Annotated in this window: 104 protein-coding genes, 5 tRNA genes and 2 pseudogenes (2 of these 111 only partly in view); 75 read left to right on the forward strand and 36 right to left on the reverse strand. The window is 66.9% G+C overall.

Annotation, left to right across the window (positions count from 1 at the left end; translation table 11 throughout):
* Both addA and trxA read left to right on the forward strand, forming a co-directional pair.
* Positions 1-1,983, forward strand: the 3' portion of a protein-coding gene (gene addA, locus AC3WLD_RS07380; protein WP_492556302.1) for a double-strand break repair helicase AddA. The gene continues 1,473 nt to the left of window position 1, outside the view; 1,983 of the gene's 3,456 nt are visible here — the last part of the coding sequence; the start codon falls outside the window, past its left edge; the stop codon is at positions 1,981-1,983.
* A 58-nt stretch (positions 1,984-2,041) separates the two neighbouring features.
* Positions 2,042-2,362, forward strand: a complete 321-nt coding sequence (gene trxA / locus AC3WLD_RS07385; protein WP_492556303.1) for a thioredoxin — start codon at positions 2,042-2,044, stop codon at positions 2,360-2,362.
* 47 nt (positions 2,363-2,409) lie between these two features.
* On the opposite strand, the gene AC3WLD_RS07390 is transcribed toward trxA, so the two are convergent.
* The 6 genes from AC3WLD_RS07390 to AC3WLD_RS07415 form a co-directional block, all read right to left on the reverse strand.
* Positions 2,410-3,243, reverse strand: coding sequence for an inositol monophosphatase family protein (locus AC3WLD_RS07390; protein WP_492556304.1), 834 nt, complete (start codon positions 3,241-3,243; stop codon positions 2,410-2,412).
* Complete coding sequence (gene argJ, locus AC3WLD_RS07395) at positions 3,243-4,469, reverse strand: bifunctional glutamate N-acetyltransferase/amino-acid acetyltransferase ArgJ (protein WP_492556305.1); 1,227 nt, start codon at positions 4,467-4,469, stop codon at positions 3,243-3,245. Before argJ ends, AC3WLD_RS07390 begins: the two co-directional genes overlap by 1 nt.
* 169 nt (positions 4,470-4,638) lie before the next feature.
* Positions 4,639-5,697, reverse strand: coding sequence for an acyltransferase family protein (locus AC3WLD_RS07400; protein ID WP_492556306.1), 1,059 nt, complete (start codon positions 5,695-5,697; stop codon positions 4,639-4,641).
* A gap of 856 nt (positions 5,698-6,553) precedes the next feature.
* Complete coding sequence (locus tag AC3WLD_RS07405) at positions 6,554-6,955, reverse strand: hypothetical protein (RefSeq protein ID WP_492556307.1); 402 nt, start codon at positions 6,953-6,955, stop codon at positions 6,554-6,556.
* The gene (locus tag AC3WLD_RS07410) at positions 6,952-7,341 is read right to left on the reverse strand and encodes a phage tail assembly protein (protein ID WP_492556308.1); all 390 of its coding nucleotides are present in this window, start codon (positions 7,339-7,341) and stop codon (positions 6,952-6,954) included. Before AC3WLD_RS07410 ends, AC3WLD_RS07405 begins: the two co-directional genes overlap by 4 nt.
* Before the next feature lie 266 nt (positions 7,342-7,607).
* Entirely contained in the window at positions 7,608-8,027 is a 420-nt protein-coding gene (locus AC3WLD_RS07415; protein ID WP_492556309.1) for a hypothetical protein, read from the reverse strand.
* 323 nt (positions 8,028-8,350) lie between these two features.
* On the opposite strand from AC3WLD_RS07415, the gene AC3WLD_RS07420 reads away from it, so the two are divergent.
* The 22 genes and pseudogenes from AC3WLD_RS07420 to AC3WLD_RS07525 all read left to right on the forward strand — a co-directional run bounded on the left by AC3WLD_RS07420 (position 8,351) and on the right by AC3WLD_RS07525 (position 36,919).
* Entirely contained in the window at positions 8,351-8,593 is a 243-nt protein-coding gene (locus tag AC3WLD_RS07420) for a helix-turn-helix domain-containing protein (protein ID WP_492556310.1), read from the forward strand.
* Positions 8,593-9,567, forward strand: coding sequence for a ParB/RepB/Spo0J family partition protein (locus AC3WLD_RS07425; protein ID WP_492556499.1), 975 nt, complete (start codon positions 8,593-8,595; stop codon positions 9,565-9,567). The genes AC3WLD_RS07420 and AC3WLD_RS07425 overlap by 1 nt, the downstream gene beginning before the upstream one ends.
* Complete coding sequence (locus AC3WLD_RS07430; protein ID WP_492556311.1) at positions 9,564-9,905, forward strand: hypothetical protein; 342 nt, start codon at positions 9,564-9,566, stop codon at positions 9,903-9,905. The genes AC3WLD_RS07425 and AC3WLD_RS07430 overlap by 4 nt, the downstream gene beginning before the upstream one ends.
* Positions 9,902-10,117, forward strand: a pseudogene (locus AC3WLD_RS07435) (DNA-binding protein); the annotation flags it as partial. The gene AC3WLD_RS07430 and the pseudogene AC3WLD_RS07435, both read left to right, overlap by 4 nt.
* Positions 10,118-10,249: 132 nt before the next feature.
* Positions 10,250-11,878 (forward strand): transposase domain-containing protein, encoded by a 1,629-nt coding sequence (locus AC3WLD_RS07440; protein WP_492556500.1) that lies wholly within the window; start codon positions 10,250-10,252, stop codon positions 11,876-11,878.
* Positions 11,875-12,894, forward strand: a complete 1,020-nt coding sequence (locus tag AC3WLD_RS07445; protein ID WP_492556312.1) for an AAA family ATPase — start codon at positions 11,875-11,877, stop codon at positions 12,892-12,894. Before AC3WLD_RS07440 ends, AC3WLD_RS07445 begins: the two co-directional genes overlap by 4 nt.
* The gene (locus AC3WLD_RS07450; RefSeq protein WP_492556313.1) at positions 12,894-13,037 is read left to right on the forward strand and encodes a hypothetical protein; all 144 of its coding nucleotides are present in this window, start codon (positions 12,894-12,896) and stop codon (positions 13,035-13,037) included. The genes AC3WLD_RS07445 and AC3WLD_RS07450 overlap by 1 nt, the downstream gene beginning before the upstream one ends.
* Positions 13,038-13,264: 227 nt before the next feature.
* Positions 13,265-13,705, forward strand: a complete 441-nt coding sequence (locus AC3WLD_RS07455) for a hypothetical protein (RefSeq protein ID WP_492556314.1) — start codon at positions 13,265-13,267, stop codon at positions 13,703-13,705.
* Positions 13,702-14,412 (forward strand): phage protein GemA/Gp16 family protein, encoded by a 711-nt coding sequence (locus AC3WLD_RS07460; protein ID WP_492556315.1) that lies wholly within the window; start codon positions 13,702-13,704, stop codon positions 14,410-14,412. Before AC3WLD_RS07455 ends, AC3WLD_RS07460 begins: the two co-directional genes overlap by 4 nt.
* Positions 14,413-14,422: 10 nt before the next feature.
* Positions 14,423-14,800 carry a helix-turn-helix domain-containing protein gene (locus AC3WLD_RS07465; RefSeq protein ID WP_492556316.1) on the forward strand — a complete coding sequence of 126 codons (378 nt, stop codon included), beginning with the start codon at positions 14,423-14,425 and terminating at the stop codon, positions 14,798-14,800.
* Between the two features lie 73 nt (positions 14,801-14,873).
* Positions 14,874-15,515 (forward strand): hypothetical protein, encoded by a 642-nt coding sequence (locus AC3WLD_RS07470; RefSeq protein WP_492556317.1) that lies wholly within the window; start codon positions 14,874-14,876, stop codon positions 15,513-15,515.
* 21 nt (positions 15,516-15,536) lie between these two features.
* Complete coding sequence (locus AC3WLD_RS07475) at positions 15,537-15,854, forward strand: hypothetical protein (protein WP_492556318.1); 318 nt, start codon at positions 15,537-15,539, stop codon at positions 15,852-15,854.
* Between the two features lie 148 nt (positions 15,855-16,002).
* On the forward strand, positions 16,003-17,502 hold the full coding sequence (locus tag AC3WLD_RS07480; RefSeq protein ID WP_492556319.1) for a tape measure protein: 1,500 nt from the start codon (positions 16,003-16,005) through the stop codon (positions 17,500-17,502).
* Positions 17,499-17,885 (forward strand): hypothetical protein, encoded by a 387-nt coding sequence (locus AC3WLD_RS07485; protein ID WP_492556320.1) that lies wholly within the window; start codon positions 17,499-17,501, stop codon positions 17,883-17,885. The genes AC3WLD_RS07480 and AC3WLD_RS07485 overlap by 4 nt, the downstream gene beginning before the upstream one ends.
* A gap of 2 nt (positions 17,886-17,887) precedes the next feature.
* Entirely contained in the window at positions 17,888-18,622 is a 735-nt protein-coding gene (locus tag AC3WLD_RS07490) for a phage protease (protein ID WP_492556321.1), read from the forward strand.
* Between the two features lie 31 nt (positions 18,623-18,653).
* Positions 18,654-19,397, forward strand: a complete 744-nt coding sequence (locus AC3WLD_RS07495) for a phage protease (RefSeq protein ID WP_492556322.1) — start codon at positions 18,654-18,656, stop codon at positions 19,395-19,397.
* Positions 19,398-19,815: 418 nt separating this feature from the next.
* On the forward strand, positions 19,816-20,361 hold the full coding sequence (locus AC3WLD_RS07500) for an energy transducer TonB (protein WP_492556323.1): 546 nt from the start codon (positions 19,816-19,818) through the stop codon (positions 20,359-20,361).
* Positions 20,362-20,413: 52 nt separating this feature from the next.
* Positions 20,414-20,680 carry a hypothetical protein gene (locus tag AC3WLD_RS07505; RefSeq protein WP_492556324.1) on the forward strand — a complete coding sequence of 89 codons (267 nt, stop codon included), beginning with the start codon at positions 20,414-20,416 and terminating at the stop codon, positions 20,678-20,680.
* Between the two features lie 103 nt (positions 20,681-20,783).
* Complete coding sequence (gene secA / locus AC3WLD_RS07510) at positions 20,784-23,507, forward strand: preprotein translocase subunit SecA (RefSeq protein ID WP_492556325.1); 2,724 nt, start codon at positions 20,784-20,786, stop codon at positions 23,505-23,507.
* 202 nt (positions 23,508-23,709) lie between these two features.
* Positions 23,710-25,464, forward strand: coding sequence for a ShlB/FhaC/HecB family hemolysin secretion/activation protein (locus AC3WLD_RS07515; protein ID WP_492556326.1), 1,755 nt, complete (start codon positions 23,710-23,712; stop codon positions 25,462-25,464).
* Positions 25,464-33,842, forward strand: a complete 8,379-nt coding sequence (locus AC3WLD_RS07520; protein WP_492556327.1) for a hypothetical protein — start codon at positions 25,464-25,466, stop codon at positions 33,840-33,842. Before AC3WLD_RS07515 ends, AC3WLD_RS07520 begins: the two co-directional genes overlap by 1 nt.
* Entirely contained in the window at positions 33,839-36,919 is a 3,081-nt protein-coding gene (locus tag AC3WLD_RS07525; RefSeq protein ID WP_492556328.1) for a CHAT domain-containing protein, read from the forward strand. Before AC3WLD_RS07520 ends, AC3WLD_RS07525 begins: the two co-directional genes overlap by 4 nt.
* Before the next feature lie 132 nt (positions 36,920-37,051).
* Here the strand turns inward: AC3WLD_RS07525 and AC3WLD_RS07530 are convergent.
* Together AC3WLD_RS07530 and AC3WLD_RS07535 are read right to left on the reverse strand one after the other, a co-directional pair.
* Positions 37,052-37,126: transfer RNA gene (locus AC3WLD_RS07530), tRNA-Asn, on the reverse strand.
* A 78-nt stretch (positions 37,127-37,204) separates the two neighbouring features.
* Positions 37,205-37,990 (reverse strand): NAD kinase, encoded by a 786-nt coding sequence (locus AC3WLD_RS07535; protein ID WP_492556329.1) that lies wholly within the window; start codon positions 37,988-37,990, stop codon positions 37,205-37,207.
* Positions 37,991-38,140: 150 nt separating this feature from the next.
* On the opposite strand from AC3WLD_RS07535, the gene AC3WLD_RS07540 reads away from it, so the two are divergent.
* Positions 38,141-39,430 (forward strand): EAL domain-containing protein, encoded by a 1,290-nt coding sequence (locus AC3WLD_RS07540; protein ID WP_492556330.1) that lies wholly within the window; start codon positions 38,141-38,143, stop codon positions 39,428-39,430.
* A 3-nt stretch (positions 39,431-39,433) separates the two neighbouring features.
* Here the strand turns inward: AC3WLD_RS07540 and mfd are convergent, their stop codons facing one another.
* From mfd to AC3WLD_RS07555, 3 genes are all read right to left on the reverse strand, one after another.
* Positions 39,434-42,916 (reverse strand): transcription-repair coupling factor, encoded by a 3,483-nt coding sequence (gene mfd / locus AC3WLD_RS07545; protein WP_492556331.1) that lies wholly within the window; start codon positions 42,914-42,916, stop codon positions 39,434-39,436.
* Between the two features lie 136 nt (positions 42,917-43,052).
* Complete coding sequence (locus AC3WLD_RS07550; protein WP_492556332.1) at positions 43,053-43,334, reverse strand: FAD assembly factor SdhE; 282 nt, start codon at positions 43,332-43,334, stop codon at positions 43,053-43,055.
* Positions 43,335-43,376: 42 nt separating this feature from the next.
* On the reverse strand, positions 43,377-43,778 hold the full coding sequence (locus tag AC3WLD_RS07555) for a baeRF12 domain-containing protein (RefSeq protein WP_492556333.1): 402 nt from the start codon (positions 43,776-43,778) through the stop codon (positions 43,377-43,379).
* A 136-nt stretch (positions 43,779-43,914) separates the two neighbouring features.
* On the opposite strand from AC3WLD_RS07555, the gene recG reads away from it, so the two are divergent.
* The gene (gene recG / locus AC3WLD_RS07560; protein ID WP_492556334.1) at positions 43,915-45,972 is read left to right on the forward strand and encodes an ATP-dependent DNA helicase RecG; all 2,058 of its coding nucleotides are present in this window, start codon (positions 43,915-43,917) and stop codon (positions 45,970-45,972) included.
* On the opposite strand, the gene AC3WLD_RS07565 is transcribed toward recG, so the two are convergent.
* On the reverse strand, positions 45,969-46,478 hold the full coding sequence (locus AC3WLD_RS07565) for a hemerythrin domain-containing protein (protein ID WP_492556335.1): 510 nt from the start codon (positions 46,476-46,478) through the stop codon (positions 45,969-45,971). The two genes, recG and AC3WLD_RS07565, sit on opposite strands and share 4 nt — an antisense overlap.
* A 144-nt stretch (positions 46,479-46,622) precedes the next feature.
* Here AC3WLD_RS07565 and AC3WLD_RS07570 point away from each other — a divergent pair, with 144 nt between their 5' ends.
* Positions 46,623-47,816 (forward strand): acyl-CoA dehydrogenase family protein, encoded by a 1,194-nt coding sequence (locus AC3WLD_RS07570; RefSeq protein WP_492556336.1) that lies wholly within the window; start codon positions 46,623-46,625, stop codon positions 47,814-47,816.
* Between the two features lie 154 nt (positions 47,817-47,970).
* Here AC3WLD_RS07570 and AC3WLD_RS07575 read toward each other — a convergent pair.
* Positions 47,971-48,047: transfer RNA gene (locus tag AC3WLD_RS07575), tRNA-Pro, on the reverse strand.
* Positions 48,048-48,146: 99 nt separating this feature from the next.
* Between AC3WLD_RS07575 and thyA the strand changes: the two genes are divergently transcribed.
* From thyA to AC3WLD_RS07600, 5 genes are all read left to right on the forward strand, one after another.
* Positions 48,147-49,097 (forward strand): thymidylate synthase, encoded by a 951-nt coding sequence (thyA, locus tag AC3WLD_RS07580; RefSeq protein WP_492556337.1) that lies wholly within the window; start codon positions 48,147-48,149, stop codon positions 49,095-49,097.
* A gap of 142 nt (positions 49,098-49,239) precedes the next feature.
* Complete coding sequence (locus AC3WLD_RS07585) at positions 49,240-50,529, forward strand: 3-methyl-2-oxobutanoate dehydrogenase (2-methylpropanoyl-transferring) subunit alpha (protein ID WP_492556338.1); 1,290 nt, start codon at positions 49,240-49,242, stop codon at positions 50,527-50,529.
* On the forward strand, positions 50,529-51,584 hold the full coding sequence (locus tag AC3WLD_RS07590) for an alpha-ketoacid dehydrogenase subunit beta (protein WP_492556339.1): 1,056 nt from the start codon (positions 50,529-50,531) through the stop codon (positions 51,582-51,584). The genes AC3WLD_RS07585 and AC3WLD_RS07590 overlap by 1 nt, the downstream gene beginning before the upstream one ends.
* A 103-nt stretch (positions 51,585-51,687) precedes the next feature.
* Entirely contained in the window at positions 51,688-53,067 is a 1,380-nt protein-coding gene (locus AC3WLD_RS07595) for a dihydrolipoamide acetyltransferase family protein (RefSeq protein WP_492556340.1), read from the forward strand.
* Between the two features lie 13 nt (positions 53,068-53,080).
* Positions 53,081-53,668: a YdeI/OmpD-associated family protein gene (locus AC3WLD_RS07600; protein ID WP_492556341.1), complete on the forward strand. Its 588-nt coding sequence runs from the start codon at positions 53,081-53,083 to the stop codon at positions 53,666-53,668.
* Here the strand turns inward: AC3WLD_RS07600 and AC3WLD_RS07605 are convergent.
* Positions 53,665-54,123: a hypothetical protein gene (locus AC3WLD_RS07605; protein ID WP_492556342.1), complete on the reverse strand. Its 459-nt coding sequence runs from the start codon at positions 54,121-54,123 to the stop codon at positions 53,665-53,667. The genes AC3WLD_RS07600 and AC3WLD_RS07605 overlap by 4 nt on opposite strands.
* A 194-nt stretch (positions 54,124-54,317) precedes the next feature.
* Between AC3WLD_RS07605 and AC3WLD_RS07610 the strand changes: the two genes are divergently transcribed.
* Positions 54,318-54,394, forward strand: a tRNA-Asp gene (locus tag AC3WLD_RS07610).
* A 36-nt stretch (positions 54,395-54,430) separates the two neighbouring features.
* On the opposite strand, the gene AC3WLD_RS07615 is transcribed toward AC3WLD_RS07610, so the two are convergent.
* From AC3WLD_RS07615 to AC3WLD_RS07635, 5 genes are all read right to left on the reverse strand, one after another.
* The gene (locus tag AC3WLD_RS07615) at positions 54,431-55,498 is read right to left on the reverse strand and encodes an MBL fold metallo-hydrolase (RefSeq protein ID WP_492556343.1); all 1,068 of its coding nucleotides are present in this window, start codon (positions 55,496-55,498) and stop codon (positions 54,431-54,433) included.
* 28 nt (positions 55,499-55,526) lie between these two features.
* Positions 55,527-55,742 carry a DUF2842 domain-containing protein gene (locus AC3WLD_RS07620; protein ID WP_492556344.1) on the reverse strand — a complete coding sequence of 72 codons (216 nt, stop codon included), beginning with the start codon at positions 55,740-55,742 and terminating at the stop codon, positions 55,527-55,529.
* The gene (locus AC3WLD_RS07625) at positions 55,739-56,314 is read right to left on the reverse strand and encodes a 5-formyltetrahydrofolate cyclo-ligase (RefSeq protein WP_492556345.1); all 576 of its coding nucleotides are present in this window, start codon (positions 56,312-56,314) and stop codon (positions 55,739-55,741) included. Before AC3WLD_RS07625 ends, AC3WLD_RS07620 begins: the two co-directional genes overlap by 4 nt.
* Positions 56,315-56,522: 208 nt before the next feature.
* Positions 56,523-56,846: a cell division protein ZapA gene (locus tag AC3WLD_RS07630; protein WP_492556346.1), complete on the reverse strand. Its 324-nt coding sequence runs from the start codon at positions 56,844-56,846 to the stop codon at positions 56,523-56,525.
* Entirely contained in the window at positions 56,843-57,079 is a 237-nt protein-coding gene (locus tag AC3WLD_RS07635) for a hypothetical protein (RefSeq protein WP_492556347.1), read from the reverse strand. The genes AC3WLD_RS07630 and AC3WLD_RS07635 overlap by 4 nt, the downstream gene beginning before the upstream one ends.
* Positions 57,080-57,290: 211 nt before the next feature.
* On the opposite strand from AC3WLD_RS07635, the gene tkt reads away from it, so the two are divergent.
* From tkt to AC3WLD_RS07660, 5 genes are all read left to right on the forward strand, one after another.
* Complete coding sequence (gene tkt / locus AC3WLD_RS07640; RefSeq protein ID WP_492556348.1) at positions 57,291-59,264, forward strand: transketolase; 1,974 nt, start codon at positions 57,291-57,293, stop codon at positions 59,262-59,264.
* A 133-nt stretch (positions 59,265-59,397) separates the two neighbouring features.
* Complete coding sequence (gap, locus tag AC3WLD_RS07645; RefSeq protein WP_492556349.1) at positions 59,398-60,405, forward strand: type I glyceraldehyde-3-phosphate dehydrogenase; 1,008 nt, start codon at positions 59,398-59,400, stop codon at positions 60,403-60,405.
* A 6-nt stretch (positions 60,406-60,411) separates the two neighbouring features.
* Positions 60,412-60,873, forward strand: a complete 462-nt coding sequence (locus AC3WLD_RS07650; protein ID WP_492556350.1) for an MOSC domain-containing protein — start codon at positions 60,412-60,414, stop codon at positions 60,871-60,873.
* 10 nt (positions 60,874-60,883) lie between these two features.
* A complete protein-coding gene (locus AC3WLD_RS07655) occupies positions 60,884-62,071 on the forward strand; it encodes a phosphoglycerate kinase (RefSeq protein WP_492556351.1) in 1,188 nt (395 codons plus the stop codon).
* A gap of 94 nt (positions 62,072-62,165) precedes the next feature.
* Entirely contained in the window at positions 62,166-63,062 is an 897-nt protein-coding gene (locus AC3WLD_RS07660; protein WP_492556352.1) for a fructose bisphosphate aldolase, read from the forward strand.
* A gap of 77 nt (positions 63,063-63,139) precedes the next feature.
* Here AC3WLD_RS07660 and AC3WLD_RS07665 read toward each other — a convergent pair whose 3' ends face one another.
* Entirely contained in the window at positions 63,140-63,514 is a 375-nt protein-coding gene (locus AC3WLD_RS07665; protein ID WP_492556353.1) for a hypothetical protein, read from the reverse strand.
* 81 nt (positions 63,515-63,595) lie between these two features.
* On the opposite strand from AC3WLD_RS07665, the gene thiE reads away from it, so the two are divergent.
* The 4 genes from thiE to AC3WLD_RS07685 all read left to right on the forward strand — a co-directional run bounded on the left by thiE (position 63,596) and on the right by AC3WLD_RS07685 (position 68,234).
* Positions 63,596-64,219 (forward strand): thiamine phosphate synthase, encoded by a 624-nt coding sequence (gene thiE, locus AC3WLD_RS07670; protein WP_492556354.1) that lies wholly within the window; start codon positions 63,596-63,598, stop codon positions 64,217-64,219.
* 59 nt (positions 64,220-64,278) lie between these two features.
* Positions 64,279-65,472: a L,D-transpeptidase family protein gene (locus AC3WLD_RS07675; RefSeq protein ID WP_492556355.1), complete on the forward strand. Its 1,194-nt coding sequence runs from the start codon at positions 64,279-64,281 to the stop codon at positions 65,470-65,472.
* A 4-nt stretch (positions 65,473-65,476) separates the two neighbouring features.
* Positions 65,477-66,133: a M23 family metallopeptidase gene (locus AC3WLD_RS07680; protein ID WP_492556356.1), complete on the forward strand. Its 657-nt coding sequence runs from the start codon at positions 65,477-65,479 to the stop codon at positions 66,131-66,133.
* 157 nt (positions 66,134-66,290) lie between these two features.
* Entirely contained in the window at positions 66,291-68,234 is a 1,944-nt protein-coding gene (locus tag AC3WLD_RS07685) for an OPT family oligopeptide transporter (RefSeq protein WP_492556357.1), read from the forward strand.
* Here the strand turns inward: AC3WLD_RS07685 and AC3WLD_RS07690 are convergent.
* On the reverse strand, positions 68,220-68,645 hold the full coding sequence (locus tag AC3WLD_RS07690) for a hypothetical protein (protein WP_492556358.1): 426 nt from the start codon (positions 68,643-68,645) through the stop codon (positions 68,220-68,222). The two genes, AC3WLD_RS07685 and AC3WLD_RS07690, sit on opposite strands and share 15 nt — an antisense overlap.
* A gap of 93 nt (positions 68,646-68,738) precedes the next feature.
* Between AC3WLD_RS07690 and efp the strand changes: the two genes are divergently transcribed.
* The 6 genes from efp (at position 68,739) to AC3WLD_RS07720 (ending at position 72,877) form a co-directional block, all read left to right on the forward strand.
* Positions 68,739-69,302, forward strand: a complete 564-nt coding sequence (gene efp / locus AC3WLD_RS07695; RefSeq protein ID WP_492556359.1) for an elongation factor P — start codon at positions 68,739-68,741, stop codon at positions 69,300-69,302.
* Positions 69,302-70,129, forward strand: coding sequence for an inositol monophosphatase family protein (locus AC3WLD_RS07700; RefSeq protein WP_492556360.1), 828 nt, complete (start codon positions 69,302-69,304; stop codon positions 70,127-70,129). Before efp ends, AC3WLD_RS07700 begins: the two co-directional genes overlap by 1 nt.
* Positions 70,130-70,172: 43 nt before the next feature.
* Positions 70,173-70,256: transfer RNA gene (locus tag AC3WLD_RS07705), tRNA-Leu, on the forward strand.
* Between the two features lie 147 nt (positions 70,257-70,403).
* Positions 70,404-70,829, forward strand: coding sequence for a rubrerythrin family protein (locus AC3WLD_RS07710; RefSeq protein ID WP_492556361.1), 426 nt, complete (start codon positions 70,404-70,406; stop codon positions 70,827-70,829).
* 121 nt (positions 70,830-70,950) lie between these two features.
* Complete coding sequence (locus AC3WLD_RS07715) at positions 70,951-72,276, forward strand: heterodisulfide reductase-related iron-sulfur binding cluster (protein ID WP_492556362.1); 1,326 nt, start codon at positions 70,951-70,953, stop codon at positions 72,274-72,276.
* 1 nt (position 72,277) lies between these two features.
* Positions 72,278-72,877, forward strand: coding sequence for a DUF3501 family protein (locus AC3WLD_RS07720; RefSeq protein ID WP_492556363.1), 600 nt, complete (start codon positions 72,278-72,280; stop codon positions 72,875-72,877).
* On the opposite strand, the gene AC3WLD_RS07725 is transcribed toward AC3WLD_RS07720, so the two are convergent.
* Positions 72,874-73,416, reverse strand: a complete 543-nt coding sequence (locus AC3WLD_RS07725) for a hypothetical protein (protein WP_492556364.1) — start codon at positions 73,414-73,416, stop codon at positions 72,874-72,876. The two genes, AC3WLD_RS07720 and AC3WLD_RS07725, sit on opposite strands and share 4 nt — an antisense overlap.
* 122 nt (positions 73,417-73,538) lie before the next feature.
* Between AC3WLD_RS07725 and radA the strand changes: the two genes are divergently transcribed.
* From radA to AC3WLD_RS07775, 10 genes are all read left to right on the forward strand, one after another.
* Positions 73,539-74,906 carry a DNA repair protein RadA gene (radA, locus tag AC3WLD_RS07730; protein WP_492556365.1) on the forward strand — a complete coding sequence of 456 codons (1,368 nt, stop codon included), beginning with the start codon at positions 73,539-73,541 and terminating at the stop codon, positions 74,904-74,906.
* 11 nt (positions 74,907-74,917) lie between these two features.
* The gene (locus AC3WLD_RS07735; protein WP_492556366.1) at positions 74,918-75,475 is read left to right on the forward strand and encodes a CvpA family protein; all 558 of its coding nucleotides are present in this window, start codon (positions 74,918-74,920) and stop codon (positions 75,473-75,475) included.
* On the forward strand, positions 75,475-75,942 hold the full coding sequence (locus AC3WLD_RS07740) for an iron-sulfur cluster assembly scaffold protein (protein ID WP_492556367.1): 468 nt from the start codon (positions 75,475-75,477) through the stop codon (positions 75,940-75,942). The genes AC3WLD_RS07735 and AC3WLD_RS07740 overlap by 1 nt, the downstream gene beginning before the upstream one ends.
* A complete protein-coding gene (locus AC3WLD_RS07745) occupies positions 75,932-77,545 on the forward strand; it encodes an MFS transporter (RefSeq protein WP_492556368.1) in 1,614 nt (537 codons plus the stop codon). Before AC3WLD_RS07740 ends, AC3WLD_RS07745 begins: the two co-directional genes overlap by 11 nt.
* 2 nt (positions 77,546-77,547) lie before the next feature.
* Positions 77,548-78,600, forward strand: coding sequence for an alanine racemase (alr, locus tag AC3WLD_RS07750; RefSeq protein ID WP_492556369.1), 1,053 nt, complete (start codon positions 77,548-77,550; stop codon positions 78,598-78,600).
* Between the two features lie 77 nt (positions 78,601-78,677).
* Entirely contained in the window at positions 78,678-79,229 is a 552-nt protein-coding gene (gene phaR / locus AC3WLD_RS07755) for a polyhydroxyalkanoate synthesis repressor PhaR (RefSeq protein WP_492556370.1), read from the forward strand.
* 49 nt (positions 79,230-79,278) lie between these two features.
* Entirely contained in the window at positions 79,279-80,826 is a 1,548-nt protein-coding gene (locus AC3WLD_RS07760) for an aminoacyl--tRNA ligase-related protein (RefSeq protein WP_492556371.1), read from the forward strand.
* Positions 80,827-80,845: 19 nt separating this feature from the next.
* A complete protein-coding gene (locus AC3WLD_RS07765; RefSeq protein ID WP_492556372.1) occupies positions 80,846-81,394 on the forward strand; it encodes a DUF805 domain-containing protein in 549 nt (182 codons plus the stop codon).
* The gene (locus tag AC3WLD_RS07770; protein ID WP_492556373.1) at positions 81,387-81,845 is read left to right on the forward strand and encodes a surface-adhesin E family protein; all 459 of its coding nucleotides are present in this window, start codon (positions 81,387-81,389) and stop codon (positions 81,843-81,845) included. Before AC3WLD_RS07765 ends, AC3WLD_RS07770 begins: the two co-directional genes overlap by 8 nt.
* A gap of 31 nt (positions 81,846-81,876) precedes the next feature.
* Positions 81,877-84,165, forward strand: coding sequence for a ribonuclease R family protein (locus AC3WLD_RS07775; protein ID WP_492556374.1), 2,289 nt, complete (start codon positions 81,877-81,879; stop codon positions 84,163-84,165).
* A gap of 316 nt (positions 84,166-84,481) precedes the next feature.
* On the opposite strand, the gene AC3WLD_RS07780 is transcribed toward AC3WLD_RS07775, so the two are convergent.
* Complete coding sequence (locus tag AC3WLD_RS07780; protein WP_492556375.1) at positions 84,482-84,943, reverse strand: universal stress protein; 462 nt, start codon at positions 84,941-84,943, stop codon at positions 84,482-84,484.
* Between the two features lie 151 nt (positions 84,944-85,094).
* On the opposite strand from AC3WLD_RS07780, the gene AC3WLD_RS07785 reads away from it, so the two are divergent.
* From AC3WLD_RS07785 to lpdA, 4 genes are read left to right on the forward strand one after another with little or no spacing between them, the layout of a single operon-like run.
* On the forward strand, positions 85,095-86,426 hold the full coding sequence (locus AC3WLD_RS07785) for a pyruvate dehydrogenase complex dihydrolipoamide acetyltransferase (RefSeq protein ID WP_492556376.1): 1,332 nt from the start codon (positions 85,095-85,097) through the stop codon (positions 86,424-86,426).
* 48 nt (positions 86,427-86,474) lie between these two features.
* Positions 86,475-86,903, forward strand: coding sequence for a hypothetical protein (locus AC3WLD_RS07790; protein WP_492556377.1), 429 nt, complete (start codon positions 86,475-86,477; stop codon positions 86,901-86,903).
* Positions 86,900-87,331, forward strand: a complete 432-nt coding sequence (locus AC3WLD_RS07795) for an SH3 domain-containing protein (protein WP_492556378.1) — start codon at positions 86,900-86,902, stop codon at positions 87,329-87,331. Before AC3WLD_RS07790 ends, AC3WLD_RS07795 begins: the two co-directional genes overlap by 4 nt.
* 19 nt (positions 87,332-87,350) lie before the next feature.
* A complete protein-coding gene (lpdA, locus tag AC3WLD_RS07800) occupies positions 87,351-88,763 on the forward strand; it encodes a dihydrolipoyl dehydrogenase (RefSeq protein ID WP_492556379.1) in 1,413 nt (470 codons plus the stop codon).
* Positions 88,764-88,874: 111 nt separating this feature from the next.
* On the opposite strand, the gene AC3WLD_RS07805 is transcribed toward lpdA, so the two are convergent.
* The 4 genes from AC3WLD_RS07805 to AC3WLD_RS07820 form a co-directional block, all read right to left on the reverse strand.
* On the reverse strand, positions 88,875-89,513 hold the full coding sequence (locus tag AC3WLD_RS07805; protein ID WP_492556380.1) for an HAD family hydrolase: 639 nt from the start codon (positions 89,511-89,513) through the stop codon (positions 88,875-88,877).
* A complete protein-coding gene (locus tag AC3WLD_RS07810; RefSeq protein ID WP_492556381.1) occupies positions 89,510-90,223 on the reverse strand; it encodes a phosphocholine cytidylyltransferase family protein in 714 nt (237 codons plus the stop codon). Before AC3WLD_RS07810 ends, AC3WLD_RS07805 begins: the two co-directional genes overlap by 4 nt.
* Before the next feature lie 81 nt (positions 90,224-90,304).
* Positions 90,305-91,336: a CDP-alcohol phosphatidyltransferase family protein gene (locus AC3WLD_RS07815; RefSeq protein WP_492556382.1), complete on the reverse strand. Its 1,032-nt coding sequence runs from the start codon at positions 91,334-91,336 to the stop codon at positions 90,305-90,307.
* Positions 91,337-91,434: 98 nt separating this feature from the next.
* A tRNA-Ser gene (locus AC3WLD_RS07820) sits at positions 91,435-91,524 on the reverse strand.
* 80 nt (positions 91,525-91,604) lie between these two features.
* Between AC3WLD_RS07820 and AC3WLD_RS07825 the strand changes: the two genes are divergently transcribed.
* The 10 genes from AC3WLD_RS07825 to mazG all read left to right on the forward strand — a co-directional run bounded on the left by AC3WLD_RS07825 (position 91,605) and on the right by mazG (position 100,560).
* On the forward strand, positions 91,605-92,651 hold the full coding sequence (locus tag AC3WLD_RS07825) for a lytic murein transglycosylase (protein ID WP_492556383.1): 1,047 nt from the start codon (positions 91,605-91,607) through the stop codon (positions 92,649-92,651).
* On the forward strand, positions 92,635-93,606 hold the full coding sequence (locus tag AC3WLD_RS07830; RefSeq protein WP_492556384.1) for a septal ring lytic transglycosylase RlpA family protein: 972 nt from the start codon (positions 92,635-92,637) through the stop codon (positions 93,604-93,606). Before AC3WLD_RS07825 ends, AC3WLD_RS07830 begins: the two co-directional genes overlap by 17 nt.
* A gap of 42 nt (positions 93,607-93,648) precedes the next feature.
* The gene (locus AC3WLD_RS07835) at positions 93,649-94,806 is read left to right on the forward strand and encodes a D-alanyl-D-alanine carboxypeptidase family protein (RefSeq protein WP_492556385.1); all 1,158 of its coding nucleotides are present in this window, start codon (positions 93,649-93,651) and stop codon (positions 94,804-94,806) included.
* Positions 94,803-95,432, forward strand: coding sequence for a dTMP kinase (tmk, locus tag AC3WLD_RS07840; RefSeq protein WP_492556386.1), 630 nt, complete (start codon positions 94,803-94,805; stop codon positions 95,430-95,432). The genes AC3WLD_RS07835 and tmk overlap by 4 nt, the downstream gene beginning before the upstream one ends.
* Positions 95,429-96,400: a DNA polymerase III delta subunit-related protein gene (locus tag AC3WLD_RS07845; RefSeq protein WP_492556387.1), complete on the forward strand. Its 972-nt coding sequence runs from the start codon at positions 95,429-95,431 to the stop codon at positions 96,398-96,400. The genes tmk and AC3WLD_RS07845 overlap by 4 nt, the downstream gene beginning before the upstream one ends.
* Before the next feature lie 17 nt (positions 96,401-96,417).
* Positions 96,418-97,983 carry a methionine--tRNA ligase gene (gene metG / locus AC3WLD_RS07850; protein WP_492556388.1) on the forward strand — a complete coding sequence of 522 codons (1,566 nt, stop codon included), beginning with the start codon at positions 96,418-96,420 and terminating at the stop codon, positions 97,981-97,983.
* On the forward strand, positions 97,983-98,759 hold the full coding sequence (locus AC3WLD_RS07855; protein ID WP_492556389.1) for a TatD family hydrolase: 777 nt from the start codon (positions 97,983-97,985) through the stop codon (positions 98,757-98,759). Before metG ends, AC3WLD_RS07855 begins: the two co-directional genes overlap by 1 nt.
* A complete protein-coding gene (locus tag AC3WLD_RS07860; protein ID WP_492556390.1) occupies positions 98,756-99,523 on the forward strand; it encodes an MBL fold metallo-hydrolase in 768 nt (255 codons plus the stop codon). The genes AC3WLD_RS07855 and AC3WLD_RS07860 overlap by 4 nt, the downstream gene beginning before the upstream one ends.
* Positions 99,523-99,690 carry a hypothetical protein gene (locus AC3WLD_RS07865; RefSeq protein ID WP_492556391.1) on the forward strand — a complete coding sequence of 56 codons (168 nt, stop codon included), beginning with the start codon at positions 99,523-99,525 and terminating at the stop codon, positions 99,688-99,690. Before AC3WLD_RS07860 ends, AC3WLD_RS07865 begins: the two co-directional genes overlap by 1 nt.
* A 75-nt stretch (positions 99,691-99,765) precedes the next feature.
* Positions 99,766-100,560 carry a nucleoside triphosphate pyrophosphohydrolase gene (gene mazG, locus AC3WLD_RS07870; protein ID WP_492556392.1) on the forward strand — a complete coding sequence of 265 codons (795 nt, stop codon included), beginning with the start codon at positions 99,766-99,768 and terminating at the stop codon, positions 100,558-100,560.
* Here the strand turns inward: mazG and hflX are convergent.
* The 7 genes and pseudogenes from hflX to dusB all read right to left on the reverse strand — a co-directional run bounded on the left by hflX (position 100,537) and on the right by dusB (position 109,901).
* Positions 100,537-101,889 (reverse strand): GTPase HflX, encoded by a 1,353-nt coding sequence (hflX, locus tag AC3WLD_RS07875; protein ID WP_492556393.1) that lies wholly within the window; start codon positions 101,887-101,889, stop codon positions 100,537-100,539. The two genes, mazG and hflX, sit on opposite strands and share 24 nt — an antisense overlap.
* A 16-nt stretch (positions 101,890-101,905) precedes the next feature.
* Complete coding sequence (gene hfq, locus AC3WLD_RS07880; RefSeq protein WP_492556394.1) at positions 101,906-102,481, reverse strand: RNA chaperone Hfq; 576 nt, start codon at positions 102,479-102,481, stop codon at positions 101,906-101,908.
* A 152-nt stretch (positions 102,482-102,633) separates the two neighbouring features.
* A pseudogene (gene ntrX / locus AC3WLD_RS07885) lies at positions 102,634-104,027 on the reverse strand (nitrogen assimilation response regulator NtrX).
* Between the two features lie 22 nt (positions 104,028-104,049).
* Positions 104,050-106,287: a sensor histidine kinase gene (locus tag AC3WLD_RS07890; protein WP_492556395.1), complete on the reverse strand. Its 2,238-nt coding sequence runs from the start codon at positions 106,285-106,287 to the stop codon at positions 104,050-104,052.
* A gap of 49 nt (positions 106,288-106,336) precedes the next feature.
* Positions 106,337-107,758, reverse strand: a complete 1,422-nt coding sequence (locus AC3WLD_RS07895) for a sigma-54-dependent transcriptional regulator (protein WP_492556396.1) — start codon at positions 107,756-107,758, stop codon at positions 106,337-106,339.
* A complete protein-coding gene (locus AC3WLD_RS07900; RefSeq protein WP_492556397.1) occupies positions 107,755-108,876 on the reverse strand; it encodes a two-component system sensor histidine kinase NtrB in 1,122 nt (373 codons plus the stop codon). The genes AC3WLD_RS07895 and AC3WLD_RS07900 overlap by 4 nt, the downstream gene beginning before the upstream one ends.
* Positions 108,873-109,901: a tRNA dihydrouridine synthase DusB gene (gene dusB / locus AC3WLD_RS07905; RefSeq protein ID WP_492556398.1), complete on the reverse strand. Its 1,029-nt coding sequence runs from the start codon at positions 109,899-109,901 to the stop codon at positions 108,873-108,875. Before dusB ends, AC3WLD_RS07900 begins: the two co-directional genes overlap by 4 nt.
* Positions 109,902-109,978: 77 nt before the next feature.
* Between dusB and AC3WLD_RS07910 the strand changes: the two genes are divergently transcribed.
* Genes AC3WLD_RS07910 through AC3WLD_RS07920 form a run of 3 tightly spaced genes read left to right on the forward strand, consistent with a single transcriptional unit; the run spans position 109,979 to position 112,222 of the window.
* A complete protein-coding gene (locus AC3WLD_RS07910; protein WP_492556399.1) occupies positions 109,979-111,136 on the forward strand; it encodes a bifunctional 2-C-methyl-D-erythritol 4-phosphate cytidylyltransferase/2-C-methyl-D-erythritol 2,4-cyclodiphosphate synthase in 1,158 nt (385 codons plus the stop codon).
* Between the two features lie 19 nt (positions 111,137-111,155).
* Positions 111,156-111,713 carry a hypothetical protein gene (locus tag AC3WLD_RS07915; RefSeq protein ID WP_492556400.1) on the forward strand — a complete coding sequence of 186 codons (558 nt, stop codon included), beginning with the start codon at positions 111,156-111,158 and terminating at the stop codon, positions 111,711-111,713.
* Complete coding sequence (locus AC3WLD_RS07920; RefSeq protein WP_492556401.1) at positions 111,713-112,222, forward strand: CinA family protein; 510 nt, start codon at positions 111,713-111,715, stop codon at positions 112,220-112,222. The genes AC3WLD_RS07915 and AC3WLD_RS07920 overlap by 1 nt, the downstream gene beginning before the upstream one ends.
* On the opposite strand, the gene AC3WLD_RS07925 is transcribed toward AC3WLD_RS07920, so the two are convergent.
* Both AC3WLD_RS07925 and lipA read right to left on the reverse strand, forming a co-directional pair.
* Entirely contained in the window at positions 112,183-112,644 is a 462-nt protein-coding gene (locus AC3WLD_RS07925) for a type II toxin-antitoxin system RatA family toxin (protein WP_492556402.1), read from the reverse strand. The genes AC3WLD_RS07920 and AC3WLD_RS07925 overlap by 40 nt on opposite strands.
* A gap of 14 nt (positions 112,645-112,658) precedes the next feature.
* Positions 112,659-113,052: the 3' portion of a lipoyl synthase gene (gene lipA, locus AC3WLD_RS07930; protein ID WP_492556403.1), read on the reverse strand. Its footprint extends 539 nt past the window's final position; only the last 394 of its 933 coding nucleotides appear in the window; its start codon lies off the right edge, out of view — the gene reads right to left on this strand; the stop codon is at positions 112,659-112,661.

Raw genomic sequence — 113,052 nt, forward strand, 5'->3', positions numbered from 1 at the left:
CAGCCGATCCTGACCTTCGTGGACAAGGCGATTGCGCAGATCGGGTGGCAAGCGATCGGCCTGCGCACGCCCCCCGAACCGCACCTCGGCCACCAGCGCGAGGGCCTCGTCGCAGTGTGGGACCCGGTGCGGTTGACCGGCCCCGATGCGGCGGAGGACGAAGAGTCCGCCGCCGACGAGGACAACTGGCTCTCCCGCCCCGACCGGATGCTGGCCGATACGCTGGCCCGGCAGATCCGCGCCTGGCTGGAAACCGGCATCCCGCTGCACAAGGACGGCGGCCGCCTGGCAACGCCGGGCGACATCATGATCCTGGTGCGAAAGCGCAAGGACCTCGCCGGGCTGATCGTCGCGCGGCTCCATGCCGAGGGCGTGCCGGTGGCGGGGGTGGACCGGCTGCGGCTCGGCGCGCCGCTGGCGGTCAAGGACCTAATTGCGGCGCTGCGGTTCGCCGCGCAGCCGCTCGACGATCTGACGCTCGCCAACCTGCTGGTCTCGCCGCTGATCGGGTGGACGCAGGACGACCTGCTGGCCCACGGCTACCGCAAGGCCGGCGTGCGCTTGTGGGACCACTTGCGCGCCAGCGAAGGGCCCGCGACCACCGCGGCCATGCAGCGGCTGCGCGACCTGCTCGCCCGCGCCGACTACCAGACCCCGCAGGCGCTGCTGCACTGGCTGCTGGTCGGGCCATGGCAGGGACGCAAGGCGCTGGTCGCCCGGCTCGGGCAGGAGGCCAACGATCCGATCGACGAACTGCTCAACGCGGCGATGACCTTTGCCGCGACCGGCACGCCCAGCCTCGTCGGGTTTCTCCAGTGGTTCGACGCGGGCGAGGGCGAGCTGAAGCGCGAGGCGGGCAAGCCCGAGGACCTCGTGCGGGTGATGACCGTCCACGGCTCGAAAGGCCTGCAGGCACCGATCGTCATCCTCGCTGACGCGGCCGACGATCCCGACAGCTCGCCGCCCCGCGCCAACGAGCTGCTCGAAAACGTACTCGGCCGCAAGCGCAAGGTGCCGCTCCCGCCGCTCCGCAAGGAAGAGAAAGCCGCACCGGTCGAAGCGGCCGCCGCGCAGGCCGCGAAGGAGGAGCGCGAGGAACACTGGCGCCTGCTCTACGTCGCCATGACCCGCGCCGAGGAGGCGCTGTTCGTCGCCGGCGCGCTGCGCAAGGGCAAGGAGGAGCTGCCGGCGGACAGCTGGTACGCCCGGCTCGAGCCGCTGTTCGACGGCGGATGGACACCCGATGGCCTGTGGGGAGGGCGGCGCGAGACCGGCGCGCTCGCCCCGTGGCCGCGCGCCGCCGAACCCAAGGCACCGGCTGCTCCATTCGCCCTGCCCGACTGGGCCGCCACCCCGGTCGGCCCGGAACCGCGTCCGCCGCGTCCGCTCGCGCCGTCCTCGCTGGGCGAGGATGATGCGCCCGATGCGCCCTTCGCACTGGGGCCGGGCGCGGCCGCTGCAGCCCGGCGCGGAACACTGCTGCACAAGCTGATCGAGCGGCTGCCGGAGCTCCCGGCCGAGGCCCGCGCTGCGGCGGCCGACCGCTGGCTGGCAAAGGCCGCGACCGACTTCGATGACCCGGCGCGCGCCGAACTGCGCGACGCCGCGATTGCGGTGCTGGCCGACCCGCAGTGGGCCGAGGTGTTTGGTCCCCGCTCGCTGGCAGAGGTGCCTGTCGCGGCAGTGGTGGAAGGCAGGGTGGTCGCGGGGACCATTGACCGGCTCGTCTTCACCGACGAAGCAATCCTCATCGTCGATTTCAAGTCCTCGCGCCGTCCGCCGCGAGACCTGAGCGAGATTCCGGCCGCCTACCTGCGGCAGATGGCCGCCTATGCCGCCGCATTGCGCGCGATCCATCCCGGCAAGCGTGTGGAAGCGGCACTCCTTTACACCCAGACGCCCGAGCTTTTCGCGCTCGATGAAGCAATGCTGACCGCGCAAAAGCTCGATTGGCAGGGCAAACAGGAGAGCTTTTCCGGCTGATCGGTTGCCTTGGTCAACTGGCCGCCTACATTGGCCGCAATCAACAGGAGTTTCACCCATGCCGACCAAAGCCGTCACCGACGCCAGCTTCGCCGCCGATGTCCTCCAGTCCGACAAGCCCGTGCTCGTCGATTTCTGGGCGGAATGGTGCGGCCCCTGCAAGATGATCGGCCCGGCGCTGGAGGAGATCAGCGAGGAACTGTCGGACAAGGTGACCATCGCCAAGATGGACATCATGGAAAACACCGATATCCCCGGGCAGATCGGCGTCCAGTCGATCCCGCTGATGGTGCTGTTCAAGGACGGCAAGCCTGTGGCGCAGAAGCTCGGCGCCGCGCCGAAGAGCCAGCTCAAGGGCTGGCTGGAAAGCGTGCTCTGATCGACTGACATGGATGCGCCCCCGCGAAGGCGGGGGCCTCCACCGGTTTACGGACCGTTCGACTGCACGAGGTCCCCGCCTTCGCGGGGACGCAGATACCCTGCCAGTTCATCCCACAGTGCCGGACTGGCCGCGCCCAGCAGTCCCGGCAGGTGCGCCTCGTCCACCCGGTACGCCCGGCCATCCGGGCGCGCGGCCTTGCCGCCCGCCTCGTTAAGGAACAGCACGCCCGCCGCGTGGTCCCACGCGAGCGCGCGCTCGAAGATCGAGACGTCGTTCTGCCCGAGCGCAAGCCGCGGGTACTGCTCGGCGGCGCAGCGTGGAATGTCGACGAGAGCATAGTGCGGCGCGACCGTGCGCTTCACCCGTTCGCGCTGCGCGGGATCCATGAACACCAGCGAGATCGCGGCGACCGGCGGCTCGTTGCCGCTAGGCCGTGCTGCGACCCGCTCGCCATCGATCCACGCGCCCTTGCCGCGCATCGCATGGCACAGCCGCCCGGTCAGCGGATCGTAGAGCCACCCCGCGACAGTCTCGCCCGCTTCGGCCAAGGCGATGATGATGCCGAACGGACCTTTGCCCGCCGCGAAGTTGTTGGTGCCGTCGAGCGGGTCGATGATCCAGCACAGGCTGTCGCCGAGACGTTCGAGCACCGCCGGATCGGCATGGGCCGCTTCCTCGCCGACGATGGTGGCTTCGGGCAGCAGCCGGGCCAGCCCATCGGCGAGCAGCGCTTCGCTTTCGTGATCCGCGACGGTGACGACGTCGTCCGCCGCCTTGTGGACGATCTCGTGCCCGGCCAGCTGGCGCCAGCGCGGCAGGATCGCCCGCTCGGCCGCGAGGCGCATGACCGCGTGGACCTCGCGGGTCAGTTCTTCCATCAGCTGCGGTAGTCCGCGTTGATCGAGATGTAGCCGTGGGTGAGGTCGCAGGTCCACACTGTGGCGCGGCCCGAACCGAGGCCGAGATCGACCTCGATGGTCACGTCCTGCCCCTTGAGGTGCTCGGCGACCGGGGCCTCGTCGTAGTCTGCGAGCGGCTGCCCCTCGCGCGCCGCCCAGATGCCGCCGAAGCCGATCGACAGCCGGTCGCGGTCGGCGGGTTCGCCGGCCTTGCCGACGGCCATGACGACGCGGCCCCAGTTGGCGTCCTCGCCGGCGATGGCGGTCTTGACCAGCGGCGAGTTGGCGATCGCCATGCCGACCTTGCGGGCGCTGTCGTCGCTGACCGCGCCGGAGACGGTGATCGCAATGAACTTCTGTGCGCCCTCGCCGTCACGGACGACCAAGTGGGCGAGCTGTCGGCACACGTCCGCCAGGGCGGCGGCGAAGGCGTCGGCGCCGGGGCTGTCGAACGAGGTCAGCGGTGCGTTGCCCGCCTGGCCGGTGGCGAAGGCGAGCACGGTGTCGCTGGTCGAGGTGTCGCTGTCGACCGTGATGCACGAGAACGTCTCGCGGTTCGCGGCGGACAGCAGTTCCTGCAGGAACGCCGGGTCAATCGCGCAGTCGGTGAACACGTAGCCGAGCATCGTCGCCATGTCGGGCGCGATCATGCCGCTGCCCTTGATGATCGCGCAGAGCGTCACGGTCTGGCCGCCGACCACGGCCGTGGCCATCGCGCCCTTGGCGAAAGTGTCGGTCGTGCCGATGGTGGCGGCGGCATCGGCCCAGCCGCATGGCTCGGCCATGACCGCCGCGTCGATCCCGGCGACGGCCTTGTCCTTGGGCAGCGGCACCCCGATGACGCCGGTGGAAGAGACGAACACTTCCTCTTTCGCGCAGCCGAGATGCCCGGCGACCTGCGCCATGATCGCCTCGACCGCTTCGCGCCCGCGATAGCCAGTGAAGGCATTGGAATTGCCGGCGTTGACCACCAGCGCCCGGGCGCGGCCGGCCTTGACCTGCTCGCGGCCGAGCTCGACTTCCGACGAGCAGCAGACATTGCGTGTGAACACGCCAGCGACGGCCGTGCCCTCGGCCAGTTCCGCGAAGGTCAGGTCGCAGCGGCCCCAGTCCTTGTACCCCGCGCGAGTGACGCGCAGCGTGACGCCTGCGATGGGCGGCATCTCGGGAAACGGGCGGGCGAGGGGCGATACGGCGTCGGACATGCGCCGCGCCATATTCGCGCGCGCGCGCCCACACAACCGCCGTCATTGCAGGGGCGCTGGCCTGACCACTCCGTTCGTCATTGCGAGCGACCGAAGGTCGCGCGGCAATTCAGGGGAACCGCCACCGTAGATTGCTTCGCTTCGCTCGCAATGACGACGCGTTTGGACCTTACGCGGCCTGACCCTTCACCACGGTCGGCTTGGCCTTGAACGAGATCAGCCGCGAGAACGCATAGGACACGACCAGCGCCACCGCGATGGCGGAGAGGCGCACCCACAGCTCGCGGCCGAGAATCTCGCTCATCCACACCAGGATGGTCAGGTGGACGCAGTAGAGCGGCAGCGAGAAGTTGCCCAGCCAGTCCATCGCCGGCATCAGCGCCGCGGGCGGGCGGCACATCACGACATTCCACATCATCACCGGCACGAACAGGATCACGAACACGAGGTCGCCGGTCGCGTGGCTCAGCGGCAGGTAGGGCACGCACATGATCCCGGCGATCGGCAGCAGCAGCGCGAGCGGCCACGGCAGGCCGGGGGTGCGGAAGCCCTCCTTGTACTTGCGCCCGAACCACACCCCGAGGATGTAGGGGAAGGCGACCCGCGGGATTGGCGTCCACCAGGTATCCCTCGTCAGCGCGGAGACGCCCATGGTGTCCGAGCCGTGCTTGCGGACCTCGTAGACCAGCCACGCGCACATCGCCGCGGCGATTAAGGGCAGCACCTTGGTCGGCACCTTCTTGAGCACCAGCGCGTGAACGAAGTTGGCGGCGAGCTCCCAGAACAGCGTCCACTGCGGTCCGTTGTAGCGATAGAACGGCCCGCTGCCGGTGAGGCTCGGGATCATCGCGAGGTCTAGCGCGACCCACAGCAGCAGGGTGAGCGGATCGGCCATCCCGATCCACACCGCGCGGACCAGCGCCACCCCGATCCCGACCGCGACCAGCGGATAGAGCCGCTTGTAGCGCCCCCAGGTGAACTCGATCGGTCCGATCCCGGCGTTGAGCTTCTTCTCGGTCGAAACCGCCAGCACGAACCCCGAGAGCAGGAAGAACAGATCGACGTAGAGATACCCGCGCAGGAACGGTCCATGCCCGCGATAGACGATCTCCGCGTGGTACAGCATGATCATGAACGCCGCGATCCCGCGGAGGCCATCGAGCTGGCTGAGGCGCGGGGCGTGGGGTTTGGGGGCCGGTGTCTCGATTTGTCCTGATGTCGTGGCCATGAGCTTCCCCCGTTTCCCCTGGATCAGGTTATGTAGCGCAGGCGCGGGACTTGGCAATCGCCGCGCCGCGGGTGCAGGGGCGGGACTGGACAGCCGCAGCCCTCCGCGGCAGGATCGACCGTCTGCAGTGGGGGTGTCGATGGCGTTTTTTGTGTGGATCGCTGGATCGGTCGTGATGCTGAATGGCGCTCCAGCGGAAAATCACGCTGGTTACTCCGACGAAACCGCATCGACCGGAGCGGCCACGAAGTCCGCGAAAAAGAAGCCATTGCCGCCCTTGGAAATTTACGAGAACATCCCGGTGCCCGTGCTTATGAGCCCGGTTGTAAGGGGACGAGAGGTTCTGCATAGGGCCATGTGGACCGGGATTTCCTTGGACATGGTGGGACTGCGTGGGATTGGACCCCCGGAAATCTTGGGTTTTCTGCCATTTTGCGGGTGGCTCGATCGGCGGGACACTGTGTCTGCACTAAGTGGGGAAATGCCCCTCTGACGGGCCTTTTTGCCCACTTTCGGCGGGCGTCGCAATGACCTCCTAAATCGTCGCCTAAAACGCCTCTTAATGGCGGTTTAGAGCCATTTTCGGCGAGCCCTGCGAAGGTCTGAAAGGGTCCCGATCGGCGCGAATTTCAATTTTTTGGCGACGTGAAGACGCGCAAGTCGGTCGTTTTCGCTGTCCAAGTGGGAACATACTAAAAAATAACGGAAAAATTGGCCTCCGGCTGGCCGCGTGCGCCAAATCGGCAGAATTTAAGTGGGAGATTAAACCGCAGATTGAGGAAGAAAAAGCGCCGCCCGCTTGCATGTGCAATCGAGCCCAAGGCCCCGCTTCCGAAAAGTGGTGCGGCTACCCCGTTTAGGCCGGCTGGCCGGCAGGGCCGGCGACCGCCTTCGCCGCCTCCTCCCGATCGCGGACGCGCTTCAGGATCGCATAGACACGCGCCTCGCGGATGCGGAGGCTGTTGGCAATCTCGCGCTTGGGCACACCCTTCGCAGCGAGGGCAGGAACGCAGCGTTCGAGGACAACCATGATCGGAAGGCATACCATCGTGCGATAGAATACGTCGCAAAACTTGGCCGCGTTTTCCGCGCCGATCGCTAGCGCGATTCGTGGATTGGTGTCGGGGGTCATCGGAACATAGAGCCGCTGGCCGATGAACTCCGCCGCCAGCGCGAATGCTGCATCCTCGCCGATCACTTGGGCGATATCGTCCAGCACATGCGAGCCGGTGCGCGATCCCTTGGCAAATACGCTCACTGGGCAGTCTCCGCCGCGCGCGGCTCCAGGAAGAAGCGCGGCGGCAGGCCCATGGCGGTGCTGAGCTGCTCGACCTGGAAAAGGGCGTCGGCGGCGAGCATCGCGAAATCGTCCAGGGCGAGCTGCTCCACCTGGCCCGGCGTGATATCGCAAAGCGCGCCGATCACGGCGCGAGACAGCGCGATCGGCTGGCCGTGGAACTGATCGAGCATGGCGAGATCGGGCTGCGCGAGGGCACGCATGCCGAGGCCATGCGTCTCGACCTCGCCATCTTCGCCGTCCGTCGCGATCGGCCGGGACAGTTCGAATACGGCCGTTGCCGGCTGGGCCGGCATGAAGGGTTCGCCGGCAGGGCCGGCGAGGCGATCGGAGGAGAGCGTAGCCATGCGCCATGGCTACGCATCCGCAGGCGGATAGACTGTATGACGGGTGTCAGCTGCGCCGGATTGACTTCGCCGGCCGCGTATTCCTATGTCTCGCGAATGCTGGTCCGACGTTTCGGGCGTTATCCCTCGGGCTCCGATGAGCATGCAGGGCGGCCAGCGCCAGTCGCGGCTTGCGTTACGCGGCCGGAGATCGCATTATCCGCTTAGCTGCCAGTACGTTTCGGACGTAGAGCCTTGGGCCTTCGGGCATGTAGGCCGGCAGTCACCTAAGCATCATTCGCTGCGCTTGCTGTTGGATTACAAAGAACTGCAACTTCAACGAGTAATTTGAGCGGAACGCCGTACTCGATATGCAATGTCGTCAAGAGCGACAGCGCTTCGTCCCCCAATTGCCACTTTCCATGTTGCAACCATTTTACTAGCTGTTCTTTGGCTTCCTCTCGGCGCTTACGATTTTTCACAAAGTCGGCGGCCCGAAATGACGAAAGCATCTCTGGCTTTTCGCAGATCGCTAAGAGGGCTTCGGCTCTCGACCGCAAGTCGGCTTGCGATTGAGTGAGGCCGCCAAGCATTTCACTTAGCTCTTCAGCACGAAGGCCCAAAATCCTAGCTTCGACCTCCGCTTGGTTCTCTCCTGGCAACTGCCACCGGCTCGCGTCCAAAATGTCACGATGAATTTCGTCCAATCGGTTCCGGACCAGAACATCAGTGGATGACTTTGGAGACGCTCGCGACCCTGTGAGAATGTAGAGCGCGTCTGCGCCAGCATTAGACCAAGCAACGAGCGCAGTCGCGACTGGCGCAGAGCCGTCAGCTTCCCAATTCGCCATAGCCCGACGCGAAGCGCCTGCGAGTGAAGCGAACTCGGTTTGGCTTTTGCCAAGCCGCCGACGCTCTTCCTTGATTCGCGCACCGAGCGTCACGTTTCCTCCAAAAATAACTTGCAATGAGCTTCTAAATTCACATAGTGAGCATATATCTGCTCACCGTGTCAGATTAGGAGCATTCTATGGCAGATCATGCCAACTTGGAAGAGGCTCGCTTGCGCCTCGCGCGAATTGGCCGAACGGCTTCCGACGTGGCCCGCGAGCTGGGAGTTTCGAAAGCCATCGTCCTTGGCGTTCTGGACGGCCGCTTCAAAGGCACGCGCGGCGACGCGCATAAGGTGGCGGTCGCCTTGGGGATCAAAGATGGCCTCATCGTCTCGGACGACATGCCCATTCGTGAAGCAATGAAGGCTGCTGCCGCGTGATGGATCATTCTCGGCTCTCCCTGCCGATCGATCAGATCGGCGAACTGCCAGCGGATGCTTATGTCGGGCTGATCGATGCCGACGCGATCGAATGCCTGAAGGCGCGGCTACAGGCCGAAGGGCTGCACACCCCGATTTGGGTTCGCAAGAACGGCAACGCGGCGAAGGGTGCGCCGTTCAGCGTGATCGCTGGCCGGCACCGGCTGCGCGCAGCGACGGCGCTGGGATGGACGGAGATCGCGGCGGAGGTTCGCGCCGGTCCCGGCAGCAAGGCGGAAGAGCTGCGCCAATTGCAGGTTGCGGAGAACCTTGATCGGCGCATCTTGCGCCCGATCGAGCGCGCCTGCTTTATCATGGAGCGGTGGCGATCGGCGGCATTGGCCGTTGCTCCGTTAGCTGCGATCAGTCAGCAAAAGGCTGCGGCTTTCAGCCGTTGGAGCGCATTGTCCACTTTGGCCAATACGCCCGAGGCGGAGCGTCTGGCAATCGACGAGGCTTGCGCAGCACTCTCTAACGACAAGCCGAGGACGATCCGCAGATATCGAAATCTGTACGAAAAGCTGGTCGTTCCCTTCCCCGATCACTTCGCGCTGATCAACGCCCATCCGCTGGGCGAAAAGCTGTCGCACATGCAGACCCTTGCGTCAGTGCTCTATGAGCCCGACGCTGATTTTCCGGCATTTGCGCGCCGCGATGCGATCGAAGCGCTGCTCAATCCTGACCGCTTTCCCGCAAAAAGTCGCGGCCCGGATGGTCAGTGGAAAGACATGCTTCAGGTCCTGATGGCGATCGGGCTTCGCGAAAGCCCTGGCAACCGGCCGGACGAAAGCAATCACGTCGCCAAGGCCATCGACGCCTGGACAAAGATGCAGGCGAATGATCGCAAGGCGCACGCCCAATGGCTCGCCGATCAGGTCACGCCCGGTCAGGCCAAGGCGATGGTTGCCCGCTTCACCCAGCGGGGCCTGCTGTGAGCGGGCGCGAAGGCGACACGATCGCCGACCGTCTGCGCGGCGAGCGCATCCGGCTCGACCTTTCGCAGACGGCCATGGCTGCGCTGGCCGGCGTCAGAAAGGGCACGCAACTAGCCTGGGAAGCGGGGCGTAGTAGTCCGACCGCCGCAGCCCTTGCGAGCTTTGCCGAGGCGGGCGCGGACGTGCAGTTCATCGTGACGGGCAAGCGAGTGCAGGCCCTTCCGCCGCTTCACCTGGAAACAGCTAGCGCAATCGCGCGCCGCGCGATCGGCTCGCTCGCGCCCGCCGATCGCCACCGGCTGTTGCTCGACCTCTTGACGGAGGAACTGCGCGGGTGAGGCCGGAGATCGCCAGTTGCTGGCTGACCGCAGCCGAGATCGCAGAGCGGCGACTGCCGGGTCTGCCGACCGAAAAGCGGTCCGTTCACGCGCTGGCGTTGGCGCAAGGCTGGGCCAACCAGCGCGCCGAAGATGGCTCGCCGCTGGCGCGGCGGCGTTCGGCGCGGGGAGGCGGGACCGAATATCACGCGAGCCTCTTTCCCGATGCCGCACAAGAGGTCCTGACGCCCCTGATCAAACCGCCCCACGGCCAAGCGGCGAACGACAGCGGCGACGACGATGCCGCAGCCTGGGCCCGGTTCGAGGCACAGCCAACCAAGGTCAAAGCCGAAGCGCATCGGCGGATGGAAATCCTCATGGACATTGAAACGGCCGTTCGCAGCGGTGCCATGCGGACAGCAGCTATCGAAGCGGCAGCGCGCCAGCGCGGGGTTTCACCGCGCGCCATCCATAACTGGCGGCGCGAGGTGGCGCAGTTCGATCGACATAACTGGCTTCCCAGGCTCGCTCCCCAATACAGGGGTGGCGGAAAGGAAACCGAGATCGATGCCACCGCCTGGCAGATGCTCAAAACGAAGTACCTGAACAACTCCCGGCAGCCTTTCGCCGCCTGCTACAATGAGGTGCTTGAAGAATACGCGCAGCCCAACGGCATAGTGCTGCCCTGCCGCAAGACGCTCGAGCGGCGAATGAAAAAGGTCAGCAGCCTGCTCAAGAAGGGCAAGCGCGACGGGCGCGAGGCGGTGACGAACACGGTTCCGCCGCTGCGGCGATCGGTCGCCTCGCTTCACGCGATGGAAGCGGTCAATATCGATGGCCACGTGTGCGACGTGTTCGTCAACTTCGGCGAGGATGCGAAAGGCAAGCCGATTATCGCGCGCCCGGTGCTGGTCGGCATTCAGGACCTCTACAGCCGCAAGATTTTGGCGCACCGGATCGGCCGCACCGAAAACACGCGCCTCGTAAGGACCGCCTTCGCCGACCTGTTTCGCGACTGGGGCATTCCCGGCAAGGTGACACTCGACAATGGCCGGGCGTTCGCATCGAAGGCTATGACCGGCGGCGCGAAAACGCGGTTCCGCTTCACCATCCAGTCCGACGAACAGACCGGCATCCTGACAGCGCTGGGCATCGAGACGAAATGGGCGCTGCCGTACTCGGGCCGGTCCAAGCCGATCGAACGGGCATGGAAAGAGCTTTGCGACTATGCCGCCAAATCGTTTTCGATGGTGGGCGCGTACACCGGCAACAAGCCGGGGGCGCGGCCCGAGGATGCCGGGTCGCGCGCCATCCCGATCGCAGACTTCCAGGCGCACCTTGCCCGCGTGATCGCCCGGCACAACGCCCGGCCGGGCCGCACGAGTGAAGCGGCGCGCGGGCGCAGCCTGGATGAAACCTTCGCCGCGTCGTACTCGGGATCGGCTATCAAGATCGCGACTGAAGCGCAGATGCGCATCGCCTTGCTTGAGGCGAAGGACCGTCGCTGCGATCGCAATCACGGTTCGGTGACAATTCACGGCAACAGCTATTGGGCGGCCGAGCTGGTCGAGCTTGCCGGCAAGATGGTTACGGTTCGATACGACGCCGACAACCTGCACAGCGCGGTTCACGTCTACCGCAAGACGGGCGAGTACGTGTGCGAGGCGGCGGTTCGCCAGGCAGTCGGCTTCTATGACACCGATGCCGCCGAGCGCCAGCAACGCGCGAAGGCGGAGGTCCGCAAGAAGTTCCGCGCGGCCGAGGAAGCCGCCGAGCTGCTCACCGCTGCACAAGTCGCCGCGCTCGAAGCCGGGCACAGCATGCCGGCACCGCGTCCCGCGCCAGGAGCATCGCGCATCGTTCATGCCAGGGGCCACGTGGCTGCTGCGCTCAAACCAACTCAGCAGGCCGCGCCCGTGTCTGCCGAACCTGCCTTTAGCGACCAAGTGCATGCCGGCCTGATCAGGTTCCGGTCTGTGCGAACTGTCGAATGAAGTTGGCCGCGCCGGGTTGCACCCCGACGCGGCCGTTTGTGCCTGTAAGCAAGGGAGCCTGTAACATGGAAGTGGTCGCAGACAACAGCCGGAGCGAGGTAGAAGCCCGCGCCTGGCTGATCGCGCAAAAGGAAGAGGAGGGCCTTAGCTGGCCGCAAATCCAGAAGCTGACGGACGTTGCATCGTCCACCCTCTCGCTCTTCGCGACCGGCAAGTACGCCGGGAACAACGCCGCCGTCGCCGCCAAGGTCAACGCCTGGCGCAACCGGGCGGAAAGCCAGGCGGAGCTTGCGGCGGACACGCCGGTCGTGCCGAGCTGGTACGACACGCCGACTTCGGCACGGCTGTTCGAACTGTTCCGGTGGGCGCAGTCGGGCAAGATGGTCCTGGTCGTGACGACACCGGGCATCGGCAAAACGACTGCGGCGGAGCGCTTCGTCGCCAACGATCCCAACGCCTGGCTGGCCACCATGTCGCCATCAACGGCGGGCGTCGCGACCATGGCAATCGAAGTCGCCGAAGCGATCGGGCTTGGCGAGATCAAGGGCAGTCCGCAGCAAATGTCGCGCCAGATCAAGGCGCGAGTGCGCGGCAAGAACGGCCTGCTGATCATCGATGAAGCGCAGGAGCTGACGGACAAAGCGCTTAACGAGCTGCGCAGCTGGCACGATCAGACGAAAGTCGGCGTTGCGCTGATGGGCAATGAAAGCGTGGTCGGGCAGATTGACGGCCGTAAGAGCGCGCTCGCGCAAATCTCCTCCCGTTTTTCTTTCCGGCTTCCCCTGATCAAGCCGATGGATGGCGACATGGACGCCCTACTCGATGCCTGGGGCATCGACGACAGCGATCAGCGCGCCTTTCTGACGAAGGTCGGCGCGCTGCCCGGCGCGCTTCGCGAAGTAACGCACACCATCGAAATCGCGTCGATGGCAGCGTTCGGTTCCGGCCAGAAGCTGACGCTCGCGCACCTTCGCGACGCGGCGCGCCAGCGCAACGTCAAGCTGGGGCTGCGCTGATGCTCGCCGCTGCAAAGGTTGTGCTTGCCGCGCGCCGCCAGGAGCATGGCGGTGCCGCTTTGGCCGGCGAGTTCGCGGGCGGCATCGCGGCGTTCGCGGTGCTGTGGTTCGCGGCCGGCTTCCTCGCGATCGTGGGAGGATGATCATGACCATCGGAAATTCGCCGCAGGAGGCCGCAGAGGCGCTTTCGGGAGGGGCACTGCCCAAAATCATCCCGGCTGCGTTCTTAGGGCCTCTTAAATCCATTATCCCGCCTCTTTCAGACGCGGGCGGTCCTTGCGCTTCGCAGGGTGACGGCGCGGCGACGCGAGGAACGCCGATCGAGCCGGCAGGTTCGGAGGATATCGGAGCGGAGCCGCGCGCGCTTCGCATGTTCGAATACCTGCCGATCGGCTACGTCGCATTCGCGGTTCCCGATCGGAGCTGCGAACCGATGATCCTGCCCGGCGAGGTCGCCGTGGTGGACCTGTCGGACCGCTTGCCGAAGCCGGGCGCGCTCTACCTTCGCCGACTGATTTCTTCGGGCCATCATCGGGCCGAAATGACGATCGTGGAAGTGCAAGCCTTCGCGCGGCGCTGGTATGACGACGCCGGAGCCCCCGCGTCGTTTCCGTCCTTCCTGATGGTCAAGCCCAACCGTCCGCGTTCGCGCGAGGAGTGGAAGAGCTGGTCTGCACAGTTCGGCCCGGCCCCGCTTGCCGATGGGCCATACGATCCGCCTAGTGCCCTTTCCGCGCTTCCATGGAACAGCCTGGTCGGCCGGGTTGTCGGCATCCTGATCGATCCCGATGCCGAAAGGCCGGCGTCGTGATCGCCCTAGCGGTCGATAACGGCGCGCGGCCGGCGAAGTCCGATCGGCGGCGCAGCCTGCTCGCAAAGCTCCATATCGCCCGCAAGGCGCTGGCGATGCAGGAAGAGGACTACCGCCACGTCCTGGAGCGAGAGACGGGCAAGCGCAGCGCGAAGGATTGCAGCGAGGCGGAGCTATCCGCCGCGCTGAATTGCTTCACGCGGATGGGCTTTCGCCCGGCCGGGCCGAGCAAGCGGCGCGAGCTGGGCGGCGGCATGGCCGTGCGCAAGGCGCGGGCCATGTGGATTTCGCTCTACCAGCTCGGCGCGATCGAGGACGGTTCGGACGCCGCGCTTGAATCGTTCGGACGCCGGCAGCTGCGGGTCGAGCGCCTGCGCTGGGCGAGCGAGCGGGAAATGTTCCGCCTGATCGAAGCCTTGAAGTCCATAGCTGCGCGGCATGGCTGGCCGCAGGACGTGCCTGGCAAGATGCCTACCGCCGCTCGCGTCGCCTTGCTCCTGGACAGGCTGATCGCGGCGCAGCTCGCGAAGCTGGAAGCTGCCGGCGTCGCGGCGCGGGGCATTGTCCCGGCCGATCGCGCCGGGTGGCCGGTCAAGCGCCTGGAGCGCGCGGCCGGCGAGCTGGGCTTCATGATCCGCGAGCTACCGGCGAGCGCGCGCGGGCCGATCGATGCCGGCGACGGGTCGCGCCCGGCCGTGGAAGGCTGAAAGCGGGGCGATGGAAACCGCGCGCGCAAACCCCGGCGAGGAAGCCATGGCGGAGCTGGCCGGCGCGATCGGCCAGGACGCGGCGAGCCGACTGGCGCGGCGGCTTGGCGGGACCATGGTCTATGTCCCGCGCCAGGTGGGCGAACACCACCAGCTGCGTGCCGTCCTGAGCGAGGATGAGGCGGCGCGCCTGGCGCAGTGGTGCGGGGGAAGCCGGATCAGCATTCCCAAGCAGGCGGAGCGGCGCGCGCGGGTGCTTGAACTGCACCGGGCAGGGGCATTGACAGTTGCCGGCATTGCGATCGAAACAGGCTATTCCGAGCGCCACGTCTATCGCCTGATCGCGGCGGAGGACGATGACCAGCTCGACCTCTTCGACAATTTATAGCTGCGTCTGACGGGCGTCAGGTCGAGGGCGTTTTCCTGCCATCCTAGACAGGCATCAACGCATCCCCGGCGTCGTGTCGGGCGAGGAGGTCGCTCTTGCCCCGAGCGACCTTGCCGGGGGTGCGCCACCCTTCGATGCGAGGCAGCGCCCTATGAAGATTTCAAACCAGATCGCCGATTTCGCCGCCGCGATCGATGCCGCGAAAGCGGAGCTGGCGACCGTAACCCAAAAGATCGAGGAATTGCAAAACCAGCGCAGCCTGGTCGAGCGAGCGCAGCCGCATACGGACGATATCGTCGCGGTTTTCATGCGCGGGCTCGATCAGTCGCGAAAGGATTTCGAGCGGCAGTTCTCCTCGCACCTTTCGAGCCACTTTGTCGGGCCGGAAGCGGCGGAGGCCGCGGGGCCGTCCAAGGCTGCGGGCCTCCTGCGCATGGAGCCGGCCAAGCTCGATCGCGAAGCGCAGATCACGCGGTCGATGACCGGCGCGCAAGCCGAGATCAACACGGCCGTGCTGACGTACTTCCTGGGCGAGGCCATCGCGGCTGAAATCCCTGCTCTGGTCGAGCGGCTCTGTCCGTCCGCCCGCAACGGCCTGAAACTGTCGGAGCGCAAGGCGAGGCTCGCGGAGCTGGACGCGCAGATCGGCGTCCTGACTGCCGAGCGCGACGCCCTCAACAATGACCTTATCCAGGCGCGCGGCGTCATTCGCTGATCGCGGGAGGGAGAAAGCAAAATGGCAATTCCGGTTGAACCTTACCGGCTCAAATATCCGATCGTTCGCACGACGCGCGATTCGAGCGGAATCGAGCGGGACGAAGAACTGCAGCCGGCCGGCTTCGCGGTCGAGCTGTCGCGGCCGCGTGCGCGCGACATGAAGATGATGGACAAGTACGAGGGCGCGCCGATCGCGGGCGCGCTCGCGCTGCTCGCCGCAACCAGCAACCTGACCGCTGAAGAGATCGACCTGCTGGACGCAGAGGACATGATGCACCTGGGAAACGCGCTAGCCGCGCCAGGGCTGAGTGGCCCGACGAATGGGCTTACGTCCTAGGCATCCTCGCGCGGCACGACACCTTCAACATCGCGCCCCAGGCGCTTTGGGAGATGGACTGGCCAGAGGTTGAATTCTGGCTCCGCTTGGCCAGCGAACAATTCGTGGAAGAGGGCGAGCAATCGTGACGATGAAGTTCTCCATGCTTTTGCAGGCGATCGACCGGGTAACCGCGCCGGCTCGCCGAATGCAGGCTTCCATGCGCGGCGTCGGCCAGTCGGCGAAGGCCATGGCGGCGGACCTTCGCAGTCCCGATCGGGCCTATCAGCGCGGCTACGTCCTGGGCACGCGCCTGAGGGCCAATCTGGACCGTCTTGTCGGCGGCTTCGCCCGCGCCGGGCAGGCAGCGGCGAGGTATGCAGGAAGCGCCGGCCTCGCGGCCTGGACGAAGGGTACGCAAGCGGCCGGAAACGGGGTGCTCGCGTTAGGCAAGAAAATGGGCGGGCTGGGCGTGACAGCTGCGAAGTGGGCCGGCGCAGCCACTGTCGGCGCGATCGGCTTCAGTCTGTTCGACATGTTCGGCACGGCCAGTAAATTCGAGCAATACCAGATCACCCTGGAAGGCATCGAAGGATCCTCGCAGAAGGCGAAGAAGAGCCTCGATTGGGTCGCGGATTTTGCGCAGCGCACGCCGTACGAACTTGCCGAGGTCATGGACTCGTTTGTGAAGCTGAAGAGCTATGGCCTGGAGCCCTTGGACGGCTCGCTAAAGGCGTCAGGCGATGCGGCGTCTGGTATGAGCAAGAGCATCGATCAGGCGGTTGAAGCCCTCGCCGATGCTTCAAACCGACAATATGAGCGCCTGCGCGAGTTCGGCATTACGGCGGAGGTAACCGGCGACAAGGTTGCGCTCACCTATCACAAGGCCGGCCGCGCGATCACCGAGACAGCGCGCCAGGGGACCGACGCGGCCAACGCGGTCAAGAAAATCTGGGATATCCAGTTCGGCGGGATGATGGACCGGCAATCCACCACGTTCGCCGGCCTGATCGCCAACCTCAAAGACAAGTGGACCGGGTTCCTGTTGAAGGTCGCTCAAGGCGGGATTTTCGACCTGGTAAAGAAGAAGCTGCAAGGGCTTCTCGACAAGATCAACGAGTGGGAGGCTTCCGGCCAGCTCAAAATCTGGGCCGACCAATTGTCCAAGTCGATGGAAGACGCGGTGAAGTGGGCAACGAGCTTCACCCGGCAGGACTGGGAGCGCGTCGGCCGCGAAATGAGCGAGATGGCGCGCGACCTTCGGACGATCGCCAGTGCCCTCGCGGAGATCATTCGAGCCGTGGGAGGAACAGATAGCGCGCTGGGCCTTAATGGCGGGAAGGCCTTTCAGAATTACTGGGTCACGGAAGGCCCCTTCAAGTTCCTCGAAATGCAGGACCGTCCGCCGGACAAGCACCAGAAGTGGCAACCTGGGGGCGGTCCGCGCGCGCCAGGCTTCGAAGCGCCATTGCCGCTGCTCAATCCAGCGGCGCGCCCGTGGCGTCCGCGTCCGCGCAAGATTTCGGCGGAAGGCGGCGACGTGGGCGGCAAGGTCCATGTCGCAGTGTCATTGGACCCCGGCCTTAAGGGCCGGGTGACAGCGGTCAAATCGACCGGCTCCGTCCCGATCAACGCGCAGCTCGGGCGAACGATGCTGGGTTCGGCATGATGGCCGCGCAGCTCGATCGGCGAGACAAGGCGCTGGCGCTGGCGATCGGCGATGCCGCGATGGTCCGCCTCGCCGAATCGTTCGGTGGCACGCGGCTCTATCTCCCGCGCCGGGTAAAGGCCGGCCATGCTATCGCCAGCGCGATCGGCGAGGACAAGGCCCGCGCGCTTTGCGGCCGGTTCGGACCTGGCACGATTCGCGTGCCGCTCGCTCGCGAGCTGCGAGCGCTGCACTACCGCGCCGAAGGCAACAGCAACGCCCGGATCGCCGTCCGCCTTGGACTTACCGAAGGCGGCGTGCGGAGCCTGTTCAAGCGGCTCGAACGTGCGCGCCAGGAGGCCGGCGAGGAACCGCGTCCCGGCGACCGGCCAGAGGAGAACTGACGATGTGGGCTCAATCATCATCGCTCGGGGTGGATGCACCCGGCACAGCGGACGCAATCCTGCCCGTTGGGTCGGAAGCGCTCGCGCCGAACGGCCAGCCAGCCGCAAAAGTGAGGCTCATCCCGTTCGGCTCATTCCGGGATGACCTTGGCGAGGGACCCTGGACGTTGGCCGGCGACGCGCAGGCTCGCGAAGTGGTAGCGGCCACACGCGGCTTTCAGGAACCCGGCGAAAGCCTCAATATCGATGTCGAGCACAAGTCCCTGCTGCAGCGGGGGGGAGGCGGATTTCTAGCCGGTTCGATCCGTCCACTATTAGTTACTGTCGAGCGGGACGGTATTTACTGTGAGATTGACTGGACGATGATGGGCTACGAACTCGTCATGAAAAAGGCATGGCGCTACGTTGTCGCCCACGTCCGCGCGGAACGCGAAACGGGAAAAATCACGCGAATAACGGGAGCCGGGATGACCAACCTGCTCACCGGAGCCCGTCCCGCCGGGCCGGCCGATGTCGCAACCAATAGTACCTTGGCGGCTATGCGACTAACCGACGAAGAGCGGGCAATTTGTGCCCTTGTCGGGGTCGATGAACTGGACTTCGTTTTGACAAGATTTGGCGATCAGGCTCCGGCGTCCACCGGGCTCGATCAAGAAGAGCTCGCGATTTGCGCTGCGCTCGGCGTCTCGCCACAGGCCTTCGCCATGACGAAGGCGCGCCAAGAGAACGTGTTTTGACGGAACGCGACACAGGAGCATTGGGAAGACTATGACCGGAGTGCAGACAGAGAATGTGATTGCTCCCGCGATTGCGCTCGCCAGCGAAAGCGGCATCGCGCCGAAAACAGTGAAGCTGCTCCCGTACGGCACGTTTTCTTGCCGCGACGGGCGAGGCCCTTTCATCCTGGAAGGTCCTACCCAGGCACAAGCTGTAATCGACGCCACGCGCCGCTTCCACGGCGATACTGACATGCTGTTCAACTATGACCATCAATCGGAATATGCCGCCCGCGACGGCGTTGGCGGTCGTGCGGTCGCCTCGGGTTGGATCAAAACCGAAAGCCTTCGACCCGGTCCGGACGGCATCTACGCGGACGTCAGTTGGACGCCGGCGGCGTCGGCGGCCATCGCCGCGAGGGAGTATCGATACGTCTCACCGTTCTTCACGGCATCAAAGGCCGATCGGCGCGTGATCCGGCTTGTCAACGCGGCGCTCACGAATTCGCCAGCGCTGGAGCTACCCGCGCTCGCCTCGCGGGAACATGGTCTCGACCTGGTCGACCAGCTCACGGCCGAAGAGTTGTCGCTTTGTGCGATTATGCGGGTATCGCTGGACGACTTCGCCGCCACGAAAGCTGCAATGCAAGCCAAGCGGGCTGAAGAGGTCTTAGCGTCCCAGATGTTCGAGCGGCCACGGCGGGGACAGATTACCGAGGCCGAAGCGGATATCCTCGCCAAGGTGGGTGTTTCGCGCGAGGCCTATCTGCGAACGCGCGACGCGGGGACGCAGTAGGATGCCAGCCGCCCCGGACCATTTGCACAGCACCCAAGTGGCCGCTATGTCGGCGGCACGCCACGCGCCGTTTCGGACGTTCGGCCTAGGCCCTCGGGCACAAGGCAGCGGGGCTACAGAGTGAGCGCCCCCGTAGCGAAGGGCGACACTATCTCCCGCCCCAATTCCTAGCGTCACAAGCGATCAGCATCGATCGCGACCGGTTGAAGTCCCCGTGATAGGGGTGGCTGAAAGCTGACTAAGAGGGCTTTCGCCAGCCGTTCAAAGCGCGCTAAAAGGGCGTTTCTCGGGTGTGCGAGTTATGCAAAACCTCTTGTCCCAAAAATGCAAAACCTCTTGTCCCGCTACACCGGTGCCACCACCACCTCCTCCTCATCCGCCGCCCCCTCCCATCTACCAGCCCGTACCTTCAGCAGCCATGGTCGCTCCGCAACCAGCGACTCCGCGCGGAGATCCAGGAGCCTGGGTTACCGGGTCCGATTGGCCCAGAAGGGCGTTGCGTGAAGAGCGCCAAGGAACGACTCACTTCCGCCTGACGATTGGAACAGACGGGCGGGTTATCGACTGCGCAATTAGCGAGTCCAGCGGTTCATCTGACCTGGACGAGGCAACGTGCTCGACTGTCCGGCGGCGCGCTCGGTTCACTCCGGCTAGCGATGGCTTCGGCAATCCGACGATCGGGTTTTATTCAAGTTCGGTTCGATGGATCATCCCTCTGCCCGATCCCGCACAGCGTGGAACAACTGTCCTGACTTACGTCGTTAACACCGAAGGTTATCCAGTACAGTGCACCTTTTTCGGTGTTGACGGCGTTGCCAGCGAATACAGCGATGAATGCTATTTACTGAGACAAACGAGTCCCTACCTGGACGGTGAGGGAAATCCGATCGCCCAACGTGTGACCATCCGCAGCTCGATCACAGTTGAGCCCTTGCCAGTGGCGACCCCTGCAAATCCGAAGTGAGGCGCGAGGACAGCTTTACGTTGGATGATCGATAACCTATCTACCCCCGCACATGCGTTTCCTCCTCGTCCTTCTTGCCCTGCTGTCCGGCCTGTCGATGCCGCAGGCGGTGGCGGCTGCTTCGGCCACGCGGGTCGATACCAGCGTCGTGGCGCGCGAGGAGAGTGTTGCCCTTGCCCCCATGCGCCGCGATTGCGCGGCGGGGTGCGGCGGGCAGAAGCGTAGCGAGGCCGACAGCCGCCGCAAGGTCGTGTGGCTGCCGGTGCTCGCGCTGATCGCCCCCGCAACTGTCCACATCGGCGACCGCGCGCGGCAATAACGGCTTAGGCCGTCACCTATCCCGCAGATTTTTCCGCGGCCGCCGGCGCTTTTTGGCGCTTCGAGCGTTGCCGCGACGCCCACAGCAACAGGAATTCCCGCATATGTTCGGCAGCCTCGCCAAGGCCGTGTTCGGCTCGTCCAACGATCGCTACGTCAAGGGCCTCGGCAAGATCGTCGCCCAGATCAACGCCTATGAGCCTGCCTTGCAGAGCCTGAGCGACGACGAACTGCGCGCCCAGACCGTCAAGTTCCGCGAGATGCTGGACGGCGGCGCGACGCTCGACGACATCCTGCCCGAAGCCTTCGCCACCTGCCGCGAAGCCTCGCGCCGGGTGCTCGGCATGCGCCACTTCGACGTCCAGATGATCGGCGGCATCGTCCTCCACCGCGGCGAGATCGCGGAAATGCGCACCGGCGAGGGCAAGACCCTGGTGGCGACGCTGGCGTGTTACCTCAACGCGATCGAGGGGAAGGGCGTCCACGTCGTCACGGTCAACGACTACCTCGCCCGCCGCGACTCCGAATGGATGGGCCAGATCTACAAGTTCCTCGGCCTCACGGTCGGGGTGATCGTGCCCAATCTCAACGAGTACCAGCGGCGCGAGGCCTACGAGGCCGACATCACCTATGCGACCAATAACGAGCTGGGCTTCGACTACCTGCGCGACAACATGAAGCACGAGCGGTCGCAGCAGGTCCACCGCACGTTCAATTATGCGATCGTCGACGAGGTCGACTCGATCCTGATCGACGAAGCGCGGACGCCGCTGATCATCTCCGGTCCGACCGATGACAAGTCCGACATCTACATGCAGGTCGACGCGGTCGTGAAGCAGATCGTCGCCGAGGATTACGAGGCGGACGAGAAGACCAAAAACATCACCCTGACCGAGGACGGGGTCGAGAAGGTCGAGCGGATGCTCGAGGCTGCCGGGCTGCTGGTCGGCTCGAACCTCTATGACGTCGAGAACACGCTGGTCGTCCACCACCTCGACCAGAGCCTCAAGGCCAACGTGATGTTCAAGCGGGACATCGATTACATCGTCAAGGACGGCAAGATCGTCATCATCGACGAATTCACCGGTCGCATGATGGACGGCCGGCGCTGGTCGAATGGCCTGCACCAGGCGGTCGAGGCCAAGGAGGGCGTGAAGATCGAGCCCGAGAACCAGACGATGGCCTCGATCACCTTCCAGAACTATTTCCGCATGTATCCCAAGCTGGGCGGCATGACCGGTACCGCGGCGACCGAAGCCGCGGAATTCTTCGACATCTACAAGATGAACGTCGTCACCATCCCGACCAACGTGCCCGTGCAGCGGATCGACGAGGAGGACGAGTTCTATAAGAACACCACCGACAAGTTCCAGGCAATCGCCAAGCTGATCGGCGAGAAGGCCGGGGCGGGACAGCCGGTGCTGGTCGGCACCGTGTCGATCGAGAAGTCGGAGCTGCTCTCGAACTACCTGAAGCAGGAAGGCGTCCAGCACGCGGTGCTCAACGCCCGCTTCCACGAGATGGAGGCGCACATCGTCGCCCAGGCGGGCCGGCTCGGCGCGGTGACCATCGCCACCAACATGGCCGGGCGCGGCACCGACATCCAGCTTGGCGGCAATGCCGAGTTCCGGATCGAGGACGAGCTCTCCGACATGCCGGAAGGCCCTGAACGGGACGCCGCGGTCGAGCGGATCAAGGCCGAGGTCGCCGCCGAAAAGAGCCAGGTGCTGGCCGCGGGCGGGCTCTGCGTGATCGGCACCGAGCGCCACGAAAGCCGCCGCATCGACAACCAGCTGCGCGGCCGCTCGGGACGCCAGGGCGACCCCGGGCTGTCGAAGTTCTACCTCTGCCTCGAGGACGACCTGCTGCGCATCTTCGGGCCGGACACGCTGTTCGCCAAGATGATGAACTCGAACCTCGCCGACGGCGAGGCGATCGGCTCGCGCTGGCTGTCGAAGGCGATCGAGACCGCGCAGAAGAAGGTCGAGGCGCGCAACTACGACATCCGCAAGCAGGTCGTCGAATACGACGACGTGATGAACGACCAGCGCAAGGTGATCTACGAGCAGCGCTCCGACATCATGGATGCCGAGGCGGTGGGCGACGTGGTCATCGACATGCGCCACGACACCGTCAATGCGCTGGTCGGCGATGCCTGCCCGCCGGGCTCGTACCCCGAACAGTGGAACATCGAGGGGCTGAAGGCGGCCGTCGAACACACGCTCGGGATCGATGCGCCGTTCGACGAATGGATGCAGGAAGAGGCGCTCGAGCCGGAAGTGATCGAGGAGCGCCTGGTCCAGCTGTCCGACGCGCGGATGGCGGAAAAGATCGGCGCGCTGGACGAGCAGACCTGGCGCAGCCTTGAAAAGTCGATCCTGCTCGAACGGCTCGACCATCACTGGAAGGAGCACCTCGCCACGCTCGATGCGCTGCGCCAGGTGGTGTTCCTGCGCGCCTATGCGCAGAAGACGCCGATCAACGAATACAAGCAGGAAGCGTTCGGCCTGTTCGAGAAGATGCTCGACACCATCCGCGAGGACGTGACGCGTATCCTGATGACCAGCGAGATCCGGATGCGGCCGCCGGAAGACTTCCAGCTTCCCGAGCTGCCCGACTTCCTGACCAGCCACATCGATCCCTTCACCGGTGAGGATGACAGCCAGCAGGTTCCGGGCGCAGCCCACATGCTCGGCGCACTGGGCGGGGCGGTTCCTCCCGTGGCGGCCGGCGAGGATCCCTATGCCGGTCAGGGCGTGAGCCGGAATGCCCCGTGCCCATGCGGATCCGGGCAGAAGTACAAGCACTGCCACGGCCAGCTGGCATGAGCGCAACCCGGCCATTGTGGCCGGGTGCTGCGCGCGCCATCGTTCGATAGCCCGTCGGCGTGTTGGCAGATTCTACTAACGCTTGTTATGCAAGGAAAATTCATCCGAATTGACACTTGTTCCAAAGTGCTGTTAGGCAACAAAAATAACAATAATAATCGGGCCGCGTCGTAAGGTTGGGGTTTAACGACGGGGGCGGGGCATGCGTGAATTGGTCTATGGGCGCGGATATCGAGCGCTCGGGACGGCTGTGGTGCTTGCGGCATCCGGGTCGCTGGTGCTGCCTGCTCCGGCCTTCGCGCAGACCGCGGGCATCCCGACTCGCGACGAACTCAAGGGAATCACCGAAGCACCGGCCGAAGCCGCTCCGCGCCTCAACATCGAGGGCGGTATCGAGCGTTCGCCCTGTCCGCTGGCCGATCCGCAGTTCAAGGACATTACCGTCACCATCGGCGAGGTGACGTTCAACAACCTCAAGGGTGTCGATGCGGGTGAGCTCGCCCCGGCGTGGAAGCCCTTCGTGGGCTCGCCGCAGCCGGTTGCCGTGCTCTGCGAAATCCGCGACGCCGCCGCGACGATCCTGCGCAACGAGGGTTACCTCGCCGCGGTCCAGGTGCCGACCCAGAAGATCGAGAACGGTCAGGTCCGGATGGAGGTCCTTTATGCCCGCGTCACCGCGGTGCGTGCCAAGGGCGAGACTCGCGGCGCGGAAGGCAAGCTGGAGCAGTATCTCGGCCGCCTGACCGAGGGCGAGGTGTTCAACCGCTTCCAGGCCGAACGCTACCTCCTGCTGGCCCGCGACCTGCCGGGCTACAACGTCCAGCTCACCCTGCGTCCCGCCGGGACCGCGCCGGGCGACCTGATCGGCGAGGTAACCGTCGTCCGCCAGCCTTACGCCGTCGACCTGACGATCCAGAACCTCGCCTCGAAGGCCACCGGACGTTGGGGCGGGCAACTGCGCGCGCAGGCCTTCGGGCTGACCGGCATGGGCGACGCGACCTCGCTGTCCTATTACGCCACAGCGGACTTCAAGGAGCAGCACATCCTGCAGCTCACTCACGAGTTCCGTCCGGGTTCGGAGGGTCTCGTGGTCGGCGGCCAGTTCACCTACGCGTGGACCAAGCCCGATCTCGGCGGGGCCGGGGGTGGCGCAGCGATCGACGCGCGCACGCTCTATGCCAGCCTCAACGCGCGCTATCCGCTGATGCGCCGCCAGGGGAAGAACCTGTGGCTGTCGAGCGGGTTCGACTTCGTCAACCAGGACGTCGACCTGATCGGCCCGCTGACCCGCGACAAGCTGCGGATCGTGTGGGCCCGGGCCGATTTCGACGCGATCGACCTTGCCCACCGCCGCCCCGAATGGCGGATCGCCGGCGGCATCGAGCTGCGCCAGGGCCTCGACATCCTCGACGCGACGAAGACCTGCGTCGGCGCGGGCTGCGCGGGCAAGGTCCCTACGAGCCGGTTCGACGGTTCGCCCAGCGCCACGGTCGTGCGCGCCGGCGGCGAAGGCGAATTCGCACTGGGCCGCAACATCTCGTTCTCGCTCGCCCCGCGCGCCCAGTACGCGTTCAAGCCGGTGCTCAGCTTCGAGGACTTTTCGGCCGGCAACTACACTGTCGGGCGCGGCTATGATCCGGGCGCGATTTCGGGTGACAGTGGCGTCGGCGTTTCCGCTGAGCTGCGCGGCCCGCGCATCTCCCTCAGCGAAGGCAGCGACCTGCGCTTCCAGCCCTATGTCTTCGGCGACGCGGCGTGGGCGTGGACCAAGGGCATCTCCGGCTCCGACCGGGTGACCTCGGTCGGCGGCGGTGTGCGCGCGGATTACGGCGCGCGCTTCCGCCTCGAGGCGGCGGTCGCCGTCCCGCTCGAAAAGGCCCCGCTGCAAACCAAGCGCGACGACGTGCGCTTTCTCGTGACCCTGACGACCCGGCTCCTGCCCTGGAGGACCAACTGATGACTGCCCAGCGTAACGCAAACCGCCTTGCGGTAACCTCCTCGCTGGCGATCGCCACGGCGCTGCTGTTCGGCGGTGCGCAAGCGGCGAAGGCGCAGTCGTTCAATGCGTCCGGGACGGTGGTGGCCGGCTCGGCGTCGATTTCCACCGGCAGCGGCACGACCGATGTGTTCGTGGGGGGCACCGCGGTCATCAACTGGGCACCGACGGATACCGCGACCAGCGCGTCGCCGATCCTGTTCCAGAATTCGGGAACGACTGCGACATTCAGCAGCACGGCCGATTTCACTGTCCTCAACCGCATTCTTCCGACCGACCAGACCAGGGCCATCCAGTTCGACGGCACGGTGCTGGGCCGGATCGGCGCATCGGCTCCGTCCCCGGGCGGAACGATCTATTTCTACAGCCCCGGCGGAATCATCGCGAGCTCGAGCGCAGTGTTCGACGTCGGCAACCTCGGCCTCACCTCGCTGCCAGTCGCGTTCAACGCGACCACCGGCGAGTTCGACGCGGGCGACGTGGTCAACCTCGGCACGGCCAACGCGGGCTCGGTCGTGAACCTCAACACCGGCGCGAACGTGACCGCCACGGGCTACGTCGCACTGGTCGCGCCGACGGTGACGCATTCGGGTTCGATCAACCTCAACGCGCCGGCCGGCGGCGCTGCCGCAGCGGCGCTGGTCGCGGCCAACGCCGCAACGATAACCTTCAGCCCCGATGGGCTGTTCGACATCCAGGTCACCCAGGGGACCGGCGATGTCACCGGAGGGGTCCGCAACAGCGGCACGATAACGGGGACAGCGGGCGCGGGCCTGGCCGCCAGCCACCGCGTCTACATGGTGGCCATACCGCAGAACCAGGCCATCGCGATTGCGATCCAGGGAGGAAGTGCGCTCGGCTTCGACATAGCGGGAGCTGCCGACGTCGATGGTAACGCCGTGATCCTGTCCGCCGGCCATAATGTCGTGGCTGGCGAGATCGACCCGACCGACCTCGGTGTCGGAAGAGCATCCGTCTTGATGAGCGCGACCGGCGGGAACATCGATTTCACTTCGGCTGTGCGGGCGCGCGGGACAATCGTCCAGATCCAGTCGGGCACGCCCAGTTCCCCGGATTCGATGAGCTTTGCCGGGGACACCGTGCTGACAGGCAGAGACCAGGTAAGTGTGACCGCGGCAGGCGGTTCGATTGCCTTCGCGGGAAGCGTGACTGGCAATACCGACACGCTCCTGCCCCAGTCGTCTGCCAACCCCGATGGCGGCGGGGTCGCGTTTAATGCGTCTTCCGGCGGATCGCTCACGGTTGCAGGTGACCTGATTGCCGACGCATCCGGCGTCAGGGATCGCACAGGAGACGGAATTGTAACCGGCGGGTCTGCGCAGCTCGGCGTGAACGGGACCGGGTCGTCAGTCAGCATTTCGGGCAACGTGGCGGTGATAGCAAACGCTTCCGATGCCTTGTCGGGCGGCTTTGGGACGACCGGCGGCCAGGCCACGATCTCGGCGGGCCTCGGTGGCATACTGACGATTGACGGTCTGGCATCCGTCTCTGCCGATGCATTGGGTGGCCCCGGCGGGAATGCACTTGGTGGTGCCGCCATTGCTCTGGCGCAAAGTGGCGGCAGTTTGAATTTCAGCGATCTTACTTTATCCGCCAATGGTCTCGGCCTGATCACGTCGGTCCCTGGCGTTGACGGGTTCAATGGCCGAGGCGGGCTCGCGTCGCTGCGCGCCAACGGGACCGTCTCGAACATCACGGTAACCGGCACCACGCTGGTCGAGGCCAGCGGGTTCGGTGGGTCCGGCAATTGCCCGACCTGTTCGGACGATGGTGGCAGCGGCACCGGCGGAACAGCCGAAGTCCGCGGCTCAGGCGCAGCCCACTCCATCGACCTCGGCGACGTGACGGTCAACGCCTGGGGCATCGGCGGCAACGGCAATGCCGCGGCGGCCGGTGGTGGCCTGGGCGGCGTCGCTTCGCTAAGTTCCGAGGACGCGACCAACCTTCATTCGAGCGGGACCATCTCAGTCAATGCCCTGGGGGCCGGCGGCACGGCGAACAACAGCGCTGCGGCGGGTACCGGGCAAGGTGGCTCCGCGACGATCCAGGCGCTGACTGGCGGGCAGGTCAATTCGGCGGGGCAGCTCCAGACATTTGCCCATGGCTCGGGCGGAATGTCGATCGGCGGAACCGGTGGTCTTGGAAGGGGCGGATCCGCCTCGATGACGGCGAGTAGCGGCAGCATTTCGGTCTTGGCCGGCGTAACCCTGGACAGCACCGGGTTCGGCGGCGACGGGCTCACCGGCGGCAATGGGACCGGCGGCAACTCGACCCTCCAGACCATCGGCACGGGCAACTTCACGGTCAACGAATTCGACTTCGGCGTGGAGGTCATCTCCAACGGCAATGCCGGCGCGGCAAGCGTCACGGGCGGCACCGGCGGCAATTCGCAGGGCGGCACTGCCCGGATCGTGGCGAACGGCGGGTTGATCAACTTCACGACCCTCGGGCTCAACGTGAAGGCGCAGGCGTTCCAGTCGAACTCGCGGCCTGCCGTCGACGGCACCGATGGCGGCAACGCAATCGGCGGCACGGCCAACATCTCGCAAGGCGGGACCGGCGTGATCAGCATCTTCGCCGACCCGATCATCGTCAGCACGACCGGGACCGGCAGCGACAACCTCGGCGGAGGGGACCGCATTGCCGGTTCGGGCCAGGGCGGCGACTCGCGAATCACGGTCAATTCCGCGGCCGGGATCACGCTGAACGGAAGCGTCACGGTCGAATCGGATGGTGTCGGAGGACAGGGCGCGGCGACGAATGGCGTCAGCAGCGGCGGCACGGCATTCGGCGGGATTGCCAACATCGGTGCAGTCAACGGCGTAAACGACATCAACGGCGTAGTGACTGTCAGCGCCCAGGCCTTGGCCGGCAGCGCGCAGCTTTCGGGCAGCGGTGGGGACGCGACCGGCGGCCAAGCCGTTGTTGGCGTGATCGCCGGTTCGAGCGTCGGCGGCATCAACATCGGTGCGACGTCCGGCATTTCGTTCCTCTCGGCAAACGGCGTCGCGGGCAACGGTCGCGGCAGCGGAGTCGGAGGCCTGGGACTGGGCGGCGGAGCTCAGATTTTCGCAACCGGAGGCAATGTTGCGACGACGGGCAGCCTTCAATTGACCGCGGATGGCATGGGAGGCGGCTCCGAGGATGCGTTGGCCGGTCTTGGCCGGGGCGGCTTTGCGAACTTCTTGGCCGATGGACGGATCAACTCGGTCGATACGGATCTCGTCGTGTCGGCAATCGGCCAGGGTGGTTTCGCGAGCGGGCTAGGCAATGCTGGAGCCGGCATCGGTGGGACGGCTCAGCTCGCATCGCAGAATGGCGGCGCGGCGAACGTGCTGGGCAACGCCACACTCGCTGCATTTGGCGCTGGCGGCAACTCCCTTGCCGTCGGGGGCATCGGAGGTGACGGCACGGGCGGCTCGGCAACCATCCGGGTGCTCACCAACGGCGACGTCTCCATCGGCGCGCAAACTTCGGTCGATGCCGGCGCGAGCGGCGGCGACGGCGATCTCAACACCGGCGCGGGCCTGGGTGGCAACGCCACCGGCGGCACGGCCACGATCGGGGCCGGAGGCGACAGCATCAACGACGCCGGCGGCGGTTCGATCAGCCTCGGCAGCTTTACCCAGGTCAACGCCAAGGGCATTGGCGGCGATGCCGGGCAGGCCGGCAACGGCACCGGCGGCGGGGCGCGGGTGCTTGCCTGGAACGGCACGGTCACGACGGCCTCGACCTCGACCCTGGTCATCAACGCGAACGGAGACGGCGGCTTCGGCAATGCGGGCGGCGACGGCGGCAATGGCATTGGCGGCACGGCCAACCTGTTCGCGGGCAACAGCCTCAATGGCGGCAGCACGATCACGGTCGACGCTGTGCAAGTCACCGCTACAGGCAACGGCGGCTTCGGCAATCGCGGTCTCAACCCCGGCGATACCGGCGGCAACGGCGGCAGCGGCACGGGCGGGGTCGCGGTCGTCACGGCAGGGGCCGGCAACGGTCACCTGACCGCCTCGACCGTCGATATCCAGGTCGGCGGCTTCGGCGGCGGCGCGGGTGATGGCGGCAACAGCGTCTCGGGTCCGGGCGGCATCGGCGGTATTGGCGGCAACGGCAGCGGCGGGTTCATCAACGTCGGCACCGAAAGCGCGACAGCCACCCCGGGTGCGGCGGGCACCGCCGACTTCGCCTCGATCAACGCTTCGGCCCAGGGCGTGGGCGGTGCCGGCGGTTCGGGCGGCAACGGCACGACGATGGGCAACGGCGGCGATGGCGGTGACGCTGTTTCGGGTGCGGCGGTCCTGCTGGTCCGGGGCTCGACGGTCACCGTCACCGGGACGACCAACCTGTTCGCAGGCGCGACGGGCGGCAATGGCGGGGCGGGCCCTGTCGGCGGCGTCGGCGGCGATGCGACCACCGGCGGCAACGGCGGCGTCGGCATCATTGCCTCGAACCGGTTCCAGGTTCCCTCGCAGCGCGGCACGCTGAACGCCGGGGACATCTTCGGAAGCGTCCCGGTGCTGGGAGGCAGCGGGTCCGTTCGCGGAACGGCGACGATCGCCGATCAGCCGCTGTCGATCTCGCTCACCAACGCCGATGCCTCGGTCGGACAGCTCCAGTTCTCCGCGTTCGCGGTAAACCGGTTCGTCAACGGCCCACCGATCGTGACCGGCGCGCCGAGCACGTTCACGGTCACCAATGGCACGCTCGATGCGAGTGGCCGGGTCGACTTCTCCACCGACGGGGATCTTTCGCTCACCCTCGACAACGCGGTGGTGAACGTCCCCCGGATCGACATGTCCGCGCGCAACTGGATCGCCGGAGCAACCCCGGCAACGGTCGGCACGCTCAATTCCGCAAGCACGATCGATTTCACGTCGGCGGCGGATCTTGTCGCCAACGTCAACGTCTCGGCGGCAAGCGACCTGTTCTTCTCAGCCTCGGGTGACGTCCTGTTCGCCGACATCGACGCGGGCGGCAACCTGCTGATCCAGAACGGCGGCTCGACCACGCTCGGTAACCTCTCGGTCATCGGCAATGTCGACCTGCTGGCAGCCGGTTCGATCACCACGCTCGGCGTCGATGCCGGCGGCTACCTGAATTACGAGAGCACCGGCTCGGTGACGACCGGCGCGCTCGCGGCGGGGCAATACATCGAGATCGATAGCCTCGGCGGCGGGGCGAGCGTCGGCCAGGTGGATGCGGGCGACTACTTCACCCTGCAGGCCAACGGGCCGGTCACGGTCGGGAACATTACCGCGGGGATCGTCAATCCATCGACCGATCCGCTGGCGACCTACCGTGTCGGGGTTGCCGGTGTTGGCAACGTCGCTGTCGGCACGGTCAATGCTGCGGGCGACGTCGGCCTGCTCGCACAGACCGGCAGCGTCACCTCGGGCGCGCTGACCGGCCGCGACATGCTGTTGTTCGCGGACACCGGCGTCACCGTGGGCGGTGCGCTGAACGCGAACGGGCGGGTCGGCATCGCCAAGTCGGCGGTCGCCGCGCTGGGCGGTGCGTTCGACACCTTCGACAAGGAGCCGGTGTTCTCGGCGCTGCCTTTCCAGGTCGACCAGAACACGGCGGCGACGTTCGGAGTGGGCGGCCCGATCGCGATCAATGGGGCGGTCCAGACGCAGTCCTTCCGCGCCTATACGACCGGCAACCTGACAACGAGCGGACCGATCACGGCGGCAAACGGCCCGCTCTCGATGGCCGCGGGCGGCAACATCGCTGTCGCCGGCAACCTGACCGGCCCATTCGTCGTCGGCATCGCCAACGGAACGATGACGGTGGGCGACGTCACGGCGCCCAGCCTCGTGGGCCTGTTCGGGCTGTCTGGCACGACCACGGGCGCGATCAGCTCGGGCGGCGCGGTGCTCATCACCTCGAGCGGTGACGTCAGCACCGGGGCGATCGCTTCCGATCCGGCACTGTTCGGATTGCCTGCGAATTCGAACTCGAAGGTCCAGATCTTCGGGCGGAATGTCGCAACCGGCAGCGTCACGTCCTCGCAGGGCATTTCGCTCGTCGCGAACCAGGGCATGGTCACCGGGCCGCTGCAGAGCCAGACAGACACGTTGCTGCTTTCCGGGACCGGGGTGACGGTGAACGGCGCGGTCAGCGCCCAGCGCATCGGAATCGCCAACGTCTCGCAGGCCTCGCTAGGCGGGCCGGTAGCGACGTTCGATCCGAGCCTCGTTTTCGCGGGACTTCCCACCGGTGTCACCTTGCCAGTGTCCACCAGCGTCGCGGTTGCGGGACCGGTAGCGATTTCGGGGCCGGTCCAGAGCACCTCGTTCCGGTCGTTGAGCACCGGCGCATTCAGCGTCGGCGGCAACCTGACTTCGGGCAGCGGCGGGATTGCGATCGGCGCAGACGGCGGCATCTCGGTGTCGGGCAACTTGTCCTCGAATGCCCAGGCAGTCCTGGTGTCACAAGGAACGACTGCGATCGGAAACGTGACCAGCCCGTTTGCGGTGATCGTCGTGGGTCAACAGGGTGCAACCACCGGCAACCTGAGCAGCACCGGCACGATCCAGGTATTCTCTGCGGGCAACATCGCAACCGGGTCGATTGTATCCAACCCAGTGCCGACGGCACCGCCGAGCAACATCATCGTTTCGGCAGGCGGATCGGCTACCGTTTCTAGCATCAGCGGCCGTCAGACCGTGGCAGTCGCGGCTGGACAGGACATAACCGTAGGATCAGTCAACGCCGCCAGGGACGTTCTCCTGCTTCCTGGGCAGTCACTGACCGCGGGCGGCATCTTCGCCGGCGTGAACAGCATCGACCCGGCCTCAGGCGCACCGAATGGCGCAATCGGGCGCGTTCTGATCGGCAACAACTCGATGGCTCAGGCGGGAGGAAACCCGACGAATCCGGACTTCAACGCCATCTTCACGGCGACTCCGGTCGCTGCAGGTGGCTCGGTCCAGATCAACGGCAGCGTCTATGCCGGGATGTTCGAGGCGTACAACGCCGGCAACTTCTCCGCGAACGACATCACCGCCTTTACCCGGTTCCATGTCGAGTCCGGCGGGACCGCCACGGTTCGCCGCCGCTGGTTCTCGCCGATCCTGGACCTGTGGTCGGGCGACATCGTGATCCAGGGCGCCCCGGCGACCAATCCCAACCTCGCGGTCGGGCTTAACGCCGGGACAACCGGCGAGATCACCCTCTACGCCACCAACGCCAACGGCGCGTTCATTGGCGACGGGCTGACCGCAGGCAACGGCTACGCGCTGAGCCAGGCGGAGTTCAGCCTGATCAACTCGGGCACCGTGTTCGTCACAGCCAAGGACCACTCGGCCAACCTGATCGACATGACGGTCGGCAACCTGACCATGACCGGGCCGCAAGCGGGCAGCACGATCGACGATCCGAACGGCCAGGTGCTCTTCGCCACAGGCACGCTCAGCAGTGGACCCAACGGCGGTGGCACGCCCAGTGGCGGGCTGCGGGTGAGCGGCAACCTGACCGGCACCGGCTTCCTCTCGACCAACGAGTTCTCGTTCCTCGCCGACCTGTTCGAGCTTGATGCCGGCACGGGGTCGATCAAGATCACCAATGCCAGCGGCGGGCTGTCAGGTCTGATCTCGATCGAGGCCACCCACATCCACATGGCCGAAAGCAGCATCCTGACGAAGCTGGAAGACGATCCGCTCTATGTCGGCCATATCGCCGACCTCAACCGGCCGACGAGCGTGTCGCGCCCCGACGGCATCTTCAACGCCCTGGCGCTCGACATCTTCCCGGGCTCGACGTTCTATATCCAGAACACCGGTACCGCGGCGACCCCGGCAGGCTTCCTTGCAGGACCCGACGTGGACGTCACGCCGCCCGACACGCCGCCAACCGGCGGGATCGAGGTCGTGATCAACGGGCAGTTCGTGACCGACAGCGGCACGCTGACCGGGAAGGCCGCGTATGATGCGGTCCTGGCCGAGCAGCCGGACTTCACCGGTTTCTCCACCAACAGCCAGCTCAACGCCTGCCTGTTCATCGGTGGCTGCGCGGTTGAAGAAGATCCGGTCGGCGGCATCTCGAGCGAGATCGAGATGATCTCCGACAGCGACCTGTCCGACTCCCCGGTGGTCGAGGACGAACCGGACGAGGCCAACTCCGAAGAGCAGAGCGAGGAAGAAAAGGCAGCCGAAGAGGATGTCGACGGCAGCCCGATCGCCCCGCCCGCGCCGCTGATCGACACCCGCCCGCTCAATCCGCCGGCCACGATCACCGAGCCGGTCGCCGGCAGCGGCAACCCGGCACTAATCGGGTCCGTCGTCAACGAAGGCACCGCGCAGGAGGACCAGCAGTGAGCCGTCTCTCGAACCTCGCCGCGGGACTTTCCGCGCTCGCCCTGTCGCTCGCTTCGGCCATGCCCGCTGCGGCGGACGAAGAATCTCTGTCGCTACGCAACAACTTCCGCATCGGCGACAGCGGCGTGATCTGCACCGCCCAGAATGCACCATCGGACACACGCCTGTCGGGCATCTTCGACCGGGCGTGGCGCCTGACTTGCCGGGACGCCGCGGGTGCGGTCGGCTCGATGGTCATGCTCCGCCGCGATGCCAGGCTGGGCAGCGAGCCGAGCGCGATACCGGGCGTGGACCTGGTCTGCGGCGGCGAGGGCGCGGTGCGGATCGACGGGCTTGGCAACGTGCCCGCGGTCTACTGCCGCGACAGCAAGGCAGCGGTGGACTACCGCCGCTATGCCGTGCGCAAGAACGGCCGGACGTACATCGTCGAAGGGCTGGCAGGCTATGATCCGGCGCTGCGTCTGGCGCTGGCCAGCGTGATCGCCGACCGGCCGATCCCCGGCGAAATCCGCGTTGCGAGCACCGAGGTCAGCGACTCTGCCGCCTTCGCCCGCGTCCAGGCCGGGCAGCTCGATACGCTCGGCGCACGCGAGGAAGCCTATCTTCGCAACAATGGCGGCCGCTTTGCCGAATCCGCCGAGTTCTTCGAATCGCTCGGCGGTCGCGGCGGAGACGTGATGAGCCCGGCCGAGGCGCTCGCCAACCAGGGCCTGCAGCAGTCGAACCTCGGCAACTTCTCGGCCGCGACAAGGCTGTTTTCGCAGTCGGCAGCGGTGATCGCGCGCGGCGACGGGGTGACCCAGCGCCTGCTGCGCAACTACCGCGCGATCAACCAGCTCAACCAGCGCAGGTCGCAGGCGGCAATCCGCGAACTGGACGCGCCGGTTGCACCGGTGGGTGCGGAGTTCGACGAAGGTTCGTTGCGCAACGGCCTCATCAACGTGTCGCTGGCCGAGCAGATCAACCGCGAGAATGCGGGACTGCAACGGCTCGGAGGGGTCGATGCCGGCCTCACCCCGACCGAACGGGCCGAAATTCTCGACGCCCAGGCGCTGTCGTTGCGGGCCACCGCGCTGCGCCAGGAGGGCAAGCTCGATGCCGCGGCGGAGCTGTTCGCCAGCGCCTCGCGAAACCTCGATGCGGTTCGCGACGGGCGCGTCGCCTCGGCAAGCTGGCTGCGTTCGGAAATCCAGATCGAGCTGGCCCTGATCGCCGAAGCGCAGGGCAAGCCGGACGAAGCCGAAGGCGCGTTCGACCGCGCGATCCTGGCCATCGGCAGCGCGTTCCCGCAGTCCCCAGCGCTGCTTGCGGCCAAGGCACGCAAGGCGGCATTCCTCGGGCGCAGCGGCCAGACCGACGCGGCCAAGGCGCTTTATGCGCAGGTCGTCGACGAGAGCACCTCGGTGCCCGACAGCGGCGCCACCTTGCGCGAGCTGTTGCCGCCGTACTTCGGATTGCTGGCGACCGATGGCAGCGCCGACGCGGCCAAGGCGATGTTCACCGCCTCGCAGGTGCTCCAGCGCCCGGGCGTCGCCCAGACCCAGGCCGTGCTGGCGCGCCAGCTTTCGGAAGGGAATGACGAGGCATCCTCGCTGTTCCGCCTGTCGCTCGCCCGCAGCCGCGAGATCGCCCGGACCGAGGCGGACATCGCCCGCCTCTCGGCACTTCCTGCGCCAACGCAGCAGGATATCCAAAACCTCGCCGCTGCGCAGGGTTCGCTGGTGGAACTGCAGCGCGAGCAGACCGGCATCGTCTCGAAGCTCGCCTCGTTCCAGCGCTACAACGTGCTGTCGCCGGCGCGAGTCGAGATCGGCGAGCTTCAGGGCGCGCTGCGCAGCGGCGAGGCATACTACAAACTGATGGCGGTCGGCACCGACCTCTACGGCCTGTTCGTCGCCCCGGGTTCGGCCAAGGTGTTCAAGGTCGACCTGACGACCGAGCAACTGTCGAAGTCCGTGGCCGAGATCCGCGACACCGTGGTCAAGGTCGAGAATGGCCAGCAGGTCAATTACCCGTTCGATGTCGAGAAATCGCGAGCGCTGTATCTCAGCCTGTTCGGCGCGGTGGACAAGGACGTCGCCTCCGTCCGCCACCTGATCTTCGAGCCCGACGGGGCGATGCTGCAGCTGCCGCCTTCGGTGCTGGTGACCGACGACAAGAGCGTCAAGGACTACAAGGACCAGGCCGACCGGCCCGATGGCGATCCGTTCGACTTCACCAATGTCGCGTGGCTCGGGCGCGGGCGGGAAATGTCGATTGCGGTGAGCCCGCGCGGCTTCCTGGACATCCGCAAGCTCGCGCCGTCGCGCGCGCCGCGCAGCTACATCGGCCTGGGCGAGAACGCCGTTCCCAAGGCCAAGCCGCTCGCCGCCGTCGCGGACGAATGTGACTGGCCGCTGGCGACCTGGCAGAACCCGATCAAGCCCGACGAACTCTATTTCGCCCAGGGCAAGTTCGGCGCGGCCAACAGCGCGGTCCGGGTCGAGCAGCAGTTCAGCGACAGCGAGCTCCTGTCCGACACCACGCTCGACCAGTACCGTGTCGTGCATTTCGCCACCCACGGCCTCGTCACCGCGCCGCGCGCCGATTGCCCGGCGCGGCCGGCTCTGGTCACCAGCTTCGGCGACCAGGGTTCCGACGGCCTGCTGACCTTCCGCGAGGTGTTCGACCTCCAGCTGGATGCGGACCTCGTGATCCTGTCTGCGTGCGACACCGCCGGCATGGCGTCGGTCAGCGCGAGCCGCGAGGCGGGGGTCACGTCGGGCGGCAACTACGCGCTCGACGGCCTGGTCCGCGCCTTCGTGGGTGCGGGCGCGCGCTCGGTCATTGCCAGCCACTGGCCGGTGCCAGACGACTTCGACGCGACCAAGCGGCTGATCGGCGGCATGATCGACGGCAAGCCCGGCCAGCCCATCGCGCAGTCGCTCTCGGAAGCCGAGCAGAAGTTGATGGACGATCCCAACACCTCGCACCCGTTCTACTGGGCCGCATTCATCATCCTGGGCGATGGTGACAAGCCGCTGATCGGCGGGGCAAGGGCGGACGCGGGCGCCTCAGGTACTGCCGCGAGCCGGTGAAGTGCGAAGGGGCTGCGCATTGGCGCGGCCCCACCCTCGCATAGGCGAACGAAAAGGCGCCGGCGACCTTGCCGGAGCGTCTGCGCGTCTTGATATGATGGAGCGGGCGCGCGCTGCGGCGCGGAAGAAAACTGGCTCCCCGAGTAGGATTCGAACCTACGGCCATTCGATTAACAGTCGAATGCTCTACCGCTGAGCTATCGGGGAGCAGCCCGGTTTTGGCCGGGCAGGGGTGCGCCTATACCAGTGCCGCGCGGTTTGGCAAGCGCCTGAAGCGGGTTTTTCTCAGACCTGGAACTGCTCGGTCACGATGCGCTCGTCGAGGCTGTGGCCGGGGTCGAACAGCAGGGTGAGCGCGCTTTCGCGGGCGACGGTGACCCACACCTGCCGCACATCGCGGACCTCCTTCTGGTCGGCGACGACAGCGACCGGGCGCTTGACCGCCTCGCGCACCTTGAAGCTGATTTCGGAGGTATCGGGCAGGATCGCCCCGCGCCAGCGACGCGGCCGGAACGGGCTGATCGGGGTCAGCGCGAGCATGTTGGAGCCGAGCGGAAGGATCGGGCCATTGGCGGAGAGGTTGTAGGCGGTCGATCCGGCCGGCGTCGCCACCAGCACGCCGTCGCAGGACAGCTCCGCGATGCGGATCCGGTTGTTGACGGTCACTTCCAGCTTGGCGGTCTGCCGGGTTTCGCGCAGCAGCGAGATTTCGTTGATCGCGCAGGCGGTGAACGTCTCGCCCGAGTTGGTTTCGGCCCGCATCCGCAGCGGCGCGACCGCGATCGCACGCGCGCGCGCCAGGCGTTCGGTGATCGCGCGGCTGCTCTTGTGCTTGTTCATCAGGAACCCGACCGTGCCGAGGTTCATACCGTAGGCCGGGATCACCCGCCCGGCGTCGAGCATCTGGTGCAGCGTCTGCAGCATGAAGCCGTCGCCGCCGAGCACCACAACCGCCTCGGCGTCGTCGAGCGCCACCCAGTCGTGCGACGCCTCCAGCGCCTGTGCCGCGTCCTGTGCGCGGTCGGTCGTCGATGCCAGCAGGGCCAGGCGCTTTGGTCCGCCCATCGTCATGAATTCCCCGGTCGATCCGGCGGATTTCGCCGGATTTGCCGGGGGTTGATATGGACCGGGGGCGGCTTTGGCAACGAGGGAAGGGGCCGGGCGACTGTTTTGCGGTCCGGAACGGTTTGGAAACCTTGGAGCGGCTAAGGTCAGCCTGCCATGAACCGTGCCGCGACCGTCGAGACTGCTCCAGCCATGGATATGCTGACCGGGCTTTACAGCACCGCGGGCCTCGTCGCACGCCTCGACGCCTGGGGCCGCGACGCCCTTCTGCGGCCGGTGCAGGCGATGCTGCTGGGCTTTCACCGCTTCCAGTCGGTTAACCTTGCCTATGGCGAGGCCGCGGGCGACCGGGCTCTGGCCGAGATTGCCCGCCGCATCGAATCGTTCTGCGCCAGCGAGATCGAGGACGAGACGCTGGTCGCGCGGGTCGGCGGGCGTGATTTCCTCGTCGCGTCGCGCTCCAGCGTCAGCCGCGAGCGCTGGCAATGGCTCGCCGATGCCCTTGCGGTCTGGGTGTCTGGGCCGATGTCTGTCGGCGGCGAGACGCTGCAGCTCCGTCCGCGCATCGCCCTGCTCCGGGCGACCTCGGGAGAGTCGGCAGACACGCTGCTCGACCGCCTCGACCAGGCGCTCACCTTGCTCCAGCAGCAGGCCGGCCGCCGCCTGATCTGGGCCGACGGCTCGCATGTCGCCCGCGCCCGCAGCGCCGCCCGGCTCGAGGCGGACGTGATCGGCGCGCTCGACCGGGACGAGATCGGGATCGTCTTCCAGCCCCAGTTCGCAGTCGCGGACGGGCACCTGACCGGGGCCGAAGCTCTGGCGCGGTGGGATCATCCCGAGCTTGGCCGCATCGAGGCGGGCACGCTTTTCGCGGTGGCGGGGCGCGCCGATCACGTCGCCCAGCTCTCCCGCCATATCGCCCGGCGCGCGCTCACCGAAGCGGCGCGCTGGCCGGGGGCGCTGCGCCTTTCGCTGAACGTCACGGCCGAAGATCTCGCCGAGCCGGGCTTTGCCGACGGCCTGCGGGCCGAGCTGGCCGACAGTGGCTTCCCCCCGTGGCGGCTCACCCTGGAGATCACCGAGCAGGCGCTGATCCACGACCTGGAAGGCTCGGCGCGGCTCCTGCGGGGGCTGACCGACGAAGGCGTGGCGATCGCGCTCGACGACTTCGGCACCGGCTTCTCCAATTTCCGCACGCTCAAGGCGCTGCCGGTATCGTGCCTCAAGCTCGATCGTTCGCTCGTCCGCGACCTGACCCACGACGAGCGCGACCGGGCAATCCTGCGCGCGATCGTGGCGATGGCGCGTGCGCTCGGGCTGTCGCTTGTGGCCGAAGGGGTCGAAGACGACGGACAACTGGCGGTGCTGCGCGAAGAAGGGTGCACAACGTACCAGGGCTTCCTGGGTTCGCCGCCGGTAAGCGGGGCGAGGTTGCTCGACCTCTAGCGGCTACTTCGGCTTCCCCGCGCGCCTGGCGATGGTCGCCAGTCCCTTGGTCATCTGCACCAGCGCGTTGAGCCGTGCCTCGGCGTTGCCCCATGCGCGCTGTATTACCAGCTTGTTGTCCGGACGCAGCTTGGCGGTGCCCTTCAGTCGCTCGACGTAGCCGATGAGCCCGGCCGGATCGGCGAAGTCGTCGTTGTGGAACGAAACCAGCGCGCCCTTCGCGCCGACGTCGATCTTGGCGATGTTGGCCTCGATCGCCTGGCGCTTGATCTCGATGAGCTTGAGCAGGTTCTGGGTCGGGCCGGGGAGGGGGCCGAAGCGGTCGATCATTTCCGCCGCGAGCGCCTCGACCGCATCCGGCCCTTCTGCATCGTTCATCCGGCGATACAGCGCCATGCGCACAGCCAGGTCGGGCACGTAGTCTTCCGGGATCATGATCGGCGCATCGACCGTGATCTGCGGGCTGAGGCCGCCCGGCTGCTTGGTCAGGGAGACATCGCCGGCCTTGGCGGCGAGGATCGCGTCCTCCAGCATCGACTGGTAAAGCTCGAACCCGACCTCGCGGATATGGCCGGACTGCTCGTCGCCCAGCAGGTTGCCTGCGCCGCGGATGTCGAGATCGTGGCTGGCGAGCTGGAACCCGGCGCCGAGGCTGTCGAGATCGCCGAGCACCTTGAGCCGCTTCTCCGCGACTTCCGAAAGCGCCATGTTCTCGGGATAGGTGAGGTAGGCATAGGCGCGGATCTTGCCGCGCCCGACACGGCCGCGCAGCTGGTAGAGCTGGGCAAGGCCGAAACGGTCGGCGCGGTGGATGACGATGGTGTTGGCCGACGGAATGTCGATGCCGCTCTCGATGATGGTGGTCGAAAGCAGGACCTCGTACTTCTTCTCGTAGAACGCGCCCATCCGGTCCTCGACCTCGGTCGGGCTCATCTGACCGTGCGCGGTCGTGAACTTGACCTCGGGCACGGTGGTGCGCAGCCACTCCTCGACGTCGGTCATGTCGGAAATGCGCGGGACAACGATGAAGCTCTGCCCGCCGCGCTGGTGTTCGCGCAGCAGCGCCTCGCGCATGACCACGTCGTCCCACGGCATCACGTAAGTCCGCACCGCAAGACGGTCGACCGGCGGGGTCTGGATGGTCGAGAGCTCGCGCAGGCCCGACATCGCCATCTGCAGGGTGCGCGGGATCGGGGTGGCGGTGAGGGTGAGGACGTGGACGTCCGCCTTCAGTTCCTTGAGCTTCTCCTTGTGGGTCACGCCGAAGCGCTGCTCCTCGTCGACGATGACGAGGCCGAGCCGCTTGAACCTGATTCCCTTGGACAGGAGGGCATGGGTGCCGATGACGACGTCCATTGTCCCGTCGGCCAGCATCTCCTTGGTCCGCGCCGCCTCCTTGGGCGCGACAAGGCGTGACAGGCGGCCCACCTCGATCGGGAAGCCGGCAAAGCGTTCGGCGAAATTGCTGTAATGCTGCCGCGCCAGGAGCGTGGTCGGCGCGATCACGACCACCTGCTTGCCCGCCATCGCCGCGACGAACGCGGCGCGCAGCGCGACTTCGGTCTTGCCGAAGCCGACGTCGCCGCAGACCAGGCGGTCCATCGGCTTGCCTTCGCCCAGATCGCCGAGGACGTCGCCGATCGCCTGTTCCTGGTCGTCCGTCTCGTCCCACGGGAAGCGGTCGACGAAGGGGCCGAAGCTCGAGTCATCCGGCAGCAGCACGTCGGCGGTGCGCAGCGCGCGCAGCGCGGCGGTCGCCATGAGCGTGCCGGCCATCTCGAGGATCCGCTCGCGCATCCGCGCCTTGCGCCGCTGCCACGCCTCGCCGCCCAGCTTGTCGAGCGCGACGCCGTCGCTCTCGCTGCCGTAGCGCGAGAGGACGTCGAGGTTCTCGACCGGAATGTAGAGCTTGTCGCCGCCCGAGTATTCGAGCTGGACGCAGTCGTGCGGGCTGTCCCCCACCGCAATGGCTTCGAGCCCGAGATACCGCCCGATGCCATGGTCCATGTGGACCACGAGGTCGCCGGGATTGAGCGCGCTAAGTTCCGCGAGGAAGGCGTCGGCGTCCTTGCGCTTCTTCTTGCGGCGGACGAGCCGGTCGCCGAGAATGTCCTTCTCGGTCAGCAGCTCCAGCCCGGCATTGGAGAAGCCTTCCTCCAGCGGGAGGACCAGCGCCACCGCCTTGCCCGACGCGGCGAGGCCCAGCGCCTCCTGCCACGAATCCGCCAGTTGCAGCGGTCCCTTGCCGGCGTCTCCCAGCAAGGAGGCGAGGCGGGCGCGGCTGCCTTCGGTATAGGCGGCGATCAGCGGCTTGATCCCGCGCGCGCCGAGCGACGAGAGGTACTTCGCCGCCGCTTCATAGACGTTCGCGTTCTGCGTCCGCTCGGGCGTGAAATCGCGGCTGCTGGTGAAGCCGAAGTCGAGCACGCTCGCGGATTCGGGTTCGGCGAAGATCGTCGTGCGGTGGACCGGCCAGGCCGCGAGTGCGCGGTCGAGCTCGTCGCGGCCAAGGTAGAGCGCGGTTTCGCTCAGTGGGCGATAGCTTCCGGGTGCTTTGCCCGAACTGTCGACGCGCGCCGCGTGGTAATCGGCGATGTCCGACAGGCGGGTCTCCGCTGCCTTGATCGCCGCCGCGTCGACGACCACGAGATCGCCCTCGCTCAGATGGTCGAACAGCGTGGCAAGCCGGTCCTCGAACAGCGGCAGCCAGTGCTCCATGCCCGCGAGCCGCCGCCCGTCGCTGACCGCCTGGTACAGCGGGTCGCCGGTGGCATTGGCGCCGAACATCTCGCGATAGCGACCGCGGAAACGCTTGATGCTGTCCTCGTCGAGCAGCGCCTCGCTCGCGGGTAGCAGCAGGTGCGTCTCGACCGGCTGCACCGACCGCTGGGTGCTGGGATCGAACAGCCGCAGCGTTTCAAGCTCGTCACCGAAGAAATCGAGCCGCAAGCCGTGGTCGAGGCCAGACGGAAAAATGTCGAAGACCGAGCCGCGCACCGCGTATTCGCCGGCGTCGACCACGGTATCGGTCCGCGAATAGCCCTGTCGCTGGAGCAGGCCGATCAGGCTCTCGCGCCCGATTTCCATTCCGGCCTTCAGCAGCCGGGTCGATTCGCGGATGCGGAACGGGGTGAGCACGCGCTGCAGCACCGCGTTGATCGTGGTGACCAGGAGCTGCGGCTTGTCGCGCTTGCGCTGCAGCCGCTCGAGCGCGGCGAGGCGGCGGGCGCTTACCGACAGCGCGGGGCTGGCGCGGTCATAGGGCAGGCAGTCCCACGCGGGAAATTCGATGACCTCGAGCTCGGGCGCGAAGAACCCGGCGCTGTCGGACATGGCCCGCATCGCCGCCTCGTCCGGCGCAATGAACACGGCGCGGCCCGTGGTTGCGCGGGCCAGGTCGGCCAGCACCAACGGCTGAGCACCGCGGGCGACCGAGGCCAGCGTCAGGGGCGACTTGGCGGAGAGGATCCGGTTGAGATCGGGCATAAGGCGATGAACCGAACGAACCGGATTTCTATCCCGGCCGTCCTGCGCTTGTCGAAAGGCGGGCTTCCTGCTGGTGGTTCCGACGCCCGTAGAAAAAGAACGGTCCTTCGACAAGCTCGCGGCGAGCGGGGACGTGTCAGCGCGGGATGTCCACGTAGTCGAGCTTCATCATCAGGTCCATCTGGGGTCCGGCAAAGCTGTCCGGCACAGGCTGCGTCTTCAGCGCCCAGGCCATGATATCGACATCGTCCTCGTCGAGCAGCGCTTCGAACCATGCGGCCTCGGCCTCGCTCCACTGCGTGTGGTAGCGATCGAAGAAGCAGCCGATCATGTAGTCTGCCTCGCGCGTGCCCCGGTGCCACGCACGGAAGCGCATCTTGCCGAGGCGGGCGGGGTCGAGCGTGGCGGCGGGTTCCATGGCTGCGTGCGGTACGGCCGGGAACCCGCCGAGGCAAGACCCCTAGCCGCGCAGGGCAGTCAGGATTTCCGGCCCCTGCCGGCCGCTCAGATCCTTGGCCAGTTCCTTGAGCAAGGTCCGCTCAAGCTCGCCATGATAGTGGGCCCGCAGCTCGCCGAGGGTAGAGGGCGGCGCGATCACCACGAGGTTCTCGATCTTGTGGTCTAGCACCTGCCGGTTGAGCCAGCCCGCCGCCGCGGCGGCGTGGACGGCTTCCTGCTCCTTGTGGCGGCCGTGACTTCCCTTGGCCGATTCGTGATGGGCGCCGGCGCTGTGGTTGCTGGTGTCGAGCGCAGGGCTGTCCTGTCTGGACAGTTCCGGCGCGGCCTCGGTGCCGGTGTTGCGGAACAGCTCGAAGTTGTTTCCATCGACGAGCGCGACGACGGTGCCATGGGGCAGAAGCATTGGTCTGTTCTCCTGTGCAGCTCCCGCCTGATCGGAGGGCCACCATTGCAACGTGCCCGGAGGACCGGAAAGTTCCATGCGTTCGGTCAATTCACGGATATTTCCTGCGGCGGCGGATTGTGGCTAAAGCATCGCCATGCGCCCCGACCGCCTCAATCCGCTGTTCGCCGCTGCCGACAGCCTCAAGGGCGTGGGCGCGGGGCTGGCGCGGCCGCTGGAGAAGCTGGGGCTTAGCCGGATCAAGGATTTTGCCTACCACTTGCCCGACCGTTTCGTGCAGCGCCGCGCGGTGGACAGCCTCGACGCGGCGAGCGTGGGCGAGAACGTGGTGGTGCGGCTCACCGCGCGCGAACATCGCAGCCCCTCGGGGCGCGGGCCTTACCGGATCATGGCCGAGGATTCCCTGGGTGATTATGTCGCGCTGACCTTCTTCGGGCGGGCGAGCTATTCCGCGAAGAAACAGTTCCCGGTCGGCGCGACGCGCTGGGTTTCCGGCCGGATCGACCAGTACGGCCAGACGCTCCAGATCGTCCATCCGGACCATATCGAGGAGGCCGGCGGAGCCGCGCTCGGCACCTTGTGCGAGCCGGTCTATGCGCTCTCCGAAGGGCTCACGCAAGGGCGGGTGCAAGGGCTGGTCCACCAGGCGCTCGAGCATGTGCCCGAATTGCCCGAATGGATCGAGCCCGGCCTCAAGGCGAAGATGGGCTGGCCCGACTGGCGCGAGGCGCTCGCGCTGGCGCACAAGGGCGAGCACCCGGCGGCGCGCGACCGGCTCGCCTATGACGAACTGCTGGCGAACAGCCTCGCCCTGATGCTGGTGCGCGAGTCAAACCGCACCCGCCGCGGCATCCCGCTGCACGGCGACGGACGACTGCGCGGCAAGCTCTCGCTGCCGTTCGCGCTGACCGGGGCCCAGCGCCGCGCCATCGCCGAGATCGAGGCGGACGTCGCGCAGGCCGCCCCGATGCTGCGCCTGCTGCAGGGCGACGTCGGTTCGGGCAAGACGGTCGTGGCGCTGGAGTCGATGCTGATCGCGGTCGAGGCCGGGGCGCAGGCCGCGCTGCTCGCACCGACCGAGATCCTCGCCCGCCAGCACCACGAAACGCTCACCCGCATGGCCGCGGGAACGGGGGTAACGATCGCGCTGCTGACCGGGCGCGACAAGGGCCGCGCGCGCGAATCGATCATGATGGGGTTGCTCGACGGATCGATCGACATCTGCGTCGGGACCCACGCCATCTTCCAGGATGCGGTCGCCTATCGCAATCTCGCGCTGGTGGTGATCGACGAGCAGCACCGTTTCGGCGTCGGCCAGCGGCTGATGCTGACGCAGAAGGGGCGGGCCACCCCGCACTGCCTGGCCATGACAGCCACCCCGATCCCGCGGACGCTGACGCTGGCGCAGTACGGCGAGATGGACGTCTCGCGGCTCGACGAGCTGCCGCCGGGCCGGCAGGCGATCGACACCCGCGTCGTCGCGCTCGACCGCTTGCCGGAGGTGGTGAACGGCCTCGCCCGTCACATCGAGCGCGGCGGGCAGGCGTACTGGGTGTGCCCGATGGTCCGCGAGCAGGAGAGCGAAGACCTAGCCGCCGCCGAGGCGCGCTACGCCGCGCTGAGGGAGCGGTTCGGGGACACGGTCGTCCTGGTACATGGCCAGCTGCGGCCCGAGACAAAGGACGCCGCGATGGAGCGCTTCGCCCGCGGCGACGCCAGCCTGCTCGTCGCGACAACGGTGATCGAGGTCGGGGTCGATGTCCCCAACTCGACGCTGATGGTGATCGAGCAGGCCGAACGCTTTGGCCTCGCCCAGCTTCACCAGCTGCGCGGCCGGGTCGGGCGCGGTGCGGAAAAGTCGACCTGCCTGCTGCTGCGCGGCGAGGCGCTATCCGAAACCGGTCGCGAACGGCTCGCGCTGATGCGCGAAACCCAGGACGGCTTTCGCCTCGCCGAGGAAGATCTGCGCCTGCGTGGAGGCGGCGAACTGCTGGGCACGCGCCAATCGGGCGACACCCCGTTCCGCGTCGCCGACTTCGAGCAGATCGCCCGGCTGCTGCCACTGGCGCATGACGATGCGCGGCTGCTGATGGAACGAGACGGCGGCCTCTCGAGCCCAAGGGGAGAGGCCGCGCGGCTTTTGCTCTACCTGTTCGAACGGGACTGGGGCGTGCAGCTGCTGCGGGGCGGTTAGGCCGCCCGCACGTTGACCACGAGCGGCTTGGCGGCCGGCAGGCCTTCGTCCTTCGCCACGCCCAAGAGCTCCTGCTTGCGCGCGAGCATCTGGTCACGCAGCGCGACGAGGTCGACGCCGGCTTCTCGGGCTTGCGAAAACATGCCTTCGCCGCGGGCTTCCTCTTCCTTGACGTGGTGCTTGATCTCCTCCGAAAGCACCTTGACCTTGGCGTCATAGAACGCATCGTCAGGGCCGCCGGCCATGATGTCGTTAATCAGGACCTTGGCCCCGTCGTGCTCGACATAGGCTTCGTTGAGCGTGTCTTCCTCGATCTTGTCGCGCAGGGCCGGATAGAAGATTTCCTCTTCGAGCATCGTGTGGATCTTGAGCTCGTCGCAGATCTGCTGGGCGAGCTTCTGCTTCGATCCGGCGCGGGCAGATTCGAACTTGTCGAAAAGCTCCTCGACCTTGCGATGGTCTGCCTTCAGCATGGCGATGGCGTCGGTGAACTGGGTATCGGGCATGATCTGACTCCAGGCTGATCAGTCTGTAACTATCTGATCTTGCAATGGACTGGCCCTTCATCGGTTCCCTCGCATTTAGCGTGATTGACTCGCTGGCGCGGAAACCCCACGAGCGCCTTAAACGGGCGATTAAGAGGAGGGTTCATGAGCGAAGTCAGCCAGCGTGCGCGCGAGATCGGTGCCAGGGTCGAGCGGTTCGTCCGCGATGTGGTCGTGCCCTATGAGCGCGATCCCCGCCGCGACCATCACGGCGCGCCGCTCGACGAACTGGTGTACGAAATGCGCGATCTCGCGCGCGAGGCCGGCGTGCTCACCCCGCACATCCTTCCGGGCGGCGAACACCTGACCCAGCTCGAAACGGCGCACGTCCTGATCAAGTCGGGCCTCTCGCCGCTGGGGCCGCTGGCCGTCAACACCATGGCCCCGGACGAGGGCAACATGTACCTGATTGGCCACAAGGGTACGGCGGAGCAGAAGGAGCGCTTCCTCAGACCGCTGGTCGAGGGCCGCGCGCGCTCGGCGTTCTTCATGACCGAACCCGCCGAGGACAACGGCGCCGGCGCCGATCCCTCGATGATGCGGACGACCTGCGTGCAGGACGGCAATCACTGGGTGGTCAACGGCAAGAAGGCCTTCATCACCGGTGCCGAAGGCGCGAGTGTCGGCATCGTCATGGCCAAGGCCGAAGGCGGTGCGGCCGCGGGCGGCGCGTGCATGTTCCTCGTCGACCTGCCCGACCCGGCGATCCGCATCGTCGACATTCCCAACACCATCGACAGCTCGATGCCGGGCAGCCACGCCACCATCGATATCGAGGACCTGCGCATCCCCGCCGACCAGATGCTCGGCGAGCCGGGTGAGGGGTTCAAGTATGCGCAGGTTCGCCTGTCGCCGGCGCGGCTCTCGCACTGCATGCGCTGGCTCGGCTGCTGCATCCGTTCGCACGAGATCGCGAGCGACTATGCCAACCGCCGGATGGCCTTCGGCAAGACCCTGATCGACCACGAAGGTGTCGGGTTCATGCTTGCGGAGAACATGATCGATATCAAGCAGGCGGAACTGATGATCGACTGGTGCGCCGAGGTGCTCGACACCGGCAGCCTCGGCACGGTCGAAAGCTCGATGGCCAAGGTCGCGGTTTCGGAAGCGCTGATGCGCATCGCCGATCGCTGCGTCCAGGTCATGGGCGGGACCGGGGTGACCGACAAGACGATCGTCGAGCAGGTCTTCCGCGAAGTCCGCGCCTTCCGCATCTATGACGGCCCGACCGAGGTCCACAAATGGAGCCTCGCCAAGAAGATCCGGCGGGACTGGAAGGCCGGACAGGCGGGGGCGTAAGGACAAAAGACCACCCCGCTGCGACTAGGGGCTGAAGCCCCTAGTCTCGCAGCCCTCCCGCATGCGGGAGGGGTCGGGGGGTGAGCCTGAACACGCGCTGAAACGAAAAAGGGCGGCCCGAAAGCCGCCCTTTTCTTTGCCCCGAAGGGCGATGTGGTCGGGGAAAGAGGATTCGAACCTCCGGCCCCTGCCTCCCGAAGACAGTGCTCTACCAGGCTGAGCTATTCCCCGACCGATCGCGACCACCCGAAGGTGGTGCAGGGCAGGAGCGCGCCTATAGTGAGCGTTTCGGAGGGTGGCAAGCGGTCAATCACAGGTTATTGGTCGAGCATGGCCACCGCCCCCGCGCTTCGTGATTCCCCCCGCCATCCCGAGTGGCAATACCTCGACCTGATGCGCCGCATCTGGGAGGAGGGCGACGAGCGGATCGACCGGACCGGCATCGGCACGCGCTCGCTGTTCGGCGTGACCATGCGGTTCGATCTGTCGGACGGACAGATGCCGCTGATCACCACCAAGCGGGTCTACTGGAAGACCGCCACGCGCGAGATGCTGTGGTTTCTGACTGGCGAGACCAACATCCGCCCGCTGGTGCGGCAGGGTGTGAAGATCTGGAACGAGTGGCCCCACGCCCGCTACGTCAGCGAAACCGGCGAGGACGTGGCGCTCGACACCTTCGTCCAGCGCATCGCAGAGGACGAGGCGTTCGCCGCGCAATGGGGCGATCTCGGCCCGGTCTATGGCAAGCAGTGGGTCGACTGGCCGACCTACGTTCCAGTGGAGGGCGGATTGTTCGCACCGGGGGAGGGGATCAACCAAGTCACCCAGGTGGTCGAATCGCTCCGCAACAACCCCGGCAGCCGCCGCCACATCATCGAAGGCTGGAACGTGGCGGAGGTCGACCGCATGGCCCTGCCGCCCTGCCACAAGACCTACCAGTTCCACGTCGCCGGCAACCGCCTCAATGGCATCCTCTACCAGCGATCGTGCGACGTCGCGCTGGGCCTGCCGTTCAACCTGTGGTCGGCGGCGCTGCTGCTCAGGATGCTGGCGCAGCAGGCGGACCTCGAACCGGGCGAGCTGGTGTGGATGGGCGGCGACACGCACCTCTACCTCAACCACGCCGCGCTGATCGAGGAGCAGCTCACCCGTATGCCGCGCGGCACTCCGCGTATGCAGATCGTCAGGCGGCCGGCGAGCATGTTCGACTACAAAATCGAGGATTTCGTGGTTTCCGGCTACGAACCCGCTCCCCCGCTGACCGCCCCTGTGGCAGTATAGTATCGCTTGCAACGACTGACCCGTTGACTCCGATTCGGTCGCGCAATAAAATAACAGCGACTGATAATTTTGCGTCAATCGGCACCGAGCGCCCCGGCGCGCGTTCCGTCAGGCGCGGGAGAGCGATGATGGTGAGCGAGCGATGACCGGACCGGCCTCACGCGGGAACCTTCCGCCGCTTTCGCTCCATGTTCCCGAACCGAAGTTCCGCCCCGGCGACGCGGTCGATTATTCGCACCTCGTGATCCCCAGGGCGGGTGAGCAGGCGCGCCCGGACGAGGGCTGCGCCGCCGCCGAAACCCACCCGCTGTGCCTGGACATGGTCCGCGTGCTCGATGACGACCACGCCGCAGTTGGCCCGTGGAACCCGCGGCTCGATTCCGAGACGCTGCGGCGTATGCTCCGCACGATGGCGCTGACCCGTGCGTTCGACGACCGGATGTACCGCGGCCAGCGCCAGGGCAAGACCAGCTTCTACATGAAGTGCACCGGCGAAGAGGCGACGAGCGTCGCCCCGGCGATGGCGCTTGCCGCCGACGACATGGTGTTTCCCAGCTATCGGCAGCAGGGCGTGCTGATCGCGCGCGGCTATCCGCTGCTCGAGATGATCAACCAGATCTACTCGAACCGCGCCGACAAGCTGAAGGGCCGCCAGCTGCCGATCATGTATTCGAGCCGCGATCACAGCTTCTTCACGATCAGCGGCAATCTCGCCACGCAGTATCCGCAGGCCGTGGGCTGGGCGATGGCGAGTGCGATCAAGGGCGATACCCGCATCGCCGCCAGCTGGATCGGCGAAGGATCGAGCGCCGAGGGCGATTTCCACGCCGCGCTGACCTTTGCAGCGGTCTACAACGCGCCAGTGATCTTCAACGTCGTCAACAACCAGTGGGCGATCTCGAGCTTCTCCGGGTTCGCCGGGGCCGAGCGCACGACCTTCGCCGCGCGTGCCATCGGCTATGGCATCGCCGGGATAAGGGTCGACGGCAACGATCCGCTGGCGGTTTACGCCGCGACCCAGTGGGCCGCCAACCGCGCCCGCGCCAATGCCGGGCCGACGCTGATCGAGCACTTCACCTACCGCGCCGAGGGTCACTCTACGTCGGATGATCCCACCGCCTACCGCTCCGCGCAGGAGCGTGAGGAGTGGCCGCTCGGCGATCCGATCATGCGGCTCAAGCGCCACCTCATCAGCCTTGGCGAATGGTCGGACGAGCAGCACGCGGAGATGGACCGTGCGCACATCGACGAGGTCAAGGCCGCGACCAAGGAAGCCGAAAAGAACGGCATTCTCGGCCACGGCCTCCACCATCCGTTCCACACGATGTTCGAGGACGTCTTCGAAGACCTGCCGTGGCACCTCCAGGAGCAGGCCGAACAGGCCATCCGCGAGCGCCGGATCAAATGGCCGACCTGGAAGGAGTACGAGTGATGACGCTCGAAGAAGCGCCCCTCAGCCTCGCCAACGCGCCGACCCGGCGGCTCAACATGATCGAGGCGATCAACGACGCGCTCGACATCATGATGGAACGCGATCCGAACGTCGTGATTTTCGGCGAGGACGTCGGCTACTTCGGCGGCGTGTTCCGGGCGACGGCCGGCCTGCAGAAAAAGCACGGCAAGCACCGCGTGTTCGACACGCCGATCAATGAATGCGGGATCATCGGCGCGGCGGTGGGCATGGGTGCCTATGGCCTGCGCCCGGTGCCCGAGATCCAGTTCGCCGACTATATCTACCCGGGGCTGGACCAGCTCGTCTCCGAAGCGGCGCGGCTGCGCTATCGCTCGGCGGGCGAGTTCACCGCGCCGATTACCGTGCGCTCGCCGTTCGGCGGCGGCATCTTCGGCGGGCAGACCCACAGCCAGAGCCCCGAGGCGCTGTTCACTCACGTGGCGGGTCTCAAGACCGTGATCCCCAGCACCCCGCACGACGCCAAGGGCCTGCTTATCGCGGCGATCGAGGACGATGACCCCGTCATCTTCTTCGAGCCCAAGCGCATCTACAACGGCCCGTTCAGCGGCTACTATGACAAGCCGGTCGAGCCCTGGGCGCGGCACAAGGACAGCGCGGTGCCGGAGGGATACTATTCGATCCCGCTCGGCAAGGCACGCTACGTCACGAAGGGCGAGGCGCTGACCGTGATCGCCTATGGCACCATGATCCACGTGGTCGAGGCGGTCTGCCGGGAGAAGGGCGTCGACGCCGAGATCATCGACCTGCGCACGCTGGTCCCGATCGACATCGAGACGATCGAGGAATCGGTCCGCAAGACCGGTCGATGCCTCGTCGTCCATGAGGCTACGCGGACTGCCGGCTTCGGCGCGGAACTGTCCGCACTGGTGCAGGAGCGCTGTTTCTACTCGCTCGAAGCGCCGGTCGAGCGCGTTACCGGCTTCGACACTCCCTATCCGCACAGCCTCGAGTGGGCCTATTTCCCCGGTCCCGTCCGCATCGGCGAGGCCATCGACCGGCTTTTGAAGTCGTGACACAATCCCTCGTCATTGCGAGCGAAGCGAAGCAATTTACGTCAGCGCACTGGGTTGCTTCGGCCTGCGGTCTCGCAATGACGGCTGAAGAACGAGACTGACCATGGGCAAGTTCACCTTCCGCCTTCCCGACATTGGTGAAGGCATCGCCGAGGCCGAGATCGTCGCGTGGCACGTCCGCGTCGGCGACCGTGTCGAGGAGGACGGCAAGCTCGCCGACGTGATGACCGACAAGGCCACCGTCGAGATGGAGAGCCCGGTCACCGGCACCGTCGTCGAAGTGGCGGGCGAGGAAGGCGACATGATCGCCATCGGCTCGCCGCTGGTGGTGATCGAGGTCGAGGGCGAGGGGGCCGAAGAAGAAGCCCCGGCACCCGCTCAGGGCCCTGCGCCGAAGGCCGAAACAGTCGAACAGCGGATCGAGGCGGAAACGCCGGACGCAGGCGACGTGGCTCGGGTGGAGGCGGCTTTGGCGGCGGAGCCCACCCCTGCACCCGTCCGTCCTGAGCCTGTAGAAGGACTGTCCTCCACTTCTGAGCCAGCGCCGACCCCGAAGGTCAGGAGCGGTCCTTCGACAAGCTCAGGACGTGCGGACGTTGGGGAAGGAAACGCCAAGGTCCTCGCCAGCCCGGCGGTCCGCCAGCGCGCGCGCGAGCTTGGCATCGACCTCGGCGAGGTGCGCCCGAGCGAGGAAGGCCGCATCCGCCATGCCGACCTCGACCAGTTCCTCGCCTACAACGCGCTGGGCGGCTACCGCGCGGCCGGGCCCGAGCGCGGGGACGAGACCATCAAGGTCATCGGCCTGCGCCGCCGCATCGCCGAGAACATGGCCGCCTCGAAGCGCAACATCCCGCACTTCTCCTATGTCGAGGAATGCGACGTCACCGCGCTCGAGGCGATGCGCGCCCAGCTCAATGCAGGCCGCGGCGGCAAGCCCAAGCTGACGATGCTGCCGCTGCTGATCACCGCGATCTGCCGCACGCTGCCGAAGTTCCCGATGATCAACGCCCGCTATGACGACGAGGCGGGGATCGTCACGCGCCACGGCGCGGTCCACCTCGGCATGGCGACGCAGACCCCGGCGGGGCTGATCGTGCCCGTGATCCGCAACGCCCAGAGCCTCAACTTGTGGCAGCTTGCGAACGAGATCGTCAGACTGGCGGAGGCTGCACGCAACGGCACCGCGAAATCGGATGAACTGTCCGGCTCGACCCTGACGATCACCTCGCTCGGTCCGCTCGGCGGGGTTGCCACCACGCCGGTCATAAATCGCCCGGAGGTTGCGATCATCGGCCCGAACCGGATCATCGAGCGCCCGATGTTCGTCGCCGACGGCATGGGCGGCGAGCGGATCGAGAAGCGCAAGCTGATGAACATCTCGATCTCGTGCGACCACCGCGTCGTCGACGGGTGGGATGCGGCGAGCTATGTCCAGGAAATCAGGAAACTGATCGAAACGCCGGTGCTTCTGCTGGCGGACTGACAAGGACGGGGCGATGAAGACGGACCCGCGGATCGATGCCTATATCGCCGAGGCCGGGGACTTCGCTCAGCCCATCCTCGCCCACCTGCGCGCACTCGTTGGCCGGACGCTTCCGGACTGCGAGGAGACGATCAAGTGGGGAATGCCGCACTTCACCGTCGGCGGAAAGAACGTCGCCGGGATCGCCGCGTTCAAGGCGCATTGCGCGCTAGTGATCCACGGTGACGGGCGGCAAGGCGACGCGATGGGGCAGTATGGCAAGCTGACCACGATCGCCGATCTTCCGGCGGAGGCCGAGCTCGCTGCGAAGCTGCGTGCCGTGGCGGAGCGGATTGCTGCGACCGGCAAAGGCGCTCGGACTGCTGCGAAGCCTCCCGCTCCCAAAGCCGAGATTGCGGTGCCGGACGATTTCGCTGTCGCCCTTGGGGCCAGCCCGCCGGCGCGGGCCACCTTTGACTCCTTTGCGCCGTCGCATCGCCGTGAGTACCTCGAATGGATTGTCGAGGCCAGGCGACCGGAAACCCGCGCCCGGCGAATCGCGCAGGCGGTGGAATGGCTCGCCGATGGCAAGAAGCGCAACTGGAAGTACGAGAAGTGCTAGCGCACCACCCCGCGGTAGAGGATCTGGCCTGATCCGCGCGCCGCAGTCTGCGGCGGGACCCGCCAGCGGACGTGGGTAACGTCTTCCGGCACAGCGTTCCGCCAGCGGCCGTCGTCGAACACGCGCAGCGCGTCGAGCTTGCCCCAGGTGCGACCGCCATCGACCGAGACGTCCTCGCTGCCGTCGCTGCTCTTCTGGAACGAGACGGAGCGCGGCATGGGGTTGGTGACCGTGAACTCGCGCGCCGCTTCGCCCCGCCAGTTGACCACGAACACGACCTGGTCGCCGCGCTTGAGCGTATCGGCGCGTTCGAGCACGCGGCTCGTGCGGCCGCCGGGGCCGGGGACGAAGCGTTCGACGAACACGGTGCTGGCGAGCTGGACGGGCGCGGCTTCGGCGAGTGCCGGTGCGACGGCGGCCGGAATCGCGGCCAGCAGGATGAGGTTGCGGATCATCGGTATGCCCCCGGGCGCCCCTGTGCGCCTTCGCAAACCGTTTTCGCCGGCAACCACAAAGGAATGGTTAACGCGCCCGAAACCATGATTTCGCAAGTCCCGCCGGAGCATTTTGCGGGCGGCGAAAAAACCGCTTCCAAGGCTGTTGACAGCCTCCGAATGCTCGCCTAGTTGCGCGGCTCCCAAACGGGAACGCGGGTGTAGCTCAGTTGGTTAGAGTGCCGGCCTGTCACGCCGGAGGTCGCGGGTTCGAGCCCCGTCACTCGCGCCATTTCTTCGGAAATCGGCAAGTTTTCGGCAGGTCCTTCTAAAGGACCTGCTCGAACTTTATCTCCTCCCCATTGGCCGGAAGGCTGACCAGCATCCCGTCGCGGCCGACCTTGATCGGTCCGTCGAACTTGTCCGGCGCGTCGCCGAGGAACGCTGCATTCAGGTACCGCAGCGGTGGTCCCGGGACGAGGTGGTAGAGCACCAGCACCTTCGCCCCTGCGCCCTGCGCCGAGCGCGCGGCGTCTTCCGGGCTGGCATGGTAGCCGGGAATGTCGTGCATGATCTTGGCCGCGTCCTTGCGCCCACGGCGTTCCATCGCCGCGCCCATCTCCCCGACGAACTGCGGATTGAGCGCTTCGTGGAACATCACGTCGACGCCCTTCGACGCACCGGTGAACTCCTGCGTGTAGGTCGTGTCGCCGCTGATCGAGATCGAGCGGCCCTTGTAGTCGATCCGGTAGCCGAACGCGGGCGCGACCGGCGCGTGGTTGACCTTGATCACGGTGATCCGCACTCCGTCGCCCTCCCACGCGGTCGCGCTGGCGAGGGGGACCGGGAGAATCTGCGCCGCGCCGCCGAAGCCGCTCGGCCGCGCCACCTGCGGGCCGTGGTGGGCGATGCGGAAGCCCTCGTCGATGGCATATGCCTGCGAGAACCCGGCGACGACCTGCTCGGTCCCCTGCGGGCCATAGACGGGCAGCGGAGCATTGCGGCCGCCGGCGATCCACGCCTGGAGCAGCAGCTCGCCCAGCCCGTCGATGTGGTCGGAATGGAGGTGGGTGAGGAACGCGGCCTTCATCCGGTCCGCCGGGAAGCCCATCCGCATCAGCTTGCGCACCGATCCCGAGCCCGCGTCGAACACGAACGCATCCTTGCCCGCGACCACGCCGATACAGGGCCCGGCGCGATCGGCATCGGGGAGGGGGGAGCCGGTGCCGCACATATAGACGTGGAGCCCGTCACCCAGCTTCGCCACCGGGTCCCCTCCGACGTTGGCTTCGATCGTCCGCTCGACCAGCATCTCGCCGATCGGGCGGCGCGCGAACCACAGCACCAGCGCCGCGACGACCACGAGCGCCAGCACGCCCCACAGGATCTTGCGCATGTTCCTCTCCCTGTTTCGGGAGAGGCTATCAGCCCCAGCGGCCAGTTTCCATCCAGATCAGGAAACGGCGGAGCGGGAGGAGCCAGGCGGTGCCGAGAATGATCCACACCGGCAGTTGCAGCAGGATGTGCCACTGCGACACCGGTTCGGCGAGGCGCACTGCGACAACCGCATAGATCATCACCGCGACGAACAGGGCGAGGATGCCGACGGGCTTGCGCCAGGTAGGCTTGGGTGCGCTCATGGTTCGATCCCGTGTATGCGGGTGGGGGTGACCACCGCATCGAGCGGATGGTCGTGGTCCTCGCAGGGCAGGGTGTCTACCTGCTGGACGTCCCACGCAAGGCCGATGGTCAGCGTGCCGGGATGTTCCGAGAGCCAGCGATCATAATGCCCGCCGCCCTGGCCGAGCCGTTCGAGCCGGTCGGTAAACCCGACCAGCGGCACGACCAGCGCCTGTGGTTCCAGCGCGTCGGCCTGCGCACGCGGCTGGAGGCCGCCGTAGGGCGCAGGTTCGAGAAGGTCGTCGTTCCACGGATTGGTCCACTCGCGGAAGGTCATCGGCGCGTCGCGGCCCGCGAACCACGGCAACGCCACACGCCAGCCGCTTTCGTGGAGGAACCGGATCCAGCCCAGCGTCGGCGCTTCGTTGCCGACGGCGAGATAGACGCCGACGATCGGATGCGGCTCGAGCATCTCGACAACCGGGACCGGCGGGCGGTTGAACACCAGGCGGCTGACCGCGGCGGGCAGGGCCGCGACATGCTCGCTGCGCGCCTTGCGGAGCGCCTTGCGCAGGTCTGCCTTGCTGCTCACGATGTCGATACGCTCCGGGGGTGGGTGACGGGACCACCATGGGTCGTTTCCGGGAAAATCCGCTGACGCCTCGACGTCAGGTGGGGACCATATGCACCGGCCCTCGGTGCGAAACCGCGGACCGGACAGGGACAGCCCCCATGGATTTGCTTATAGCCTCAGGGATGTTTCATGCGGCACGTGCCGGGCAGTACCCGTCGCGTCTTATCTAGGCCTCCCCGCCATCCTCCTCAAGGGCCGCGGCGAGTTTTTCGGCGCGGGCGGCCAGTGCTTCGACTTTTGCGAGGAGTTCGGGGGAGGGCCCTGCCGGTGCAGGCGGCGGCACCACGCCCTTGTGCGCCTCGTGCAGTTCGTCGGCGAGAAGCAGCGATGCGAACAGCAGCATCCGCGTTTCGCTCTGCCCCGAAGCGCCTCCCAGGCGCTTCAGCCGGTCGTCGATCATCCGGCCGAGCATCTCTACATGGCTTTCCTCGCCGTCCGCGCTGGCGACGGTGAAGTTACGTCCGCCGATCGGCAGGGTCACGTTGCTCATTTCACGCCTCCCGCCATCCCGGCGAGAATCCCGTCGAGCTCGCGCAGCCCGCCGGCCACGGCCTGCTTGAGTTCGGCGTGGCGGGTTTGCAGGGCCGCCAGCTCGGCCTCCTTAGCCTGGGTCGCGGAGGCGGCCTGCGCCCGCGACGCGCGCTGGCGCTCAAGACCGGCTTCGGCACGGTCGAGCGCCTTCTCCAAACGGCCCAGCGCCGCCGTCATCTGGCTGTCATCCATGGTGCGTCGCTAGCATGAAACGGCGGCGGGGCAACAGGATGCCGCGCATTCGTATGCAAGCAAGCGGTGGAAAGTCCTGCGCGCAAGGCGGACAAGGATTCGTATGCAGCGGGCGGCGAACTTGACGCAATGCAACATGGTGACCAAAGAGGCCCCGCCCGAATCGATCCCGCGCCACGCGGAATCCCTACAGGAAGGCCACATTTTCAGCATGACTCGCGACAATTCCGCGCTGGCGCCCATGGCCAACGCGATCCGTGCGCTCGCCATGGACGCGGTGCAGGCGGCGAACAGCGGCCATCCCGGGATGCCGATGGGCATGGCCGACGTCGCCACCGTGCTGTGGAGCCAGTACCTGAAGTTCGATCCGACCGCGCCGAAATGGGCGGACCGCGATCGCTTCGTGCTCTCCGCCGGCCACGGCTCGATGCTGATCTACGCGCTGCTGCACCTTTCGGGGTACGAGCAGCCGACGATGGACGACATCCGCAATTTCCGCCAGCTCGGCTCGGTCTGCGCCGGGCACCCGGAGAACTTCCTGATCCCCGGCGTCGAATGCACCACCGGACCGCTGGGCCAGGGCTTCGCGATGGCGGTGGGCATGGCGATGGCCGAACGCCATCTCAATGCCGAATTCGGCGACGATCTGGTCGATCACCGCACCTGGGTGATCGCCGGCGACGGCTGCCTGATGGAAGGGATCAACCACGAGGCGGTCGGCCTTGCCGGGCACAACAAGCTCGGCCGGATGATCGTGCTGTGGGACAACAACAAGATCACCATCGACGGCGACACCGACCTGTCGACCAGCGAGGACATCCTGGCCCGCTACCGCGCCAGTGGCTGGCACACCGGGGATTGCGACGGGCATGACCCGGTCGACATCACCCGCGCCATCGACGCCGCGCTCGCCGTCACCGACAAGCCGTCGCTGATTTCCTGCCGCACGGTGATCGGCAAGGGCGCGCCTAACAAGCAGGGCGGCCACAACGTCCACGGTTCGCCTTTGGGTGCCGACGAGGTCGCCGCCGCCCGCGAATACCTGGGCTGGACCGCTGCGCCGTTCGAGATTCCCGCCGACATCGCCGCCAACTGGCTGGCGACCGGCGAACGCGGCAAGGCGACCCGCACCGCGTGGGACCAGCGCGCCGCCGCCTCGCCCAAGGGCGCGGAACTGCAGCGCCGCATGGCCGGCGACCTGCCCGCCGGGGACGAGGCGAAGACCGCCTACTTCCAGTCGCTGATCGACAACCCGCCCAAGGTCGCGACCCGCAAGTCGAGCGAGATGGCGCTCGAGGCGCTGACCGTGGCGATCCCGGAAATGGTCGGCGGCTCGGCCGACCTTACCGGCTCGAACAACACCAAGACCAAGGCGACGACCCCGTTCGGGCCCGACAGCTACGGCGGGCGCTATGTCTATTACGGCATCCGCGAGTTCGGCATGGCCGCGGCGATGAACGGCATGGCGCTGCACGGCGGGGTAATTCCCTATGGCGGCACCTTCCTCGTGTTCTCCGACTACTGCCGCAACGCGGTGCGCCTCTCGGCGCTGCAGCACGCGCGGGCGATCTATGTGTTCACGCACGATTCGATTGGCCTGGGCGAGGACGGCCCGACGCACCAGCCGGTCGAGCATGTCATGTCGCTGCGCATGATCCCGAACCTTGCGGTCTATCGCCCGGCCGATGCGATCGAAACGGCCGAGGCCTGGGCGCTCGCGCTCGCCGACAAGGCGCGGCCGTCGGTGCTGGCGCTGACCCGCCAGAACCTGCCGCCGGTGCGCTTCGACGCCGAGATGAAGAGCGCGAAGGGCGCTTACCGGCTCAAGGCCGCGGAGGCCGCGCGCAAGGTCGTGCTGGTTGCGACCGGTTCGGAAGTGGAACTGGCGCTCAAGGTCGCGGCCGAACTCGAAGCGCAGGGCACCGGCGCGGACGTCGTTTCGATGCCGTGCTGGGAGCGCTTCGACGAGCAGGATGCCGCCTATCGTGCCGATGTTCTTCCGGCCGGCGTGCTCAAGGTCTCGATCGAGGCGGGAGTCACGCTGGGCTGGCAGAAGTACGTCGGCGACGGGCTGACCATCGGCATCGACACGTTCGGCGCCTCGGCTCCGGCCGAGGTCCTGTTCCCGCACTTCGGCTTCTCGGCCGAGAAGATCATTCCGCAGATCAACGCGCGGTTGGGGTGAGTTTACGGTTCGTCATTGCGAGCGCAGCGAAGCAATCCATGTCCTGATCCGGCGCTGGATTGCTTCGTCGCTCCGCTCCTCGCAATGACGGCGGTTTCTGGCGATTTGGAAAGAACCAAAAGGAGTTTCAGACATGGCGACCAAGGTTGCAATCAACGGTTTCGGACGCATCGGCCGCAACGTGGCGCGCGCCATCCTCAGCCGCACCGACCACGATCTCGAGCTGGTCTCGATCAACGACCTCGCCAGCCCGAAGGCCAACGCGATGCTGTTCCAGCGTGACAGCGTCCACGGGCCGTTCGACGGCACCGTCGAAGTCGACGGCAACGACCTCGTCATCAACGGCAAGCGCATCGCCGTGACCGCCGAGCGTGATCCCGCCAACCTGCCGCACGGCGCGCAGGGCATCGACATCGTCCTCGAATGCACCGGCTTCTTCACCGACCGCGCCTCGTGCGAAAAGCACATCGCCGCCGGCGCGAAGAAGGTCGTGATTTCGGCCCCCGGCAAGAACGTCGACCGCACGGTCGTGTTCGGCGTCAACCATGACCAGCTGACCGCCGCCGACACGATCATCTCGAACGCCTCGTGCACCACCAACTGCCTCGCGCCGTTCGCCAAGGTGCTCAACGACGCCATCGGCATCGAGCGCGGCCTGATGACCACGATCCACGCCTACACCAACGACCAGAAGATCCTCGACCAGATCCACGAGGACCCGCGCCGCGCCCGGGCCGCCGCGATGAGCATGATCCCGACCACCACCGGCGCCGCCCGCGCGGTCGGCGAAGTGTTGCCCGAACTGAAGGGCAAGCTCGACGGTTCGGCGATCCGCGTGCCGACCCCGAACGTGTCGGTGGTCGACCTGACCTTCACGCCGAAGCGCGACACCACCAAGGACGAGGTCAACGCGCTGCTCAAGGCCGCTGCCGAAGGCCCGATGAAGGGCGTGCTCGGCTACACCGACGAGCCGCTGGTTTCGATCGACTTCAACACCGATCCGCACAGCTCGACCATCGACAGCCTCGAGACCTCGGTGATCGACGGCAAGCTGGTCCGCGTGCTGAGCTGGTACGACAACGAATGGGGCTTCTCCAACCGGATGGTCGACACCACCGGCGCGCTGGCGAAGTTCCTCTAAGCAGCGATGAGCGGCGGCCGTCTCAGGGGCATCGCGCGGCATGATCGGCCGCGAGGGGCCATGGAGACGGTCGACCGCGTTCGCGTGACGACCGCGGAAGGCGTGCACGGTGACTTCCGCGGCGCGATCCGCCCCGGCAAGAGCGGCCGCCGCCAGATCTCGCTGATCGAGGCGGAAAGCTGGGCCGCGGCGATGGCCGACCTCGGCGCGGACGTTCCCTGGTTCGAGCGCCGCGCCAACCTGCTGGTCGAAGGGCTGCGGCTGCCCCGCGAGGCGGGCAAGGTCATCGCTATCGGCGAAAGCCTGCGGATCGAGACCACGGTCGAATGCGACCCCTGCAGCCGCATGGAAGAAATCGCGCCGGGCCTGAAAGCTGCGCTCCTCCCTGACTGGCGGGGCGGGGTGCTGGGCCGGGTGATCAGTGACGGCGAGATTGCCGTCGGCGACCCAGTTTCAATTATCGATTGAGGATTGAGCAATGAGCTTCAAGACGCTTGACGATCTCGGCGATGTCACCGGCAAGGCCGTGCTCGTGCGCGAAGACCTCAACGTTCCGATGGCCGGCGGTGCCGTCACCGACGACACCCGCCTCCGCGCCGCGGTGCCGACGCTGACCGAACTCGCCGACAAGGGCGCGAAGGTGCTCGTCCTCGCCCACTTCGGCAGGCCCAAGGGTCAGCCTTCGGCCGAATTCTCGCTTAATGAGGTGGTCCCGGCGCTCAGCCACGTGCTCGGCCGCCCGGTCACCTACATCGACTGGGAAGGCGACAAGGACGCCGTCGCCGCGCTCAACCCCGGCGACATCGCGGTACTGGAAAACACCCGCTTCTTCGGCGGCGAGGAAAAGGACGATCCGGCGGTCACCGCGCGGTTCGCCTCGCTCGGCGACATCTACGTCAACGACGCGTTCTCCGCCGCACACCGCGCACACTCCTCCACCCATGGCCTCGCCAGGGCGCTGCCCGCTTATGCCGGGCGGGCGATGCAGGCCGAGCTGGAAGCGCTGGAAAAGGCGCTCGGCAGGCCGGTCAAGCCGGTCGCGGCGGTGGTCGGCGGGGCCAAGGTCTCGACCAAGCTCGACGTGCTGAAGCACCTTGTCTCGAAGGTCGACCACCTGATCATCGGCGGCGGCATGGCCAACACCTTCCTCGCCGCGCGCGGGGTCGATGTCGGCAAGTCGCTGTGCGAGCATGACCTGACCGGGACAGCCGAGGAAATCCTCGACAACGCCGACAAGGCCGGCTGCACCCTCCACCTGCCGTACGACGTTGTCGTCTCGAAGGAATTCGCCGCCAACCCGCCCAGCCTTCGCACCTGCAACGTCCACGAAGTCGCCGCTGACGAGATGATCCTCGATGTCGGCCCGCAGGCGGTCGAGGCGCTCGGCGACGTGCTCAAGACCTGCCGCACGCTGGTGTGGAACGGTCCGATGGGGGCGTTCGAAACGCAGCCGTTCGACGCCGCCACCGTGGCGCTGGCAAAGACCGCCGCAGCGCTGACCAGCGAGGGTTCGCTGGTCTCGGTGGCCGGGGGCGGGGACACGGTCGCCGCGCTCAACCATGCGGGCGTGGCCGACAAGTTCAGCTACATCTCCACCGCCGGCGGCGCCTTCCTCGAGTGGATGGAAGGCAAGGAGCTGCCGGGCGTGGCGGCGCTAGAGGGATAACCGGACAGATCGGACTTTTGTTGCGGTTGCGAAATGCCGCAGTGACGGTTATGGGCCGCCCATTCATACGTATGCAACAGCTCAGGGACTGACCATGCAGACTGCCCAGATGACCGAAAAAATGGCCGCCGGTAACGGTTTCATCGCCGCGCTTGACCAGAGCGGCGGATCGACCCCGAAGGCGCTCAAGGGCTACGGCATCGAGGCGGACGCGTTCAGCAACGACGAAGAGATGTTCGCGCTGATCCACGAGATGCGCTGCCGGATCATCCGCTCCTCCGCCTTCACCGGTGAGAAGGTCATCGGCGCGATCCTGTTCGAGCGCACGATGGACGGCACTGTCGACGGCAAGCCGGTCCCGCAGGCGCTGATCGAGCGCGGCGTGGTCCCGTTCATCAAGATCGACAAGGGCCTCGAGGACGAGGCCAACGGCGTCCAGCTGATGAAGCCGATGCCGGAACTCGACGCGCTGCTGACCAAGGCCAAGGCGCTCGGCGTCTATGGGACCAAGGAGCGCTCGGTGATCAACTCGGCCAACCGCGAGGGCATCGCCGCTGTGGTGAAGCAGCAGTTCGAGGTCGGCAACCAGGTCCTCGCCCACGGCATGATGCCGATCATCGAGCCCGAGGTGAACATCAAGAGCGAGACCCGCGCCGAGTGCGACGCGATCCTGCTCGACGAGATCCTCAAGAACCTCGATGCCCTGCCGGACGGCCAGCAGGTCATGCTCAAGCTCTCGCTGCCGGTCGAGCCGTGCAAGTTCGATCCGCTGGTCGAGCACCCCAAGGTCCTGCGGGTGGTCGCGCTGTCCGGCGGGTTTGCCCGTCCTGAGGCCTGTTCGCACCTCGCGAAGAACAAGGGCATCATCGCCAGCTTCAGCCGCGCCCTGCTCGAAGACCTCCGCCACCAGATGAGCGACGACGAATTCGACGCCGCCCTCGGTCAGGCGATCGACGAAATTCACACGGGATCCACCCAGAAGGCTGCCTGAGCAGCCTCGCGCCCTGGAAGTTGGAGAGGATGGCGGCGGCTACCCGGAAGGGCGGCCGCCGCTTTTCGTTCGGGGTCTTATCGGAAGTCGAAGTGGAAGCGGTACTGGCTTTCCGGGATCGCCCCGTCCTGCGTCGTCCGTGACGGTTCGACGCTATCGAGCACCAGCTGCCCGCCGGCAATCGCGAACGGCTCGCCAAGCGTCAGGCGCGCCGGGTACTTCTGGCTGTCGATCCACACGGTCGTGTCGATGACGACGCGCCCCGCCCAGATGCAGCGGGCGTTCATCGGGCAGCGGCTGTCCTCGACCAGCGCATCCGGACGGACGACGACGCGGCCCGCGCGGGCGGGTTCCTCGAACCCGGCGAAACCGTCGGGATTGGCGGTGGGGACGGTGGCGCACCCGGCGAGAAGCACGGCAGGCGCGACGAGGGCGAGAAGTTTCAATGTCATGGTTCAGATTAACCTTGGTTAGCCTGAACGGTTCCGGAATGCCGCATTGCCGCGCCCGCGCCGACGCGCTATCGGCCCGCCATGTCCCATCCCGCCTGCCAGCTCTACCTGATCTCGCCGCTCGACGTGACCGGGGATTTCCCCAACCGGCTGGCCCGGGCGATCGATGCCGGGCCGGTCGCGGCCTTCCAGTTCCGGGTCAAGAACCTCGACGAGCATGAGGCCGCGCGGCTCGCGCTGCCGCTCCAGGCGATCTGCGCCGAGCGCGAGGTCGCCTTCATCGTCAACGATTCAATCAGCCTCGCCAAGCGCATCGCCGCGGACGGCGTCCACCTCGGCCAGAAGGACGGCTCGGTCAAGGAAGCCCGCGAACGCCTCGGCCGCGAGGCGCAGATCGGCGTGACCTGCCACGACAGCCGCCACCTCGCGATGGAAGCCGGCGAGGAAGGTGCGGACTATGTCGCTTTCGGCGCATTCTTCCCCACCGTGACGAAGGCGGTCGAACACCAGGCCGAGCCTGACCTGCTGACCTGGTGGTCGACGCTGTTCGAGCTGCCCTGCGTCGCCATCGGCGGGATCACGCCCGGCAATTGCGTACCGCTGGTCAAGGCCGGGGCGGATTTCCTTGCAATCAGCCACGCCGTCTGGGGCGGCGACGAGGCCGAGGCCGTGCGCGCCTTCAACGCGGCGATCGCCGGAGCCTGAACGGAGCCAAATCGCGCGCGGTGCGTTTCGCTGGCACGATAACTGCCACCGGAGCCCCGATGCTGCGTCCCCTGCTGCTTTCCGCCTGTCTCTCCCCGCTCGTCCTGATGGCCGCGTGCAACATGACCGAGCCCGATCCCGCCGCGACCAACGGCACCGCGGCCGCGGACGGGAGCGCTGCGCCGCAAGCCCCGGCGGCGGACCCGTTGGCGGCGCACGATCCGGCCCCGGGTGCGACCCTCGATCCCGCGATGCAGGACGACCAGCCCCGGCCGGTCATGCAGCTTCAGGTGGTGCTCGAACGCCTCGGCTTCGCGCCGGGCGTGATCGACGGCAAGGAAGGCCTCTCGACAGCCAACGCGCTTTCGGGCTGGCAGGAAGCGTCAGGCCTTCCGGTGACGGGCAAGTTCGACGAGGCGACCAAGTCCTCGCTGGCGAAGTGGGCTGCGATCCCGGCGACCCGCGTGGTGACCATTCCCGCGGATTTCGCGGCGGGCCCGTTCGCTCCGCTTCCCAAGGATCCCGCCGAGCAGGCCAAGCTCCCGGGGCTGGGCTATGGCTCGCTTGAAGAAAAGCTCGCCGAGCGGTTTCATACGACTCCCGAGACGCTGCGCGACCTCAATCCCGGATTGAAGGCAGCGGCAGAGCAGGCCGCGGCTTTCGCCGCGCGCCCACGCCAGGATCCGCCGCAGGCCGACATGCCGTCGCCTTCGCCGTACACGGCCGGGATGCTGCTTCGCGTGCCCAATGTCGGCAATGACGTTCTCGATCCCTCGAAGGTCGATGACGGCGACTGGCTGAACACCCTGCGCTCGCTCGGGGTGGCGAGCCAGCAACCCCCTGCGGCGCGGATCGTCGTCAGCAAGAGCAAGGGGACGCTCAAGGCATATGACGACAAGGACATGCTGATCGCGCTGTTCACCGTCACGACCGGATCGAGCAAGGATCCGCTCCCGCTGGGCGAATGGAAGATCAACGGGAAAGCCTTCAACCCCAAGTTCTCGTACGATCCCAGCCTGTTCTGGGACGTGCCCGACAGCAAGGGCGAGCATCTCCTGCCGCCCGGGCCGAACGGTCCGGTCGGCGTGGTGTGGATCGACCTGACCAAGGAACACTACGGCATCCACGGCACGCCTGAGCCGCAGACCATCGGCCGGGCGGAAAGCCATGGCTGCGTCCGCCTGACCAACTGGGACGCGGCGCGGCTTGCGCAGATGGTCAGCGCCGGCACCAAGGTGCTGTTCGAGAAGTGACGCCATGCCGCAAGCCCTGCACACCCTTCGCACCATCGTCGTCACCGCTACGGTCACCTCCGCGGGCTGGGTGACCGCCGGCGCCCTGTGGCTCGACAAGGGGGGCTCCGCCCCGCCCGACGGCCCGGCCATGTCCCTGATGGCGGCCGCACCGGGACAGTCGGGGCCTATGCCAGCGCCGGCTTACACCGCGCAGGCGCGCGCCGCCATGCGCGCAATGCCGAGTGGCCGCCTGGTCATTCCGGTCGAGGGTGTGCGCGCAGACATGCTGGTCGATACGTTCACCCAGGCCCGCGATGGCGGCATTCGGGTCCACGACGCGATCGACATCCTCGCGCCGCGCGGCACCCCGGTCGTGGCGGCGGCGCCGGGCAGGGTGGAAAAGCTGTTCCTGTCGAAGGCCGGCGGCATGACGGTGTACCAGCGCTCGCCCGACGGGAACCTCGTCTATTACTACGCCCACCTCGACGGCTACGCGCCGGGCCTTGGGGAAGGGCAGGAGTTGCGCGCGGGCGACCCGATCGGCTTCGTCGGCTCGACCGGCAACGCCGATCCCTCGGCACCGCACCTCCACTTCGCGGTAACGCAGACGGCACCGCAGGCGAAATGGTCAGATCCGGGGACGGCGCTCAATCCCTATCCGATGCTTGGCGGGCGTTGAGCCTCCCTTTCCTACTGATCCGTTCCATGCCATCAGCTTGCATCTGACACGATCCGCGGCGGCCTTCGCGAGGGGGCCCGGTATGTCGCCCAGGACACTGTCAACTTTGTCAACTTCGTCGGGAAACGGCGCAGAAAGCTGAACGGAAGGGCGGGGGATGAGCGAGTCGCAGCAACGCGAACTGACGGTGCGGGCGGTCCTGCTGGGCGGCGCGCTGACCTTCGTGTTCACCGCCGCCAATGTCTATTTCGGGCTCAAGGTCGGGCTGACCTTTTCGACCGCGATCCCCGCGGCCGTCATCTCGATGGCACTTCTCCGCCAGTTTTCTGGCAGCACGATCGTCGAGAACAACATCGTCCAGACGATCGGCAGCGCCGCCGGAGCCGTGGCGACGATGATCTTCATCCTCCCGGCGCTGGTCATTATCGGCTGGTGGAGCGGTTTCCCCTACTGGATATCGATGCTGACCTGCCTCGTCGGCGGGCTCCTCGGTGTGCTGCTGTCGGTGCCGATGCGCCGTGCGCTGGTGATCGGCTCGGACCTGCCTTACCCCGAAGGCGTGGCCGGCGCGGAAGTGCTCAAGGTCGGTATGGCCGGCGACGAGGGCGCGCGGGAAAACAGGCAGGGCCTCATCACCCTGATCGTCGGCAGCGTCGTCGCCGCGTTCTATGGCATCCTCACCGCGCTGAAAGTCGCGGCCGAGGAAATCGGCATCCAGTTCAAGCTTGGCAGCGGAGTCGCGACTGCGGGTTCGTCGCTTTCGCTCGGGCTGGTCGGTGTCGGGCACCTGATCGGGCTGACCGCCGGGATCGCGATGGGGGCGGGGATGCTCCTCGGCAGCTTTGTTCTCCTCCCATGGCTGAGTGCGGGCATTCCGGGGCCGGTCGAGGAGGTTGCGGGGTCGGTGTTCAAGAACGGCGTTCGCTTCGTCGGCGCGGGCACGATCGCGGTGGCTGCGGTGTGGACGCTGATCCGTATTTCCGGCTCGATCTTTTCGGGCCTCGCCGGGATTGCCGCGACCGCACGGGCGCGCAAGGCCGGAGAGCAGGTCGCATTGACCGAGCGCGACTTGCCGGGCTGGATCGTCGGCGGCGGGTCGTTACTCGCCGCCGTGCCGATCGGGTTGCTGCTGTGGGCGTTCGTTTCCGGCACACCTCTTGCCGGCTCATTCTGGTCGATCTTTCTCCTCACGGTACTGTTCGTCGCGGTCGTCGGCGTAATCGTGTCGGCGGTCACGGGTTACATGGCGGGGCTTGTCGGAACTTCCAACTCACCGGTTTCGGGCGTCGGCATCCTCTCGATCCTGGTCGCCTCGCTGATCGTCGCGGCGCTGTTCGGCCACGGTGCGGATGTGCAGGAACGGATGGCGCTGACCGCGCTCGCCCTGTTCATCACCGCGTTCGTGTTCGGCATCGGCATCGTCGCCAACGACAACCTGCAGGATCTCAAGACCGGCCAGCTCGTCGGCTCGACGCCGTGGAAGCAGCAGGTCGCGCTGGTAATCGGCGTTGCTGCGGGTTCGCTGGTCGTGCCGCCGGTCCTTCAGCTCCTGCTCCAGACGTACAACTTCGCTGGGGCACCGGGAGCGGGCCCGGATGCCCTCGGCGCCCCGCAGGCCTCGCTGATCGCCTCGATCGCGCAAGGCGTGCTGACCGGGGACCTTCCGTGGAGGCTCCTCGGCATCGGTGCGGGCATCGGGGTGGTGGTCATCGCCATCGACGAAGCCCTGCGCAAGAGCGGTAAGGGCGCGTTCCCGCCGCTGGCCGTGGCTATGGGCATCTACCTGCCGATCACCCTGATCCTGCCGACCGTGATCGGCGCGGTGATCGGCCATCTGTGGAACAAGATGGCGGCGCGGACCCGAGCCCCGGAAACGGTCGAGCGGGCGGGGGTGTTGCTGGCGACCGGGTTCATCGTCGGCGATTCGATGTTCGGCCTGTTCAATGCCGGGACCGCGGCAGGCCTCGGCACCGGGGCACTGGCGATCATGCCGGAAAGCTTCGCTCCGGCGGCAGGCTATGTCGGGCTTGCGGTGGCGGTCGCGGTGCTCATGTGGAGCTACCAGCGGACCCGGAAGGCGACGCTCTCAGCGCTCTCGTGAATCGGCGTCGGACGGCCGCGGAGCCATCGCCATCGCCGCGGGATCGCCGGCGCGGACGCAGCGCAAGGGCAGTTCCTCGCCGGTCGGCGACAGCTTGTGGACCATTGCGCTGCTTTCGACCGTGAACCGGTCGCCCTCGCGCGGGCCGCTGGTGAAGGTCAGGATATCGCCCAGCAGAAGGTAGCTGCCCCGCTGGCCTTCGGGGGTCTGGTAGCTGGAGTCGGGCACCGCGGTGAAAGTCTCGCCGGGCTGCGCGGTCGGCTCCGTCACCGCATCGCCGGGCAGCTCGCAGAACCAGGTGCCCAGCGCCAGCGTGTCGAGCTTGCCGCCGGGAACCGCGTGGGCCGGTGCGGCAAGCAGCAGCATCGGGGCGAGCAGGGCGGTCTTGTGCAGGATCGGGGTGCGACGCATGGCGCTCCGGTTAGCACGGCGCTCGCGCTTGAAGCAAATGCCCTTGTCGGCTAAGGGCGCGCCTTTCCTCGTTCAACGAAGGCTCTTTCCACCATGAAGATCAGCGGCGTGGACATCCGTCCCGGCAACATTCTCGAATACGAAAAGGGCATCTGGAAGGTCGCCAAGACCCAGCATACCCAGCCCGGCAAGGGCGGCGCGTTCATGCAGGTCGAGATGAAGAACCTCATCGACGGCCGCAAGACCAACGTCCGCTTCCGCAGCGCCGACACCGTCGAGCGCGTCCGCCTCGACACCAAGGACTTCCAGTTCCTTTATGCCGAAGGCGACGACCTGATCTTCATGGACGTGGAAACCTACGAACAGATCAGTCTGCCCAAGGACCTTCTCGGCGGTGCCGACGCGTTCCTCCAGGACGGCATGACCGTGCTCCTCGAAATGTACGACGAGCGTCCGATCTCGGTCCAGTTGCCCGAACAGGTCGAGGCGACCATCGTCGAGGCCGACGCCGTGGTGAAGGGCCAGACCGCCTCGTCGAGCTACAAGCCGGCGATCCTCGACAACGGCGTGCGCGTGATGGTCCCGCCGCACATCGAAAGCGGCACCCGCATCGTCGTCGACGTCTATGAGCGTACTTACGTCGGCAAGGCGAACTGATGTCGGCCATTTCGGGCCTTGTCCGGGTGATGGAGCGTGCCGCGCGCAAGGCCGGCACGCGCCTGCGCCGCGACTTCGGTGAGATCGAGCACCTCCAGGTCAGCAAGAAGGGCCCGGCCGACTTCGTTTCCAAGGCCGACCGCACCGCTGAGCGCACGTTGTGGGACGAACTCAAGACCGCGCGTCCGGGCTGGGGCTTCCTCATGGAAGAAGGCGGCGAGATTCCCGGTGAACCCGGCAAGCCGCGCTTCATCGTCGATCCGCTCGACGGCACGACCAACTTCCTCCACGGCATCCCGCACTTCGCGATTTCGATCGCGGCGCAGGAGCCCACCCTCGACGGCAAGGGCTGGGGAGAGGTCACTGCGGCGATCGTCTACAACCCGATCACCGACGAAAGCTTCTGGGCCGAGAAGAGCCGTGGCGCGTGGCTGCAGGATCGCCGCCTGCGCGTGTCCTCGCGCCGCCATCTTGACGAGGCGCTGATCGCGACCGGCATCCCGTTCGCCGGACGCGGCGACATGGGCGAATGGATCAAGATCTACGCCGAGCTCGGTCCGCGCATCGCCGGCATCCGCCGGTTCGGGGTGGCTTCGCTCGACATGGCGTGGGTCGCGGCTGGGCGCTTCGACGGGTTCTGGGAAAGCGGCCTGCTGCCGTGGGATACCGCCGCAGGCTGCCTTCTGGTCCGCGAGGCGGGCGGGTTCGTTTCGGACTACAAGGGCCGCTCGTTGCCGATCTGCGACGATACGGTTCTGGCCGGCAACGACCAGCTTCACTCCAAGCTGCACAAGCTTCTGGTCGGCGCGCTCCGGACGGCGCGCTGAGCATTGCAGTATTCCGGCGCGGCGGCTAAGCCCCGCGCCGCATGCCCCTGTGGCGGAATGGTAGACGCGAACGACTCAAAATCGTTTGTAGCAATACGTGCCCGTTCGAGTCGGGCCAGGGGCACCATCCGCAGACCGATCAGATCGCCGATGCGAATTATTCGCAACAATATGATCGATTGTCTCGATAACCAGATTAGAAAATTTCCGATGGCCTGATGGCCCGCGTCCGCCCACAAGGGGGTGTGATCAACACCTGACGCAGGAGATTGTCATGGGACTGAAGGGCTCGAAGACCGAGGAAAACCTCAAGGCCGCGTTCGCCGGTGAAAGCCAGGCTAACCGCCGTTACCTCTATTTCGCACAGAAGGCCGACATCGAAGGCCACAACGACGTTGCCGCCGTGTTCCGCTCGACCGCGGAAGGCGAGACCGGCCACGCTCACGGCCACCTCGAATACCTCGAGGAATGCGGTGACCCCGCCACCGGCGAGCCGATCGGCGGCACTGTCGACAACCTGAAGGCGTCGATCGCCGGCGAAACCCACGAGTACACCGACATGTACCCGGGCATGGCCAAGACCGCGCGTGACGAAGGCTTCGACGAAATCGCCGACTGGTTCGAAACTCTCGCCAAGGCCGAGAAGAGCCACGCCGGCAAGTTCCAGAAGACGCTCGACGGTCTGCTGGCCGAGGCTTGATCTGACTCTGACTTCGTCCCGGACCTGATCCGGGACCGCTGGCGGTTGACGCGACCTCGCTCTCTCACTGCCAGCGGTCCCGGCGTGCGCCGGGACGACGTTGAATTTTGCGGGACGGATTATGGAAGGCAGCCTGGAAGCGCCGACGCGCCATGTTATCCCGTGGCGGGACGAGGCGTACTATGACGAGGCCGCGCTCGAGGCCGAGCTGCGCCGCGTCTACGACATCTGCCACGGCTGCCGCCGCTGCTTCAACCTGTGCGATAGCTTCCCGATCCTGTTCGACGCGATCGACGAGAGCCCTAACGAGGAAGTCGACGACCTCACCCCGGGCCAGCTCAAGGCGGTCGTTGATGCCTGCACGCTGTGCGACATGTGCTTCATGACGAAGTGCCCCTACGTGCCGCCGCACAGCTTCGATCTCGATTTTCCGCACCTGATGCTGCGTCACCGCGCGGTCGAGAACCGCAAGGGCGAAACCCCGCTGCGCGACCGCGAGCTCGCCAAGATGGACCGCAACGGCAAGCTCGGGTCGGTCGCCTCGGGTCTCGCCAACTGGGCGACGAAGGAAGGCAACGCTCTCACCCGGCCGGTGATGGAAGCCGTGCTCGGCATCGACAGCCGCGCCCACGTTCCGCCGTTCGAGGCAACGCCGCTGGTCAACCGCGCCAATGCGATCATCCCTGCGCCCAATCCGGACGGCCCCGCGTTCGGGCGCAAGGTCGTGCTCTATGCCGGGTGCCACGACAACTTCAACGATGCGACGCCCGGCGAGGCGGCGATGAAGGTGCTGGCGCACAACGGCTGCCAGGTCCGCATCGAGCATCCCGACTGCTGCGCGATGCCCAGCTTCGAAAACGGCGATCTGCCTCGCGTGGCCAGCGCGGCCGAGCGCATCTCTGCCTATTTCCGGCAGCTGGTCGAGGATGGCTGGGACATCGTTCCGCTCACCACCAGCTGCGCGCTGATGCTCAAGTTCGAATGGCCGCTGATCGAGCCGGAGAACGAGGACGTCGCACTGCTCTCCAAGCACACTTTCGACGTGTCGGAGTACGTCGTCGCATTGTCCAAGCAGAACGGCCTGACCCCGATCGAGACGATGCCCGCGACCATCGGTGTCCACTTTGCCTGCCACGCCCGCGCCCAGAACATGGGACCCAAGGCGATGGAGATGCTCAAGCTGATTCCGGAGGCCAAGCCGATGCTGACCGAGCGTTGCTCGGGCCACGGCGGCAAGTGGGGGATCTTCAAGGAGAACTTCGACCGCGCCATCAAGGTCGGCAAGCCCGCCGCGCGTGCGATTGCCAAGAACAAGCCCGACCTGGTGGTATCCGAATGCCCGCTCGCCGGGCCGCACCTCAAGCAGGTCATGGCGGCGAACGGCGACACGCCGCCCGAACGGATCGGCCACCCGATCGAAGTCATGGCCAAGGCCTATGGATTGTAAGATGCCCCGCAGCCAACACACCATCACCGCAGAAGACATCCTCCCGCTCGACCAGTACGAGCTGATCCGGGCCGACAAGAAGCAGGAAGCGATCCTGCGCAAGAAGCTGACCAGCCTTGCGGTCGGTCCCAACGCGACGGCATTGTTCGAGTCGTGGGATTCGATGTGGCTCCAGATCCAGGAGATGCTGCGGATCGAGAAGGGCGGCGAAGAACAGCTGGCCGATGAGCTGCGGGCTTATGACCCGATGGTCCCCAAGGGCAGCGAACTGACCGCGACCCTGCTGTTCGAGGTCGAGGATCCGGTCCGCCGCGACGCGTTCCTGCGCACCATCGGCGGGGTCGAGAGCCACATCCACATCCAGATCGGCAGCGAGCGGATCACCGCCCGGCCCGAAGGCGATGTCGAGCGCACCCGCGAAAGCGACGGCAAGGCCAGCGCAGTGCACTTCATTCACTTCGATTTCACGGCAGCACAGGTCGCGGCGTGGAAGAGCGGTGAAGGGCAGGCGATGCTGGTGATCAACCACCCCGCTTATGGCCATGCGGCGCTGTTCGGGGCGGAGTCGCGGGCGTACCTTGCCCGCGAGTGCTTCGGCTAGTCGATCGACCCCGAGCCCGACCGCGCCGCCGACGCTGCGGCGAGCGCGCTGATCTCCGACTGGGTCGGCTGGTGCGGCTGGCTTTCGCTGGCGCTGCGCGAGCAATCCATCTCGTCGAGCTTCGCGAGGTAAGCCTCACGCTGGGGCTGGCTCATCCTCGAAAGCGCATTGCGGTCCGCCGCGGCCCGGCCACAGGCTTGTGCGAGCGGACGATAGCTGGCCGGCATGACCGAGGACCCCATGCCGCGACTGCCGCCGTTGTCCATCGGCGCGCCATAGCCTCCACCGACATCGTCGGCCATCGCAGGACCGCTGGCAGCGCGGTTCTCGAACGTCGAGTGCTCCCGCGCCTGCTTCGCTTCCTCGGCCTTGCGCAATTCGACCTGCTGGTCGCGCCGGTCCATTTCGCCGGCGACGGCCTCGCGATTTTCCGTGTCCGCGAAGAAGCCGACACACGCGGTGATGATCAGCGTCACCACGGCAAAGTGCCGGTACATCTTCGGGTCGACCCGGACGAACTGGTTAATGTCGAACTGCATTGCAGCGCCAGAATAGCGCCGCGAAGTTAAGCGCTCCTGCCATTCGCATGGTTAGCATGGGGTAACGGCGCGCTGAGGAGGGACGCTTGCGTTCCCACTCTGTTCTGCGCTAACGCTGGGCGATGGCCAAGCCCAAACGTCGCTATGTCTGCCAGGCCTGTGGCAGTGTCACGCACCGCTGGCAGGGCCAGTGCGCCGATTGCGGCGAGTGGAATTCGCTGGCGGAAGAAGCGCCGGAGACAGTGTTTTCGGCCAAGCACGATCTTTCGGGCGGCGGGCGCGCGTTCCAGTTCGTCTCGCTCGACACGCCCGTCGCCTTGCCGCAGCGGCGCAAAACCGGGCTTGCGGAGTTCGACCGCGCGCTGGGCGGAGGGCTCGTGCCCGGCTCTGCGATCCTCATGGGCGGCGATCCCGGCATCGGCAAGTCGACCCTGCTCCTCCAGGCCGCTGCACGAATCGCCGGTGGGGGCGGAGACGTCGTCTACATCAGCGGCGAGGAAGCGTCCGACCAGGTTCGCCTGCGCGCCGAGCGGCTCGGACTGGGCAAGGTGCCGATCCAACTCGCCTCGGCAACCTCGGTGCGCGACATCCTCACGACGCTCGGCGGAATGCGACCGCCGGCGTTCCTTGTCATCGATTCGATCCAGACCATGCATTCGGACCAGATCGAGGGTGCGCCGGGCACGGTCAGCCAGGTCCGCGGCTGCGCGTTCGAGCTGATCCGCTACGCCAAGGAAAACGGCATCGCGCTGGTGCTCGTCGGCCATGTCACCAAGGATGGCTCGATCGCGGGCCCCCGCGTGCTCGAGCACATGGTCGACGTGGTGATGAGTTTCGAGGGCGAGCGCAGCCATCAGTTCCGCATCCTGCGCGCGCTCAAGAACCGATTCGGCGCGGTCGACGAAATCGGCGTGTTCGCGATGGAGGGGCACGGACTCGCGGAAGTCCCCAATCCGTCGATGCTGTTCCTCTCGGGCCGCGAGGAATCGGTGGCGGGGAGTGCGGTGTTTCCGGCTCTCGAAGGCACCCGCCCGGTGCTGGTCGAGATCCAGGCGCTGACCGTGCGGATCGCCAGCGGGGCGACCCCGCGGCGGTCGGTGGTGGGCTGGGACAGTTCGCGCCTTGCCATGCTGCTGGCGGTGCTGGAGGCGCGCTGCGGGCTCAGCTTCTCGTCGGCGGAAGTCTATCTCAATGTCGCGGGCGGTTACCGGCTGACTGATCCGGCGGCGGACCTCGCGGTTGCGGCCGCGCTCATCTCGGCCTTGGCCGACAAGCCGCTCCCGGCAGACTCCGCCTGGTTCGGCGAGATCTCGCTTGCCGGAGAGGTCCGCCCTGTCGCTCACGCCGGGATCCGGCTGAAGGAAGCAGCCAAGCTTGGCTTCGCCACGGCCTGCGGGCCCGATGGAACGGGTAAATCCGGCGACGGGCTGCGTTATACGCCACTGCGGCTTGTGCCAAATCTCGTTGACCGGATTCTGGGCGGGGCCTAGTTTCGTAGCGGATGACGGGTTTCGATTATGTCTTGCTCCTGGTGGTCGGGATCGCGGCCATTGGCGGGTTCATGCGGGGTTTCGTCGAGGAAATCCTGTCCCTCGCCGCGTGGGCGGCGTCGATCTTCGCCATCCGCTTCGGACACACCCCGCTCACCGAATACCTGGCCTCGCACATGCCGACCGAAACCGGCGCCGGCGTGCTGGCCTTCACGATCCTGTTGCTGCTCCCGTACTTCGCCGTGCGGATCGTCGCCCAGCGCATGGGTACTGCGAGCCGGACCTCGCTGCTCGGCCCGATCGACCGCGTGCTGGGCTTCGGCTTCGGCGCGATCAAGGGCCTGATCATCGTCGTGTTCGGGTTCTCGGTGCTGGTGCTGGGCTATGACGTGGTCTGGGGGCCGGAAGGCCGCCCGAACTGGATTTCGCAGGCGCGGACCTATCCCTTCATCAATTCCGCCAGCGAAGCCCTCGTCACCCTGATCGCGGAACGGCGGCATGATGCGGTCAAGGCCGACGACGAGGAGCCGGCCGAGAAGCCATCGCCCAAGTCGAAGTCGCGCGCCTGATGGCGAGCGGCGGCGGGGTGCTCTATACCCCGGAAGTTCTCGTCGGCGCCGTGCGGCTCGCCAGCTATCCGTTCGACGAAGCGTTGCCGTGGAAGGGCGAGGCCCGCTCGCGCAGTTGCGGCAGCACCCTCGCGATCGCGATGGATCTCGACGGAGAAGGGCGGATCGTGCGGCTCGGTCTCAGGCCCCATGCCTGTGCCATCGGGCAGGCGGCGGCGGCCGTATTCGCGGACCATGGCGTCGGCCGAACGCGCGAAGAAATTGCCGCGACCCGGGCTGGACTCGCGGAATGGCTGTCGGGCGACGGATCGATGCCGCCCTGGCCCGGGCTCGACCTCATCTCCGCAGCGCGCGCCTATCCTGCCCGTCACGGTGCCATTCTCCTGGCCTGGGATGCCGCCCTTGCGGCGATGGCCGCGCCTCCGCTAGAGCGGCCTGGCCAGGAGGGGAGACACGATGGCGGATAGCGCGGAACCGAGTGCGTCGGACATCAGGCTGGTCATCGCGGCATCGTCTGCGGGGACCGTGTTCGAGTGGTACGATTTCTTCATCTACGGCACACTCGCCGCGATCATCGGCAAGACGTTTTTCCCGGCCGGCAACGAGACGCTTGAGCTGCTCTTGGTCTGGGCGGGGTTCGCCGTCGGCTTCGGGTTCCGCCCGCTCGGCGCAATCCTGTTCGGCTATCTGGGCGACAAGCTGGGGCGAAAGTACACGTTCCTCGTCACCGTGACCCTCATGGGCATCGCGACAGCCGGAGTAGGCCTGATTCCATCGGCAGCCACCATCGGCATTGCAGCGCCTGCGATCATTCTGCTCCTGCGTGTACTGCAAGGCCTGGCGCTCGGCGGTGAATACGGCGGCGCGGCCATCTATGTCGCGGAACACGCGCCCGGCGGGCGGCGCGGCTACTACACCAGCTATATCCAGGCGAGCGTGGTCGGCGGCTTCGTGCTGAGCCTGGTCGTCGTCCTTGCCAGCAAGGCGCTGATGCCGGCGGACGTCTGGGCGGAGTGGGGCTGGCGGGTGCCGTTCCTGCTCAGCCTGGCGCTGCTCGCGATCTCGTTGTGGATGCGGCTGAAGCTCAACGAGAGCCCGGTGTTCAAGGCGATGAAGGAGGAAGGCGAGCTTTCGGGCAATCCCTTCGTCGAAAGCTTCACCTACCCGAAGAACAAGCGCCGGATCTTCATCGCCCTGTTCGGCATAGCTGCCGGCCTGACGGTGATCTGGTACACCGCCACCTTCTCGGCGCGCAGCTTCCTGCTGTCGGCGATGCGGGTCGAGGAATCGACCGCCGACATCATCGTCGGCGTCGGGGCCGCGGTGGGCATGGTGTTCTACCTGGTATTCGGCCACTGGTCCGACAAGGTCGGGCGCAAGAAGCCGATCGTGGTAGGTTATGCGGTCACGCTGCTCCTGCTCTTCCCGATCTTCTGGATGATCGGCGGCGCGGCCAATCCCGGTCTGTCGGAAGCCGCCGCGCGCAGCCCGGTCGTCGTCAGCGGGCCTGACTGCGCCTATGATCCAATTGCGTCCGAGCAGGCCACCAACTGCGGCAAGCTTCTCGCAGACCTGACCGCCACGGGCGTGTCCTATACCCGCGCAACCGCACCCGATCTCGCCCTGACTGTGGGCGGAGCACCGGTTGCCCTCGATGGCTATCCGTGGGCCGACAAGAAGGCACGGGCCGGTGCGGTGCAGGGCCTGCTCCAGCCTTATGGCTACGACTTCGCCAAGGTCGTGCCTTCGCTGAGCCAGACCGCAATCATCCTGCTCGGCCTGCTCGCGCTCATGGCCTTGTCGGGCGCGACCTACGGGCCTGTCGCGGCCCTGCTTGCGGAGATGTTCCCGCCGCGCATCCGCTACAGCTCGATGTCCATTCCTTACCATATCGGCACCGGCTATTTCGGCGGGTTCCTGCCGCTGATCTCGGGATACATCGTCGCCCGTACCGGCGATCCTTATGCCGGGTTGTGGTACACCTGGGTCATTGTCCTTGTCGCGTTCCTGGTCGCGCTGTGGGGCCTCAAGGGCGGGCCGCCGACCGACTTCGCCGACGAAAGCGCCTGACCTTGTCCAGCCTCCCGCCGGTCCCCCCGGCCGCCCTGCGCCTGCGGATCGACGGAGAGGCTCTCGCCGATAACTGGCGCGCGCTCGACAGGCTGTCGGGGACGGCGCGGGCTGCTGCGGCGGTGAAGGCGGACGCCTATGGCATGGGCGCAGCGCGCGCGGTTCCCGTGCTGCGCGATGCCGGTTGCAGGGATTTCTTCGTCGCCCACTGGAGCGAGGCCGCCAAATTGCTCGGCGCGGTACCTGCCGAAGAGATCGCGGTGCTGCATGGTCCATTGAACGAGGCCGACGTCGCCTGGTCGAGAGCCAGCGGAGTACGCCCTGTGCTCAACAGCCTGCCGCAGGTGCGCCGCTGGCTGGATGCGGGTGGCGGACCTTGCGACCTGATGGTCGACACCGGCATGAACCGGCTCGGGCTGCCGTTGGCCGAGATGGGGGACGAGGCCGTCTCGCAGCTCGATATCGTCACCTGCCTCAGCCATCTCGCAAGCGCGGACGAGGACGTGCCGCAGAACCTAGGGCAACTTGCCCGGTTCGACGAGGTCCGCCGGGCGGTGAAGGCGGTCCGCTACAGCCTCGCCAACAGCGCGGGAATCAGCCTCGGCAAATCATATCTGGCCGATCTGACCCGGCCCGGCCTGGCGCTCTACGGCGGGATCCCGCGCCCTGAGATGGCACCGCACTTGCGCCAGGTCGCATGGCCCGAAGCTGCTGTTCTGCAGGTCCGCGAAATCGCCGCCGGAGACCCCGTCGGCTACAATGGAACGTTCGTTGCCGAGCGACCGATGCGCGTCGGTGCGATCGCGCTGGGCTATGCTGACGGCTATCTTCGCTGCTGGTCGGGGAAAGGACAGTTCTCGTTCGCCGGCAAGACCTTGCCTTCGCTCGGCCGGATCTCGATGGACATGACCGTCGTGGACCTGAGCGATGCGCCCGAATGCGGTGAAGGGGACTGGTTAAGCGTCGACTATGATCCCGTGGCAGCCAGCGAGGCCACCGGGCTCAGCCAGTATGAATTGTTTACCCTGCTGGGTGACAGGTTCGGAAACGGATAGCATTTACAGGCTTTTGTTGCGCTGCACATATTGCATCTGCTAAAACGCAGCATCCATTGCGACAGGGGCGCGACTCCATGACGGACAAGGCCAAGGCCGGCGGCACGATCATCATCAAGAAGTACGCCAACCGCCGGCTCTACAATACGCACTCGTCCAGCTACATCACGCTCGAGCATCTGGCGCAGATGACACGTGACGGGGTCGAGTTTCAGGTTGTCGACGCCAAGACGGGCGCAGATATAACCCATTCCATTCTCACGCAGATCATCATGGACGAGGAAGCGGGCGGCGAGCAGATCCTGCCGACGAACTTCCTGCGCCAGTTGATCGCGATGTACGGCAATTCGATGCAGGCGCTGCTTCCGGGCTATCTTGAAGCCTCGATGGAGCATTTCCGCGAGAATCAGGCCAAGATGCGCAAGGCCATCGAGGAGAGCATCGGCTCCAATCCGCTCGCCCAGATAGCGCAGCGCAACATGGAAATGTTCAAGGCCGCCGCCGCCGCCTTCGTGCCGACCGCAAAGGACTCGGAAGCGCCGAAAGCCGCCTCGGGTGACGAGGAGCTGTCCGCACTGCGTGCCCAGATGGCGGAAATGCAGAAGAAACTCGACGCGCTCGCCAAGTAAGCGGCCGCGCAATCTCGCCAAAGCCGGCATCACGCGCTAACCGGGCGCGATGAATCAGGTCACGATCAAGCACGCGCTTCCCGTCAAGCGGGACGACGACTTCGCCCAGTGGTACCAGGCTGTGATTGCCGAAGCCGAGCTTGCCGAGGAATCCGGCGTGCGCGGCTGCATGGTCATCAAGCCGTGGGGCTACGGGATGTGGGAACGCATCCAGCACGTCATGGACGCCGAGATCAAGGCGGCGGGCGTCGAGAACTGCTATTTCCCGCTGTTCATACCCTTGAGCTATTTCGCCAAGGAGGCGGAACACGTCGAGGGCTTTGCCAAGGAAATGGCGGTCGTCACCCATCACCGGCTGGTGAGTGACGGCAAGGGCGGCCTCGTCCCCGATCCCGAGGCGAAGCTCGAAGAACCGCTGGTCGTCCGCCCGACTTCCGAAACCGTGATCGGTGCGGCGATGAGCCGGTGGATCCAGTCGTGGCGCGACCTGCCGCTGCTCACCAACCAGTGGGCCAACGTCGTCCGCTGGGAAATGCGCACGAGGATGTTCCTGCGCACCAGCGAGTTTCTCTGGCAGGAAGGCCACACCGCCCACGCCGACGAGGCGGACGCGATGAAGGAAACGATGCGCGCGCTGGAGATGTATCGCAGCTTCTCCGAAGAGGTTCTCGCGATGCCGGTGATCGCCGGCGCCAAGCCGGAGAACGAGCGCTTCCCGGGCGCGGTCGCGACGTACTCGATCGAGGCGATGATGCAGGACGGCAAGGCCCTCCAGGCCGGCACCTCGCACTACCTCGGCACCGGCTTCGCCGAGGCGGCGGGCATCCGTTACCAGGACAAGGAAGGCCAGCAGACGCTGTGCCACACCACCAGCTGGGGCGTCTCGACCCGGATGATCGGGGGCGTGATCATGACCCACGGCGACGACGACGGGCTGCGCGTGCCGCCGCGCATTGCGCCGCAGCAGGTGGTGATCCTGCCGATGCTCCGCGACAACGATGGTGACGAGGCCCTGCTCGCCTACTGCGAGAGCCTTCGCGCCGCGCTCGCCCGGCAGTCGGCGCTGGGCGAACCGATCCGCGTGCTGCTCGACAAGCGCCCCGGCAAGGCCACGCAGAAGCGCTGGGCCTGGGTCAAGAAAGGCGTGCCGCTGATCCTCGAGATCGGCGGGCGCGATGCCGAAGGCGGGCAGGTCTCGGTCCTGCGCCGCGACCAGCTGTGGCGCGAGGACGGCAAGGTCAACTTTGCCGCGATGGGGCGCGATGCCTTCGTCGGCGAGGCGGCTGCGCACCTTGCGGACATCCAGCATTCGCTCCACACCGAAGCGGCGGCCAGACGCGACGCCGCGATCGTCCGTGACGTAACCGACCTTGCCGGGCTCAAGGCCTATTTCGCCGAAGACCGCAAGTTCCCCGGCTGGGTCGAACTGTCGTGGTCGAAACCGACCGGCGCGGCGCTCGACACGGTGGTGGAGACGCTCAAGGCGCTGAAACTCACGATCCGCAACACTCCGCTCGACGCGGCGCCGGCCGAAGGGCCTTGCCCGTTCACCGGCGAGCCGGCGGTCGAGCGGATCCTCGTGGCGCGGGCGTATTGAACGAGGGCAGGGGGCAGGAATGATTGAGGCGGTCAGGAACGGGTTTCGCGGATTGCTGCGCTTTTCCGGGCGGGACAATCGTCCGACGTTCTGGTGGTGGTTTCTCGCGGTCTACATCCTGGCGACGCTGGTCACGATGGCATTCACCATACCCTTCTTCGTTTCGATGACGGCAAGCATGATCGAAGCGGGCCGAAACCCCGATGGGGGCGCGGCGGCAGAGGCGGTCATGGCTTCAGGCATGGCGGACTACATGCATGCGCTTGTCTGGGTGAGCATCGGCAGCGCCGCCCTGATGACCGTGCTGCTCGCCGCGGCGATTGTCCGGCGGTTGCATGATGCCGGCTATTCGGGCTGGCTTGGCCTGGTCCCGCTGGCAGCGCAAGGGCTCGCGCTGGCGCGGCTCCCGGCCGAAATGGACAGGATTGTCGCGGCCATGAAGGCGGGCATGGCGGGCGGACAGGTCAACTCCATGTCCTATAGCTCGGTGTCCCTGCTAGGATGGGTTCCGCTGCTGCTGGTCGCGGTCATCGGCCTGCTGCCGACGCGCGCCGGGGCAGATGGCTAGGCTGGCGCTGTTTCTCCCGGCCCTGCTGGCCGCCACGCCCGCCGCCGCCGAGCGCTGGCGCGGCGCGGCCGAATCGGACGTCCAGGCCGGCAAGACGATCATGCTGGTCGACGAGGCCAGCCTCAGCCGCACCGGGCGTAACGTCACCGGCTGGACCATGAGCATCGTCGACAGTCCGGACGGGCAGGACTGGAACATCCTGCTGATGAAGCGCGCGGTGAACTGCGACGCGATGGAGGTGCAGGACCTCCACACCAAGTTCTTCCACGACGAGGTGCGCCTCGAGGATACCGAAGCCGTCGGCGAGTGGCGGGCGGTGACCAAGGGCACGATCCTCGAACGACTCGCCCAGGTCATGTGCGGGCAGGAAGAATACCTGACCGAGGTGCTCGACGATCCCGTCGGCATCGCCCAGGACTTTTTCGACGTTCGCCGCGCCGACGGCGGTTGAGTTTCCCCGGCCGGGGGCGCACATGCCGCGGATGGTTCGCCCAAACGCCCCGCCGCCCGGTCTTCCCACGCGGACCCAGGTTCTCGATTTCATCGCAACGAGCGAAGAGCCGGCGGGCAAGCGCGAGATTGCGCGGCACTTCGGGCTCAAGGGCGCGGAAAAGATCGCGCTCAAGGCCTTGCTCCGCGACATGGCCGACGAGGGCTTGATCGACGGTAACCGCAGCGCGTTCCACCGGATGGGCGGGGTGCCGAAGGTCACCGTCCTGCGCATCGTCGACACCGACGACGGCGAAGCGATCGCCATTCCCGACACCTGGCGACCCGACGACGGTGCCCCGCCGCCGCGCCTGCGGGTGATCGAGCGCGGCAAGAAGGGGCCGGCGCTGCGCAAGGGCGACCGCGTGCTCGCCCGCACCGAGGAAGCCGGGCGCGGGCTGATCGCCCACCCGATGAAGAAGCTGCCCAATTCGACCGAGCAGGTGCTCGGGGTCGTCGAGATCGACGCCTCGGGCAAGGGCTGGCTCTCGCCCGTGGACAAACGCATCCGCAATTCCTCGCCGATCGCCGACCTCGGCGGGGCGGAGGCCGGGCAACTGGTGCTCGCCGAGCCCGCCGGCCGCTCGCCGCGCTCGGGCGTCAAGGTCACCGAAGTGCTGGGCGACCCGCTGCTGCCCCGCGCCTTCAGCCTCATCGCGATCCACAAGTACGGCATCCCCGACAGCTTCGGCGAGGAGGCGCTCGCCCAGGCCGAAATCGCCGCCCGGCTCCCGTTGAGCGAGGCGACCCGCGAGGATCTGCGTCACCTGCCGATCGTGGCGATCGACCCGCTCGATGCCCGCGACCACGATGACGCGATCTGGGCCGCGCCCGACCCCGATCCGTCGAACGAAGGTGGGTGGCAGGCGGTCGTCGCCATTGCCGACGTCAGCTTATATGTCCGCCCCGGCAGCCCCCTCGACCGCGAGGCTCGCAAGCGCGGCAACTCGGTCTATTTCCCCGACCGCGTCGTACCTATGCTGCCCGAGGTGCTTTCGGCCGAGGTCTGCTCGCTGAAATCCGGCGCGGACCGGGCGGCGATGGCCTGCCACCTGACCATCGACGCGCACGGCCAAGTCAGGGACTGGCGCTTCACCCGCGCGCTGGTCCGAATCGCTGAAGTCATCGCTTACGAGGAGGCGCAGGCGCGGATCGACGAGGGCCGGGCAGGCGAGGCGCTGCTTCACCTCTGGTCCGCATGGCGCGCGCTGGAAAAGGCGCGCGGTGCCCGCGACCCGCTCGAACTCGAACTTCCCGAACGGCGGGTCGTGCTCGACGAGCATGGCAAGATCGCCGAGGTTGCGCTGCGCGAACGGCTCGACGCGCACCGGGTGGTCGAGGACTTCATGATCGCCGCCAACGTCGCCGCGGCCAAGGCGCTGGAGGCGAAGGTCGCGCCGGTCGTCTACCGGATTCACGAACCGCCGAGCCGGGAAAAGCTCGTTGCGCTCAAGGAATACCTCGCGACCTTCGACCGCAAGCTGGCGCTGGGACAGGTGATCACGCCGTCGCTGTTCAACCGCATGCTCAAGGACATTTCGGACGAGACCGAGAAGGCCCTCGTCATGGAAGCGGTGCTGCGCAGCCAGACCCAGGCCTATTACGGCCCGCGCAATGCCGGTCACTTCGGCCTGTCGCTGGGCAGCTACGCGCACTTCACTTCGCCGATCCGGCGCTATTCCGACCTTCTCGTCCACCGCGCGCTGGTCGATGCCTATGGCCTCGAGCAACCCCGGCCAGAGGCGCGCGAGGTTCCGGCGCATTCCGGCCTGTCCGATGCGGACCGCGAGGATCTCACCCGGGTGAGCGAGGCGATCAGCAACACCGAGCGCCGGGCGATGGAGGCAGAGCGCGAAACCATCGACCGCTACGTCGCCGCATGGCTCTCCGGCAAGGTCGGCGAAGTCTTCGAAACCCGCGTGACCGGCGTCCAGAAGTTCGGCCTGTTCGCGACGATCATCGGGCTCGGCGGCGACGGGCTGGTCCCGGTGTCGGTGCTTGGTGCAGAGCGATTCGAGTATGACGAGAAGGGCCGGGCGCTGGAAGGAGAGCTTTCGGGCGACCGCTACACGGTCGGCCAGATCCTCCAGCTGCGTCTGGCCGAGGCTAATCCGCTGACCGGCGCGCTCAAGTTCGAGCCGCCTGATCTCGGCGCCGGCGTCGCCCGGATCGAGCGACGTGGCGGCAAGCCGTTCGGCAAGAGCGGCGGCAAACCCGGCGGCTTCAAACAGGGCAAGCGCGGCCGTCCGGGCAATATCCGCCACCAGTCGCGCAAGCGGTAGATCGGCACCATCGGTCCATAACCCTCTTCGTCATTGCGAAGAGGGTAGTGACGAAGCAATCCAGGCAGTGCGTGCGCCTTCTGGATTGCCTCGGCCTGCGGCCTCGCAATGACGAGGGAAGTGATGATACTCGGGGTGACACAGGATGACACCGTGTCACCCAGGAACATGGCGCAATTCCAAGAGCTTGATTACCGCACGACAGGTTACACCCACGCGCGAAAACGCGTCCGGAGCGTCGATTCCCAACCATGTGAAAGAGCGGCCCCAAAGTCTGGCAGGGGCCGCGCGTGTAGGACAGCGTATTTCCGCGCCGTCAGGTCACCTGGTCGAGCTGCTCCACTGCCAGTGCACCGGGCACGATCATGATAGGGCAGGGCAGTTGGCCGGGATTGTGGGTCACGAAGTGCGCGACCAGCGGTCCCGGCGGACCGTCGGCGGCGGTGCCGAGCACCAGTGCGGAAACCTCCGGGTGTTCCTTCAGGTAGTCGCGCACGACCTGCGGACCGTCGCCCTGCCGCACCGAGATCACCGGCATCAGCCCGGCCTCGCTGGCGATGCTTCCGGCGGCGGTGGTGGCAAGCACTTCGGCGCGGCTGCGCGCCTCCTCCTCGATGGTCGCCTGGACCCCGCCGAACGCGACGAAATCCTGTCGCGGGACCAGCGCGAGGATGTGGACCGCACCGGAGGTGCGGGTGGCGCGCCGGGCCGCGAACCGCAGCGCAAGGCTCGATTCCTCGGTCTCGTCCATCACCACAAGGTATACGCGCTGCGACATCGGCCCCTCCGGGGACTGATATCGGGCGAATTCGTATGACGTGCAAGCGCCTTGCCCCTTGACCCCGAGGGCGTTGGTTGGGAAATGGCAATGACCTTACGGCATGGGGGAGCCGCAACGGGCGCCCCCTGCCAAACCCAGGACTGCGCCCATGCCCATCGCGATCAAGATGCCCGCCCTGTCCCCGACCATGGAAGAGGGCACCCTCGCCAAGTGGCTGGTCAAGGTGGGCGACAAGGTTTCGTCCGGCGACATCATGGCCGAGATCGAGACCGACAAGGCGACGATGGAATTCGAGGCGGTCGACGAAGGGACGATCACGGCGATCGAGGTCGCCGAGGGATCCGAGGGCGTGAAGGTCGGCACCGTGATTGCGATGCTGGCGGGCGATGACGAGGATGAGGCTCCGGCTCCTGCGGCCAAGGCCGCGCCGGCACCTGCTCCTGCTGCTGCTGCTGCTGCTGCTGCTCCTGCTCCTGCTCCTGCTCCTGCAGCTAAGGCCGCACCGGCTGCTCCCGCGCCTGCGCCGTCCGCAGCACCTGCGGCCAAGGGTGACCGGGTCATTGCCTCCCCGCTGGCCAAGCGGATCGCGGCCGACAAGGGCGTCGATCTTTCCGCGGTGAAGGGCACCGGCCCCAACGGCCGGATCATCCGCGCCGACGTCGACGGCGCAAAGCCTGGCGCGGCTCCGGCAGCAACGGCTCCGGCCAAGGCCGCGGCTGCCCCGGCGGCGGCGGCCCCCGCTGCGGCGCCTGCCGCCGCGCCCGCACCGGCCGCGATCCCGGACTTCGGCATTCCGTACGAGGCGCAGAAGCTCAACAACGTCCGCAAGGTCATCGCCCGCCGCCTGACCGAGGCGAAGCAGACGATCCCGCATATCTACCTCACGGTGGACATCCGCCTCGACGCCCTTCTCAAGCTGCGCGGCGACCTGAACAAGGCGCTCGAGCCGCAGGGCGTGAAGCTTTCGGTCAACGACCTGATCATCAAGGCGCTGGCCAAGGCGCTGGTCCAGACACCGAAGTGCAACGTCAGCTTCGCCGGGGACGAGCTGCGGACCTACAAGCGTGCCGATATTTCGGTTGCCGTCGCCGCGCCGTCGGGGCTGATTACCCCGATCATTGTCGATGCCGGGTCCAAGTCGGTCTCCGCCATCGCGACCGAGATGAAGGAACTGGCGGGCCGCGCCCGCGAGGGCAAGCTGCAGCCGCATGAATACCAGGGCGGCACCGCGAGCCTTTCCAACCTCGGGATGTTCGGGATCAAGAGCTTCGACGCGGTGATCAACCCGCCGCAGGCCATGATCCTCGCCGTCGGTGCGGGCGAGCAGCGGCCCTACGTGGTCGACGGCGCGCTCTCGATCGCCACGGTGATGAGCGCCACCGGCAGCTTCGACCACCGTGCCATCGACGGCGCGGACGGGGCGGAGCTGATGCAGGCGCTCAAGAACCTGATCGAGAACCCGCTCGGGCTGGTTGCATAAGTCGTGGCCGGGGGGCGGCTCAGCGAGACGTTCGCGCCCCGCTTGGGGGTGAACCTGCTGTGGCTGGTTCCGGCGGTGGCCGTGTTGGCGTCGCTGATCAGCTCGATCCTTGTGTTCACGGGCCTGTCGGTTGTTCAGGGGGGCGAAGATGCGTTCCTGAAAGGCCTACTGTTGGCACTGTTCGCGGCAATGTTTGCGGTCTTCTTCGTGCTCGGCGGGTTGCTTGTGCTGGCAGTTCCGCTGTCCTTCGTCCTGCGAGCAGCGAAAGTGAAATGGCTTGTGGTTGTCGGCATTGCCGTCGTCCTTGCGGTTGCGGGTGGTGCGCTGTTCGGTGCCGCGCAGGAGAGCCCGGATTTTCCGTGGGTAGGCATGACCTACGGCCTTGTCACGGCGATGACCTGGCTACTTGCGCTCCATCGCTTCGCAGGCGCCATTCAGCACGCCGACATCGACGATCCGCTATTGGACGCGGCATGATGACCCAGTCACGCCCATTCGCCCGTGCCGCTGCGCTCGCCGCCGCCGCGCTGCTTCCCCTCACTTCGGTCCAGGCCGCCCCGCCCACGGCCAAGCCGGTCACCGTCGGCATCGACGGCCCCGAATACGACGCCTGCGGTTCGCAGGGCGAAGTCCGCGGCCTGCGCGATGAGGGGGACATGGTCCTCTCGGTCCGCAGCGCCCCGGGCACCGCCTCGCCCGAGGTCGACAGGCTCAAGAACGGGCAGGTCGTGATCCTGTGCGATTCGACCAAGGACGGGAAGTGGGCCGGGGTGGTCTATCCCGCCGCCGGCCAGTCCGTTTCGGCCTGCGGCACATCATCGCCGGTCGCCCGCAAGACTGCTTATTCCGGACCCTGCCGCTCGGGCTGGGTCGCCAGTACCTACGTGGCCGTAACGGCCGGTTGACCCCTGAAAGGAAGTGCCTGTGTCCCAGTATGACGTGATCGTTCTCGGTTCCGGCCCCGGCGGTTACGTCGCGGCGATCCGGTCGGCGCAGCTGGGCCTGAAGACCGCGATCGTGGAGCGCGAGCTGCTCGGCGGGATCTGTCTCAACTGGGGCTGTATTCCGACAAAGGCGCTGCTCCGCTCGGCCGAGATCTTTCACTACATGCAGCACGCCAAGGACTATGGCCTCTCGGCCAGCGGGGTGAGCGCAGACCTCGGCGCGGTGGTCGCGCGCTCGCGCGGGGTGGCCAAGCAGCTCAACCAGGGCGTCACGCACCTGATGAAGAAGAACAAGATCACCGTCCACATGGGTACCGGGAAGCTCGTCGCTCCGGGCAACCTGGAGGTGACGGGCGACAAGGGCACCGAAACGCTCGAATCGAAGCATATCATCATCGCGACCGGCGCACGGGCGCGCGACCTGCCGTTCGCCAAGGCCGATGGCGAGAAGATCTGGACATATCGCCATGCGATGACTCCCAAGGAAATGCCGACCGACCTGCTCGTCATCGGTTCGGGCGCTATCGGGATAGAATTCGCGAGTTTTTACAACGACATGGGCGCGAAAGTGACCGTGGTTGAGATGATGGACCGGATTGTCCCGGTCGAGGATGCCGATGTGTCCGCGTTCCTCGAGAAAGCGCTGAAAAAGCAGGGCATGACGATCATGACCGGCGCGGGTGTCCAGAAGATCGAGAAGGGCGGAAAGGGCATCAAGGCGGCCATCAAGGCCAAGGACGGCTCTGTCACCGAAAGCGAATTCAGCCACGTCATCGTCGCCGTGGGCATTGCCCCCAATGTCGAGAACATCGGCCTCGAAGAGTGCAAGATCGAGCCCGACAAGCGCTTCCACATCAAGGTCGACGGTTATGGCCGCACCAACGTCCCCGGCATCTGGGCGATCGGCGACGTGACCGAGGGACCGTGGCTGGCGCACAAGGCGAGCCACGAGGGCGTGACCGCGGCCGAAGCGATCGCACAGGAACTCGGCAACAAGGACGTCCACCCGCACCCGCTCGACCGCGCCAATATCCCGGGCTGCACTTACTGCCATCCCCAGATCGCCAGCGTCGGAATGACCGAGGCGAAAGCCAAGGAGGCGGGCTATACGGTCAAGGCCGGGACCTTCCCGTTCATCGGCAACGGCAAGGCGATCGCGCTGGGCGAGGCGGAAGGCTTCGTGAAGACGGTGTTCGACGCCAAGACCGGCGAACTGCTCGGCGCGCACATGATCGGGGCCGAGGTCACCGAGATGATCCAGGGCTACGTCGTCGGGAAGACGCTCGAGACGACCGAGGCGGAGCTGATGAACACCGTGTTCCCGCACCCGACGATCAGCGAATCGATGCACGAGAGCGTGCTCGCCGCGTATGGGCGCGCGCTGCACATCTGAACCATCCTCGTTATTGCGAGGAGCATGTCGACGAAGCAATCCTTGGTGCTGGACGCTCGGGATTGCCGCGGCCCGCGGCCTCGCAATGACGACGTGACGTGGGAAGACCCGTCAGACTGCCGGCAGGTCCGCCAGCTCCGCGAGGTCCGAGATCAGCGCGATCTGCGGATCGACCGCGGTGAAGTCGGCGGGCGTGAACGCGCTCGTCAGCAGTGCCCTGAACGCCACCCCGCAGCGCGCCGCGATCCGGGCGTCGTTAGGCGAATCGCCGACGAACAGGAACCGCGAGCGGGGCAGGGCGAAGCGCTCTTCCAGCGTCAGGAAGTGATGCTCGCCCTTGCCGTAGCCGTCCCGCGGCCGGTAGCCGAGCGCGCAGTCCACCGGCCAGTCGCGGGCCATGCGCTCGACATAGGGCTCCATGTTGTTCGACGAGATCGCGATCTTCAGGCCGCGCTCGCGCCAGTCGCTGAACAGGCGGGCGGTGGCGTCGGCCAGGGTCAGCCCGCGCAGGTAGCCGTCCTTCCAGTCTTCGAACGCCTGCGCCACCTCGTCGGTGTCGGCGCGGTCCGGATACAGCTCGCGGAGCTGCTTCTCGAACGGCAGGCCCGAGGTGCGGAAGTAGTCGGCGCGCGCGGCGGCCCACGGCGTGGCGAACGCCGCTTCCATCAGGCTCGCCGCCTTGTCGGCATAGTCGTCCATCGTCGGCACCAGCGTGCCGTCGAGATCGAAGACGAGTACCGCCGGGGTCAAGCGCCGAGACCGGCGCGGGCGAGGGCGAGGTCCTCTTCGGTATCGACCTCGAACCAGCGCAGTCCCTCGATCCAGCAGACCTGCGGCGCGGTTGCGGGATCGCGGGCGAGTTCGGCCAGCACCATCTCGACCGAGGCACTGGCGAGCGGCGCGCTGGACGCCACCCGGTCGAACGCGGCCCAGTAGGCGGCGCTCGCCCCGCCGCCTACCGAGGTGGTCCCGATGTAGGCACCGTCGAACGTTGGAAGCGTCTTGGAAATCTGTTCTAGATCAGTGCCCTGTGCAACGACCTTCATTTCATCGCCGAGGATCGTGCGATCCCGCTCACAGCTTATGGATACGCCCGCGCCGGGCCGGAAGAACGCCGTGTACATGTCGGCGGGGAACAGGTGGTCGGCGTTCGTGACCACGAACGGCTCGCCGCCGATCGCGCCGCGTGCCGCGCGCAGCGACGTCAGGTTGCCGGCTTCGAGATCGGGATTGCGCACGCTCGACACCGGCCGGTCCGCCCAGTGCGCCGCGAGGTGCGCCTCGACCTGGTCGGCCATGTGTCCGGTCACGACGACGACTTCGTCGACCACCCCCAGCAACGCCTCCAGCGCAAAGTCTATGCACCGGCGGCGGCCTACTTCCATCAGCGGCTTGGGGACGGATGCGGTCGCGGGTCCGAGTCGGCTGCCTCTGCCCGCCGCGAGCACGATACCCTTCATTCGTCCGCCTTGACCGCCTCGTGGAGTGATGCCGCGTCGTATCGGCGGGAACCCGCCGCGTCAACGCAGGGAGGCGGGGGACTACTGCGCTTTCAGGTGGGCCGGAAGCAGCGCCCCGTCCTTGTCACGGACGATCAGCGGGGCGCACCAGACGATGGCGATGAGCCAGATGCACACCCCCGCCAGGCCGACGCGCGGGATCGCCCAGGCCAGGCCGCTGACGCACAGCATGGCGGCGAACAGGGCGTAGGCATCGCGCTTGAACAGCTTCTCCACCGTCATCACGACGCTGCGGAACCGGGGGAGGGGCGCAAGACGCTGTTCCAGCGCGCCGCGGAGCACGTCGAAGCTGCCGCGCCGCGGGCCGAACCGCAGCAGCGTCGCCATCAGCAGCATCGCGCAGGCGGCCACGACGATCATTTCGACCGCGACTTCGAGCTCTGCCCAGCCATGGACCTGGACAATCCCGATCCCGACGCCGACCAGGAATCCGAGGTTGGCGATCATGTCGAGCGCGGTATCGAGCGCCGCGCCGGACTTGCTGGTGCGGAAAGTGACGCGGGCGATATCCCCGTCGACGCAGTCGATCACCGAAACCGCCTGGTACAGCGCCCCTCCGAGCGCGAGCCCCCAGACGGTGCCGCTCGCCAGCACGGCGAACATCACCACCGCCAGCGCAAAGGTGAACCAGGTGACGACGTTGGGCGATACATCGGTCCGCAGCAGCAGCGCCGACATCCGGAACGAGATCGGCCGGTTGATGTTGCGCCCGACCCAGCCCTCGCTCGGCTTCATCGACGCGACGAGCGTGCGCCAGGTCAGTTCGCGGGGCGTCCCGGCGGGCCAGAACAGGGTCTCGTCCAGCAGCGCCGAGGCACCCGTTTCGCGCAGCGCCCGCATGCCCTCGCGCGTCGGATAACGATCGCCCGGCAGCATCTCCGCGCCGTCCGGCGCCTCAGCCACGATCCGCACGTCGGGCAGCGCCCGTTCGCGCACCCGGAAGCTCTCGCGCCAGTCTTCTGCCACCGGGCGATCAGCCACGATCCAGATCGGTGAAGCGCCTTCGAGATCGGCGAGAATCACGCCGCGGGCCACGCCGGAAATGCCCGCCATCCGCTGGCACAAGAAGGAAGACGCCGGAATGGCTACGGAAAATCCGCTCACGCAGTCATGGTCCCACCCAGCGGGGCGACAAGACCCCGGTCGAAAACTGGCGGACAGGGTGGGATTCGAACCCACGGTGAGCTTGCACCCACGGCGGTTTTCAAGACCGCTGCCTTAAACCACTCGGCCACCTGTCCGTCGCGGTTCCCGATAGCGACGGAACGCATGGTCGCAAAGGGGATTCACAAGCTTTCCCCCGTGTGCGACAGTCCTGCGGATGGCTTCCTTTTCCTTGCGATTTCCGCTTCGCGCCGCGCTCGCCGCCGCGCTGGTCCTGACCTTGGCGGGTCCCGCACAGGCGCAGCTGGATGGCGAGGAGGCGGGTTTCCAGGGTTATCTCCAGCTTCTCTCGGCCAAGGCCCGCGCCGCCGGAGTGCGCGAATCGACGATCGCGTCGGTGACCGGCGGAATGACCCTGAACAAGCGGGTGATCGAGCTCGACCGCGCGCAGCCGGGCGGTACCAGCACCACGATCGCGCCGTTCGAACCCTATCGCCGCACCCATGTCGATGCCGCGCGGATCGGCGGCGGGCGGCGGCAGTTTGCGGCAACAGCCGGGCAGCTCGGCACGCTCGAGCGCAAGTACGGGGTTCCGGGTCCGATCGTCCTGGCGATCTGGGGGCACGAAACCAATTACGGCAGCTACACCGGCAACTTCGACCTGCCGCGCGCGCTGGCCTCGCTCGCCTACGAAGGCCGCCGCCGCGACCTCTTTGCCGACGAATTCGTCGCCGCACTCAAAATGATCGACCGCGGGGTGCCGCGCGGCAAGATGGTCGGCAGCTGGGCCGGCGCGTTCGGCAACCCGCAGTTCCTGCCGTCCGTTTACCTGCGCGTGGCCGAAGACGGCGACGGTGACGGTTTTGCCGACATCTGGGCGAGCCGGGCCGATACGCTCGCCTCGATCGCCAACTATTTCCACGATGCTGGCTGGCGTCCCGGGCAGCCGTGGGGGTTTGCCGTGACCGTCCCGGGCGAGCTCAACCGCGCCGCGCTCGGCACGTCACTGGAGAGCCCGCGCTGCACCCGGGTGTTCCAGCGCCACAGCGGATGGAAGACCATGCGCGAGTGGCGCGCGCTGGGAATCGTGCCGAAAACCGCCGCCTGGCCGGGTGACGATGTGCTGGCGACGCTGCTCGAACCCGATGGGCAAGGCAAGACCGGCTACCTGCTAACCGGAAATTATAGGGTTATCCTCGATTACAACTGCTCGAACTTCTACGCTCTGTCCGTGGGATTGCTTGCAGATGAGATTAACCGCTAGCCGGATCGCCCCGTTTCTCGCCGCTGTCGCGGCGGTTTCGCTGTCCGCCTCCGCCATTTCGCAAACCGCCGGACCGGAAGGCGATTATCCGCGCGTGCTGGGCGATCCGTTCGAAATCGACGGCGTAACCTACACGCCTGCCGACACCCTCAATTACGACCAGGTCGGCTATGCGGCGATGCAGGCCGACGGCAACGGCATTTCCGGATCGCACCGCACCCTGCCGCTGCCGAGCTATGTCGAGGTGACCTCGCTCGATTCGGGGCGGACCATCCTCGTCCGGCTCGATCGGCGCGGGCCGATGAGCGGGCCGGATCTTGTCGACCTTTCGCCTGCCGCCTGGGCGCAGCTCGGCCTGCCGCAAGGCGCGACGGTCGCGGTGCGGGTGCGGCGGGTCAATCCGCCCGAAACCGAGCGCGCCCGGCTCCGCGCCGGCGAAACTGCGCCCGAACGGATGGAAACCCCCAAGGGCCTGCTCGCCGTGCTGGTGCGCAAGCTGCCGCCCGCGCCTGCCGGGGCACTGAAGCCGGGAATAGAGCCCGCGCCGCTAGCGACCTCGCCGGTGCTGGCGCCGGGCACGCTGGCCAAGACCGGCCCGGTGCCTGCTGTGGCCGCGCCAGCACCTGCCGCCGCGGCGAAGACAGAGCCCAAACCTGCCGCAGTCGCTGCTGCTCCGGCTCCGGCACCCAAGGCCGCACCCAAACCGGAGCCAAAGCCCGCCGCAGCACCGACTCCGGCCTCCAGCCACTCCGGCATGTTCGTCCAAGCGGCGGCGTTCTCGTCGAAGGAGCGCGCCGACGCTGCCGCGAAAGCAATCGGCGGAACGGTCTCGGCCGCGGGCAAGCTCTGGCGCGTGCGCGTCGGGCCGCTGGCATCCACAGCCTCGGCCAATGCCGCTCTGGCGAAGGTCAAGGCCGCGGGCTATGCCGATGCCCGGGTGGTGCGCGCGCCCTAGCCTGCCTGCAAGGAGCGCGCCCGTGGTGTCTGGGTCGTGTCCTTGCCGAAACGTCTGCTTGCCGGGTTCCTCATCGCGCTCGCGCCGCTTCCGGCGCTGGCGCAGCCCGCGCCGTTCCTCTCGCCGCAGCAGTCGCTCACCGCGCCGATCGCGCTGATGCTCGACGCCGGATCGGGCCGAGTGCTGTTCGAGCGCGACAGCCACCGACGCTTCGTCCCCGCCTCGCTGACCAAGGTGATGACCGCCTATGTCGCGTTCGAACTGATCCGGGAGGGAAAGCTCGACCCGCGCCAGCGCTTCCGCGTCTCCACTCCGGCATTCCGCGCCTGGCACAACGTCGGCAGCACCATGTTCCTGGCCGAGAACAGCGAGGTTTCGGTCGACGACCTGCTGAAGGGAATCATCACGGTTTCCGCCAACGATGGTTGTATCGTGCTCGCCGAGGGGATTTCCGGCAGCGTGCCCGCCTTCACCCGGCTGATGAACGAGAAGGCCCGCGCGCTGGGTATGCGCGACAGCCACTTCAACACGCCCAACGGCTGGATGGACGAGGGCCGCACCTTTGTTTCTGCCGCCGACTTGGCCGCGCTTTCCCGCGCAATGATCGAGCGGCACCCCGCGCTCTACAAGCACTACTTCGGCCATGCCGGGATGAGCTACAACGGCATCGACCAGCCCAACCACAACCCGCTCTACGGCGTCACCGCCGGGGCGGACGGGATCAAGACCGGGTTCACCAACGAGGCGGGGTACGGCTTCGTCGGCTCCGTGCTCCGCAACGGCCGGCGGGTGATCATGGTCGTCGCCGGCTACGACCGCGCCCCGGTCCGCCGAGACGAATCGCGGGCGTTCGTCGAATGGGCCTATGCCGGATGGGACATCGAGCGGCTGTTCGAGGCGGGCGCGCGGATCGGCAAGGCCGAGGTGCAGGGCGGCGCGGAGCGTTACGTAACCGCCGTCGCGCCGCGCCTGCTCTATCTCACGGTGTCGCCGGGGGAGAAGCCGGTCTATACGCTCTCGATGCGCTATCGCGGACCACTCGAGGCTCCCATCGCCAAGGGACAGGACATCGGCCAGCTGGTCGTTACGTACCAGGGGGGCGAGCGGGTCGAGATGCCGCTGGTCGCCGGCAGCGACGTGCCCGCCGGCAGCTGGTTCGACCGGTTACGTAACGGTTTTCTGGGGCTGTTGGGGCTGTGACGCGGGGCAGGTTCATCGCCTTCGAGGGCGGCGAAGGCGCGGGCAAGTCGACCCAGGCGCGGCTCTTGGCCGAGGCACTTGGCGCGCAAGGCCGCGCCGTGGTGATGACCCGCGAACCGGGCGGCACGCCGGGGGCCGAGGCGATCCGTGCGCTGCTGCTCGGCCCGCCGGGCGAAGGCTGGGGGCCGCGCGCCGAGGCCCTGCTCTTCGCCGCCGCCCGCGCCGACCATGTCGAGCGGCTGATCCGCCCCGCGCTGAACGCCGGGCAGTGGGTGATCTGCGACCGCTTCGTCGACAGCAGCCGCGCCTACCAGGGCGGTGGTGGCGGGCTTTCGGACGCTGACGTCATGGCGCTCCACGGCATCGGCAGCGAGGGCCTGCTGCCCGATCTGACGCTGTTCCTCACCGTAGCGCCCGAGGTGGCCGCCAGTCGCCTCGCGTTACGTGACCAGGGCTCGAGCGATGCCATCGGTGGCCGCCCGGCCGCGTACCACGCCCGCGTCGATGCCGCTTTCCGCCGCATGGCCGAGGCCGAGCCCGCCCGCTTCGCCGAAGTCCGCGCCGACGATGCGCCGGACGCCGTCCATGCCCGCATCTTTGCGTTGGTGGCGGAGCGACTGGGATGAGCGCGCTGCTCGGCCACGATCACGCCTGGCGGACCTGGCGCGCGGCCATGGCCGGTGCGCGGATGCACCATGGCTGGATCCTCACCGGCAAGCGCGGCCTTGGCAAGGCGAGCTTCGCGCTTGCCGCCGCCGCGGAGCTGGTCGCGGTGCCCGGGGTGTCGCAGCCACCCGTGGAGAGCCACCCCGATATTCTCGTCCTCGAGCCGCTCCCGGCCAACGATGACGAGGCGAAGAAGCGCGACGACGGCAAGGCCTACACCCGCAAGCGCAGCATCTCGGTCGACCAGGTCCGCCAGATGCAGGCCCGCCTCTTCACCCGCCCGACGCTGGGACCGCGGCGGGTAGTGATCATCGACGCCGCCGACGATCTCGAGAAGAGCGCGGTCAACGCCCTGCTCAAGAGCCTGGAGGAGCCGCCCGCCGGGACCTTCTTCCTGCTCGTCACGCACCGCCTCGGACGCCTGCTGCCGACCGTGCGTTCGCGCTGCCTGATCCTGCGGTTCGCGCCGCTGTCGGACGAGGACGTGGACCGGGCGCTGGCCTCGGCGATGCCGCAGCTCGACCGCGCCGCGCGGGCCGGAGCTGTCGCGGCGTCCGGTGGCTCGCCCGGTGCGGCGATGGCCTTTGCCGAGCAGGACCTCGGCACGCTCCACCCGCTGTTCGAGCGGCTGCTGCGCGAAGGCGACCCCGACTTCTCGCTGCGCGCAGCGCTGGCCCCGGCGATCGGCCAGCGGCCCGACCGCGAGCGGCAGCTTGCCGCGGTCGAAGCGGCACGCATGGTCACGGCAGGTGCGCTTCGCGACACGTCAGGTGCCGCCCAGCTTCGCCTGATCGAAGCGCACGAGGCGCTGGTTCGCCTCGCCGGGCAGGTGCCGACCTACAATTACGATGCCGCGCTGCTCGTCATGGAAATCGGCGGGTTGCTGGCCAACGTGGCGGCGACTAGGGAAGGGGCCGACCAAGCCTAGCCAAGAGAAAGGCCCCGATGGGCGCCCCCTATTACCTGACCACCGCGATCAGCTATCCCAACGGCAAGCCGCACATCGGCCACGCCTACGAAGCGATCGCCGCCGACGTCATCGCCCGATTCCAGCGGATGCAGGGCCGCGACGTTCGGCTGATCACCGGCACCGACGAGCACGGCCTCAAGATGGCCCAGACGGCGCGCAACGCGGGCCGCGATACGCTCGACTTTGCGACGGAAATGTCGAACCATTTCCGCGAGATGTGCGAACGTCTTGATATCTCGATCGATGCATTCTGCCGCACCACGGAAGAGCGTCACAAAGCCGCGAGCCAGGCGCTGTGGCAGGCGATGGCCGACACCGGCGACCTCTACCTCGACCGCTACGAGGGCTGGTACTCGATCCGCGACGAGGCGTTCTACGACGAGAGCGAACTGACCACGGGGGAAGGGGGGCAACGCCTCTCCCCGCAAGGGACACCGGTCGAATGGAACGTCGAGGAAAGCTGGTTCTTCCGCCTCTCGAAGTACCGCGACTTCCTCATCGAACTCAATGAAACGCCAGGTTTTCTCGAACCGGAAAGCCGCCGCAACGAGGTGCTGAGCTTCCTCAAGGGCAACGAGCTGCGCGACCTTTCGGTCTCGCGCACCAGCTTCGACTGGGGTGTGCCGGTGCCGGGCAGCCCGGGGCACGTGATGTACGTGTGGGTCGATGCCTTGACCACCTATCTCACCGGCATCGGCTTCCCCGATCGCGACGGCGATTTCGCGAAATACTGGCCCGCCAGCCTGCACCTGATCGGCAAGGACATCACCCGTTTTCACACCGTCTACTGGCCGGCCTTCCTCAAGAGTGCCGGCCTGCCGGTGCCGCAGCGGGTGTTCAGCCACGGGTTCCTGCTCCACCGCGGCGAGAAGATGTCGAAGTCGCTGGGCAACGTCGTCGATCCGCTGGAGCTGGCGGACGTGTTCGGGGTCGACCAGCTGCGCTATTTCCTGATGCGCGACGTCTCCTTCGGCAACGACGGCAGCTTCTCGGCAGAAGCGATCGTGACCCGCTGCAACGCGGAACTCGCGAACAGCTTCGGGAACCTTGCGCAGCGGGTTCTTTCCATGATCTTCAAGAACATGGATGGCGAACTTTCGGTGTTTTCGAGAATCGAGGCGGACGACCAGCTCCACGCGCTGGTGCGCAGCGCCTGTGAAACCGAACTACCCCGCGAATTCGAAGCACTGAGCTTTTCCGTCGGAATCGAGGCATGGATGCGCGCCGTGTTCGCGTGCAACCAGTACATCGACGAGCAGGCCCCCTGGACGCTCAAGAAGACCGATCCGGAACGAATGCAGGCGGTGCTGCTTACCCTGTTCATGGCCATCCGCGACCTTGCCATTGCCATCCTGCCAGTAGTGCCAAACAGCGCGGCGAAGGTGCTCGACCAGCTCGGAATTCCGGCGGACGAGCGGACCTATGGCGCGCTTGCCGACACAGCCTGGTACGACCGCCGCGTCGCGACCGGGGACAGGCTGGCACAGCCGGTCGGCGCATTCCCGCGGCTTGAAATGCCCGCCGAGGACGGCGCGGACTGATGCTCATCGATTCGCATTGTCATCTGAATTACAAGGGCTTGGTCGAAGAACAGCAGACCGTGCTCGAACGTGCGCGGGCCCGCGGGGTTAAGGGCTTCCTCAACATCTCGACCCGCCAGCGCGAGTGGGCCGATGTGGTCGGCACGGCACACCGCGAGCCGGACGTCTGGGCCTCGATCGGGATCCACCCGCACGAGGCCGACGCGCATGCCGATCTCGGTGCGGCGGCGCTGCTCGAGGCTGCGGCAGACCCCAGGGTCATCGGGATAGGCGAGACCGGGCTCGACTACTTCTACGATCACTCCGACCGGCAGGTGCAGCGCGACCTGTTCCGCGTCCATATCGGGGTGGCCCGCGAGACCGGGCTGCCGCTGATCGTCCACACCCGCGATGCGGAAGACGACACCGCCGCGATCATGACCGAGGAGATGGGGAAGGGCGCCTTCCCCGCGCTCATCCACTGCTTTACGGCGTCGGCCGGCTTTGCCCGGACCGTGCTGGACCTCGGCCTGACGATCTCGCTGTCGGGCATCGTCACCTTCAAGAACGCGAAGGATCTTCAGGACATCGCCCGCGATCTCCCGGAAGATCGGCTGCTGGTGGAAACCGACGCGCCGTTCCTTGCGCCGGTGCCGCACAGGGGCAAGACCTGCGAGCCGGCGTTCGTGTCCGACACCTGCGCGTTCGTGGCCGGCCTGCGCGGCGTTTCCAGCGAGGAACTGGCTGCGACGACCGGTCGCAACTTCATGCGATTGTTCCAGAAAGCCGCCGGATGAAGCTGGTTATACTCGGCTCGGGCACTTCGACCGGGGTGCCGCGGATTGGCAACGACTGGGGACTGTGCGATCCCCAGGAACCGCGCAACCGCCGGACACGCGCCTCGATCATCGTCGAGGGAAGCTCGGGATCACGGCTGCTGGTCGATACCTCAACGGACCTGCGGCACCAGCTCCTCGCCACCGGAATCGACCGGATCGACGCGGTATTCTGGACCCACGACCATGCTGACCACTGTCACGGCATCGACGACCTGCGGCCTTTCCGCATGGCGCGGTACCATCCGCTGCCAGGTTACGCGGCGAACGAAACCGTGCGCCGCCTGCGCCAGCGCTTCGGCTACATCTTCGCGGGCCAGCATGGCTATCCAACGATCTGCGAACTCGACAACCTCGACCGGGTGCGGATGGTCGGCGGGGTCGGCGTCGGCCACTGCCAGATGCCGCACGGACCTGCGCAATCGACTGCGTTCCGTTTCGAGGATGGCGGTAAATCAATCGGTTATGCGACAGACCTCAGCGAGATTACGGGCGAGATGGTCGCGCTGTTTGACCGAGTCGATATCCTTGTCGTCGATTGCCTGCGCCGCAATCCGCATCCCACGCACGCGCATCTCGCGATGTCGCTCGAACTCATCGAAGCCTGCCGGGCCAAGCGCGGCGTGCTGACACATCTCGACAAGTCGATGGACTATCGTACCTTGTGCGACGAGCTGCCGGGGCACGTCGAACCCGGTTATGACGGGATGGTGATCGAAGCCTGATGGACAGCTGGACGCTCATGTTCCTGGTCTCCGGCCTCGCGTGGCTGGCGCTGGCATTCGGCTCGCTGCGTTCGCATCGGCTGTCGTTCGAGCGGAAGGCGTGGATGGCGGTGAGCTGGGCGATCGTGATCGCCGCGCTCGCTTATGCGCTTGATCGTTTTGCGTGAGGGCCCCCTCGCGGGCTGTCTCGCACTTAACATAATACTTATTATCGTTCCTAGATAGCAGGCCTGATCGCGCCGATGTCCACGCCCTCTTCCGCTCCCCAGACGCAACTCGAGCGACTGCTCGCCATCATGGCGCGGCTGCGCGATCCGGCAAACGGCTGCGAATGGGATCGCGCCCAGACGTTCGAGACGATTGCACCGTACACGATCGAGGAAAGCTACGAAGTCGCCGACGCTATCGCCCGCGGCGACATCGCGGCAATCAAGGACGAGCTTGGCGACCTGCTCTTTCAGGTCGTGTTCCACGCCCGCATTGCCGAGGAAGCCGGCTTGTTCGCGTTCGCCGACGTCGCTGCCGCAATCTCCGGCAAGATGGAGGCGCGCCATCCGCATATCTTCGGCGACGGCGCGCCGGAGGATGAACCACGCGAGGTACGCTGGGAGGCACTCAAGGCCGCCGAACGGACCGCACGCGGCGAAGCGAGCGCGATGGACGGCGTCGCCCTTGCCCTGCCGGCCCTGATGCGCGCGGAAAAGCTCCAGAAGCGCGCGGCGCGCGACGGGTTCGACTGGCCCGATACAGAAGGCCCGAGGAACAAAATATTCGAGGAAATCGAAGAGCTTGAGGGTGCAACCTCAGAAGCAGACGCGGCCGAGGAAGCCGGCGACCTGCTGTTCGCGGTGGTGAATTATCTCCGGGCCCGCAAGATCGCACCCGAAGAGGCTTTGCGCGCCGCCAGCGCCAAGTTCGAACGCCGCTACCGGGCGATGGAAGAGCTTGCGAATAGGGACTTTGCCGGCCTCTCGCTCGATGAGCAGGAAGCATTGTGGCAGGCAGTGAAGCGCTCAGAGGCGGGTGTAACGGCCTAGCTCGCGCGGCGTCAGGCGGACTTTCAGGTAGGAGACCGGCAGCCCGGCCTCGTCCTCGCCCGGAACCTCGTCGATCACGTCGCCGTGCGCATGGAGCCAGGCGAGGCGCTGGCCATCGGTCACCGGTACGGTCAGCGCATGGACCCTGGCCTCGCCGGTGAGGATTTCGCCGATCCGGTCAAGCAGTTCGCCGACCCCTTCCCCGGTCACTGCCGAGATCGGCACCGCAGGAACGGCCGAAACCTTCGCGTCGATCAGTGCCCGGCGGGTGTCGCGCTCCTCAGGCGAGAGCAGGTCCCACTTGTTCCACGCCTCGATGATCGGGACCGATGCGCCGCCTTCCGGATCGATCACGCCCAGGTCTGCGAGCACGCCTTCGACTTCCAGCTTCTGCGCCGAGGTCGACGGGTTCGCGATGTCGCGGACGTGGACGATGACGTCGGCTGCGATGACCTCCTCCAGCGTCGCCCGGAACGCGGCGACGAGCTGGGTCGGCAGGTCGGAGATGAACCCCACCGTGTCCGACAGGATCGCCTTGTCGACGGCCGGGAGGCGAATCGCCCGCATTGTCGGGTCGAGCGTGGCGAACAGCAGGTCTTCGGCCATCACCCCCGCCCCGGTCAGGCGGTTGAACAGCGTCGACTTGCCCGCGTTGGTGTAGCCGACCAGCGCGACGATCGGCCACGGTGCGCGCTGGCGCCGCTCGCGGTGGAGCCCGCGGGTGCGGCGGACTTGCTCGAGTTCGCGGCGCAGGCGCCCCATGCGGTCGCGGATCATCCGCCGGTCGGCCTCGATCTGGGTCTCGCCCGGCCCGCCGAGGAAGCCGAAGCCGCCGCGCTGGCGTTCGAGGTGGGTCCAGCTGCGCACGAGGCGGCTTGCCTGGTAATCGAGGTGGGCGAGTTCCACCTGGAGCCGCCCTTCCGCGGTCGCGGCGCGCTCGCCGAAGATTTCGAGGATCAGCCCTGTCCGGTCGATGACCTTGCGCTTGAGCTTTTCCTCGAGGTTGCGCTGCTGGATCGCCGTGAGCGAGCCGTCGACGATGACCAGCTCGGCTTCGTTCTGGGTGCAGGCAATGGCGATGTTCTCGATCTGCCCTTCGCCGAACAGAGTGCCGGCGCGGGGCGCGCGGACCGGGATCACCATGGCATCGGCGACGATGATGCCGATCGCCAGGGCCAGGCCCTTCCCCTCTTCCAGGCGCGCCTCGGCATCCTCGCCCAGACCGCCGCCGCGCAGGCGGATGTCGGGCAGGACGACGACGGCGCGCGCGCCCCGGCTGACCTCATTGGCGAGGTCTTCCGGGGAGCGATCGGGCGTGTCGGTACTCAAGGGGTGCCGGGGCGCGTCAGGCGCCCTCCTCGCCGTCCCAGTCGCCGCTGAGATCGACGTGGCCCGCAGGCTGGATCGTCGAAACCGCGTGCTTGTAGGCCAGTTGGACGTAGCCTTCGCGCTCCAGCAGCATGCAGAACAGGTCGTAGGCGGCGACGCGGCCCTGGAGCATCACCCCGTTGACGAGGAACATGGTCACCTGCACACCCGCATCGCGGACGCTGGAGAGGAACACGTCCTGCAGCAGGCGCGGCTTGCGGCCGTTGTCCTCGCCGCCGGGGGCGAAGTGCGCGGTCGAAAGCTGCTGGCCGGGCATGATCGTGCTGATTGCGTGCTTGTAGACCAGCTGAGACTGGCCGTCGCGGCGGAGCAGGATGGAGAAATTGTCGAACCAGGTGACGATGCCCTGCAGCTTGACGCCCTTCACCAGGAACATGGTGACGGGGATCTTGTTCTTGCGCAGCAGGTTGAGGAACTGGTCCTGAAGGTTCTGCCCCTTTCCTCCGGTGGCCTGCACCGGCGGCGGGGTCTCGACGACTTCCGGCTCGGCAGGCTTGGCGCGGGGACGAGCAGAAAGAGTGCGTCCGGTCATTTCACGTGACTCCTTTTTTGTTGGCGGCGCCTTTCCGGCTGTCCGCGATCTGGACCCACGCAAGCGACGCTTTCGTGAATCCGGCTATCGGGGTGAAGTCTATTGCCTATTCTCTCCGCCGTAAACCGCACAAATGCGGCTTCGTTCCGCTGCTATTCGTCGTCCTCGCCGTCGCGTCCGGCCATGCCCAGGAGCTTGAGCTTGCGGTGGAGCGCCGAGCGCTCCATCCCGATGAACGCCGCGGTCTTGGAGATGTTTCCGGAGAAGCGGCGGATCTGGACCTTCAGGTACTCGCGCTCGAAGTTTTCGCGCGCCTCGCGCAGGGGAACGCCCATCAGCGCCGGGCTGCCACTGTCGCCGCCCAACTTGCCCCCGGCGATTTCCGACGGAAGCATGTCAATCTCGATCTGCGACAGGCGGTCGCGGGGGGCGAGGATGATCGTGCGTTCGACCACATTGCGCAGCTGGCGGACGTTTCCCGGCCAGTCGTAGCTTTGCAGCGCGGCCATCGCGTCTGCGTTGACGCGCGGCGGCGTTACCCCCTGCTCGCTCGCATAGCGGGCGAAGAAATGGTCGACGAGCGAAGGAATATCCTCGCGCCGGTCGGCCAGCGAGGGGATCGCCACCGGCACCACGTTGAGCCGGTAGTAGAGGTCCTCCCGGAAGCGGCGCTCCTCGATTTCCTTTTCCAGCGGACGCGAGGTGGAAGACACGACGCGGACATCGACCCGGATTTGCCGATTGCCACCCACCCGGACGAACGACTGCTCGGTCAGCACACGCAGGATCCGTGCCTGGCTGGAGGCGGGCATGTCGGCCACCTCATCAAGGAACAGCGTTCCGCCGTCGGCCAGTTCGAGCAGGCCGGCGCGGACCAGCTTGCCGTCGGCTTCCTCGCCGAACAGCTCCTGTTCGAAGCGTTCTGGGGTAATCCGCGCCGAATTCACGGTGACGAAGGCGTTCTGCGCGCGCGGGCTCCACGAATGGAGCAGGCGCGCGGCGACTTCCTTGCCGGCCCCCGCCGGTCCGGTGATCAGCAGGCGGCTGCCGGTGTTGGCGATGCGCTTCAAGGTCGCGCGGACCGAGTTGATCGCGCTCGAATTGCCGGTGAACTCGTCGGCCATGGCGAAGCCTTCGCGCAGGCGCTGGTTTTCACGGCGGAGGCGCTCGGTCTCGGTCGCGCGCTCGACGAGCAGGAGCAGGCGCTCCGCCTCGAACGGCTTCTCGATGAAATCCATCGCCCCGCGGCTGATCGCGGAAACGGCGGTATCGATGCGGTATCGATGTTGCCGTGGCCGGAGAAGATGATCACCGGCAGTTCCGGCTCGCGCTTCTTGATCTCGTCGAGCACCTCGAGCCCGTCCATCGGGCTGCCGTGAAGCCAGACGTCGAGCAGGACGAGGCTCGGCCGGCGCTCGTCGATCGCGGCCAGCGCGGAAGTGCTGTCGGCGGCCAGGCGGCAGCCATAGCCTTCGTCGCTCAGGACGCCTGCGACCAGCTCGCGAATGTCGCGTTCGTCATCGACGATCAGGATATCGAGTGCCATCGTCAGGTCCTGCTTTTCTGGTTCATTCGGCGGCCTGCGAGCTGCCGGATGTGTGGTGGGCGGCGAGCGGATCGCGGGCGAAGCGCATGGTCACGCGCGTTCCCCCGCCCGGCTCGGCGTTGAAGGCCATCTCTCCGCCATGCTCCTCGACGATCTTGTTGACGATCGCGAGGCCGAGCCCGGTGCCCTTTTCGCGCGTGGTCATGTAGGGTTCGAGGATGCGTTCGCGCTCGGCCGGAAGGCCGATGCCGTTGTCGGTGACGCTGACGGTGACGGAGTCGCGATCGGCGGCGAGCGTCACCGCGATCCGGCCGCGGAAATCGACGTCCTCGGTCTTGGCGCGGGTCTCGATCGCCTCGCAGGCGTTCTTGAGCACGTTGGTCATGGCCTGGCCGAACTGGTGGCGGTCACACTGAATCGGCACCTGCGGTTCGTCGCAGGCGAAGCTGTAGGCGATGTCGGCGTGGGCCACTTCCTGCAGGAACAGCGCCTGGCGGACGAGGTCACTGGCGTCCTCGCTGCGGAACATCGGTTTGGGCAGGCGGGCGAACGAGGAGAACTCGTCGACCATCTTCCTGAGGTCGCCGACCTGGCGGATGATCGTGCTGGTCAGTTCCTCGAACAGCTCGGGATCGGTTTCGATCTGCCGGCCATAGCGCCGCCGCAGCCGCTCGGTGGCGAGCTGGATCGGGGTCAGCGGGTTCTTGATTTCGTGCGCGATGCGGCGGGCGACGTCGGACCATGCGGCGCGGCGCTGGTCGAGCAGCTGGCGGGTGATGTCCTCGAAGGTGATGACGTGGCCGTTGTGGTCGGCGACGATCTTGACCGCGAGGGTCAGGAGTTCGCTGCCCTTGGCGTACTGGACGATGCCGCTGGGGTCTCCCGCCGCGACCAGCTGAGCAAGCTGGGGCGCGACATCGGGGAGGCACTGGCCATAGGGCGCCGCGGTGCCCGGCTCGAACAGCAGCTTGAGCGCCGAGCTGTTGACCAGCAGGATGCGGCCGTCGCGGTCTATAGAGAGAATACCCGCGGTGATCGATTCGACGACCGCCTCGATGAAGGCGCGGCGGCCCTCGATCTCGCTGTTCGCGCTGACCAGGGCCTTGGTCTGCCCTTCGATCTGCGCGGTCATGCGGTTAAAGGCGCGGTTGAGCATGCCGATCTCGTCGGTCCCGCCGGCCTGGGCTACGCGCATGGCAAGGTTGCCGCTGCCGACCGTCCGCGCCGCCGACACGAGGTCGGCCAAGGGCGCGACCTGGCGGTCGGCGATGCGCAGCGCGAACCACACCGCGACGCCGACGAGCAGCAAGCTGATCGTGAACAGCGCGAGGTTGAAGCGCAGCTGGAGCGAGCGTGCGCGCCGGGTCAGCACGTCGTAGGCATCGAGAACTGACTGGGCGCGCTTCCACTGGCTGAGTGCGAGGGCATCGGAATTGCGTGCCGCGTAAAGATAGATCCCGCGGTTGCGGTCGAGCGGGGTGATCGCCTCGATCCGTTCCGCGCTGGCGTTGACCACCACCCCCTCGCCCGAATCGAGCCTTTTGAGCGTTTCGGCGGAAATGCGGTCGCGCTCCTCGGTCTTGCCGGGGTCGACGATTGCGGCGGTGCGCAGCCTGCCATCCGCGCCGCGTTCGACAATCGCGGATTCGTTGAGGCGGCGGCTGACGACCTGGAACGAATAGCCTTCGGCGAACTCCGGGCTCGCGATATCTGCCTGGTCGAGATAGTCGCGCAGGTCCCCGGCCATCGCAACGCTCTCGTTGCCGACATCGCGCAGGTTCTGTTCGTAATAGCCGCGGGCGAGCTTGTTGGCGTTCTCCAGCATGCCCCGCGAATTGTCGGAAAACCAGAACTCGACGCCCGACTGGAACAGCAGCGAGGCGAAGATCACCACCATCAGGGTCGGGATCGCGGCGATCAGCGAGAACAGCCAGACGAGGCGGACGTGCAGCCGCCCATTGCTGCCGACGAGGCTTCGTCCCGCGCGGCGCAGCGCCATGCGCCGCCCGAACAGCACCAGCAGCGCCATCGCCGGAACCAGCGTGCCGACCAGCAAGCTCGCCGTCAGCCGCGCGGGCAGAAGCTGGCCGGCCGCGTTGTGGCTGGTGACCGAGAACCAGCTGACCGCCAGCATGGCCGCCAGCGCCCCGGCAGAGGCCAGCTCGAGCATCAGGAAGAGGTTGGCGCGGCGCGTCTGCACCAGCAACTTGCGCCACCAGCGTGGCGAGCGTCGTGGCTTTACAGATGCTTGTTCTGCCATCGTTGCGCTTCTACAACGCCACTGTTGCAGAAATGCAAGTCCTTTTCGATCAGCCGCGCGGAACCGCGGTGTCGGTGGTTATCGAAAGTTCGGATAGCCGCTTGCGCAAGGTGTTGCGATTGATCCCGAGAAGCTGTGCCGCGCGCAGCTGGTTGCCTCCGGTCGTCGCCAGGGCATGCCGGAACAGCGGGCGCTCGAGCGCCGCCAGCGCGGCGTCGTACAGCTCGCCCGATGCGGGATTGGCCTCGGCCAGCCAGCGCGCGAAGGCGCGGTCGAGTGTGGCCGGGCCCTCGTCGTCCTGCGGAAGCGCGGCCTGCTGGTCCTGTACGAGCAGCGGCTCGATCGTTCCGGCATCAATCGTGTCCTCGCGGGCGAGCAGCGCCACGCGGTACATGAAGTTGCGCAGTTCGCGCACGTTGCCCCGCCAAGGCTGGCGGGCAAGCAGTTCCGCGCCCTCGCTCGACAGGCGCCGCCGGGGCAAACCCTCCGCCGCCGCCTGGGCGAGGAAGTGGCGCGCCAGCGCCTCGATGTCGTCGGCCCGCTCGCGCAGGGCGGGAAGCTCGATCGGCACCACGGCGAGACGGTAATAGAGGTCCTCGCGGAACTGTCCGGCCTCGATCATCGGCATGAGATCGCGGTTGGTCGCGGCCACGATGCGCACGTCGAGCTCGATCTCCTCGCGCCCGCCGACCCGGCGAATCCGGCCCGACTGGAGCGCGCGGAGCAGCCGGGTCTGCGCCTGCATCGGCATGTCGCCGATCTCGTCGAGGAACAGGGTGCCACCCCGCGCCTGCTCGAACTTGCCGACGTTGCGCGCCACCGCGCCGGTGAATGCACCCTTCTCGTGCCCGAACAGCTCGCTCTCGATCAGCTCGGACGGGATCGCCGCAGCGTTGACCGCCACGAACGGCCCGGACGCGCGGTTGCCGAGCTGGTGGATCGCCTCTGCGACCAGCTCCTTGCCGGTGCCGGATTCGCCGAGGATCAGCACGGTCAGGTCGTTGCGGAGCACCCGCGTGATCATCCGGTAGACTGCCTGCATCGGCGCACTGCGTCCGACCAGCGGGAGCCCCTGGGCGACCTGGTCGGCCTCCTCTTCTTCCGCGCCGCTGCCCGAGCCGATGGCCTGGGTCACGGTGCGGACCAGCTCTTCGAGGTCGAACGGCTTGGGGAAGTATTCGAAAGCGCCGGTGTCGCTCGCGCGCACCGCGGTATCGAGCGTGTTCTGGGCCGAGAGGATGATGATCGGCAGCGCCGGAAGCGCCTCGCGTACCCGGCCCAGCGTTTCGATCCCGTCGCCGTCGGTGAGCATGACGTCGGTCAGCAGGATGCGATAGCTGTTTGCGGCAAGCAGGCGGTCGCGCTCGGCAATGGAGTCGCAGCCGTCGACGGTGAACCCTTCCGCCTCCAGCGCGGCGGTGATGACGAGGGCGATCGAGGCGTCGTCCTCGACCAGCAGGACCCGTTTCATGCCGCTTGCCTCCGCTTGGGCCGATCGGTGACCGTGGCGACCGGCAGGTGGACGCGGAAGTGCGTCCAGCCCCCGGCCTCGTCGCGGTCGTGCGTGATCCGCCCGTTCATCTCGCGCACCAGCTTCTGGACCAGCGCGAGGCCGAGCCCCTGCCCGCTCTTCTTGGCGGTGACGAAGGGTTCGAAGATGTGGTCGCGCAGCGCCGGGTCGATGCCCGGTCCGTTGTCGCTGACCCTCAGCTCGATCGGCAGGCGCAGCGGCGCACCGCCGGGGCCGGTGTGGAGCTGGATGCCGCTGGCAAAGCGCGTCCGCACCGCGATCCGAACGTCGTCGCGGCCGATGCAGGCCTCGCGGGCGTTGGTCATCAGGTTGAGCACGACCTGCACCAGCGCGTCGGGGTTGGCCATGACCGGCGGAAGCGACGGATCGAACTCCTCCTCGATCACGAAAGGTTCCGGCTGCGCTGCCGCGACGATCGCGTGGGCGTGGCGCACGGCCTCGTGGAGATTGCTCGGGTGGGCCGGCTCGGCGCTGCGGCGCGAAAGCGACTGCATCTGGTCGATCAGCTTGGCGATCCGGTCAACCTCGGTGGTGATCAAGCCGGTCAGCGCCTTGTCGCCACCTTCGAGCTTGCGGTCGAGCAACTGCGCCGCGCCGCGGATACCAGCGAGCGGGTTCTTGATCTCGTGCGCCAGCACTTCGGGCGCGCGCAGCGCCACCCCTTCTCCGCCGCCCGCGCCCGAGCCGTCGCCGCTCAGCGCCTCGACCCCGACGGTCTCGTGGAACGCGATCATCTGCCAGCCCGGGCAATGGGTCACGGGCGCGATCATGACGTCAAGCCGCCGCGGCGCGCTGAGGCCGATCCGGACCCGCGATCCGCGCGCGAAGACCTGCGCGTCACCTTCGGCCAGGCGCTCGAGGATCAGCGGCTCGTCGAAGGCGAACAGGCGCGAGACCGGGCGGCCGACGAGCTTGCGCGCGCCCTGCCCCAGCAATTGCTCGGCGGCGGGATTGACCGAGGAGACGGTTTGGTCGGGACCAACGACCAACACAGCCAGCGGCAGGCTGGCCACGATCCGCCCGGCGTCTGGCCTCTGCGCGTCAGGCGCCTCGCTCATGCTGCCGCGCGCTGCTCCGGCCGCGCGATCAGCGGGGCGTAGAACCGTTCGAGGCTGTCGAGCACGTCGCGCGCCTCGGGAATGAAGTTTACCTTGTTCCGGAACTCGGCCGATCCCGGCAGGCCCTTGGTGTACCAACCGAGGTGCTTGCGCGCCATGTTGACCCCGGTCATCGACCCATAATGGTCGAGCATGTCACGGTAATGCTCTGTAATCACGTTGTATTGCTCTTCGAGTGAGGGATCGTCCAGCACCACCCCGGTGCGCAGCCAGTGCATCACCTGGCCCAGCAGCCACGGCTTGCCATAGGCCCCGCGTCCGATCATCACCCCGTCCGCGCCGCTCTGATCGAGCGCCGCGGCAACGTCGCCGATCCCGCAGATATCGCCATTGACGATGACCGGGATCGACACCGCGTCCTTGACCCGGCGCACGAAACCCCAGTCGGCACTCCCTTTGTACATCTGGTTGCGGGTGCGGCCATGGACGGTGATCATCTTCGCGCCGAGGTCCTCGGCGATCCGGGCAAGCTCGGGCGCGTTGAGCGAATCGTGGTCCCAGCCCATCCGCATCTTGACCGTCACCGGCACCGACACCGCCTTCACCGTCGCCGCGATCAGCGCGGTGGCGAGCGGGATCTGGCGCATCAGCGCCGAGCCGGCGTCGCCGTTGACGACCTTGCGCACCGGGCAGCCCATGTTGATATCGATGATCGCCGCGCCGCGATCCTCCTGCAACTTGGCCGCCTCGCCCATCTGTTCAGGCTCGCAGCCGACAAGCTGCATCGAGACCGGTTCCTCGATCCGGTCCCACTCGGCTTTCTGGATCGATTGGCGGGTCTCGCGGATCGCGGCCTGGCTGGCGATCATCTCGGTCACGTTGAGGCCCGAACCGAACCGCCGGACCATGCGCCGGAACGGCAGGTCCGACACGCCGGTCATCGGCGCGAGGATCACCGGGGAGTCGATACGGACCGGCCCGATGTCGATCGGAGCCAGCGTGGGCGGGGTGGGAACTGCGGTCATGGAGAGGATGTGCCTAAAAAACAGGCAGCGCTTAGTCCATTGCGGCCCCTGCGGCAAGCCTGATAGAGGCCCGCGGGATGGACGAGCCCCGCCCTGCCCCCGGATTTGCTGCTGTCGTCGTCGCGGGCGGCAAGGGGCTGCGCGCAGGTGGTGACGTGCCCAAGCAGTTCGCACGGTGGCGCGGCAAGCCGCTCCTGCGCCATTCGCTGGAGGCGCTGTCCGCTGCCGGCGCCTCGCCGATCGTGATCGCAGCGCCCCGGGAATGGCAGGACCTCGCCGCCGACGTGGCGGAGGGCCTCCCCGGTGTTTCGGTCATCGAAGGCGGCGCCACTCGGCAAGCCTCGGTTCGCGGCGGCCTCGAAGCGCTTGAAACGGCCGCGCCCGCCAGGGTGCTGATCCACGACGCGGCCCGGCCCGGCCTGTCCGCCCCGGTCATCGAACGCCTGCTGGCGGCACTCGATAGCAACGAAGCCGCCATCCCCGTCCTCCCGGTGGTCGACAGCCTCGTGCGGGAAGGCGATGGCATGATGGAACAGCCCGTCTCCCGCGACGGCCTCGCCCGGGTCCAGACCCCGCAGGCCTTCCGTTATCCCGCAATCCTCGCCGCCCACCGCGCCTGGGCCGGCGAGCCCGACGCCGGCGACGATGCGCAAGTCGCGGTCGCCGCCGGTCACGCCGTCGCGCTCGTCCGCGGGGACGAGGCCTTGCGCAAGGTGACCTTCGCCGAAGACCTGATGGAGAGCGCCATGACCCGCTTCCCCCGCACCGGCACCGGTTTCGACGTCCACCGCCTGCAGGCGGGCGAGGACCTCTGGCTGTGCGGCGTGCAGATCGCCCACACCCACGGGCTTGCCGGCCACAGCGACGCCGACGTCGCCATCCACGCGCTGGTCGATGCGCTGCTCGGGGCCATTGCAGCGGGCGACATCGGCGACCATTTTCCCCCGTCCGACCCGCAATGGAAAGGCGCGAGTTCGGACCGCTTTCTCGCCCATGCCGGCACGCTGGTCGGGCACGCGGGGTATGCCATCGGCAACGTCGACGTCACGATCATTTGCGAGGCACCGAAGATCGGGCCGCACAAGCAGGCCATGCGCGAGCGGCTTGCCGCGATTCTGGGAATTGACGCGGGGCTCGTCTCGGTCAAAGCCACAACGACAGAACGCCTCGGCATGACCGGCCGGGGCGAGGGTATCGCCGCCCAGGCCATCGCCACGGTGATCCCGCTCGAATGATACGCGAAAGGCCCTGCCCATGAAGCTGTTCCGCCCGATTGCCGCCTTTGCCGCCGCCGCCGCGCTGACCGGGGCGCAGTCCGCCGCGGCGGCGACGACGCCCTGCCTGACCGAGGGCGACGTGACCGCCGTCGCCGCCTTTGCGATGCCGCTGCTGCTGGATGGCACGATGCAGAAGTGCAGCCCTCATCTCGCCGCAGATGGCTATTTCGCCACGCAGGGCCAGTCGCTGGTGGCGCGCTATGCCGCGAACAAGAACAACTCGTGGCCCGCCGCGAAGCAGGCCTTCCTCAAGTTTGCTGCCGAGGGCGGCGACGATGCGATGAAGTCGGTCGCCAACCTGCCCGACGCGGCGCTTCAGCCGTTCGTGGAAGCGATGGTCAGTGAGATGTTCAGCACCAAGGTCGCGGTCAAGCCGGCCCAGTGCAAGCAGATCGAGCGCGCGGCCTGGCTGCTCTCGCCGCTGCCGCCCGAGAATACCTCGGAGCTGATCGGGTTCATCGTGGCGATGACCCAGCAGGGCAAGACGGCGCAGCAACAGGCCGGTGACAAGCTGAAGATGTGTCCGGTCAAGTAATGCAGCCCGCGCGCCTGCTGCCAGAAGCAATCGCCGAACTGGCCGAGCGGGTGGTTGCCGAGAACCGCGCCGCCGGCCGGATCCTGGCGGTCGCGGAGAGCTGCACCGGCGGGCTGGTCGCGGCGGCGCTGACCGAGGTGCCGGGCAGCTCGGCGGTGCTCGACCGCGGGTTCGTGACCTATTCGAATGCTGCCAAGCACGAGATGCTTGGCGTGTCGCCGGACGTCATCGACGCGTTCGGGGCAGTCTCGATCGCGGTGGCGTGGTCGATGGCGCAGGGCGCGCTCAAGCGGTCGGGCGCGGATGTGGTGGTGGCGATCACCGGGGTGGCCGGACCGGACGGCGGAAGCGACCAGAAGCCGGTCGGCACGGTCGTTTTCGCCAAGGCCGTGCGGGGCGAAGATCCCGAGCAGGTTACGGCCGAGATGAAGAACTTCGATCCGGCCGGCAGCCGCGCCGAGATCCGCCTTCAGGCCACGCTGATCGCGCTTGAACTGCTGCTGCCGTAAAGCTTGTCGGCGCGCTTCTCGAACGCGGCGACCATCCTCCGGAAAGCGCTGTCGAGGTACTGGCCGGCCAGCCGCTCGAAAATCGCATTTCGGAACGTGAAGTCGACGCAGAAGTCGACCTTGCAGCCGCCTTCGCCATCGGACGAAAACTTCCAGGAATTCTCGAGCCGACGCATCGGTCCGTCGAGGTACTCGACAACGATGCTCTCAGGCCGACGCTTGTGGACTTTCGAGGTGAATTTCTCGCGGATCGCGGAAAAGCCGACGAGCATGTCGGCGACCATCTCGGTCTCGCTGTCGGACTTGATCCGCGTCGCCACGACCCACGGCAGGAACTCGGCGTAGTGCTTCACGTCGGCGACGAGGTCGAATATCTGCTCCGGCGTGTACGGCATCCGGCGCGTCTCGGCGATATGCGGCACCCCCCAGCCCTCGCTCAGCCGCGCAGCGCAGCCTTGGCGAGCTGCGCCTCGCGCGCCGCGCGCATCTGGGCGAAGTCCTCGCCGGCGTGATAGCTCGACCGGGTCAGCGGGCTCGACGCGACCTGCAGGAAGCCCTTGGCCCGGGCAATCGCGCCATAGGCCTCGAATGACTTGGGGGTCACGAACTCGATAACCCTGGTGTGCTTGGGCGTGGGCTGGAGGTACTGGCCCATCGTCAGGAAATCGATCCCCGCCGAGCGCATGTCGTCCATCACCTGGTGGACCTCGAGCCGCTCCTCGCCCAGCCCGAGCATGATGCCCGACTTGGTGAAGATCAGCGGGTTGTGCGCCTTGACCTCTTCGAGCAGCCGCAGCGACGCGTAATAGCGCGCGCCCGGGCGGATCGTC

Source organism: Novosphingobium sp. FW305-C-111 (assembly GCF_058783565.1).

Coding starts and splice junctions, on each gene's coding strand:
- trxA (WP_492556303.1), top strand. CDS start 2,042: ATGCCGACCAAAGCCGTCACCGACGCCAGCTTCGCCGCCGATGTCCTC.
- AC3WLD_RS07390 (WP_492556304.1), bottom strand. CDS start 3,243: ATGGAAGAACTGACCCGCGAGGTCCACGCGGTCATGCGCCTCGCGGCC.
- argJ (WP_492556305.1), bottom strand. CDS start 4,469: ATGTCCGACGCCGTATCGCCCCTCGCCCGCCCGTTTCCCGAGATGCCG.
- AC3WLD_RS07400 (WP_492556306.1), bottom strand. CDS start 5,697: ATGGCCACGACATCAGGACAAATCGAGACACCGGCCCCCAAACCCCAC.
- AC3WLD_RS07410 (WP_492556308.1), bottom strand. CDS start 7,341: ATGGCTACGCTCTCCTCCGATCGCCTCGCCGGCCCTGCCGGCGAACCC.
- AC3WLD_RS07420 (WP_492556310.1), top strand. CDS start 8,351: ATGGCAGATCATGCCAACTTGGAAGAGGCTCGCTTGCGCCTCGCGCGA.
- AC3WLD_RS07425 (WP_492556499.1), top strand. CDS start 8,593: ATGGATCATTCTCGGCTCTCCCTGCCGATCGATCAGATCGGCGAACTG.
- AC3WLD_RS07440 (WP_492556500.1), top strand. CDS start 10,250: ATGGAAATCCTCATGGACATTGAAACGGCCGTTCGCAGCGGTGCCATG.
- AC3WLD_RS07445 (WP_492556312.1), top strand. CDS start 11,875: ATGAAGTTGGCCGCGCCGGGTTGCACCCCGACGCGGCCGTTTGTGCCT.
- AC3WLD_RS07450 (WP_492556313.1), top strand. CDS start 12,894: ATGCTCGCCGCTGCAAAGGTTGTGCTTGCCGCGCGCCGCCAGGAGCAT.
- AC3WLD_RS07455 (WP_492556314.1), top strand. CDS start 13,265: ATGTTCGAATACCTGCCGATCGGCTACGTCGCATTCGCGGTTCCCGAT.
- AC3WLD_RS07465 (WP_492556316.1), top strand. CDS start 14,423: ATGGAAACCGCGCGCGCAAACCCCGGCGAGGAAGCCATGGCGGAGCTG.
- AC3WLD_RS07475 (WP_492556318.1), top strand. CDS start 15,537: ATGGCAATTCCGGTTGAACCTTACCGGCTCAAATATCCGATCGTTCGC.
- AC3WLD_RS07485 (WP_492556320.1), top strand. CDS start 17,499: ATGATGGCCGCGCAGCTCGATCGGCGAGACAAGGCGCTGGCGCTGGCG.
- AC3WLD_RS07490 (WP_492556321.1), top strand. CDS start 17,888: ATGTGGGCTCAATCATCATCGCTCGGGGTGGATGCACCCGGCACAGCG.
- AC3WLD_RS07495 (WP_492556322.1), top strand. CDS start 18,654: ATGACCGGAGTGCAGACAGAGAATGTGATTGCTCCCGCGATTGCGCTC.
- AC3WLD_RS07500 (WP_492556323.1), top strand. CDS start 19,816: ATGGTCGCTCCGCAACCAGCGACTCCGCGCGGAGATCCAGGAGCCTGG.
- AC3WLD_RS07505 (WP_492556324.1), top strand. CDS start 20,414: ATGCGTTTCCTCCTCGTCCTTCTTGCCCTGCTGTCCGGCCTGTCGATG.
- secA (WP_492556325.1), top strand. CDS start 20,784: ATGTTCGGCAGCCTCGCCAAGGCCGTGTTCGGCTCGTCCAACGATCGC.
- AC3WLD_RS07515 (WP_492556326.1), top strand. CDS start 23,710: ATGCGTGAATTGGTCTATGGGCGCGGATATCGAGCGCTCGGGACGGCT.
- AC3WLD_RS07520 (WP_492556327.1), top strand. CDS start 25,464: ATGACTGCCCAGCGTAACGCAAACCGCCTTGCGGTAACCTCCTCGCTG.
- AC3WLD_RS07535 (WP_492556329.1), bottom strand. CDS start 37,990: ATGACGATGGGCGGACCAAAGCGCCTGGCCCTGCTGGCATCGACGACC.
- AC3WLD_RS07540 (WP_492556330.1), top strand. CDS start 38,141: ATGAACCGTGCCGCGACCGTCGAGACTGCTCCAGCCATGGATATGCTG.
- mfd (WP_492556331.1), bottom strand. CDS start 42,916: ATGCCCGATCTCAACCGGATCCTCTCCGCCAAGTCGCCCCTGACGCTG.
- AC3WLD_RS07550 (WP_492556332.1), bottom strand. CDS start 43,334: ATGGAACCCGCCGCCACGCTCGACCCCGCCCGCCTCGGCAAGATGCGC.
- AC3WLD_RS07555 (WP_492556333.1), bottom strand. CDS start 43,778: ATGCTTCTGCCCCATGGCACCGTCGTCGCGCTCGTCGATGGAAACAAC.
- recG (WP_492556334.1), top strand. CDS start 43,915: ATGCGCCCCGACCGCCTCAATCCGCTGTTCGCCGCTGCCGACAGCCTC.
- AC3WLD_RS07565 (WP_492556335.1), bottom strand. CDS start 46,478: ATGCCCGATACCCAGTTCACCGACGCCATCGCCATGCTGAAGGCAGAC.
- AC3WLD_RS07570 (WP_492556336.1), top strand. CDS start 46,623: ATGAGCGAAGTCAGCCAGCGTGCGCGCGAGATCGGTGCCAGGGTCGAG.
- thyA (WP_492556337.1), top strand. CDS start 48,147: ATGGCCACCGCCCCCGCGCTTCGTGATTCCCCCCGCCATCCCGAGTGG.
- AC3WLD_RS07585 (WP_492556338.1), top strand. CDS start 49,240: ATGACCGGACCGGCCTCACGCGGGAACCTTCCGCCGCTTTCGCTCCAT.
- AC3WLD_RS07590 (WP_492556339.1), top strand. CDS start 50,529: ATGACGCTCGAAGAAGCGCCCCTCAGCCTCGCCAACGCGCCGACCCGG.
- AC3WLD_RS07595 (WP_492556340.1), top strand. CDS start 51,688: ATGGGCAAGTTCACCTTCCGCCTTCCCGACATTGGTGAAGGCATCGCC.
- AC3WLD_RS07600 (WP_492556341.1), top strand. CDS start 53,081: ATGAAGACGGACCCGCGGATCGATGCCTATATCGCCGAGGCCGGGGAC.
- AC3WLD_RS07605 (WP_492556342.1), bottom strand. CDS start 54,123: ATGATCCGCAACCTCATCCTGCTGGCCGCGATTCCGGCCGCCGTCGCA.
- AC3WLD_RS07615 (WP_492556343.1), bottom strand. CDS start 55,498: ATGCGCAAGATCCTGTGGGGCGTGCTGGCGCTCGTGGTCGTCGCGGCG.
- AC3WLD_RS07620 (WP_492556344.1), bottom strand. CDS start 55,742: ATGAGCGCACCCAAGCCTACCTGGCGCAAGCCCGTCGGCATCCTCGCC.
- AC3WLD_RS07630 (WP_492556346.1), bottom strand. CDS start 56,846: ATGAGCAACGTGACCCTGCCGATCGGCGGACGTAACTTCACCGTCGCC.
- AC3WLD_RS07635 (WP_492556347.1), bottom strand. CDS start 57,079: ATGGATGACAGCCAGATGACGGCGGCGCTGGGCCGTTTGGAGAAGGCG.
- tkt (WP_492556348.1), top strand. CDS start 57,291: ATGACTCGCGACAATTCCGCGCTGGCGCCCATGGCCAACGCGATCCGT.
- gap (WP_492556349.1), top strand. CDS start 59,398: ATGGCGACCAAGGTTGCAATCAACGGTTTCGGACGCATCGGCCGCAAC.
- AC3WLD_RS07650 (WP_492556350.1), top strand. CDS start 60,412: ATGAGCGGCGGCCGTCTCAGGGGCATCGCGCGGCATGATCGGCCGCGA.
- AC3WLD_RS07655 (WP_492556351.1), top strand. CDS start 60,884: ATGAGCTTCAAGACGCTTGACGATCTCGGCGATGTCACCGGCAAGGCC.
- AC3WLD_RS07660 (WP_492556352.1), top strand. CDS start 62,166: ATGCAGACTGCCCAGATGACCGAAAAAATGGCCGCCGGTAACGGTTTC.
- AC3WLD_RS07665 (WP_492556353.1), bottom strand. CDS start 63,514: ATGACATTGAAACTTCTCGCCCTCGTCGCGCCTGCCGTGCTTCTCGCC.
- thiE (WP_492556354.1), top strand. CDS start 63,596: ATGTCCCATCCCGCCTGCCAGCTCTACCTGATCTCGCCGCTCGACGTG.
- AC3WLD_RS07675 (WP_492556355.1), top strand. CDS start 64,279: ATGCTGCGTCCCCTGCTGCTTTCCGCCTGTCTCTCCCCGCTCGTCCTG.
- AC3WLD_RS07680 (WP_492556356.1), top strand. CDS start 65,477: ATGCCGCAAGCCCTGCACACCCTTCGCACCATCGTCGTCACCGCTACG.
- AC3WLD_RS07685 (WP_492556357.1), top strand. CDS start 66,291: ATGAGCGAGTCGCAGCAACGCGAACTGACGGTGCGGGCGGTCCTGCTG.
- AC3WLD_RS07690 (WP_492556358.1), bottom strand. CDS start 68,645: ATGCGTCGCACCCCGATCCTGCACAAGACCGCCCTGCTCGCCCCGATG.
- efp (WP_492556359.1), top strand. CDS start 68,739: ATGAAGATCAGCGGCGTGGACATCCGTCCCGGCAACATTCTCGAATAC.
- AC3WLD_RS07700 (WP_492556360.1), top strand. CDS start 69,302: ATGTCGGCCATTTCGGGCCTTGTCCGGGTGATGGAGCGTGCCGCGCGC.
- AC3WLD_RS07710 (WP_492556361.1), top strand. CDS start 70,404: ATGGGACTGAAGGGCTCGAAGACCGAGGAAAACCTCAAGGCCGCGTTC.
- AC3WLD_RS07715 (WP_492556362.1), top strand. CDS start 70,951: ATGGAAGGCAGCCTGGAAGCGCCGACGCGCCATGTTATCCCGTGGCGG.
- AC3WLD_RS07720 (WP_492556363.1), top strand. CDS start 72,278: ATGCCCCGCAGCCAACACACCATCACCGCAGAAGACATCCTCCCGCTC.
- AC3WLD_RS07725 (WP_492556364.1), bottom strand. CDS start 73,416: ATGCAGTTCGACATTAACCAGTTCGTCCGGGTCGACCCGAAGATGTAC.
- radA (WP_492556365.1), top strand. CDS start 73,539: ATGGCCAAGCCCAAACGTCGCTATGTCTGCCAGGCCTGTGGCAGTGTC.
- AC3WLD_RS07735 (WP_492556366.1), top strand. CDS start 74,918: ATGACGGGTTTCGATTATGTCTTGCTCCTGGTGGTCGGGATCGCGGCC.
- AC3WLD_RS07740 (WP_492556367.1), top strand. CDS start 75,475: ATGGCGAGCGGCGGCGGGGTGCTCTATACCCCGGAAGTTCTCGTCGGC.
- AC3WLD_RS07745 (WP_492556368.1), top strand. CDS start 75,932: ATGGCGGATAGCGCGGAACCGAGTGCGTCGGACATCAGGCTGGTCATC.
- phaR (WP_492556370.1), top strand. CDS start 78,678: ATGACGGACAAGGCCAAGGCCGGCGGCACGATCATCATCAAGAAGTAC.
- AC3WLD_RS07760 (WP_492556371.1), top strand. CDS start 79,279: ATGAATCAGGTCACGATCAAGCACGCGCTTCCCGTCAAGCGGGACGAC.
- AC3WLD_RS07765 (WP_492556372.1), top strand. CDS start 80,846: ATGATTGAGGCGGTCAGGAACGGGTTTCGCGGATTGCTGCGCTTTTCC.
- AC3WLD_RS07770 (WP_492556373.1), top strand. CDS start 81,387: ATGGCTAGGCTGGCGCTGTTTCTCCCGGCCCTGCTGGCCGCCACGCCC.
- AC3WLD_RS07775 (WP_492556374.1), top strand. CDS start 81,877: ATGGTTCGCCCAAACGCCCCGCCGCCCGGTCTTCCCACGCGGACCCAG.
- AC3WLD_RS07780 (WP_492556375.1), bottom strand. CDS start 84,943: ATGTCGCAGCGCGTATACCTTGTGGTGATGGACGAGACCGAGGAATCG.
- AC3WLD_RS07785 (WP_492556376.1), top strand. CDS start 85,095: ATGCCCATCGCGATCAAGATGCCCGCCCTGTCCCCGACCATGGAAGAG.
- AC3WLD_RS07795 (WP_492556378.1), top strand. CDS start 86,900: ATGATGACCCAGTCACGCCCATTCGCCCGTGCCGCTGCGCTCGCCGCC.
- AC3WLD_RS07810 (WP_492556381.1), bottom strand. CDS start 90,223: ATGAAGGGTATCGTGCTCGCGGCGGGCAGAGGCAGCCGACTCGGACCC.
- AC3WLD_RS07815 (WP_492556382.1), bottom strand. CDS start 91,336: ATGGCGGGCATTTCCGGCGTGGCCCGCGGCGTGATTCTCGCCGATCTC.
- AC3WLD_RS07825 (WP_492556383.1), top strand. CDS start 91,605: ATGGCTTCCTTTTCCTTGCGATTTCCGCTTCGCGCCGCGCTCGCCGCC.
- AC3WLD_RS07830 (WP_492556384.1), top strand. CDS start 92,635: ATGAGATTAACCGCTAGCCGGATCGCCCCGTTTCTCGCCGCTGTCGCG.
- AC3WLD_RS07845 (WP_492556387.1), top strand. CDS start 95,429: ATGAGCGCGCTGCTCGGCCACGATCACGCCTGGCGGACCTGGCGCGCG.
- metG (WP_492556388.1), top strand. CDS start 96,418: ATGGGCGCCCCCTATTACCTGACCACCGCGATCAGCTATCCCAACGGC.
- AC3WLD_RS07855 (WP_492556389.1), top strand. CDS start 97,983: ATGCTCATCGATTCGCATTGTCATCTGAATTACAAGGGCTTGGTCGAA.
- AC3WLD_RS07860 (WP_492556390.1), top strand. CDS start 98,756: ATGAAGCTGGTTATACTCGGCTCGGGCACTTCGACCGGGGTGCCGCGG.
- AC3WLD_RS07865 (WP_492556391.1), top strand. CDS start 99,523: ATGGACAGCTGGACGCTCATGTTCCTGGTCTCCGGCCTCGCGTGGCTG.
- mazG (WP_492556392.1), top strand. CDS start 99,766: ATGTCCACGCCCTCTTCCGCTCCCCAGACGCAACTCGAGCGACTGCTC.
- hfq (WP_492556394.1), bottom strand. CDS start 102,481: ATGACCGGACGCACTCTTTCTGCTCGTCCCCGCGCCAAGCCTGCCGAG.
- AC3WLD_RS07890 (WP_492556395.1), bottom strand. CDS start 106,287: ATGGCAGAACAAGCATCTGTAAAGCCACGACGCTCGCCACGCTGGTGG.
- AC3WLD_RS07895 (WP_492556396.1), bottom strand. CDS start 107,758: ATGAAACGGGTCCTGCTGGTCGAGGACGACGCCTCGATCGCCCTCGTC.
- AC3WLD_RS07900 (WP_492556397.1), bottom strand. CDS start 108,876: ATGAGCGAGGCGCCTGACGCGCAGAGGCCAGACGCCGGGCGGATCGTG.
- dusB (WP_492556398.1), bottom strand. CDS start 109,901: ATGACCGCAGTTCCCACCCCGCCCACGCTGGCTCCGATCGACATCGGG.
- AC3WLD_RS07910 (WP_492556399.1), top strand. CDS start 109,979: ATGGACGAGCCCCGCCCTGCCCCCGGATTTGCTGCTGTCGTCGTCGCG.
- AC3WLD_RS07915 (WP_492556400.1), top strand. CDS start 111,156: ATGAAGCTGTTCCGCCCGATTGCCGCCTTTGCCGCCGCCGCCGCGCTG.
- AC3WLD_RS07920 (WP_492556401.1), top strand. CDS start 111,713: ATGCAGCCCGCGCGCCTGCTGCCAGAAGCAATCGCCGAACTGGCCGAG.